This is a genomic window from Paenibacillus cineris (assembly GCF_018333335.1).
In the GTDB taxonomy this organism is placed as follows: Bacteria; Bacillota; Bacilli; order Paenibacillales; family Paenibacillaceae; genus Paenibacillus_AQ; species Paenibacillus_AQ favisporus.
In genome coordinates this window covers 3,282,839-3,398,181 of sequence record NZ_BORU01000001.1, presented here as the reverse complement: position 1 = coordinate 3,398,181, position 115,343 = coordinate 3,282,839, and the positions used below count along the sequence as shown (strand labels likewise).

The window sequence follows — 115,343 nt, the reverse complement described above, 5'->3', positions numbered from 1 at the left end:
TCAGCGGATCCCGCTTACCTTTCAAGGTTGCGCCGCCGGTTTGAGGGCGATTCAGTTAGCACAGCAAATCGTGTCTGCCAGCCCGGCAGCGGTGGTACTCATCGTTTGCGTCGAACTGTGCACCATTCATTTGCAGCCTTCGGGATCCCGTGAAGCCTTGTTCGGTGCTTCGTTTTTTGGGGACGGGGCTTCGGCATGCATCGTCAGCTCCGGTGAAGTCGACCAACAGGGAGGGTTCCAACTAGACGGAGGACACTCTGTGCTCCTTCCGGATTCTGCAGACGAAATGATTTGGGAGGTCGGGGACACCGGTTTTGATTTATACCTCTCACCCAATATCCCCAAGCTGCTCAGAACGTTCCTGCGGGATGAAGTGGACCGGCTGATGGACGGAGGAGCACTTCCGCCGTTATGGGCGATTCATCCGGGAGGACGGGGCATCGTAGATGCCGTCCAGGATTTATTCGGGCTGGAGGACAGCCAGACCGAATTCAGCCGGAACGTGCTTCGGGACTTCGGGAATTTATCTTCGGCGACGCTGCTGTTCGTTCTAAAAGGGATGAGAGAGCGTTTGAGGGAACAAGGCGAGGGTGAACGGTCCGGAGTGGCACTGGCGTTTGGCCCGGGCTTGACTGCAGAACTCCTTCGATTTACGTATGTTCCTTCATTCGTTACGAAACGGGAGTCAAGCTATGAGTATGCCGGGCTTTAAGCGGTTAAACGGACGGGCAGTGGAAGAGGAATACATGGACGACTTCAGCACGGGCGGCGACGAGCTGCTGGAAGCGCTGCGCCATTTGCGACGACTGAACCGGATCTTTGGTGCTTCGTCCCCATCCTTATACGGGTTCAAGCGGTTGTGGCGTCAATCCGGCAGGCCGGACAGGGTATCGGTGCTGGATATTGGCGCCGGCTCGGGAGATGTGAACCGCCGCATTCTGCGCTGGGCTGCCCGAAACGGGGTCGATGTCCGGATTACATTAGTGGACATTACGGAAGAAGCCTGCGAGGAGGCCAGAAACCTGTACCAAGGGGAACCGAATATTACGGTCAGACGCTGCGATTTATTTGACCTTCCGGAAGGCAGCGCCGATATCGTCATGTCATCGCAGTTCCTTCACCACTTTGACGACGTCCGGCTTCCCGAAGTGGTCGGGCAGATGCTGAAGGCATCCCGTCTGGGCGTGGTGATCAGCGATATTCACCGGCACTGGATTTCGTGGTCCGCCGTTTGGGTCGTGGCGCACCTGGTTTCAGACAACCGTTATATACGGCATGACGGGCCTTTGTCGGTTGCGAAGGGTTTCAAGTCCTCCGATTGGATCAGGCTGAGACAGCGGCTGCAGGAGCGGGATATTCAAGCGGACTTGCTGTACAGCTGGAAGCCGTTATTCCGTTATGTGGCCGTTGTTCATAAAACGGGAAAAGTATAAAACAGCGAAAGGAGATGATTCCCATGCAGGATGCAGTCATAATCGGAGCTGGCCTTGCCGGCTGCAGTTTAGCTATCCGGCTGTCCGCTCAAGGGTGGAAGACCGTGCTCATAGATCGTCAGTATTTTCCCCGTCATAAGCCATGCGGGGAATTTCTGTCTCCGGAGGCGAGGGAGACGCTGGCCAGCCTTGGTGTAGCGGAGGCTGTCGAGCGAATGGAGCCGAATCCGATTGACCGGGCCCGCCTGGTACTGAGGCATGGACAGGTGCTGGAAGCAGCGCTCCCCGGTACAGGCTGGGGCATCAGCCGGTATACGCTGGATGCCGGCCTGCACCGGGCTGCACGGGAGGCAGGCGTGGAAATACGGGACGCGACGACGGTCACAAGCATTCATGCCCGTGAGGATGGAGGCGGATATATCGTCGGGACCCGGACCGGTGGACTCAGCGATACGCTGGAGGCAAGGACAGTGATTGCCGCCTGGGGCTGTCACCGCCGGCCGGATTTGATCGATTATGAAGAAGTGGGGCAGGACGGACATGCCTACATCGGAATTAAAACGCATATGACCGGGCTCGCAGGGACGGAAGCCGTGGAACTATATTTGGTTCCCGGAGGCTACATCGGGATCGCCCCTGTGGAAGCGGGCACCTATAATGTAGCCGCGCTTCTGCGGCGGGACCGGTTGAAAGGCGCGGGAGTGAAGATGAAGGAGCTGCTGGAATTTGCAGCAAGCGGCAATCCCCTGCTTGCCCGCCGATTGTCGGAAGGAACGCCGACGGACGGGACGATGATCTCGACCGCGCCGGTATATTTGTCCCGCCGGCCCCAGCCCTGGCGGATGATTCCGCATGCCGGAGATGCCTGCGCCATGATTCCGCCGCTCTTCGGAGACGGGATGAGCGCCGCCCTGCGCTCCGGCATTCTGTGCGCCTCGTTTGCCGACCGCTATTTGCGGGGCGAGCTAAGCATGCAAGACTGGGAGCGGCTGTATACCGAGGCAGTGCACCGTGAATTCAGCGGTATTTTGCGAAAAGGGCGCTACTTGCAGGCGATCAGCGGCCGGCCCTCTGCCGGAAGGATTCTGTCAGGCTTTGCCCGGCTGTTCCCGCCTGTCGCCGATTCATTGGTCAAAGCGACGCGGCTGAAGAACACGATGTCTTAGTTAGACTGCAGACCGCATGCCGACAGGAGGAGGGAATCGGGTGATTTACCGTTTCATAACCGGACTTGCTCTCCGCTATCCTGCGTGGGTGCTGGCGTGCTGGACTGCGCTGCTCGTCCTGTGCGGTTCGGCAGCGATATCACTGCCTTCCATCCTGAAGGATCACGGGCTGCGTACGGAGGGAACTTCCGCACAGGTCGAGCGCATCCTGTCGGAAGATTACCAACTCCCCAGTGAACCGGTCGTTGTCGTCTTCGAACGGGAGCCCGGAGCCTCCCGCGCTTCGTTTGAATCGGGAATCCAGGCGGTATTGGAACATCTCCGTCGGGTGGACGGCAGCCTGACCGTTATTTCACCGCTGGAGCATGAGGGGATGATGGACAACCAGGCCGCCTATGCCCTGTTGGGGTTGAACACCCAGCATCAGACCGCCGGAAAGGGGCTTGACGCCATTCGCTCAGCATTGCCCGAGCCGCCTGGTGTGAAGATCACGCTGACCGGCAAGCCTGTCGTGCAGGACGATGTCAACCGGGCGAGTATGCATGACTTGAAGAGGGCAGAGCTGATCGGTCTGCCGCTGGCCTTTCTGATCTTGTTCTACGCGTTCGGCGGCTGGATCTATGCCCTCATCCCGATCGCAGCAGGGTGCACGGCCGTGGGCGTTTCGATGGGGATTCTTTATTGGCTTGGGAGCGGCCTGCAGCTGGAGCTGTCCAACTTCGTGCTGAACGTCATACCCATGGTCGGCCTGGCGCTCGGCATCGATTTTGGACTGATTCTTGTCAGCCGCTTCCGTGAGGAATGGAGGGCATCCAGCGGCAGCGTGGAGCAGGCGCTGTCGGTCACCATTAGGCAGGCTGGCAGGGCTGTGCTCTATTCGGCCGCCTGCGTGATCCTGGGGCTCATCGCCATAACATTCATCCGGATGCCGATGTTCCGATCGGTCGCCATCGGGGCGATGGTCGTCGTTTTTGTATCGGCCTTGGTGAACTTAACGCTTGTCCCGGCCTTTTTGACATTATGGTCACCGGTAATCCCGATTCGGCGGGGTTCCGCAGCGGCAGCAGCCACCTTCAAGCCCGGACTGATGCAGCGATGGACCGGCTACGTTATGCAGAGACCTGTTCGGATGACGCTGGTGTCCGCAGCGCTTCTGCTGACAAGCATCCTGCCGATACGCTATTTGCAGACCTCCGTTCCTGATGCCGCCTCTCTGCCGTCAAGCTATGCTTCACGGCTTGGTGCCGAACTGGTGGATTTCCGTTTCAACGCCCCCTTTACCTCGGAGATCCCGATGGTGGTGCTGGGACGCGGAGATGTCTTGTCGGCAGTGGAATGGAGCGCAGCTTACGAGCTGTGGCAAAGGTTGAAGACGGACCGGGATGTGCTCCGTGTTGACTCCATCTTTTCCAATATCCCCAAGTTCAATGATCAGCCGGGGGGCTTGTTAAGCCCCGGAATGCTGCAGCAGCTGCCACAGAATACGAGTCAACCGTTCGTTCGTGAGGGCAGCCTGTTGATGTCAGTAACGCTTCGGCCAGGTATGGATGATAAGCAAACCGAGGCATGGCTGCAGAAGTGGGAAATTCAGGGACAGAATGAGAGGGGTATTCGGATACTGATTGGGGGAGAAGCCAAGTACCGGCTGGAAGTAAGCGAAGAGATCAAAGCCAGACTTCCTTCGGTGCTTTTTTGGATGGTTATAACCAATTTTGTGGTGCTGTTCGCAGGTTTTCGTTCGATTATCATACCGGTCAAAGCACTGCTGATGAACCTGCTAAGCCTTACAGCGTCGTTCGGGGTGTTGGTGTACTTTTTTCAAGATGGAATGCTGGGGGGCGGATCAGGCAGTATCGCTGTCATGATCCCGGTATTTATCTTCGGATTGGTGTTCGGGGTTAGTATGGATTACGGCGTTTTCCTGCTGTCCCGAATGACCGAGGTGTATCATCGCACAGGAAATGCGGAAAAAGCGATAGCAGCGGGACTCTCTTCCACGGGAAAAGTGATCACCTCAGCGGCAGCCATCATGATCGCCGTCACTTTGCCGTTTACCGCAGGGGACGTGGAGGGAGTCAGGCAGCTTGGGTTCGGTATCGCTGCGGCGATCCTGATCGATGCGACCCTGATCCGCTTTATGCTCGTTCCAGCGTTAATGAAGCTGATGGGGCATGTCAATTGGTGGCTGCCGCATCAGCTTCGCCGTTGGTTATTTACGGAGTAACACCTGCTGGATCTGATGATCCGGCCCTTTTTTTAAGATGAGCTTGGCACGCGCCTTCGTAGGCAGAATGTTCTCCATTAAATTTTTCAGATTGATCGATCTCCAGATTTCCGACGCGTTCTGCACGGCTTCCTCTTCGGAGAGACTGGCAAATTTGTGAAAGTAGGACCTTGGATCTTGAAAGGCGGTATCGCGCAGCAGTTGGTAACGCTCGATATACCAGCTGCGGATATCCTGCTCCTCGGCGTCGATGTAGATCGAGAAATCAAAGAAGTCGCTGATAAAGACCGGCGCCTCTGTATTGACCTGAAGGACGTTAATCCCTTCCAGTATGAGGATATCCGGCTGGTCGATCAGCTGCTCCTCGTCCGCCAGAATATCATAGGCCAGGTGCGAATAGACCGGGGCCTTCAGCGCAGGCTGTCCGGATTTGACGCTGCTGATAAACTGCATCAGTTTTTTGATGTCGTAGCTCTCCGGAAATCCCTTTTTGTTCATGATCCCTTTTTCCTCAAGAACGCGGTTCGGGTACAGAAAGCCGTCCGTCGTGACCAGATCCACGCGCGGATGCTCCTGCCATCTGGACAGCAGCGTTTGCAGCAGGCGTGCGGTCGTGCTTTTGCCTACGGCTACGCTGCCGGCGATTCCGATAATATAAGGCGATTTGGGCGCTCGGATGCCGGTGAAGGTGTTCATCTTTTCTTGAAGCTGCTGGAAAGCACTTACATACAAATGGATGAGGCGGGTCAGCGGAAGATAAATGTCGCGCACTTCCCGCAACGAAATTTTCTCGTTCAAGCCTTTGAGGCGTTCAAATTCCTCTTCCGTCAGCGGAAGCTTCGAGTCCTCTTGTGCCGCCTTCCAGTCCTTCCGGTCAAATGTATAATAAGGGGAGTATGTGTTCATGGTACACTCGCTTTCTAAACAAAGTAGGGCCATGCCAAACCAGCTCCTGTCGTTTCAAGAGTATGTAAACGGGAAGTGAATCCCAAAATAAACTGTGACATTGCGCGTTACTAATGCGAACTGAATTATAGCATGTTAAGCGGCTTAAATAAACCTTAGGGTTAAAAATGGATACCAGAAAAACCGTTCAATCGACAAAAGGGTTTGGGCTTTCGGGAACAAGAGGTATAATAGGATCAGTGCAAGCCAAATCATGCGAGAGCGGGACAAGTGAGCTGAAGACGATGGACATTGAAAGACAAAGATTAGCAATCGAGGCAGCCAGACTGTATTACCAGTCCGATTACAGCCAGCAGGATATCGCCGAGCGGCTTGGCGTTTCCAGGCCGACGGTATCGAGATTGCTTCAGCATGCCAAGGAACAAGGATACGTGCGGATCGAAATTGTCGACCCTGGCGAAGATTTAAACGTACTGGGCCGGAAGCTGAAGCGCAAATACGGCTTGGATACGGTACAGGTCTGTTATTCCCCGTTAAATCAGTACGAGGAAATCAAGAAGCATATCAGTAAAAAGGCAGCCGAATTCCTCCACGAGATCGTCCAGGACAAGGATATTATCGGGGTCACTTGGGGGACCACCATGCATGCTGTCGCGCTTCAGCTTGCGCCCAAGCAGGTAAAAGGCGTCGAAGTCGTGCAGCTGAAGGGCGGTGTCAGCCATTCCCACGTCAACACCTATGCGGCAGAGACGGTGAATCTGTTTGCGGAGGCGTTCCAGACGGTAGCGAGATACCTGCCGCTGCCGGTCATCTTCGACAACATCGAGCTGAAGCGGATCGTGGAGGAAGACCGGCATATCAGCCGGATCATCGAGCTTGGCAAACAGGCGAACATTGCCGTGTTCACGGTCGGTACGGTGAAGGAAGACGCGCTGCTTTTCCGGCTGGGGTATTTTAACGAGCAGGAGCAGGAGCTGCTGAAGAAGTCCGGCGCCGGAGACATCTGTTCACGTTTTTTTGATGAGACGGGCCAGATCTGCAGTGAAGAAATCAATAACCGTACAGTCGGAATCGACCTTCACGAGCTTCAAAAGAAGGAAAAGTCCATTCTGGTAGCCGGTGGAGAACGCAAGGTGGAGGCCATTCAAGCGGCCCTCGCGGGCAATTACGCGAACATTTTGATCACGGATCAGTTTACAGCCCAGGCTCTGATCTCTTAGAAAATCATTCATTTCATATCGATTGCTTCTTTTGAATTCCGTCCGGATTACATAGGGCGGATTTTTTTTGTGCACATTACGGGAGTGGGTAGAACGATTTGTGAACATAATTTCACGATCTATTTACATATGTTCAGGCCGGTGTTATGATAGTCGTGCAGCTTGAAAGAAAAGCTTTTCAATTCCAGGGAATTGGATAAATAAAAGAATAACCCATCATGAATCAAGGAGTGGATCAGAATGACAAATTTGGCGGGAATGATCGATCATACCCTGCTTAAGGCAGATGCCACCCGGGCCGAGATCAGTAACCTGATTGACGAGGCGAAGAAGTATGAATTCGCATCGGTGTGCGTAAATCCGACCTGGGTCAAATTCGCTGCAGAACAGCTGAAGGATTCCAAAGTGAAGGTTTGTACGGTCATCGGTTTTCCTCTGGGAGCCACGACTTCGGCCGTCAAAGCATTTGAAGCGAAGGACGCGATCGCTGGCGGCGCCACGGAAGTCGACATGGTTATCAATATCGGCGCGCTGAAGGACGGCGAGGACGATCTCGTGGAAGCCGACATCAAAGCGGTGGTAGATGCCGCTGCCGGCAAGGCTCTGGTCAAAGTCATTATTGAAACCTGCCTGCTGACGGACGAAGAGAAGGAACGCGCAAGCCGCTTGGCGGTTAAGGCGGGAGCCGATTTCGTAAAAACTTCGACGGGCTTCTCCACGGGCGGTGCTACGCCGGAAGACGTTCGCTTGATGCGCCAAACGGTAGGCCCGAACATCGGCGTCAAAGCATCCGGCGGCGTACGCAGCCTCGAGGACATGAACAAAATGATCGAAGCGGGCGCAAGCCGTATCGGTGCCAGCTCCGGCGTCAAGATTATGGAGGGCGGCCAATCCTCGGCTTCCTATTAATAAGGAAGAGAAGAATCTCGCGCTGAAGCAAAAGTGTGCATGAAATGAACGGAAGCGGTTCACATCGGAATATGGCAAACCGGGCGGGAAGCTTCCGTTTCTATTAATATCAAGCCTGTAAGCGCTTAATAGATTTGGTTTCATAAAAAATTTCAACTGGGGAGACAGCTATGAAATATTTGATTGCGGTACTAGGGTTACTTGTTGTTTTCGCCCTGTCTTTCGTGGCCAGCAACGACAAGCGGAAGATCCGCTACCGCCCGCTGGTGATCATGATCATTCTCCAGATTATTCTGGGGTACGTTCTGCTCAACACCGTTCTCGGCACCGTGCTGATCAAAGGCTTTTCCGGTATTTTTGAAAAGCTGCTGGTCTATGCCGGAGAAGGGGTCAACTTCGTGTTCGGCGGTATCGCCAACGAAGGACAGGCGCCGTTCTTCCTCGGCGTGCTGCTGCCGATCATTTTCATATCGGCACTGATTGGCATCCTGCAGTATTTTCGCATCCTGCCGTTTATTATCCGGTACATCGGCCTCGTGCTGAGCAAAGTGAACGGGATGGGCAAGCTGGAATCGTATAACGCGGTCGCTTCCGCGATCCTGGGCCAATCCGAAGTGTTCATTTCCGTGAAAAAGCAGATCGGCCTGCTGCCGAAGCACCGGCTGTACACGCTCTGCGCCTCGGCCATGTCCACCGTTTCGATGTCGATCGTAGGCGCCTATATGACGATGATCGATCCGAAATACGTGGTTACCGCGCTGGTGCTGAACCTGTTCGGCGGGTTTATTATCGCTTCGATTTTGAACCCATATAAGGTGACCAAGGAAGAAGATGAACTTGTCGTTCAGGATGAAGAGAAGCAGTCCTTCTTCGAGATGCTGGGCGAATACATTATGGACGGCTTCAAAGTCGCCATTACGGTTGCTGCGATGCTGATCGGCTTCGTCGCCTTGATCGCCCTGATCAATGGCATATTTGACGGCATCTTCGGCATTTCGTTCCAGGAACTGCTGGGCTACATCTTTGCACCATTTGCCTTTGTTATGGGCGTTCCATGGAAGGAAGCGGTGGAAGCGGGCAGCATTATGGCCACCAAGATGGTGTCCAACGAGTTTGTTGCCATGCTGGAACTCGGCAAGCATACCGCATTGTCCGCACGCACGACAGGCATCGTATCCGTGTTCCTCGTTTCCTTTGCGAACTTCTCATCCATCGGCATTATCGCTGGTGCGGTCAAAGGCCTGCATGAGAAGCAGGGTAACGTCGTCGCACGTTTCGGCTTGAAGCTGCTGTACGGGGCGACGCTGGTCAGCGTCTTGTCCGCGATCATCGCCGGACTGTTTCTATAAAAGACTTGCGTCATGTATACTCAAGGATGAAGGAGTGATAGAAACTTATGCCAAACTTTAAACGTATCCACCTGATTGTTATGGACTCCGTGGGGATCGGTGAAGCGCCGGATGCCGCCCAGTTCGACGATTTTGACGTCGATACCTTCGGGCATATCGCCCGTGAGCGCGGCGGCTTGAACATGCCGAATATGGGCAAGCTCGGCCTGTCCAATATCCGCGAAATCGAAGGGATTGCCAAAGCGGACAAGCCGCTGGCGTATTATACAAAAATGCAGGAAAAATCCGCAGGGAAAGACACGATGACCGGCCACTGGGAGATCATGGGGCTGTACATCGATACGCCGTTCCGGGTGTTCCCCGATGGCTTTCCGGACGAGTTGATTCAGCGTATCGAAGAGAAGACAGGCCGCAAAGTCATCGGCAACAAGCCGGCGAGCGGCACTGAAATTATCGACGAGCTCGGGGAAGAACATATGAAGACGGGAGCGCTCATTATCTACACCTCGGCGGATTCCGTGCTTCAAATCGCGGCTCACGAAGAGATCGTGCCGTTGAAAGAACTCTATGAAATTTGCGAATTCTGCCGGGAAATTACCCTGGACGATCCTTACATGCTGGGCCGGATTATTGCCCGTCCGTTCGTGGGCCAGCCCGGATCCTTCAAGCGTACCGCCAACCGTCATGACTATGCGTTGAAGCCGTTTGACCGCACCGTGATGAACGAGCTGAAGGATGCGAATTTCGACGTGATCGCGATCGGTAAAATTTCCGACATTTATGACGGGGAAGGCGTGACCAAGGCGATCCGCACCACATCTAACATGGACGGCATGGACAAGATCATCGGTGTTATGGATGAGGACTTTACAGGACTCAGCTTCCTGAACCTGGTGGACTTTGATGCGCTGTACGGCCACCGCCGCGATCCGCAAGGATACGGGCAAGCCTTGGAAGAGTACGATGCGCGTCTGCCGGAAATGTTTGCCAAGATGTCGGATGACGACCTTCTGATCATCACAGCGGACCACGGCAACGATCCGACATACCGCGGCACCGATCATACGCGTGAATACGTACCCCTGCTGGTATACTCGCCGCGCTTCACCAATGGTGGCAGTGAGCTTGCGCTGCGGAAGACGTTTGCCGATATCGGTGCAACTGTAGCCGAGAACTTTGGCGTCACGATGCCGAAATACGGCACCAGCTTCCTGGGAGACCTGAAGTGTCACGATTTTACAATATACATGAATCCATGACCTATGGGGAGGAAAAGAAATGAGCACTCATATTGGAGCCAAGGCAGGAGAAATCGCAGAAACGATCCTTTTACCGGGGGATCCGCTGCGGGCCAAATTCATCGCGGAAACGTATTTGCAGGATGTGCAATGCTACAACGAAGTGAGAGGCATGCTCGGTTTTACAGGCACGTACAAAGGGCAGCGTATTTCCGTGCAGGGAACCGGCATGGGGATTCCGTCGATCAGCATATACGTCAATGAATTGATCCGCGAGTACGGTGTCAAAAATTTGATGCGCGTCGGCACGTGCGGCAGCATGCAGGAGCATGTACATGTGCGTGACGTCATCCTTGCGCAGGCTTCCTGCACCGATTCCGGCGCCAACCGCCACCAATTCGGAGGATACGATTTTTCGCCGATCGCAAGCTTTAACCTGCTGAAATCCGCGTACGATAAAGGGATTGAAAAAGGTCTGAAGCTGCATGTGGGCAACGTATTCAGCTCCGATATCTTCTACCGTGACGATAAATCCATCGTTGAGAAGCTGATGGAGCACGGCGTTCTGGCCGTTGAGATGGAAACGACAGCCCTGTACACGCTGGCAGCCAAGTTTGGCGTTAATGCATTGACCCTGCTGACCGTTAGCGACCACCTTCTGACCGGTGAAGAAACGAGTGCCGAGGAGCGCCAAACTACGTTTAACGACATGATGGAAGTGGCTTTGGAAACGGCGATCGGACTGTAAAGGCAGCATTCTTTCATCCCATTCACAGACTAACAATCCCATGGAAAGCGAGGCAGACATCCGATGAGAATGGTTGACTTGATTGAGAAGAAACGGGACGGCGGCGAGCTGTCCACGGAAGAAATTAATTTCATTATTGATGGATATACCAAAGGGGATATCCCCGATTACCAAATGAGCGCGTGGGCTATGGCTGTATTTTTCCAGAACATGACGCAGCGCGAGCGCGCCGATCTCACCATGGCTATGGTGAATTCCGGCGACACGATTGACCTGTCCGCCATCGAAGGCGTTAAGGTCGACAAGCACTCCACCGGCGGTGTTGGCGATACGACGACGCTGGTGCTGGCACCGCTCGTAGCGGCGCTGGACATTCCGGTGGCCAAAATGTCGGGCCGCGGTCTGGGACATACCGGCGGTACGATCGACAAGCTGGAGGCGATTGAAGGCTTCCACGTGGAGATCGACCGCGAAGAATTTGTTCGCCTGGTGAATCAGGACAAAATCGCCGTCATCGGGCAGACCGGCAACCTGACGCCGGCCGACAAGAAGCTGTATGCACTGCGCGACGTGACCGGCACGGTCAACTCGATCCCGCTGATCGCTTCCTCGATCATGAGCAAAAAAATAGCCGCAGGCTCAGACGCCATCGTGCTCGACGTTAAGACGGGCGCCGGCGCTTTCATGAAAACGGTGGACGATGCCAAGGAACTGGCTCACGCCATGGTCAGCATCGGCAACAACGTCGGCCGCAAAACGATGGCCGTCATCTCCGACATGAGCCAGCCGCTCGGCCTCGCGATCGGCAATGCGCTGGAAGTAAAGGAAGCCATTGATACGCTGCAGGGCAAAGGACCGAAGGATCTCGAAGAGCTCTGTCTCGCCCTGGGCCGCCAAATGGTGTTCCTGGCGAACAAAGCAAGCTCCCTGGAAGAAGCCGAAGAGAAGCTGAAAGAAGTCATCAAGAACGGCAAAGCGCTGGAGAAATTTAAGGAGTTCATCAAGAACCAGGGCGGCAACCCGGATGTCGTCGACCATCCGGAGAATCTCCCGCAGGCCAAATACCAGATCGAAGTACCGGCGAAGGAAGACGGCGTAGTCGCCGAAATCGTCGCCGACGAGATCGGTACGGCGGCCATGTGGCTGGGTGCCGGCCGCGCGACCAAGGAATCCGAGATCGATCTGGCCGTCGGCCTGATGCTGAACAAAAAGATCGGAGATTCCGTGAAGAAGGGTGAGTCGCTCGTCACGATCCATGCGAACCGTGAAAACGTGGACGACGTCATCGGCAAAATTTACGAAAATATCCGAATCTCCGATCATGCCGAAGCGCCAACCTTGGTGTACGGCATCATCACAGAATAGGCCTTACAGGCTGGAGCCTGGAACTTGCAGAAGTTCCAGGCTTTTTATATGGCTCCTTGGTTTCATTGACCAAGCCGATAAATCAAGGTATACTTCAGCATATGTAGTTGATTAGTAAACAATTATTTCGAGGTGAAGAGTAATGGAGGAGACAGGCAGTGTTTCCAGGTGGATATCGGTGCTGCACCGCCAGTTTCAAATCTATTTGAACCGGGAATTGAAGGAGCATGACATTAATTCGTCGGAGTACATTTTCCTGGTCAACTTGTATATCGAGGACGGGGTATCGCAGGAGAAGCTGTCGGCCAACCTGTTTATCAACAAAGCGGCGACAGCACGGGCCATCAGCAGGCTGGAGGCGCTCGGTTATGTCAAGCGGATCCGGGATCCTCAGGACAGCCGGGCATATTTGGTGACCCTGACCGAGAAAGGGCTGGAGAAGCGGAAGTTTATCAGATCGAAGCTGAAGGCGTGGACGGAGATCATTTCGAGCGGCCTGAGCTCCGAGGAGACCGATGACATGATCCGCAAATTAAAAATCATGTCCGCCAATGCGGTCGCGGAGACGAAGGGATTGACATAAATCAGGCGGCCGAGCAACGCTGCGCTCTGACATGGAACGCCAAACAGCGCAGAAAAACGCATAAAATTTTTAAAACAGAAAAAGGAATGGGCTACGGGATGCCTCATTCCTTTTTGTGTACCCGTTTGGACGGGAGTTATGCCGTTTTCACTCTTGGTACGGTAGACATAACGTCATATAAAGTGGACGAGTCGATATCCGATCCGAAGAACGCGACCGCGAGCACGACGAAGAGCAGAATCAGGCCCCATAGGAGCACGCCGATAATACCGCATACGAGCCCGGCAATCGCCATGCCTTTTCCTTGTTCATACCCCCGTTTGAGTTCCTTAAAAGAAAGGGCGGCAAAGATGATCGCCAGTATCCCCAGGATAAATCCTATGTACAAAATCATTACGCTTAGGATGCCGAGCACCATTGAGGCAATGGCTTTGCCATTCGTCTTGGGCGGCGTCATTGGCGGCTGCGGCTGAAAATGTTGATACGGGTCTGGTGAATGTGGATCCAACTGTGATTTCCTCCTCCTGCATTTGGCAGAACGCTTTATGTTTATATATTCTGCTTAACATGTCTATTATCACTTAGCCGGACCTATTTGTCGATATTTTTTCGGACGAAATTCCCAGATTTGACGCACGTTTACCTGTTTTATCCGAACACAGGAACCATTCATGAAGCCAGTGCTTCCTATACGCTGAAACTCTTTCGGAGTTCCGAGGGGGATACATGCTTGTATTTTTTGAAGGCCCGGCTGAAATAATAGATGTCCTTGAAACCGGAAGACAGGGCAATCTCCGAAATGTTCATTCTGGAATTGCGCAGCAGGTATTCGGATTTGTTGATCCTAAGCGTGTTGACGTATTCGGTTACCGTACGTGCCGTAAGCTCCTTGAACAGGCGGCTGAAATGAAAACGGCTGAGGCCGGCCAGCCCGGCCAGCAGATCGACGGACAGTTCTTCTTGGTAATGCTCCTCAATATATTGAAAAATAGGGGTAAACCGCTCCAAATTTTTCAGCCTGTACAGGCTCTCTTCCGGAGAAAGCGTATCTTTGCCGTAGCGGCGCAGCAGTATGGCGAGCAGACGGTACAGATAGGATTTGATCGACAGCTCATAGCCGAGTTCCTGTTCGTCCATTTCCCGGATCAGGGACGTGGCGCACTCGGTAATTTCCGGATCGCCGGAAATTTTGCTTGCGAACATGATCTGGTTCTGCGTTATCGGCGTAATAAACTTCGTTTCGACAGCGTCCGGTGTCTGGCTCTGCAGCAGCTTGATATCGACGATCATCGCATAATAGACCAAATCATCGGACAGGCATACCCCGTAATGCAGGTCGTTGCTGTTCACGACCACCATCTCACCCGCTTGAACTTCATAAGGAACCGAGTTCAGCTCGATGAGCGCGGAGCCTTTGGTAAAATACAGAAACTCCATATGATTGTGCCAATGGTGGGTAAACAGCGTTTTCCCGTATTCCTTGGCGGTACAATAATGGATCTTCATCGGAAAAAAACGGTCGGGCATATCCATCGGCTCCAGCAGAGCAAGGGGTCTATCCATCCAAGTCACCTCAAAATCGCACAATAAGATAAATTATTAGCATAGCTCTTCATGGCAGTTCCGCCTGTTCTTATTATAATTCAATATATATAGGTTGAACTAATTTTTTTACACCTTAATGGCCTGATCGTGCTTGCCTTTTTATGGGTGACATTCACGCGCAGGAAGGGCTGCACGGGTTCAATCTACATTTGGAAGCCAAATGCGAGAACCAAAAGGAGAGTTGAAAACGCATGGATAAAGTAAGAGTAGCTGTAATCGGAGCAGGGTCCATTTCGGAGTCCCATTTGAACTCGTATCAAAACAACCCGGAGGCGGAGATCGTTGCGATCTGCGATTTGAACGGGGAAAGAGCCAAGGCCGCTGCCCAGAAATACGGAGCTCAGAAGACATATACCGACTATCATGAACTGCTGGCTGACCCGGACATCGATGCCGTGAGCATCTGTACGTGGAACAACCAGCATGCCGAAATCAGCATTGCGGCCGCCAAAGCGGGCAAGCATGTCCTGGTGGAAAAGCCGCTGTGCAGAACGGTTGAGGAAGCGCTTCAGATCCAGGAAGCCGCGCATGCTGGCGGAAAGGTGTTCCAAGTAGGCTATGTGCGCCGCTTTGACCCGAACGTCGCAGTGCTGCAGAGCTTTATGGAGAGCGGCGAAATCGGTGAGCTGTACTACGCCAAAGCCTCGCTCCTGCGCCGTGTGGGCAATCCGGGCGGCTGGTTCGCCGACAAGGAGCGCTCCGGCGGCGGACCGCTGATCGACATCGGCGTGCACGCAATTGACCTGTGCTGGTATATGATGGGCAAGCCGAAAGTGAAATCGGTGTCCGGCAATGTATACCATAAGCTGGGCAACCGCAGTCATGTGAAGAACTATTCTTTTTACAAAGCGGCCGACTATGACGCCAGCAAAAACACCGTAGAAGATATGGCGAACGCCTTGATCCGTTTTGAGAACGGAGCGTCGCTGCTCGTGGACGTAAGCTTTTCCCTGCATGCGAAGCAGGATGAAGCAGCGATCAAGCTGTTTGGTACGAACGGCGGCTTCGAAATCGATCCGGCTCTGGTCATCGTCACGGAGAAAAACGATACGATCCTGAACATCGAGCCGCAGGTGGACCATAAAGGCTTTAACTTTGCCGCCGCGTTCCAGAACGAAATCAATCATTTTATCGAAAATATTAAAAACGGCACGGAGCCGATCGCCACGGTCGACGACGGCGTGGAAATGATGAAGATTCTGAACGGCATTTACGAATCCTCTGAGAAGGGAGTCGAAATTCAGCTATGAAAATCGGAGTAAGCACATACAGCCTGTACCGTCCGATTCAATCGGGTGAAATTACGGTTCTGGGCGCGATTGAGAAAATCGCCGAGATGGGCGGAGAACACGTGGAAATCGTTCCGATCGGATACACCTTGACCGGGAATCCGGAGCTCGTGGATCAGATCGTGGCCAAGGCGAAGGAAGTCGGGATTGACGTATCCAACTATGCGATCGGCGCTAACTTCGCTGTGGACACCGAGGAGGCTTACCGTAAGGAAATCGAGCGCGTCAAAGGAGAAGTGGACATCGCCGCACGCCTTGGCGTGAAGCTGATGCGTCATGACGTAGCCAGCCGCCAAGACACGTCCATCAAACAGTTCAACCAGGAGGTTGGACGTCTGGCGGAGGCATGCCGCGAAATCGCCGATTATGCGGCGCAGTATGGCATTACGACAAGCGTGGAAAACCACGGCTATTATATCCAGGCAAGCGACCGGGTACAGACGCTGGTTCAAGCCGTGGACCGGCCGAACTTCCGGACGACGCTGGACGTGGGCAATTTTATGTGTGCGGACGAAGATCCGGTGGCTGCCGTCAAGAACAACATTCCTTATGCTTCCATGGTGCACATCAAGGACTTTTATTTGCGGCCAGCCGCCCTTAATCCGGGTGACGGATGGTTCCGCACGGCCAGCGGGAATTTCCTGAGAGGCGCCATTGCGGGGCACGGAGACATCAACCTGCGCGAATCGATTCGGATCATCAAGGAATCCGGATTTGACGGGTATTTCTCGATCGAGTTTGAAGGAATGGAAGACAGCTTTCAGGGAACAAAAATCGGCCTGGAGAACGTCAAACGCTTCTGGAACGAGGTATAGGCCGGGAATCAAAGCAGCCAATCTTTTAAATGATTCAGCATAAACAAGGGAGAGGTGACTGGAATGAACAATAAAATCGGCGTTATTGTCGACAGCTTCCGGGTCGGGGTCCGGGAAGGACTGGCCAAGGCGAAGAAGGTAGGAGCGGACGGCGTGCAGATCTATGCCGTGAGCGGTGAAATGGACCCGGCTAACCTGTCTGCTGCGCAGCGCAAGGAACTGAAGAGCTATATCGAGTCCCTGGGACTGGAAATTTCGGCGCTCGTGGGCGACCTCGGCGGATACGGTTTCCAGGATAAGACGGTCAACGCGGAGAAAATCGAGAAGTCCAAGCGGATTCTCGATCTGGCGGTAGAACTCGGAACCAGCGTAGTAACGACGCATATCGGACTTGTACCGGAGGACAAAAACAACGAAATCTACCAAACGATGCATGATGCATGCGAGGAACTGGCTTCTTATGCCACCAGCATGAACGCTTTCTTTGCGATCGAAACGGGCCCTGAGCCTTCCGCACGACTGAAGGATTTCCTCGACGGACTTGGCTCGAAAGGCGTATCCGTCAACTTCGACCCGGCAAACATGGTCATGGTTACCGGCGACGATCCGGCTGAAGGGGTGCACAACCTGAAGGATTACATCGTACATACCCACGCCAAAGACGGTATTCGTTTAAAAGAAGTACCTGCCTATTACATCTATGAGACACTTGGCTTCGAGCCGCCGGCCAACGAGAACAATACATTTGTTCCCGGGGAAGGGCAGTATTTCCGCGAAGTGCCACTGGGCGAAGGCAGCGTAAACTGGCAGAGCTATTTGCAGGCGCTGAAAGATATCGGCTATCAAGGATACTTGACCATTGAGCGCGAGGTCGGGGAGGATCCGGAGGCGGACATTTCCAAAGCGGTGCAATTTTTGAAGCAGTTCCGGGGATAATCAGCCACTTGGCAATGTATGAACCACTCCTCGAAAAATGAACGAATGACAAAACAGCGAATGCGATCGATAGGATCGGCATTCGCTGTTTTTTGCTTTTATTCATCTTCTGTGTTGACGGCAATGCTGAGCGTCTCGGATACCCATTCCCGTTCATAGACGCATCCGTCGACTTCCGCCAGGGTCCGGAACAGAAAATAGCCGTTTATTTCTTCAAGCTGTCCGTCCACCGGATCGGGAACCTTGGCTGTATACCTGAACGTCAGTGAACCGCCAGGGTCCACGGAGCCCAACAGGACATCCTGAGGAGGATTAACCGCTTTGCCGTTTACGATCACGGTACCTGCCTGAAAAAGAATGGGATCCTGCATCCAGCCGATGAGAACCACGGACGCTCCCAAGCTTCCACTGTTATACAGTTTGACGGTAATCAGCAGTTCATCCCCTGGCTCAAGTACGTAATGGGCGGCATGAGCCGTTGCGGTCAGGCTGGGGGCAAGCAGCTCAACCATGGCCGTCTCGGGTGAGGTGCGCTGGCGGACGATCCGGCCGTCGGGCAGGTGGAAGGCGTAAGATACGGTTGCTTCGTTTGGTACGCGTAACGGGCCTGCAGACGGTATAAACGGGTCAACGCTTGCTTCATAAGTGATGCTTACTTGCTGCCCCGGAGAAAGGGTCCCCAGGAAAAGCCCATCCATCAATGGTGACCCTTCCAAGTTTTGACCATTTAGCCGGACGCTGCCCGGAACGAGGGATAATTCTTCGGGAAACGCATCCTGCAGCGTTGCATCTACCGCTTGGCTGCTCGTATTTTGCACTGTACATTCGTAACCGATCATACAGCCGATGGTTGCCCAGTTTCTGTTTGACTTCTTGCTGAGACTGACTTCAGGGTCGATCACGTTCACTTGAAGCTCATTGGCCATGGCCTTATACTCCATCCCATCAATGTAATACTTCAAGCAGCTTTGGATGACCACGGAATCGGTGTCCACCTTCCCGACTCTTAAGCTGACCCTGATGCGGATGGAAGTACCGGGAGCTATTGTCCCGATCGGAATTCCATTTTCGGGCTGCACGTCCGGGTACAGGACGCCATTGATGACGACACTGCCCTGTACAAATGTTAATCCCGGTGGGAGCGTAATAAAGATCACCGCTTTGGATAGCGGTACACTCCCTTGATTCGTCACCAGAAGTTCGTAGAACAGTATATCCCCGATAAACGTTTGGAAGGTGCTGACGTCGGCGATTAGCGATACGGAGGAAGGTAGCACGGTCAGCGTCACCGGGTTGGAGGCGATGGAGCCGCGTACCGTTCTTCCCCCGAGGGATTGGAACGAGTACTCAGCACGTCCTTCATTGGTGATTTGCAGCGATGGGGGGATCGCCACAACGATCGCCTGAAACACAACATACACCGAAGCATCAGGCCCCAGCATGCCGAGATCGATACCTGAACCGGGTTGAGCCCCCGGGACGGGGGCGCCGTTCTTCAAGACACTATTCGGAATAAACGACAAACCGGCTGGCAGCGGATCGTACAATATCAAGCCGGCTTCGCGGTTGCCATCATTGCGTATTGAAAAGCTGTAGGTCACCATTTGGTTCAGCGAAACGACGCTATTTTGGACAAACTTGCTGAACTTCAGCAGTGGGCCGATCCATGGCGTATCGACGGTATTGGAGTAGGCTACCGACTCGGCTCCACCAACGCTAAAGCGGACCATCGTTTGATTTTTTAAAATAAAATCAGATGTCAGCCCGGACTTCATAGGGTCGTCACCTGTACCTGGAACGTTACGATCACGGTGTCTCCAGCCCCGATGATGCCGACTGTGATGCCTGTATTCGGATTGGCGGTCGGTCTAGGCGTTCCGGCGACCGTAACACTGCCTGGTACAAACGCCGAACCTGTCGGTACCGGGTCAACAAGCACTACGTTGTTGACGGCTTCGATTCCGTTATTTGTAACGGCAATAGAGTACGTAATGATGTCTCCGACGACCGCGTCAATGGACGGTGTGCTTTTGACGACGGAAACGTCAGGCGACGAGACCGGAATCGTCAGCAAGTTGGATAGGGAAGTTCCGGTAACGACCACCCCGTCCGGACGCGTAAAAGAGAAGTTTACGGTTGCCTGGTTCACGAGCTGCTGCGGGTTTGGCAGAGTATCGACCGTCACTTCCATGGTAACGGTCACTTGGACGGTCTGGCCAGGATTGATTGTGCCGACGGAGAATCCGGTTGACGGGTCCGCACCTGGCAGCGGCACGCCGTTTACCTGAATACTGTTAGGGACAAAGACAGCTCCATTCGGAACAGGGTCGGTTAATGTTCCTGCCGCCGCAATGTTGCCTGTATTCGTCAGCGTTACCGTGTAGACGATCGTATCTCCAACCGTGGCGTTCGTCGTATTGGCCGTTTTGTTGGCACTGATCATTGCCTGATAGACAGGGACGGACGTAACGTTGGAGAACGCGGTGCCGGTGAATGCGCCAGAGTTGAACGTTACGGACGATTGGTTCGTCAGGTTGCCGTCGTCAGGGATGGACAGGACGGTTACGTTAAACGTCACGGTTACTACTGCACCAGGGGCGATCGTACCCAGCTGAATGCCAGCCGCCGGATTGGCCGAGGGCTGGGCAGTTCCGTTAACCGTTACGCTGCCCGTTACAAACTGGCTCCCTGTGGCGATCATATCCGAGAAGACTGCATTGGTGACATTTTCAATTCCATTGTTGGTTACAGTGATGGTATAAGGAACCACCGTGCCCACCGAAGCTTCAGCAGCACCGGAAGCTTTGACGACGGCGACGTTTGGCGCAGATACCGGAATCGACAGCGTATTGGAGGCAAAGGAGCCATTGATGACCCGGGAGTCCGGAAGCGTGAAGGTAAAGGCTGCGGTCGCTTGGTTGGTCAGCTGCTGGGTTGGCTGTACCGCATCAATAACTGCCGAGAACGTGACGACGGCACCTGTCACGATAACACCAAGGGGAATTCCCGCGGCCGGATCGGCTCCCGGCATCGGCTGGCCGTTGAGAATTACGCTGTTTGGTACAAAAGTCGTTCCGGCAGGAAGTGTGTCCGTTAAGGTGACGGCCGCGCCGAAATTGCCTGCATTGTTCATGCTAACAGTAAATACGACCGTATCACCGACGGTTGCATTGGTCGTGTTGGCGGTCTTTTGCGCGGTGAAGATCGGCTGAAATACCGGAGTGGTAACGGTATTGGAGAAGGTGACCCCAGAGAAGGTACCCGACGTAAAGCTGACCGAAGACGTATTTGCGAGCTGCGCAGGCGTTGGAAGGGAGGTCACCGTGATGTTAAAAGACACAGTAACTGTGGCCCCCGTAGCAATCGTGCCGATGATGATGCCTGTGGCCGGATTGGCCGCAGGCCGGGGGGCACCGTCGACCGCGACGGAACCGGGCACTAAGGCGGCACCTGGCGGAATCGGGTCGGTGAACAAGACACTGCTGACCGTTTCAATACCGTTGTTCGTGATCGTCGTCGTGTAAGTCGCCGTATCGCCGACCGTCAGCGCGGTTGACGGCGTGCTTTTGACGACCGTAACGTTGGGAGCGGATACCGGGATGGTCAGTATATTGGATACGGCTGTCCGGGTAAAGGAACGGCCGTCCGGAAGAATAAAAGTGCCTGAGACGGCGCCTTGGTTTACAATCTGTTGCGGGGATGGCAGCGAAGTAATATTCACCGAAAATACGGCTGTCGCCGCCTGTCCCGGATTGACGACGCCGACAGGTATGCCCGTGCTAGGACTTGCCCCCGGAATCGGTGCCCCGTTAACCAGAACGCTGTTTGCGACGAAAATGGTCCCTGACGGAATGTTGTCCGTTAACGTGATCTGAGCAGGATAATTTCCCGTGTTTCCGATCGAGAACGTATACGTGACGGTATCGCCTACAGTGGCATTTGCGGTGCTTGCCGTCTTGGCCACAGTTGGCACGGCGTTGAATACCGGAGTTGTCACGCTGTTGGAGTTGGCAAGTCCCGAGAAACTCCCTGACGTAAACGTGACAGTTGCCTGATTGCTTATGATCCCGCTGACGGGAACGGAATTTACGGTGATGCTGAAATTTACCGTGGTAGTGGCGCCGGGATCTAGTGGTCCGAGCGAAATGCCTGCGGACGGATTCGCTGTTGGGGCAGGCGTGCCGTTAATCGTTACACTGCCGGTCACAAATGACGCGCCCGCCGGAATACTGTCGGTAAACTGGACGTTGTTGACCGTTTCGATTCCTTGATTGGTGACCGCCACAGAGTAGACGATGGTATCCCCAACGGTCGTCGAAGTCGTGGCCGTCGTTTTGACCACACTCACGTTCGGCGCGGAAACGGGAATCGTAACGGTGTTGGATAATGCGGAGCCACTCAGCGTCCTGCCGTCAGGCGGCGTATACGTAAAATTGGCCGTCGCCTGGTTCGTGATGAATTGCGGGCTCGGCAGCGAGTTGATCACCACCACAAACGTCACAACTGTGCTTGCTCCGGGCGCGAGAGTCCCTAGATCGATGCCGGCTGCCGGGGATGCGCCCGGTATTGGAAAGCCGTTTACGATGACGCTGTTGGGAGTAAACGTAGTCGAAGCCGGAATCGTATCCGTCAGCGTAACGGCTGCTCCGAGATTGCCGCTATTACTGACCGTTACCGTGTACGTAACGGAATCACCGACGGTGGCATTGTTCGTATTGGCACTTTTGGTCACAGCGATTTGCGGTTGTATGACAGGCGTCGTCGTAATGTTCGAAGACGCGGTTCCTGAGAACGTGCCAGATGTAAAGCTTACGGTTGACTGGTTGTTGATTTGCGATGGAATCGGCATGGTTATCCTCACCTCAAAAGTTACGGTAGCCGCAGAACCAGGGGTCAGGGTACCGATTGAAATGCCCTCGGACGGAACTGCTGACGGGCGCGAAATGCCGTTAACAATTACGCTTTGAGGAATAAACGAAGCGTTTGAAGGGACGTTGTCGATCAGATTGACGTTGCTGACATTGGACGTTCCGTTATTCGTGACCGTGCTTGAAAAAGTCAGGACGTCCCCAACGACAACATTCGGCCTCGAGGCTGTTTTGACAACGCTAACGTTCGGAAGCGCTACAGGAATCGTTACTGTATTGGACGCTGCAGATCCCGTAACTTGGCTGCCGCCCGGTAATGTATAGGTATAGGATGCCGCCGCCTGATCCGTAAGCTGTCTCGAAGCGGGCAGGGAAGTAATCGTAACAACAAAGCTGACCGTTACCGCAGTGCTTGCCGCGAGAGAACCCAGAGGGATTCCGGTCACGGGACTAACACCTGGAACGGGATTGCCGTTAATGAGCACGCTGTTTTCAATAAATACAGAGCCAGGCGGAATGTTATCGGTCAGCGTGACGGCAGCAGCCGTGTTGCCGGTATTACTTACTTGAAACTGGTAGGAAAACGTGTCTCCGACCGTGGCGTTTAGCGTACTGGCCGATTTCACGATGTTGATGAGCGCCAAGAAGACGGGGATGACCAGCGTGTTGGACAGGGAGGTACCGCCAAAGGTGCCGGACGTAAAAGCGACGCTGGCCCGGTTACTCAGCTGCCCTGTGCCTGTCAGGGAATTGACGCGGACTTGGAACGTTACGACGGCAGAGGCCCCTGCACCCAAAGATCCGACGGACACGCCGCTCGCGGGATTTCCGCCGGGAACCGGGGTTCCGCCTACCGTCACGCTCCCGCTGATCAACGATGTCCCCTCTGGTATCGGGTCCGATACGATGACATTGCTCACAGGCCCGATCCCGTTATTGGTCGCTGTAATGGTGTAGGTTATAACGTCCGATACGGTTGCTGCCGACGTGTTGGCGCTCTTGACCACCGTCACGTTTGGCGCCGAGGCCGGAATCGTCAGCGTGTTGGAGGTCGCCGATCCCGACAGGCTGCGCCCGCTTGGCAGCTGGTAGTTATAACTGGCTGCTGCCGTATTGGCCAGCGACGGCGGAGAAGGGAGCGAGTTCAGCACGACCTGGAAAGTGACGGTAACGGAGCCCCCTGCTCCCACGGTCCCTGCGTTTATGCCTCCGGTTGGAGTGGCCCCTGGCACTGCCGCCCCTCCAACCGTAACCGAGTTCGCTACGAAGCTGGTTCCTGAAGGAATGTTATCGGTCAGTGTAACCTGGGCTGCCCGGTTCCCACTGTTCCGGACCAAAAGCGTGTACGTAATCGTGTCGCCAACCGTGGCGCTTGAGGTTGAGGCGCTTTTGGCAATCGTGATGACCGGCTGATAGACGGGGGTCGTCATCGTGTTCGACACCGCCGTCCCTTGAAAGGCACCTGAGCTGTACGCTACGGTCGACTGGTTCGACAAGGCCCCGGATGCGGGGACGGATTGAACGGCAATCTGAAAAGTTACCGTAACGGAGCTTCCTGCTGCCAGAGTTCCCAGGGATACGCCGCTGGCGGGATTAGCTGATGTCACCGCTGTGCCGCCGACGGTTACACTGCCGGGTACGAAGGCGGCACCGGAAGGAATCGCATCGGTGAATACGGCATTCGTTACGGCTTCTGTACCGTTATTGGCTACTGCAGACGTATAGGTCAGCGTCTCTCCTACAGCAATATCCGAGAAATTAGCGCTCTTCGTAACCGTAATATTCGGCAGGGTTACCGGGAGCGTGAGCGTGTTCGACGATGCAGAACCCGATATCGTTCTTCCCGCTGAAGGCGTGAACGTATATGCAGCAACGGCCTGGTCGACAAACTGCGGTGGAGAAGGCAGAGAGTTCACCTGTACCCGAAACGTTACCGTCGCAGATGATCCCGCACCAATACTGCCAATCGCAACGCCTGCCGCCGGATTCGCCCCTGCAATGACGGTTCCATTAACCGTAAACGTGCCGGTAACGAAGGAACTGCCCGTCGGGATGTTGTCGGTGAGCGTGACATTTGCGGCGATATTTCCGGAATTGGCCACCAAAATGGTGTATGTAACGGTGGAGCCTACCGTCGCATTGGTCCGGTTGGAGCTTTTGGTCAGCGTAAGGGCCGGCGACACGACGGTAACAGTGACCGCATTCGATGGGATTACGCCGGTAATCGTCGACCCGCCGGCAACGCTTTGGAAGGAGAAGGAGGCGTTCGCTGTGTTGACTAATTGGTTGGAGGATGGTTGTGCCGTTACCGTTGCCCGATAAGTGACCGTTGCTGAAGTGCCAAAGTTTAACGTCCCTAGCGGTGCTCCTGCAACAATATCGTAGGTCGGGCGGGATACGCCCCCAACCGTTACGCTGCCGCTGACGAAGCTCAGTCCTGCCGGCAGTGTATCCGAAAGGACAACGCTGTTGGCATTGGCGGTACCTGTATTGCTTACCGTCACCGTATACGTAATAACATCGCCGACAACGGCTGTCGTCGTGCTAGTGCTCTTGGCTGCGGTAATGGCCGGCGCGTTGATGTCCACTTGAATGGCATTCGCGTTTACCGCATAAGCATCTCCTGAGGTCGTGAGGATCAGTACGGCTGATGACTGGTTGTTGACAAGCCGGGAGGAGACGTCGACATTCGTGATATCCCAGCCCTGACGGCCCCCAATGATGTTGCTTCCGGGCGCTCCGTTGGTCTGATTGCGGGTCCCGAACGTCCCGGTCGTATTCAATTGGCCGGCATCGTTGTTAATCTGGGATGCGAAAAAGTTGTTGGCAAAGTTGTTGGGGCCCGACAAGGCGGAAGCCGTGTTAGATGTTGGGCCGAACAACGCCTGATCTCCGGTCCGGTTGGCATCGCCTTCCTGGGCGCTGAACAGCGCTCTGCCCCCCAGCGCGCCCGAAACCGGGGTAGCAAACCCCGTCAGGGTCGTCGTAACCGGGTCGGAGTTGGCCTGAACCAGGACGGCGCCCGCACGGATCGACATGTTCCGGAAGGGAAGGGAGGGATTCTGGTAAATGACGCCCAGCGTCCATCCGGCGTGATTACCTGTAGGATCATTAGCGATGACGATGGTTCCCACAACGCCGCCGGTCGTATAAGTACCTGCACCTCCTTGCTGAACCAGCGATGTAACATTCGCGGACCGGACGTACGCCGTCATTCCGTTTCCGAAATCTATGGAATTGGCGGTTGCCGGATCGGGAGTAACGCTGTTCGTTCCTGCCGGCGTAATAAACGTAACGGGATTGTTAATTGAGCTGCTGAGATTAACGCTGCCTGAAATAATGTAAGATCCGCCCCAGATCAGTTCGGCATATAACACCGTACTTCCAGTGGGAAGGGATAATACAGCTGAAGAGCTGTTGCTCTGAAAAGCGTTCGTCGTTCCTGCCGGATAGCTTCCAAAAACCGAGCTGGTGTTGGTCGTCGCAAACGCGCCAATACTGTCGAGCGTTCCCGGAACGCCCGTCGTGTCCGATCGGCTGAGCCCGAGGGTATTCCCGGTAAACGTGATCGCTCCCGTAGCATTGAAAGTTGCTCTAACGATTAGAGGAATATGATCACCCCCTTTGTGTCAAATCCGGAAGAGACGAAAGAAAGGACCTGAATAACAGAATGGCACAATTCAAGGTATGAAGAATGAACCGGGGGTATGTAAAATTGCGGGGCTGAAATAAAAAAACTTATCATTCCGATCGCACAAAAAAGATCCGCAAGCTTATCCACACACAGCGATCTCATCCAAAATGAGAGGTTTGTGGCAGACCTTGCGGATCATCGGTGGGCTTTGCGGATTTTATAGACACATTTTCGGTCGCCCATGGCGAGACACTCGTCGCGGGATACCTCGGCCCCAAGCAGCGATTCGAACAGCTTTAGCTCGCAGGCGCATGCATGATTGTATTTTTTCGCAATTTGCGATATCGGACAATTATGCTCGAATAAGGTATATTCATCTTCATTGTTTTTTTGAAGCTCAACCATATAGCCGTTTTCGTTTTGAATTTCGGCCAGCTGTTCGACCTTTTCGGCAAAGTCCTTGCCTTCCATTTTACCGGTATGGTTTTTCAGCAGCGATTCGCCCCGACGGTCAAAGAGGTGGTTCACCATTTCCGTTCCTGCATCCTGCTCGAGTTCCCCGAGAAGATCCAGCGTAAGCGAATGATACTTGTTGGGAAAAAAGTCTTCAGCCTGCTCTGTCAGACGATAGATGGCGGAAGGCCTTCCCATCGGCTGCCGAATCGTCTTGGATTCGATCAAGCCTTCTTTTTCTAGCGTGTTGATATGGCGTCTGACCGCCATGCTGGTGATACCAATAAACTCCGTAATTTCCTTTGCACTGAGTTCGCCTTTGGTTTTCAGCATCTGCAGTATTTTGTCCCTGGTTGAAATATCCAGCTGTTGATTCATGTTAACACCGCCTATTCACTGATCCGGGCCATACATTTCTTTGTAAAAATGAATTCAAAGTATAAACAGCCTGTCGATTTGGAAATCAACAGGCTGAACCAATCGCAAATCGTCAATTATTTAGATTTGTAGAAGTTTTCCGCTTTTTGGATCATATGTTTTTCTTCTTCCGGAAGATCGGTATCATAGTATACCGCACCTACCGGGCAGGCAACTTCGCAAGCACCGCATTCGATGCAAATATCCGAGTCAATAAAATATTGATCCGGACCTTCCTCGATACAATCGACAGGACATACATCCACGCAATCAGCCGCTTTTTCGTCTATGCAGGCCGAAGTAATTACATAAGACATTTGTTTCACCCTTTCAAATTAATTAAATATCATGGTTAATAATTCTCTGAGCCAAATTCATAAAAATACGCCATTGCTCGCTGTCATCCCCGAATACGGCCGGGGACTTCTCCGGGTCCGCCGACTGGCCGGGCGCAGAAAGCGGGATCTCGGCCAGCAGCTTGGTGTTGAGCTGCTCCGCGAGAGCAGCTCCGCCGCCTGTGCCGAATAGATCATGCCGCTGACCGGAGGGGTCGGTAAAATAAGACATGTTCTCGATGACTCCGAGGATCGGATGGTTGGTCTGAATCGCCATCTCACCGGCCCTTGCAGCAACATGATTGGCAGTAGGGTGGGGCGTGGTCACCAAAATTTCCGAGCACTGCGGAATTTTATTGTGAACATCCAAGGCAATATCACCTGTACCCGGAGGAAGGTCCAACACGATGAAATCGAGCTGACCCCATTCCACTTCATTCAGGAACGTGCTGAGCATCTTGCCCAGCATCGGGCCGCGCCAGACGACGGGCTTGTTGCCTTGTACGAAAAATCCGGTCGAAATAACCTTGATTCCGTGCCGTTCTACCGGTACGATTCGGTTATTATGCTTCTTCGGAAGATCATGAATTCCCATCATTTCCGGAATACTGTAACCATAGACATCCGCGTCGATGATTCCTACGCGTTTACCCTGCTTGGCCAGTGCCGCAGCCAGGTTGACGGTTACCGTAGATTTGCCGACACCGCCTTTGCCGCTGGCGATCGCGATGAACGTCACGCCAGAATCGGCGGCGACGAGCGGGGAATTCATCAGCGTTGGTGCACGGCGTACCGATTTATTCAGCTTAATTGCTATAATATCATTTTTTTCTTCATTTGAAATGGCTTTAAACCGGATATGCACGTCCGCGATGCCGATTCCCTTCAAGGCGCTGACAATCTGTTCCCCGATGCTCTCTTTGCTTGCGGACATGTCAGGATCCAGAAGCACCGATAGAGCCGCATGATCCTTATTGATTGTAATATCGCGGATCAAGCCGAGCTCAGCAAGGGGGCGCTCATGCTCATGGTCTTTCAAATGGGTCAGGGCAGCGACCAGGTCTTCTTTGGTCATGGTTGATCACCTTCATTCTCTATCTATGATAGATTGAACTGGTGCATGAAACGTAAGTTTCTTCAGTCCATTCTATCCCTATTACAGTATGGCTCAAAACAGCAGTACAGACCTCCTGTAGATAAAACCGGCGATTTCGAGCCCTTTTACGGATCTGTTCCCGTCGTGTTTTCCCAATACAGAACAGGTATGTACTATTATCAGAGTAATTGTAGTTCACACGGGTAATATAGTCAACATATATGTATATAAAGTAAAGAATATTTACGGAACAAGTATTGACAAAGGGAACGCTCAATTATAATAATTAGTATACGTTTATGTTTACTAATTAGGGGGTCACACCCGTGAAGGGAGGTTCAATTCCCCATTGGACTCGAATATGAATCAGGATCCCGGACAACGGGCGGATCAGGGGAACCGGGAAGCGCGCCCGACGTCTTTTTATGAGCAAATGGGCGGCGCAGACACGATGAAGGCGCTGGTGGAAGCCTTTTATCCCAAAGTGGTGGAGCACCCGCTGCTTGCTCCGCTGTTTCCGGAGAATATATTGCCTGTCATGAAGAAGCAGGAAATGTTTTTGACCCAGTATTTCGGAGGACCTCAGTTATACACGATGCAGATGGGCCATCCCCGCATGCGGGCTAGGCATCTTCCGTTTGCCATCACGCCAAAGCGCGCGGAAGCCTGGATCGGCTGCATGCAGCAGGCCATGGAAGAGGTTATTGAGGATGAAATGCTGCGCCAGCAAATGATGGAGCGGCTTGCGATGACCGCATTCTTTTTCGTCAATACGGATGAAGGCGAAGTCGAATATTAAGGAAACTACAAACAGAAAAGGAGTTAACATCATGAAGCTGGTTGGAATATCTGGCGCGATCATCGGCAGCAAGACGGCTCTTGTGGTGAACAAAGTGCTGGAAGAAGTCAAGAAGCAGTATCCTGATGTGGAGACGGAGCTGCTCGATATGAAAGATTATGATGTGCAGTTCTGTGACGGACGCGATCCATCGGCATATACTGGCGACACGAAAAAAGTGATCGATGCGGTCATTTCCAGCGATTTTTGCTTGATCGGCACACCGATCTATCAGGCGTCAATGTCCGGCGTGCTGAAAAACCTGTTCGACCTGATTCCGGTCACGGCGCTGCAGCAAAAGGTCGTAGGATTCGTCGCCACAGGCGGAACGTACCAGCATTATCTGGTGATTGAGAACCAGCTGAAGCCGATCGCTGGATTTTTCCGTTCTTATGTGGCACCAGGCTATGTCTACGTCCATGATGATCATTTTAACGAATATAAAGAGATTACGGATCCGAACGTGTTGGAGCGGATTGAGCGGCTGGCCCACGAGCTTGTCTTTATGCAAAAACGGCTGAAAGGTTCGGAATAAGGCCTGTCCCCTAAGGAGCGTACATATTTTAGCGTTGGATGAGTCCTGATCGAAAAGATCGGGGCTTTTTTTGTCGTATCTTCCTCCAATATGTCGTATAATAGATCCGGGTATAATAGATTTATAGACTGATAGAAAGCCGTGGTCTTGAATCACGCGGTATTATTTGAGGTGAACACATGCGAAAATGGGCAACATTGATCGTCGCGGTCATTATTGTCGGCGGCGCGCTGATCTATTTTGCGAACAGCAGAGGAACGGCCAAGGATGAGGCGACCGTACAGAATCCTCCGGCTCTCGCCCAGCAGGGCGGCGGAGATCAAAGCGATAATGGCGGTACAGTAGATCCGGAAGGCACGAGCGGTACCGGCAGCGATGCAACGGGAGGCGACGGTGACGGCACGACCGGTCAGAATGCCGGACAACCGGATGATGGCAAGGATTCCGCTGCAACCGGCGGCAATTCAGGCCAGGACACTGGAAAGGGAACGGACGAGCAGACTGGCGATGCGCCTTCCAGCAGTGATTTTGTCAATACGTACGACGTTGAGCATGTCGTATCCAATCCGACGAGCGATACGGTACTCGTCAACAAAACGTACCGTTTGCCGGAAGGTTACGTTCCGCCGGATCTCGTCTATCCGGATGTGCCTTTCACGTTTTCGGAAAAAATAGATAAGCGCAAAATGCGCAAAGTGGCTGCAGACGCTCTGAAAGAGCTGTTTGACGCTGCCAAGCAGGACGGCGTATACTTGGCCGGTGTATCGGGCTACCGTTCCGAATCCCGTCAGACGACGCTGTATAATAACTATGTGGATCGGGACGGCGTCAAAGCGGCGGATACCTACAGCGCTCGGCCGGGCCACAGCGAGCATCAAACTGGTCTGACCATTGACGTGTCGGGAACCGATGGCAAATGCGCCGCAGAGAGCTGCTTTGCCGGCACGAAGGAAGCGAAATGGCTGGCTGACCATGCTTACGAATATGGCTTTATAATCCGTTATCCGGAAGGAAAAGAATCGATTACCGGCTACAAATACGAGCCGTGGCATATCCGCTACGTCGGCAAAGACATTGCCGAAGACGTGACGAAGAAGGATATCACGCTCGAGCAGTACTTTGGAAGCGCGGTTCCGGTATCCAGATAAAGCAGGCTGCAATAAACAGCAGAAAGTTATGAAGGGAGCCCAGTTTATGCTTCTGATCATGACATTCTGCTGTTCTTTGTTGGGTTTGTCCAAATGGAAGATGTATCGCACCAGGGCAAGGCTCATTTGCGTTTTTTTTCAGCGATGTGTACGATGGAATTTGCGGGTTTAACAAAATATCAGGCTGATGCCAATGTTGAATATAGAAGGGTTGTGTCATGATTATGGATTCCGATTTGAATATTAAGTTAACATCTTATTCCAGCAAGGGTGGATGCGGCTGCAAAATCGGCCCTGCCGATCTGAGCCAGGTGCTTCGCGGCCTGCCGCCGGCAGCGCATGATCCGAATCTGCTGGTCGGGCTCGATACGAGCGATGACGCCGGCGTATACAAGCTGAATGACGATTTGGCACTTGTACAGACGCTTGATTTCTTCACGCCGATCGTGGACGATCCGTATTCTTTTGGTCAAATTGCCGCGGCGAATGCATTAAGCGATATTTATGCGATGGGCGGAAAACCGCTGACGGTGCTCAATATCGTCGCCTTCCCAATCTCCACGCTGGATAAACGCGTGCTGACCGAAATTCTCCGAGGAGCGGGGGACAAAGTCAAGGAAGCGGGCGCCACGCTCGTTGGCGGACATTCGATTGACGACAAAGAGCCGAAATTCGGTTTATCGGTCACCGGACTGGTGCATCCTGATAAAGTAAGAAGCAACGCGGGAGCGCGGCCCGGAGACAAGCTCATCCTGACCAAGCCGATCGGCGTGGGCATCATGACTACTTCAATCAAGAAAGATCAGCTCACCCCGGAAGAAATCCGGCGGGTGACGGAGGTCATGTCGACGCTGAACAAGAAAGCGGCAGAAATTATGGACGGCTATGAAGTCCATGCCTGCACCGATGTCACCGGGTTCGGCTTAATGGGCCACTCGCTTGAGATGGCCAAAGGCTGCGGGGTGGAAATCCGGATTCGCAAGCAGGATGTTCCCGTCCTGCCGCGGGTTCGTGAGCTTGCGGAGCAGGGACTGGTTCCAGGCGGATCCAAAAATAACTATGCGCATGTGCAGGACCATGTGATTTTCCCGGAAGAGATGGACGAGACGGACCGGTACATTTTGTGCGACGCGGTTACCTCCGGCGGCTTGCTCATTTCCGTAGGCCCGGATGAAGCGGAGCGTCTGCTTCAGGAGCTGGTGGATGCCGGCGTGGAAGCGAAACTTATAGGTGAGGTTACCGCAAAACATAGCGGGCAAATTGTGATTGAGTAAGGAGCTGTATCATGTTTCAGGATATACAGATCGAGAAGCTTAATGAACTGAGAGCGAAAAATGAAATCACCATCATCGATGTCCGGTCCCCGTCCGAGTATGCGGAATCAACGATTCCGGGAAGCATCAACATCCCTTTCTTCAATGATGAAGAGCGGGCGGAGATCGGCACGCTGTACAAGCAGGTGAGCACCCAGGCTGCAAAGGAGCGGGGCCTCGAGATTGTGTCCGCAAAGCTGCCTTCCTTCGTAAAGCAATTTGCTGAAATTCAAGGGAATAAGGCGGTATTCTGCTGGCGCGGCGGCATGCGGAGCCGTACGACGGCAACGGTGCTGTCCCTGATGGGCATTCATGTGCACCGGCTTGAGGGCGGCTACCGGACTTACCGGAAATGGGTGGTCGACACGCTTCAGAGCATGGACTTTGCTCCGGACGTGTATGTGATCCATGGCAACACCGGAACGGGGAAAACCTTGATTCTCCGGGAACTGCAGGAGAAGGGCTACCCGGTCGTTGATCTTGAAGGGATGGCGGGGCACCGTGGATCCATTTTCGGCGAGATTGGCCTGAAGAGCAGCAACCAGAAGACCTTCGATGCCCTGCTGGTGGAGTCCCTGGTCCGATATCAGGATTCTCCGTACATTCTGCTTGAGGCGGAGAGCAAGCGGATCGGAAAGGTGGTCCTGCCTGAATTTCTGGTCCAGAAGAAAGAGCTGGGGCGGCATATCGTGCTCGAAGCGCCGGTTGAGCTGCGGGTGAAGCACATTTTGGACGATTACCGCCCGTGGGAGTATCCTGCGGAAAGCCTGCTTGCTTTCTCAAAGATCAAGTCGCGGATTCATACGCCGATCGCCCAGGAAATCGAATTTAGCATGCAGCAAGGAAATTATGGGGCAGCTGTGAGACTGCTGCTGGAATACTATTACGATCCGAGATATGCGCATACTACCGAAGCTTACGGCGAAGCTTTCCATCAGGAACCGGTACTTGCCATCGGGTCGGTTGAGCAGGCGGTACAGCTGGTCGAGGAACGGATTCAGAGTGACCAAGAGCATGTCCAGGCAGCGGCGGAAGATGTACAAGTGAAAAAGCATCAATCCGTATAAAATGTTAGGAATGGGATGGGCCACAGGGGACTGGTTCACCACGTATAATGCAAAAAGAAGGAGTGCGCTGATGAGCGCATTCCTTCTTTGTTTAAGAGATCAGAAAGGATAAGTTTCGGAGCTTCTGCTTCCTGATCTCGCAAGAAAAACTTCCTCTAGACGCGGTCTGTCTTCTTTGAAGGTACGTCGATAGATGTTTTTTTAAGAGATCGGAAAAGTATAAGTTTCGGAGCTTCTGCTTCCTGATCTCGCAAGAAAAACTTCAGCTAAACGCGGTCTGTCTTCTTTGAAGGTACGTCGATAGACGTTTTTCTTATGATCGTAAGCACGGAACTGCATTACATGCTGGCCCAGAGACTGCGTCGCAGCTCCGCCGGTCTTGCGCCGGCCGTGCGTGCGTTCAGCAGTTCTACGAGCTCCTCCGCGCACCGTTCCGGCCGGTAAACCTCGCGTGGAGCGGAATGGTACGGGCTCATGCGGAAGCCGTGAGGTGCGGCAGCGGTACCGCCGGAGCTGATGGCATGCAGCCACCGGTCCAGGACAAGCGGGCTCAGGACTTCCCCGTAGCCGCCGCTGACAAAATATTCGCAGTTTTTCTCCTCTTGGCCCGGAATGGACTCACAGAACAGCATGGGCAGCCCTTTGGCCATCGCTTCGGTGCAGGTCATCCCACCCGGCTTTGTAATGAGCAGGTCGGAGGCATCCATCCATTTGCTGACTTCCTTCGTCTGCCCGATCACTACGATATTCGGATGCGAGAATGCAGGCGAGCTCTTTAATTTGGTTAGCAGCTTCTGGTTATTCCCGACACAGAACACGAGCTGTACGCGGTCCTTCCACTGGGCGAGCTGGTAGAACAGCTCCTTGTTTGCGACCAATCCCCAGCCTCCGCCCATAATGAAGACCGTCGGCATGTTTTTCAGCTTCAGCTTCCGCCTTACAACCGCTTTATCTTCCTTCGTCCAAAACGTTGGATGGACCGGGATGCCGGTTACGTTCACGCTGTTTGGATGAACCCCGCGTTTCAACAAAATCCGGCGGACGGATTCCGTCGATACGAGAAACTGGTCCACCTGACGGTTCATCCAGGAGCCGTGTGCGTCGTAATCGGTAATGACCGTGCAGAGCGGAACGTCCAGTCCGGAAGCCTTCAGCCGTCCGATGATTGCACTGGGGATCGGATGGGTGCAGACGATGAGGTCGGGTCTCAGCTGACGGATCACATCAGCCGTATGATTGTAGAACAATTTATGGAGCGCCAAAGCGGTCAGACGCTTCAGCGGTTTGTCATGCTGTTTTCGATAAAGCATGCCGACAAGGGCCGGGTTGGTGCTTACCGTGAGACGGTAGGCCGACAAGATCCATGGAGCTACGGTAGGATTCAGAAAAGAGCCAAGCTCGATTACCTTCGTATGCACATTGGGTTGAATTTCCTTCATGCCAGCAGCCAGCGCATAACCCGCCTGGGTATGACCGCTGCCGAATCCCTCGGATAATATGAGTACACGCTTCTTTTGCACGATTGTTCACCTTCTACCTAGATTAATTTTGGGCTTCGCTAGAGAGCGAGCCTCGTTTCTATAAAAAAGTTTGCTTATGTTATAAGTGGGTAAGCTTATGTAATTGAACCTGCTATAGTAACAGTGTATGCTTTCATGCGTTCAAACAAAACGGCCCGTGGACCAGTCTCAAACTGGACTTAAGTCGGGGGGGCGCTGCTCACGATCCACTTCACTGCCGTTGACCAGTGACATCATATTCATTAGACGCTTGAGAGCCACGGCAGCCCTGCAAATGGATTATAGAAACTGGATTCATAGGTTCGTGATCAAGTTTGGCTAGCATTCATTGAGAAGGGTGCAGAAGGGGATAAAGGTCGGTCCTGCGGGTTACGCCTCCGGCCGATACAGCGGATACAGCGCGGCGCGCGTAAGCCATAGGGCCATCTCCTCAGCTGTCTCTTGCATTTGATGGTTCAGCCAATAGTAAATGAGCCCCATCATCCCGCCGGAGGAGAAGGAAGCCTGGAGCGCGTCTGTCGTGAAAGCGAGCAATTCGCTCTTGATCACCTGGTCCAGCTGGACAGGGAAATCCTTAACATTCATCATGATGGTGTAGAATGCCGCATGCTGACGGATATGCTCAAACAAGGCAACGGCTGAAGAAATCGGTTTACCGGATTCCTCATAATCCTTCCTGGCCGACTCATGGGTATAGGAAGGATTGCGCATCGCGCTGCGAAGCGCCGTAAGAATGCCGGATGCGGTTTGGTTCAGCAGGTCATCCTTGTCGTAATAATGAAGATAGAAGGTCGAACGGTTCACGCCCGCTTTTTCCACAATGTTACGGATGGTGATTGAAGCGTAGTCCTTTTCCGCCATAAGGCTGATTAAAGCCTCGGATAGATAGTGCTGGGTGTAGGTGACTCGTTTGTTCATATGTCTAATATCCTCCAGATGATATTGAAAACGCTGTAAAATAGACATTTTCGGCCAGATTGACGTTTGATCGCTAAATTGGACGGGCGCTATAATGATTATAGACAATGTGTTGTCTAATTCAAAGGATGGAGGTAGGTTGGTCATGAAGCTACAAGACAAAGTAACGGTTATTACAGGTGCCGGATCAGGAATGGGAAAGGAAATGGCTCTTTTATTCGCTAAGGAAGGCGCCAAACTGGTTCTCGCTGATATCTCCCAGGCCTCTCTTGACCAAGTCGTTGCGGAAATTCAGCAGCAGGGCGGTACCGCAGTTGGGGTCATCGCGAATGTTGCCAAGGAAGAAGACGTGCAGAACATGATCGATACCGCAGTGAATCAGTACGGATCGCTGGACGTGCTGGTCAACAATGCGGGAATTATGGATAAAATGGTGGCAGCGGCCGAAGTGACCGACGAACTTTGGGAGCGTGTCTTCGCCGTAAATACGACAGGCCCGATGCGGGCGATCCGCAAAGCGCTTCCAATTATGGTCAAGCAGGGAAAAGGCGTCATCGTCAATACGGCATCTGTCGGCGGATTGTTTGGATCCCGGGCAGGGGCAGCTTATACGGCGTCCAAGCATGCCGTGATTGGATTGACCAAAAATGTCGGCTACCAGTACGCGAAGCTCGGCATTCGCTGCAACGCGATCGCTCCGGGCGGTGTGGAGACCAACATTATGTCCGATACGCCTAGTATGGATATGAACGCGCTTGGTGTGCAGCAAGCGATGGCAGGCATGGGCGTGAATCCAAGAACCGGCAAGCCGGATGAAATCGCAAAGGTCGCTTTGTTCCTCGCCTCGGACGATTCCAGCTTTGTAAACGGTACGGTCATTACAGCGGACGCCGGCTGGACGGCTTATTAATCCCGCTTCGTCCCGGATGGTTCGATTCATACGCTAAATGTATATTCTCTGATTTCCCATTAAAAAAGCGCCGTCGTCCGTGCCTTTTCGGCACCACGATCGGCGCTGTTCTGCTTTCTTATTGCTGACTACCTGTGTCACCGGTTTGCGGCTCCAGGATTTACGCCCCCCGAGAACCGGATCGCTGGAAACCTTTTGCGGCTTCCCGGAATCGATCGTCTTCATTCTTTTCATCTGTAGATTCCTCCATCGTTTTCATGTTCGCCTGGAAACCGGTGTCTAACTTCACGGTAAATCTAAGCTTCCGGCGTTTAACTGATTATAGCATAAACGGTCTTTCTGCTTAGCACAAGATGCTGCGGCACAAAATTTTCCTGAAAAATCCAAATTGGAAGCCAATTCTCTAACGTCCCATGTTATAATCAAAATGGTTTATATTGGTATAATAGGGAGGAAGAAGGATGGACGAACAACAACATGCCGCGGGCATGCCAAAAAATCAGGCAAAGGAGAGGAGCTTAAGAAACACATCTGTAGCCAAAAAGGTGCTTGCAGGCACACTTGGACTCAGTCTGCTGCAGGTGCCTTTGTTGGCATCAGCGGATACAGCCAGCGGAACTTCCGTTGCGAAGGATTCGGTAGTTTCAGCGTCCCAGGACAGCGGCTCCGCAGCCTCGAAGGGACTCAATCCGGCAGACGCCAAAATTACGAAAGCCCAAGCGGAATCGCGTATTAGGTCTTTGTTTCCTGAATTGAAGGATGCAAAGCTGAACGGAGTAACCTATGGTGAGCAGAACGTGTACCCATCCAACACGAAGAAGGTATGGGAGCAGAATTGGACGATTCAACAGGGGAACCACTCGATGGGCTTCAGTACCGAAGTGGATGCGATTACAGGAGATATTCTCAGTTATAGTTATCCATATATGTACCCGTTAGACGATTCCAACACAGCCTATTACCCGCCGGCGGTTTCCGAGCAGGAAGCTCAGAAAATCGCCGAGGCGTTTATACCCAAAGCGGCTCCTTCCATTAAAGCAGGTACGATGAAACCGTCAAACCAGAACCTCTATTCATCCAACAAGGCGTTGTTCGGACCGGTTCAGTATTCATTTTCATACACGATTGACGTCAATGGGATTCCTGCCGACAATGAGTCTGTGAGCCTGGATGTGGACGGCAACGGAAATATCGTCCGCTTTAACCGCATTACTTACCAGGGGGATTATCCAGCGGCCAAAGCCACCATCAGCAAGGAAGATGCGGAGAAGAGACTTGAGCAGGGCTTGTCCGTAACGCTGGCATACATACCGTCCACCTCGCTGTACGATACGTCCGCCAACCGGGAATGGAAGATCGGTTATGTTCCAGACCGGACATTGGAGCCGATGGATGCCAATTCCGGGAAGCGGATCGATACCATTTTTGGCAAGGATTTGGAAGGCCCAAGCCAAGCGGTTAGCTATACCGCATTAAAGGCTTCCGGTAAATTGTTCACCCCGAACAAAGGCGGGCAGCTTACCTCGGACGAAGTGCTGCAGCGGCTTCAAGGCATTGCCCCGGGCCCGGATTACCAGATCCAATCCAATCTCAGCAATTATTGGGGCGGCACCGGTAAGCAAGTCTGGAGCTTGAACTGGAACAAAAGAACTGCCGGATTAAACCGCGATGACAGCAAGTACGCGTACGTGGACGCCGACACAGGGCAGTTGCTGAGCTACCATGAGTTCCAGTATCCGGATGCCGAACCGGCCAAAGCCACCGCTCCGTCCGTGACGGAAGCCCAGGCACAAGCCAAAGCCATTGAACTGGTGCTGGCCCATTATCCGAATGCCGCCGAAGCTCTGAAACTGTCAGACGCCAAATCGGTGAATACGGCAACAAAGACGGTTTATCAATTTGTGTTCCAGCGTTTCTACAAGGACTTGCCTGTTAACGGAATGACGGTGAGCGTCTCCATTGACGGCAGCGGCAAGCTGCTAAGCTACAATGCGGATACCTACCTGTCGGATAAGGATATCAAAGCGTTAGATACCCTGACAGCAAAAGTTGATGCGAAAAACGCACAGCAGCGCCTGCTGGACGATCTCAGCGTGGAGCTGCGGTACATCAGCAGCGGCGGTTACACAGTGGATAACACGTACGTGGAACCGACTGTTCGATTGGCGTATGTTCCAACGCTGAACGGAGACCGGAACGTAGGATATATCGATGGGATTACAGGGAAAACCGAAGCATCAAGTCTGCTGCCCATTTCGAACAAGGACAAGAGCGCTGCGCTTCCGAGCGATGCGGCAAACCACGCGGCAAGCAAGGATTTGGCGACGCTGCTCGAATACCGCGTATTGTCGCCTGGTGAAGATGGCTTGCTCCATCCCGACGCGGAGCTGACTTTGGGGGACTGGATCCAAATGATGGCGAAAGGGGTTTACCCGGATCAAGGCTATTATGGGGGCCAGTATCAACCAGTCTTCACCGACGTTCCAGCCGACAGTCCGATCGCGGGAGCGGTACAGCTGTTCATGGATAAAGGCTGGCTGAAAGACGTGAAATCGTCGGAGCTGCATCCGGAGCAGAAACTGACCCGTGAAGCGGTGGCCACCAGCCTGACCACGGCTCTGCATTACAACCGCCTGTCCAAGTTCTTCCAGCAGGATGCACAGGCGTTGTCCCTATCGGACGCGAATGCGATCCAGGACAAAGGCGCCGTTGCGCTTATGCTGAAGCTCGGACTGATGGACGCCGCGGGGGGCAAATTCGACCCGGCGAAGCCGGTCACCAAGGCTGAAGCGGCGACGATTATGGTCCGCTTGGCACATCTCCAAAGCAAAGTGGATACCCCGCTTAACCAAAGATACTAGTCAATTTAAGTGATCGAGCCTGGGGCGCCATTACCCGGGTTGCCACTTGAACAACAGCCGCAGTCTCCGGACTGCGGCTGTCTGTATGTTAAGGCTTATTTGCCGTAACTTTTAACGGCGGGGGCTTCATATTTACTCATCATGTCCAGCAATACTGACACATTTGGCTCAATGATGGCCATGGATTGGTACTGCGGCTGCATAAACTGTTCCCGTACCATATGCTCGAACAGGGAGATCATCGGATCGTAATAACGATTCACGTTCAGCATGCCAATGGGCTTGCGGTGAATGCCGATCTGGGCCCACGTGAACGCCTCGAAAAACTCCTCCATCGTGCCCGGTCCACCCGGAAGCACGAGGAATGCGTCGGCGAGCTCCGCCATTTTAAACTTCCGGTCATGCATCGTGCCGACCACGTGAAGCTCGGTCAACCCTTGATGCGAAATTTCCCGGTCTACCAGCACCTGTGGAATGACGCCGATGGTCTGTCCGCCTTCGGCAATGACCGTATCGGCCAGTACGCCCATGATCCCTACGCTGGATCCCCCATAAACCAGGGTTAACCCGCGCCGGACCATTTCTTTGCCCAGCTCGACTGCCGCTTCCCGATACGCCGGCGACGCACCGTAACTTGATCCGCAATACACAGCTAAATGTTTCATAACATAACTCCCTTCCTACGAGCCTTCTCTGTTTAGGTCTTTTTCATTATAAATGATTTTCCGGACCCATGGTCACGAAAATCTCCTCCGTTAGGTTAAGCCAAAGTAAAAAACGCTACCCTAAAGTGCGTGCTCAAGTCACGGTTTATTGGATGGAAAAAGGGGAATATTAAGGGAGAATCACCACCCGAACGCGGACTCATTTACCAATATCTATGACAAGGCGGAACAACCATGATATCCTTTGTCTTGACCTTGAAACGGCTGCTGACCGGACTGTTTCATGCCTTTAAACTGAAAAATTTCCAGGTTTTCTTTGTCTTGATTGTTCTGTTGCTTGTTTCTGGCACGATTTTTTATACTACGGAAGAAAACTTAGCCATCATAGACGCACTGTATTTCTGTATCACGACGCTGAGTACGGTAGGTCATCCGGACTTCATGCCCAAGACGGGACTCGGCAAAATTTTTACGATGATTTATATCGTGGTAGGCACCGGCACCTTTATGGGGCTGCTCAGTTATGTTGCTTACGGGGTCGTTCAGAGCAATCAAAAGGACGGCGATATTGATACGGAACGTGACCGTTTTAAGAAGAAGGCCAAGCATAAATAATATGAAGCAGGCGAAAATCTCCGCGGGATTCCGCGGTTTTTTTGTACGATTAACGTCACGAATGGGTAAGTCCGGGTACGAAGCACTATGTTATAATTTACGGGAAGGTTGAACATGCAGTCATCTTGGAAGCAGGAGTGAAGCGTCTTGAAAACAGTCGTCATTATCGGCGGGGGGATTACGGGGTTGTCGGCCGCGTATTATTTGCGCCGGACCTTAAATCAATACAGCGGGCAGACGGAGCCGGCGAACATCATTCTCGTTGAAGCGGAACAGACGCTGGGCGGAAAAATGCGGACCGTATACGACGGCGGTTTTACGATGGAATCCGGCGCCGATTCGATCGTGACCCGGAAAACGAATGTGGCTCCGCTGATTCAGGAACTGAACCTGGCGGATCAGGTCGTCTATAATGCGACGGGAATTTCCTACATCTATACGGACGGCAGGTTGAAGCAGATACCGAAGGATGCCGTCTTTGGGATTCCGACCAGCATCGAATCGCTTGCCACAACCGAGCTGGTATCCGCGGAGGGCAAGGTGGAAGCCCTGAAAGACCTCTATACCCCCAATGAGCATTTCACAAAAAATGATTCGGTCGGTGCGTTTCTGGAAGCCTTTCTTGGAAAGGAGTTCGTGGAGAAACAGATCGCGCCCGTCTTGTCAGGCGTTTATTCAGGCAAACTGAGCGATTTGACGATCGCATCAACGCTGCCTTACTTGATCGATTATAAAAACGAATACGGAAGCCTGATCAAAGGGCTGTCCGAAAATCGCGCAAAATTTCAAAGCGGCGGGCAAAAAAAGTTCATGTCCTTCCACAACGGTGTTTCAGCGTTGATTGATGCCTTAGAGCAGCAGCTGACCGGAACGGAGATCGTGAAGGGGGTACGGGCCGAATCCGTCGCCAAGGATGGAAGCCGTTATGCAGTGACGCTGGCAGACGGCCGCGTGATTGATGCTGACTATGTGGTGCTCGGCACGATGCACTATGCGGCGCAGCAGCTGCTCGCGGATCCGGTATTGGACCAGGAGTTCAACCAGCTGAAGAACAGCTCCATGATCAGCGTTTACGTCGGTTTCGATCTTCCGGATGCCGAGCTGCCTGCAGACGGAACGGGCTTTATTACGGCCGATGGCAGCGACATTACTTGCAATGCCTGCACATGGACAAGCCGGAAATGGGAGCATACCTCCCGTGAACGTAAGCTGCTCGTCAGACTCTTTTACAAAAGCAGCAATCCACGCTACGATGAACTGGTTCAGCTAAGCGAGGGAGAGCTGCTGAACGTTGCGCTGGAAGATATCCGTAAGAGCCTGGGGATTACCGGCGAGCCGGTCACCCACGAGGTCACGAAGTGGCATAATGTGATGCCGAATTATCATATCAAGCACCACAGCATCGTCAAGGAGCTTGAACAGAAAATGGCCGAGCGGTTCCCGAACATCTATCTGGCCGGATGTTCCTATTATGGCGTCGGCATTCCTGATTGTATCGCTAACGGCGAGCAAACGGCATATAAAATCGCTGCACAACTGTAGGCTTAAAAACGATCAAAAAGCGAATACAAGCGAATAGAGCGAATATGCGGGAACAGCCGCCCGAAAGGGCGGCTGTTTTAACGATAACATGCATCCAATTCCATTTTCCCTGCCAAAATGAATAGAATTCAGCTTTAACATTACTCTTCACATCGGAGGCTTGGAAAACGATACGCTGCTTGAGCATTTTCCCGCCTAGCCCGATAATATATTTAGCGAGACTTTGGCAGAAACGGGGGAGAAGCTTGTTATGTTAGAAGCTATCGACGAAGCAGTGAGCATCAATTCGCTCATTTGGTTGTTTCTTGCTGCATTTATGATTCACGATTTTGAAGAAATCATTACGGTGGAAGGCTGGATGAGGCGAAATTATGATCAGGTCAGCCGGATCGTCCCTGACCGCGCGGGCCGGATCCTCAAAGATTTTTCCAATATCACCGGTTCCCAGTTTGCCGTAGCCGTATTTTTCGAGTTTATCTTGTTTATCCCTTTTACATACTTGGCCGCCGAGCATCGTTGGATGCTTTTGTTTACAGGGTTTAATACGATCATGCTTATCCATGTATTTACGCATGTGGGGCAGAGCATATACCTTCGGAGATATACGCCTGGTGTGGTGACCGCGGTGCTGGTTACACTGCCGTATTCAATGTACTTATTTTACCGCTTGCTGGATGCAGGCTTGGTATATGGCTCAGTCCTCGCCTGGAGCATCCCCGTTGGTGCTGCTACCGTGCTGCCTGTCGTGCGGATCGGTCATCAGTGTGCGCGGCGGATTGCGCCGAACAGGTAAGGGGGATAGACGACTCTGTTAGGGTATTTTGACCTGAGCATGTTCCGTTCTGGCTCATCCGTTCTCTGGCAGCAAAAAAGGAGCCCTAAGGCTCCTGCCGGAGATCAGTTTCGAATCCCGTTCACCGGTGTCATCTGGAGGAAATAAAACTTTCCTTTTTTATTAATCTTTCCGGTAATGGTGGCTGCGCCTTTCTTTGTAAAGATGTATTCGTTCTTCTTGATCTGCACCGAGTACCCTTTCATTTGAATCCCGAACACAGCTTTGGCTTTGGGCTTGATCGCGGAAAGGGCCTGGTTTTTGCTGAGAACGGGCTTGGCAAAGGATTTGGCGAAGTCCTGGTCGTTCGTCCAATCCTGGCCGAGTAAATTTTGGATCTCCCAGACCTTACCGGTTTTTGCCCCGATAACGACGTGATTGTTATCCTCATCGTCCCGGAAGTTCCAGACAAATTTCTTGTCCCCGGTTTTTTCGCGCAGCACATATTCGAACGGTTTGGTGAGGCTGATGCCCAACGTCTTCAGGGACTGATTCGCTTTATTGGCAAGCTGTGCTTTGACGGAGGCTAATGAATATGTCATGCTGGCCGATATTTGGTTCCCTTGATCCAGATCGATGTACAGACTCTGGTTGTTCCCCCACAGAACCCAATAATTTCGGGGAGCATTATCCTGGTAAGGGGAGTAAACTCGCCAGATGGCTTCTGTTTTGAACTTGTGATCCGTGTCATAGGTTTTCAAGAAGGCAGCCGTTTTATTGGCGAGGGCTGCGCCGATAACCGCATTAGTATTCGAAGATCTATAGATGATGCTGGTCGATTCCACCCGTTTCTTTGCCGGATTATACTGCTGGTTAAACTCGGCATCGACTTGACCGCTGAGTTTTCCGTAAACAAACAGGGGCTGGCCGTTTGCATCCTTATCCACGCTCGTAAATTCGATCTTGGTGCTGCCTGAGAGTTTGTTCAGAGCTTTTGTCAATTGAGCTTCAACTGCAGGATCCAAGCTTATGGAAGATGCTTCGATTTGCGCTTCAGCAGGCATGGATGGGGGTGCCGCATAGATCGGGGCAGCAGACAGCAGCAGCGAAAGGGCGGCGGCCGATAAGGTGATAGAACTCCATTTTTTCATTTGTTGTTTTCCCTCCTGTGTCTTGTATCCAAATGGTTTAGGTATTCATGCACTAGACGTCGTGAAATATGAAAATGTTTCAAGATATGGATTTTTTTATAAATATTTATTGAATTTATAGCTTAAATCAAGGGAAGAAGCTGCTTCGCATAAAAGGAAAGCTCGCTTTCCGATTCTAAATCGCGAAGGAGCGCAAGCTGAAGAAAACGTCTCGGCTGGTCCTTCGCGGATTCTTCCCGAAGCATGGCGGCGACCTCCGCCAGTTCATTCTTTCGCTGGTTCGGTACGGCGATATCCGGAATGATCGATGCTATTTTTTGGATCAGCGCATCTTTTCTCCCTTCGCGGGATGCAAACAGGCCCTTGAGATCGATTTGGGAATATTCCGTCATGAGCTCGTCGGTAAGCAGGGAGGGAACCGGCCGTTTTGCCAACCCCTCCATCAGATCGTCCATCCGCTCAGCGATGAACACAGCTAACCTTTTTTTGTCGATTGGCAAATAACCGAACAACAGGTGAAAGGTATACTCTCGAATTAGACCGCTCAGCATTGCAGTGGCATCACACTTCCACTCCTCGATGCCAGGCCCGTACCGGCGGAGCAGAATATCTTGATAGTACAGGAACATGCTCCTTCTCATTCCGTTCAGAACGCTTTCGATTTTATCGTTATTAACCGGAGGCAGCTCGTTATGGTCACGCGAAATATAGTACCCGTGCTCCACATAAAAATCGAACTGATAGGCAAGCTCCTCCAGGTAGGTTTCTTTCGTCGGCAGCTGCATTTTCCGGATATGATCGACCGCATCGATCATGTCCTGCTGGCGCTTCTCCAATATGCTGATGTACAGTTCCTCTTTCGAACTGAAATGCTTGTACAGCGAGCCTTTGGCGATGCTGCAATCGTCGGCGATATCCTGTATTGAAGTCGCCTGGTAACCTTTTTCCGCAAAAAGCCGGATTGCCGACTCCAAAATTTTCTCCTTCAGCACACTCATTCGTGCCGCCTCCTTCGTTGGCGCTCAATCCTTACTCATGTCTAGCTCAGATATGTTTCCGAACGCGATGTCCGGTTACGGGAATGACCATCAAGTTCTTGTAAAAACTAATAAGTCACATTACAATTATCTTATCGGCCTACAACATTTGTGTCAAATCCAAGTCACGCTTTATATGGCCGATCCATCTTAATGATGGTGCTTGAAAAGGAGAGAAAACAACTTGCTGGAAATGGTAGAGGAAGTCAAAAAAGCTCAAGAGGGCGATCTCGATACTTTTGTCAAGCTTATACGCCAACTGGAATCACGGCTGTACGGCTTGGCCAAGTCTATTGTGAAGCGTGATGAGGATTGTGCGGATGCAATCCAGGAAACGCTGCTTAAGGCATATAAGTCGTTAAATACGTTGAAGAAGCCCGAATTTTTCAATACTTGGATCATTCGGATTTTGATCAACGAATGCAATCAAGTGCTGCGGCTCCGAAAAAGAACCATTGTGATGGGTGAGCTGCCCGAAACGAACTACCCAATCGCTCATGGCGCAGATCATCAAACGAGCGACCTGCAGGAGGCGGTTGACCGGTTAAACGATACGCTAAGATTGGTTGTGCATTTGTTTTATTATCAGGACCTGTCGGTCAAGCAAATCGCGGAAATCCTTGAAATTTCGGAAGGCGCCGTCAGGGCAAGGCTGCATCGGGCAAGGGGCGTACTTGCGGATTGGATGAACTCAATGCGAATGAACTTTGCGGGGATTTGAAAAACGATAATAATCACTCAGAAACGGTAAGAATAGATACTTATACAGGAGCATCGTATAGATAAAATAAATGATCCACGCCAGGAAAGGAACATGTTGATATGCCTGCAACATCCGTCGGAGTCATCATCACGAACCGTACCGTATTCCTCGCCTGCCATTCCACGGGCAATACGTTTTACGATCTGCCAAAAGGTATGCCAGAGGAGGGAGAGACACCGGAGCAGACCGCATGCCGGGAAGTCCGGGAAGAAAGCGGCCTTAACATTCAACCGGATCAAATCAAGGATTTAGGCGTGTTCCCGTATAACCGAGCCAAAAACCTTCATCTATTCTTATGGGAATCGGAATCCCTCCCCCCGATAGAGAAAATGGCCTGTACCTCTACGTTTATTGACCGGTACAGCGGTCAAGCGAAGCCGGAGGTAGACGGTTATGCATACATCGGTTTCGATCAAGCCGATAACATGATGACCGCGAATATGGCACGCGTAATCCGTGATGCCGAGCGGCGTATCCGGGAAATGTCCTGAGTTTAATCCAGACAACGAAACCGCCTCTGCGCAGGCGGTTTTTTTGCTGCGTATTCACGTCCTCTGCGCAGCTTTCTTGAGTAATGGTAACACCCGGTTCTATCAAGTTATTGACATTTGTCAGGCTGGGTTTACTATAAACATGAAAGGAAAAAATTAGGTATTTCGTATACCGGCAGGGGGTCTGGATGAAATTGTTAACGGTTACTTATCAAGAAATTGAACCTAAGCTGCAAACGGGGGATATTCTGCTGGCACACGGCGTCGCCAAAGGCAGTCAGCGGATCGAAGAGCTGGAGCATTGTCCATGGTCGCACGTGGCGATGGTGGTTCGGGCACCGGACGGTGAAGCGCTGCTGTGGGAATCCACGTCACTGGATAATCTGGAGGATACTTGGCTGCATGTCAAGAAATCCGGTCCCCAGCTCGTTAAGCTTCGTGATCGCCTGTCTACGGACGTCGGGAACCATTATGACTCGATTTTCGCGATCCGGCAGCTTCAAGCTGATCGTACACCGGAGATGCAGGCGATGCTCGATCGCTTCATTGAAGAGGTGCATGGTGCAGTGTTTCCCGACAAGAAAAGAATGTATTGGGAAATTATAGAGGGAAAGTTCGGGATAACTTCTTCATTCCGCGACTTTTTTTGCAGCAAATTGTTAGCTGAAACGTATATCCAGCTCAAACTGCTGTCCTCCACCAAAGCGCCTAATAGTTACGAACCTAGAGATTTCACATCGAAGCATCGTTTGTCATTGCTTGGAAACGCCAGACTCGGCGACGAAATTTACTTGGACGCCTCTTCGTTTCGTGCATGAGTTGGCGTCGCCGCATCAGGGCTGCCGTATTTGCTGTGCTGGTCTTCACTGCAGCCTGGAATCCGGCGGTAATCTCCGCTTCGTCTTCGCTGACTGTGAAGAACGGCGAAATGCAGCTCTCCGGATGGGACTTTAGAAGCGACGGATCCGTCGAACTGAACGGGACTTGGGAATTTTACTGGAAGCAGCTCCTCTGGCCGGATGATTTGCAGAGCACAACGTCACCGGAGGTCAGCGGATATGTGGAAGTCCCCGGCTACTGGACGAATCACAGGCTGAACGAATCACCGCTTCCGCCGGACGGGTATGCAACGTATCGTATGGTGATTCGCGGGCTTGACCCGTCGGACGATGTGGCCATTAAACTGCGGAATATGTATTCTTCTTATGCTTTGTGGGTGAATGACGAACTGGAGGCTTCATCCGGACAACCCGGAACGACGCCCGAAAACACATCTCCACAGTATGGTGCCTCCATCGTCATACCGGTTGAACCCAGCCCGGAAGGGAGCTTGACACTGCTGATCCAGGTGTCCAATTTCACTTATCCCAAGGGAGGAATCAACAATTCCCTCGAGCTTGGGGATGCCAAGCTGCTTCAGAAGGAAAGGTCAGGAGAGCTGGTCCAAGACAGCCTGGTCATCGGGGCGCTGCTTGTCATGGGAGTCTACCATCTGTTCTTGTATGGATTCAGGCGAAAAGATGTGACCCCGCTGTATTTCGGGTTGTTCTGCATGTGCATCGCCTTTCGAACGATGCTGGTCGGTTCGAGATACATTCTGGAGATCCTTCCCGGTTTTTCGTGGGAATGGTTCGCCAAAGCCTCCTATTTAACGGTTTACGTGGGCGAGTTTTTCTTGATCTCATTTATTTATTATTTGTTTCCTCAATATTTGTCGCGTTCCGTTCGTCGCGTTACCCAAATGTTCACCCTCATCTTGACTTTGCTTGTGCTTACCACGGATATACGGATTTACGACTATTCGCTGCTGCCCTTTGAGATTTATTCGATCGGCCTCGTACTGTACGCCATTTATGCTTCTTACCGGATCGCCCGTCAGCGCCAGGAAGGGTCTCTGCTGCTCATTCTCGGGTTTAGTTTGATCTTCGTGACCGCACTGAATGATACGCTGAACCGGAAAGGCATTCTCGATACCCCGGCACTGCTGCAATTTGGCGTACTTAGCTTTGTTTTTATGCAATCCCTGCTTATATCCAAAAAATTTTCCCGTGCTTTCTCCCAGGTCGAGAGCTTATCGGAGCGCTTGTTAACGCTGGATAAGCTGAAAGATGAATTTTTGGCCAAAACATCTCATGAACTCCGGACACCGCTGCACGGGATTATCGGACTGGCGGATTCGCTGATCGACGGAAGCTCCGGCAAGCTTCCTCTGCCCGTGATTGAGCTGCTGCGGCTCATGAAAATCAGCGGGCAAAGGCTGGCCCATCTGGTGAACGACATCCTGGATTTCTCCAAGCTCAAACACCAGGAGATTACTTTGCACAAAGTAACGGTGGATTTGCGCCTTGCCGTCGACCTGACCCTTCAAGTCCTTAAGCCTCTGGCCGTAAACAAGGGACTCCATATGGAAAATAAGCTGCCGGACGATCTTTATGTAATAGCCGACGAGAACAGGCTCCAGCAAATATTGCATAACTTGATCGGCAATGCCATTGCGTATACGGAATCCGGAACCGTCACGATCACGGGACGCAAGTCGCACGGTCAAGCCAAAATTCAGATCAAGGATTCGGGAATCGGCATTGCGGAGTCGGACTTGTCCCGCATTTTCGAATCGTTTGAGCAGGTCCGTCCCATGAACGGTCCTCAGCAGGGCGGAACCGGTATTGGGCTGTCTATTACGAAGAAGCTGATTGAACTGCATGAAGGCGAGATCGAAGTGGTGTCCAAATTGGGCGAGGGCTCAACGTTCAGCTTTACGCTTCCGCTGGCGATGCCGCAAACGCCGCGGATTCAGCCGAGGACGGCGCTCACTTCACAGGACACCGGGGTGCAGGATCGGCATACGGATTGGAGCATGATCCGGACTACCGCGGAACCCGCGGAAGCCCAGATGAATCTGCCTTCAGTGCTTATCGTCGATGACGACCCGATCAACGTCCAGGTGCTGCTGCAATTTCTCGGAGGGAAATATGCGCTTAAGTCAACGGGAAGCGGGCAAGAAGCCGTGGAATGGATCAGGAACGGCTACAAGCCGGACATCGCTCTGCTGGATGTGATGATGCCGTTTGTGTCGGGGCTTCAGGTGGGCCAAGAGATACGCCGGCATTACAATTCCGGGGAGCTGCCGGTGATTTTCCTAAGTGCCAAGAGTCAAATGACCGACCTCGTTGCAGGCTTTGAGCATGGCGGCAACGATTATCTTGTGAAGCCGGTGGACAAACAGGAGCTGCTGGCCAGGCTGGAATTGCATCTGCAGTTGGTCCGCTGGAACCAGACCCTGGAGCGCGAGGTTGAAGCAAGAACGATTGAGCTGGAGCATTCCCTTGAGGAGCGGGCAAGAGCGATGTCCGAAGTCTCAGTCCTCGCCGAGCGTAACCGGATTGCCGGCGAAATCCACGATCATGTAGGGCATATTCTTACGGCGAGCATCATTCAGCTTCAAGCCGGTCTGAAAATGTTATCCATGAGCGCCCCTGAATCGGTCGACAAATTGAATCTAGCATCAGAATTGGTTCGCAAAGGGCTCCATGAAATGAGGAAATCGGTACATATGCTGGGCGAGGAAGCAGCGGCCGCATCCTCGTTCCAGGATTCCCTGCTGCAGATCATAGAAGATTCGGAAAAATACGCTGAGGTGACACTGGAGCACATCATTGAAATCACGGATGGCCGTTTGGAACCGGAAGCGGAAAAGCTGATCCGCCATGCGCTGCAGGAAGGAATCACGAACGGCATCAGGCATGGCCGGTGTACGCATTTTCGGTTCGAGCTTGTGGAAGAGGACGGCTCGGTCCGGTTCACACTGGAGAACAACGGCTTGCCATTTGCATCGGATCGGCTAGGTTTCGGTCTGACCATGATGCGGCAAACGATTCGCCGAAGGGGTGGAACCTTCCGGATCGGCACCAATGAAGGTGCAGGCTGCCTATTGGTGCTCACCCTGCCAAGTAGAAGGGAGGATCAATGATGTCAAAATTAACGATACTTATCGCAGAAGATCAGACGCTTGTGCGGGAAGGCCTTGAGACCATACTTAATCTGGAATCCGACATAGAGGTTGTAGCAACAACCGACAACGGCCAAACCGCCTATGAGCTTACTAAGAGCTTGAGGCCGCAGCTCGTGCTGATGGACATCGAAATGCCGGTGATGAACGGGATTACGGCGACCCGGCTGATTAAGGAGTCGAGCCCGGAGACGATTGTTCTGATTTTAACGACGTTTACCAATGAAGATTATATTATTGAGGGTCTTGCGAGCGGAGCGTCCGGCTACCTGCTCAAAGACTTTTCATCCGACAAACTGATTCACTCATTGAAAGAGGCGGTTCGGGGCGAACTGATGCTGCCCTCCAAGCTGGCGGCCAAGTTTGCTGCCCGTATGCGCACAGCAGCAGCCCCCAGGCAGCCCGGAATCGATTATGGGCTGACCCCGAGGGAGCTTGAGATCGCCAAGCTGATTACGGCACATAAGAACAACCGGGAAATTGCCGATACGCTGTACATCACCGAAGGGACGGTGAAAAACTACATCAGCGTGATCTATGAGAAAATCGGGACGAATGACCGGACCAAGGCCATCCTGCTGCTGAAGCATGCCTTGGAGGCTGTAAACTAAATGAAAATGAAGTTCTCACGAGCACCGTTTCCTCTTCAAAGGAAGCGGTGTTTTTTTATTCCATAAGTATATCGGTGAACCGGGATCCCGTACAGTTACTTTCGTCATATCCCGGTCATATGACAAAATGTACACTTCAGTCACTTATCGACAGCAAGGAATGCCCGTTATGATGGAGGCGTTGAGAGCATAACCGAATCGAAGGAGGAATTTAAAAGTGACGACGGTGAACACCAATTTAAACGGAACGGACGCTGGTTCAATTTTTGATCCAAATACGACGGATCCGGATAAGCTGAAAATGCAGGCGGACGCGATGCTGTTCGTATCTGACCTGCAGGTCAACCAGGTGCTGAAGCAGCAGTGGACTTCGCTCTTGGCCAATATCAAATCGAAAATCGACGAGAATCCCCCGGCCGGCAGCGACAAAGAGACCGTATATAAGGAAAAGCTTAAAATCATCAACAACTTTTTGGCGCAAAAAGGGTATGAAACCACTTCAGTGTATGTGCTTGAGCTAACCCGTACCGATTTTTACGAAGACCATGTGAAGGAAAGCGAACCGAATGCGGAGTCCGACCGTTTCGTCCAGGACATCCTGGCGAAGACCGCGCTTCTGGCCGGCTGGCAGGATGCGATGCAAAAGGCAACGGATACCGATACGTCGGCGCCGGATCAATTCCTGGCTCAGCACGGCTATAATTGTACCGCGAAGCAGGTCAACGCTTCTTTTAAGGCGATGCGGAATGTAGACATGAAGTTCTGGACAGGTATTTATGGCAATACGGTGATGACCACATCCGACGGCAAAACGGATACGGGACCCGTAGTCATTATTTACGACAGCCTCGACGGGATCTCGATTGGCAGCGATATGCTGGATAAAGATTTGAATAAAGTCACTTACAAGGACGGCATACTCAGCTGGACGAAGGATGACTTTACGGTGAATCATTCGGGTCAGCTGACATTCAGCCAGGTTACCCGGGCAGCCAAAGACGATAAAGATGCATACGTCGGCAATGAGTTTTTCGGTACGATTACGTATTCCAACAGCGACGGCACCGAAAAGAAGGAAAGCATATTTGGACGGATCGGCAAGCCGCCGGAAGGTTCTTCGGGCAGTCACGACGGAAATCGGAAATCGTGCCCTACTCCGCCATCCGTACAGCTGTCCGTCGTTGATAAAGCGATGAAATACCTCGGTTACTTTATGGCTGCGGTGTTTGTCGTGGATTTCATCGCCTCTGTACCTAAGCGGTTTAAGGCCATATCGGAATTCGTAGAAAAAATCAAAAAGCCGAACGAACCGAATAAACCGGAAGTCGAGAAGAAGCTCGACAGCACCAAAGAGGAAATCAAGGAATCCAGTGATCCGAAGGCGCTCGAGGAGAACGGTTCGTTTGTGGACAATATCGACAATGTGCAGCCGGAAAATTTCAACAATGAGCAGGGACTCGACTTCATTAATAACGAGCAGCTGCCGCCGGCAAGCGATGTTCAGGCGATGGAGCAAGGCATTGAAAACATGAACGAAAACGGAGAAATCAATCAAAACGAGGAAAATGTTCAAGAGGATCCAAATCCGGTTGACGATAAATTTAAAGGTAATGAGGAAAACGAATTTGAGGGCTTAGCTGAGCTGTTTGGGGAGGCGTAAGTGGTGATGAGCAATAATGCGGTGGCGCAGGACCAGGCACGTTTTTGGCAATTGTTCGTTCAGGCGATATCCGGGCATCTGCCGGGCAGCGATCCGAAAAATTTCATAGCGGCGGCCGGCCGGGTGGACTCCCATCTCGGCAGCGACGAAGAGGTCGTCGCGCTGACGGACGCCTATAATGTAGGCAATACGATCCCTTCCTGGGGGTTAACGTGGAGCGGCGCGTTCAATAATAAGCTGTTCGATATTTACCAGCAATGGGTCCGGGATATCGTCCCTGCCGGCAGCGGCGATTCGGGAAGCGGCGGCTCGTCTTCCGGCGGGGGATCGGCCGATCCGCTGGACACGCAAATCGAGGATCTCCGGTCGAAAATCGCGCTCCTCAGCAGCGACGTTTCCAAAATCAACCAAGGCATCTATTCGGACTGGCTGAACGAAGTTTGTGCGGAGCTCGACTCAACGGGAAAAGCGTGCAGCGTATATTTTACCAACCCGCCGGATCCGACCTGGGCTAACTTTCGTACCCAGCAAATGGGAACCGAAGATTATAAGGCAAAGGTAGAATCGCTGCAAACGACATATGGCGCCCTGCTTGGCGGAATGACTGAACAGCTGAACGCTCTGCTGCTGAAAAAGTTCGGACCCGGCTACCAGGAGCTGGCCGATGCGACCGAAGCGGTCGCACTCGCCGATCCTTTCGAGCCTCATTCAGCGGATGAGCTGCAAAAAACGGCTCAGTTCCAAATGACGATCAAGGAGAACGATACGACAGCAAGTGTTCCCCGGTTTAAAACGAGCGAGCTTAAAGACGTCCGGCAATGGCTTATCAAGCAAAATGGCATCGCTACGAAGAACGGAGGTCCGCTGTTCGCAGAGCAGGCAAACGTACAAATCGCATTAAATGATCAGCAGCAGACCGAAAGGGACAGCTCATGGAAATTCAGTGCCAACGTGGGCATTCCCATCGACTGGTTCTGGCTTGGCGGAAGCACCAATGATTCCGGATCCACACAGTTTAAAGAGGATTATTCTTACGATATTCTGATCACGTATCAAGATGTGATTACCGTGAATATCAACCCGGGGGATTGGTTCTTCGAAGGACTGCTGTCCACGTATAAGGATTACACCAACTGGCCGCAGGGCAGTATGTTTGCAGGTAAACCGCTCTGGGGCGAATCCGGACTCATGAATATTGTCGTCAAGGGAGTCGTCCTAGGATACGCGCCTTACTTGAGATTCTCATCCAAAGACTGGACTAACACAACGACGCAAACCCAATGGTCCGCCAAAGCGACGTTTGGCATCGGCCCGTTCAACTTCGAGTCGGCGTCCGCTTCCGGTTCCGACTACAGCTCGATGACGACCCAGCTTCAGGACGGTTTCGAAGTTCGCGATACGAGCGGAATTCCGAAAATCATTGGTTTAATTGTGGATACCCCCAATGGATGATCCATCCACTCCGATACATGCTCCCTTAGCTTCATCCCCGATGCTGGATTCAGCCCCTATGGCCGTTCAGCAGCCGTCTTCCCAAGAGGCGGCTGCTCCCCAGCCAACGAAGGAGCCGCTATGGCTGATCAATGTCGATGCGGCGTTTAAGGTCGGCTGTCTTGTGGCATTGCTGCTGATCTTGTGGTATTTGGCACGCCTTGTCTTTTTTCAGGCGCTGTCGGAAGGAGAGATTTATTTTCTGACCATGACGCTGTGCGGGTCCGTAGGAGGTGTAACCAGCTTCCTGCTGGTTAAAAACACGGATACTGATACCGGGATGCACTTTAGGGACAACAAGTCGTTCTACCTGCTGGTCACCGCGGTGTTCTGCGGAAATATTGCTTCCTTTTCCGTACCGCTGCTGCTGAATTTCATTCAATTGGAGAATGTGATCAGCACGCAGGTACCGCAAATATTTGTCTTCATCGGGGTGTGCCTGATCGCAAGTACGTTTTCCGCACGGATTATAGGCAGCATTTCATCCCGGATCATTAAATTGAATGAACAATCAACGATTAATATCAATAATGATAAGCAAGGGTAAAGCGTTAAGTGATAGGAGAGTGCTGGCATGCTGCGGCGCTCTTCTTTTTTTGTCTGCCGTCAGCATCACAGCGGATTCTAATCGGTTTTTAATCTTGTTCTTTTATAGTGAAGTCAAATCTCTATGAAAGGTGCAGCCCATGAAAACAAAAAAGGTCTGGATCCCTGCAATCATAGCAGCTGTTGCTGCTGCCCTGTTCTTAGCTTACTATTTCTATATTTCTTCTTTTCACAGCAATGGTGATCACCTGTTAACATCCCCGGAAGGACGTGGGTTGAGCGTGCATTCACACGGAGAAGAGCGGCCTGAAGGTGGTGCGGAAATTTTTAAGTTCCTGGGAACGCTCGCCGTGTTCCTCGGTGCGGCTAGTTTCTCTTGGGTCTGGTTTAAAAAGAAAATGAAATCCCCTTCGGTGCTGGTGCGTAAAACCGGAAAATGTCTGTACGGCGTGCACAAGCTTTTGGGTTGGATAACCTTAACGATCGTCACGGCTCACGGTTTATATTTTTTGATAACCAAGCCAGATGATCATAAAATATTTACCGGTCTTTCCGCATTCACGATCCTATTGATGATCGCCGGTTACGGGTTCTTCATAAAAAGAATTCGTAACAAGAGGATGCGCGTGGTGCATCGTTATCTCGGCATTCTGTGGGCTCCATTGCTGCTTCTGCACGCCGGCGGATCAGCCATCGTTGCAATCATTGCAACGCTTGCAGTATGGGCAGTGATACGAATGCTGGAAAGATAGCAGAGGTCATCGTCGTAGAACCATACACTGAAGATGTAAAAGCAGCCGTTTATCCGTTTAATTTTTAGTGGTGGAAACATCCGATTAAAGATATCATGATGGATATAAATCATAGAATGGGGCCATCTCGGATGCGGATTGATATGAGCAAAAATGGGTTGAACGAGGGATTATATCCATGAATATTCCGGAACTTCCTGTATTATCTACTAAACTATACATCCCGCAGCCACGAACGCGGCTCGTCAGTAGGCCGCGCCTGATTGAGCGGCTGAAGGCGGGGATAGGGCGCAAGTTGACCTTAATTTCTGCTTCCGCCGGCTTTGGCAAGACGACACTGATCAGCGAATGGGCTGCCGGTTGTGAACGGCCTGTCGCTTGGGTATCTTTAGACGAAAGGGATAAGGATCGTCTGCGTCTGCTTACACTCCTAGTCGCTGCGTTGCAGACAATAGAGCAGCATTTCGGAGAAGCCGTAATGCGTGCAATCCAATCCCAACCGCCACCGGAAGCCGAATCGATGCTCACAATGCTGCTGAATGAAATTTCAACAATGCCGTTTGAATTCGTCCTTGTGCTGGACGATTATCATGCTGTAGGAGACAGGCAGATCGATCATACCATTGCGTTCCTGGTCGAGCATTTACCAACGCAGATGCACCTGGTGATCGCGACTCGGGAAAACCCGCAGCTTTCCCTCAGCCGGCTTCGCGCCGGCGGCCATTTAACCGAATTGCACGACACGGACCTGCGCTTTACTGCAGGCGAAGCAGCCGAGTTCCTTAATCAGGTGATGGGGCTGCATCTGTCTGCAGAGGATATTGACGCGCTGGAACATCGTACCGAGGGCTGGATTGCGGGGCTGCAGCTCGCGGCTCTATCGATGCAGGGACGTAAGGACATTCCCGCTTTTATCCGTTCCTTCGCCGGAGACAACCGGTACATCGTCGACTATCTGGTCGAGGAGGTTCTTCAGCGCCAGCCGGCCGATGTCCGCAATTTCCTGCTTCAGACCTCGATTCTGGATCGGCTGCATGGCCCGCTGTGCGATGCCGTTACCGGCCAGAACGAAGGGGCAGCTCGGCTTCAATCGCTGGAGCAGGGCAGCTTCTTTATCGTTCCCCTGGATGACAGGCGGCAGTGGTATCGCTATCACCATCTCTTTGGTGAAGTGCTGTCCATACATTTAAGAACAGATCAGCCTGACCTCATTCCTGAACTGCATCGGCGGGCGAGTGAGTGGTATGGACGGCACGGCTCCTACGCTGAAGCAATAGGGCACGCGTTGGCTGCCGAAGACTTCCCCCGAGCGGCGGATCTGATCGAGCAGGCTTGGGCAGCCATGCGGAGGAGCAGGCAGGAATCCGCAGTGCTCGGGTGGATTGAGGCGCTGCCCAAGGAAATCATTCGCCATAGGCCCGTTCTCAGCGTTGAATATGCATGGGCGTTACTTGCCGTCGGCCAGGTCGAAGGGGCAGAGGAACGGCTGCGCGATGCCGAACGGTGGCTGGAGAATTCCTCATTGGATACGACGCCGGAAACTTCAGCAACCGATATGTGTTACGTAGACGAGGAGGAATTTCGCCGCCTTCCGGGCACCATTGCCGGATACCGCGCCGCTTATGCCCAGGCCACGGGGGATATACCCGCCGCCATTTTTTACTCTAAGAGGGTCCTTGACCTCGTTCCGGCGGATGATCATTTAAGGCGCGGCGCGGCAGCCGCGCTCCTTGGTCTTGCGGCATGGACGAGTGGAGATCTTCAGGAGGCGTACCGGATGTTCAGTGAGGGAATGGCGAATGTCCGGCGGGCAGGGAACATCTCGGACGCGATCGGGGGCTCCATTGCTCTGTCCGATATAAACATAGCGTTGGGGCGGCTGCGCCAGGCCATGGATATCTTTCAGAATGGATTACTGCTTGCTGCGGAGATGGGTACTCCTGAAACGCGGGGCACAGCGGACATGTACATCGGAATGAGCGAGCTAAGTCGGGAGCAGGGGGACTTGGACGCCGCTATGCAGCATCTGCATCGAAGTCAGGAGTTGGGTGAGCCAATGGGACTGCCCCAATATCCGTATCGCTGGCGGGTAGCTATGGCGCGTATTCGGCAATCGCAAGGAGACTTGGATGGCGCGCTTGAACTGCTTCAAGAGGCTGAGCAGCGGTATGTCGGTGATTTTTTTCCAAACGTGCGTCCGGTGTCGGCCTTGAAAGCACGCGTGTGGCTGGCTCTGAATAGATGGAGCGAGGCTGCGGGATGGGTACACGAACAGGGTCTCTCCACATCGGATGACCTGCACTATCTGCGCGAATTTGAGCACATAACCCTGGCCCGGGTACTTTTGCACCGGCATCCAAGTAACCTTGCACAGATTCAGGAAACGTTGGGATTCCTGGAACGCCTGTCCCAAGCAGCGGCAGACAGCGGAAGGACGGGGAGTCAGATCGAAATTTTGATCCTTCAAGCCCTTGCTCATCACAGCCAAGGTGACATGTCCTCCGCACTTGCGCCGCTGGAGCGTGCCCTGACACTGGCAGAGCCGGAAAGGTACGTTCGGATTTTTGCAGACGAGGGCCAACCGATGGCCGCTTTGCTGGAAGCAGCATGGAATGGAGGGATCTGTCCAAACTATGTGCGGCTTCTTCTGCTATCCTTTGGCAAGGAGGGAAGCGGATCGGCTGCGAAAAAGGCAGTTGGAGAGCCGCTGAGCGAACGGGAGCGGGACGTGCTGCGTCTGCTCAAAACCGATTTGAGCGGGCCTGAAATCGCGCGAGAGCTCCACGTCTCGCTGAATACGCTGCGAACTCATACCAAAAACATTTATGACAAGCTTGAGGTGAACAACCGTCGGGCAGCCGTTAGGCGCGCCGAAGAGCTTGATGACTTGTGACATAGCGATTTCCGTATAGCTCCGGACCTGGAAGAAGGAATAAGCCCAGGATCGGGGCTCTTTTTTATTTCGCTTACTTCGAATGAATATACCGTGACCATCTAAAATCACCACATCTGGTGATGCCATCTCACCACATGATCCTGTATCTTCAATTTAGGAACGGAGCCGCACGATGAAAGGGGACTGACCACGACATCAGATCAATAAAGCACAAGAAGGCTGACAGTAAATATACCGGAGTGAACAGAACTTGCTAATCGTCGACAAGAATAAAAACAAAAAGGAGAAAACGATATGAACATCACAGCTTATCGCGTCATTCGTTGGAGCGGTTTATCCGCCATCTTGGCGGGCATTCTTTTTATCGTCATCCAGGCAATTCATCCGCCTGAACTTCTATCATCCGTTACCACAAAGGCTTGGGCCATCGTCCATTACTTGACCCTCGCGATGTCTCTGCTCGGACTGCTCGGCATAACCGGAATTTATACAAGGCAAGTCCATGCAGCCGGGTGGACCGGATTAGCCGGTTTTCTCCTGTTTGGTCTCTTTTGGACGGCTACAACGGCTTTCACCTTTGTAGAAGCTTTTGTTTTACCGGTTATCGCTGCGGATGCACCGAGTTTCGTGGAGGGGTACTTAGGGATTTTTGCCGGATCATCAGCCGTGTCCAACCTTGGCCTCCTGCCTGGAGTAGCACCTGTAGGTGGTGGGCTCTATGTGCTCGGCGGTCTGCTGCTTGGCATCGCTACGTTCCGCGCCGGGATTCTCCCGCGCTGGACAGCTGTTCTGTTGGCTTGCGCCGCTGTGTCGACTCTGGCTTCATCACTGCTTCCACACCCGCTGGATCGGGTATTGGCTGTCCCAATGGGAATCGCTCTCGCAGGTATGGGTTATGCGGTTTGGTCAGAACGGGGTCTTGAAGCAGCGCATCGACGGGTCCGAAACCAACACAGGGGGAGAAAAAATGAGAGCCATCGTATATGAACAATACGGACCTCCACATGTGCTTCAGCTCAAGGAAGTGACCAAGCCGGCCCCTAAAGCCGGCGACATATTAATCAAGGTCTACGCTACAACCGCTGCAGCAGGAGATTGGCGATTACGCAGGGCGGACCCTTTTCTGGCAAGAATGTTCAACGGATTGTGGAGACCAAAGCGCATCCGGATTCTCGGATTTGAATTGGCCGGTGTGGTCGAATCCACGGGATCAAGCGTTACCCGCTTCAAGCCAGGGGATGCCGTCTACGCAGCCTGTGGCAACAGCTTTGGGGCATATGCGGAATACAAATGCCTGCCCGAGGAGGGGAGCGTGGCGCTAAAGCCGGATAATATGACGTTTGAAGAGGCGGCTGCCGTTCCGGTTGGCGCCCTCACTGCGCTCCAGTTTCTCAGAGCAGGGAAAATAAAAAGCGGCATGCGCGTACTCGTATATGGTGCTTCAGGCAGCGTCGGGACGTATGCCGTGCAGCTGGCAAAGCACTTTGGAGCGGAAGTCACCGGAGTATGCAGCGCTTCGAATGCAGAGCTGGTGACGTCAATCGGAGCCGATCGGGTTTTGGATTATACGAAACAGCAGCTGCCTAATGACGGCCCGCCTTACGATATTATTTTCGACACGGTGGGAAAAAGCCCCTTTAGTGTATGCGTCAAGCTTCTGGCATCAGACGGTGTCTACCTTCGGGCTTATCATGTGAACCCGGTGATCATCGTTCGCGGGCTGTGGGCCAGCTTGACGAGCAGCAAGAAGGTGATTGGCGGAAATATGAAGGAAAACGCGGAAGATTTGGTGTTTCTGAAGGAACGGATCGAAGCGGGTCAGCTCCGGGCGGTTATCGACCGTCGTTACCGGTTGGAGCAAGCCGCCGAGGCACATGCCTATGTTGAGCTAGGCCACAAGAAAGGCAACGTAGTTCTAACCGTCTGTGAGGATTGAGGCGTCAGTTAATAACGCGCATCACTTGACGTGAACACCACGAAGTTCCCGAAACTGCTCTGGCGTCATGCCTTCGTTTTTGCGGAAACGCTGAATAAAGTACGTACTGCTGGCGAATCCGACCGTCTCCGCGACCTTTTTCACGGTCCAACCGGTTGAAATCAGCAGAGATTTAGATTGAAGAATACGGCATTCGTTCAAAAATTCGATCGGCGTTTTGCCGAACAAACCGTGAAACTGCCTGCTGAAATGGGAGGGACTGTACTCTGCCTGGCCCGCCATTAGCTCGAGCGTAAGGGGCTGATGGCTGTGAGTGCGAATCCACTGCGCCGTCTCCATCAGCTTGGTGCGCATCCCCGGCTGAGGACGTTCTTCCGAACCGTATACGTACATGATGAACTCGGCAAGCATCTCGTACAGCATCGCGGACAACCGCGCTTCGCCGTCTTGCAGCGGGTGAATGCCGGTGGCCAGGAGATCCGACCACAGCCGGTCAAGCCGGTCCGCACCCTCCCACGAAAATACCCATGCCTCCCGTTCACCTCTCCCTTGAAGTAACGTACGAAGACCAGGACCCGTAAAATGAACCCACCGGATATCCCAAGGCTCGTCTTGATCGGCATAATACCGCTGGGGAACACCGGGGCCGCATAGAAAGCCGGTACCTTGGCCAAGTTCCAGCATAGTTTCACCGACTTGAATATATCCTTTCCCGCCGCGGACGATATGCCAGTTATAGGTGGAGAGTCCGTGCGTCCGGTTTTCACTGTGTGATGGCTCATCTGCATAATGTCCGAACGACTCGGGATAACAAATGAGGTTCGTGAAGCGCGGGCTCGGAATGAAGTAATTGATTCTCATATCTCAGCTTCCTTTTAGCATAATTGTTATACGTGATTATCAAAATCTTACGATTTAAGCCCCATATGATTAATAATATAATGGGTTCAAGAAGATGTTATCAAGCAAAATATTGATACATATTGGAGGATATGCCCATGTATTACGGCGTGGATTATTACCCAGAGCATTGGCCCGAAGAACGTTGGCCCGTCGATGCGCGAATGATGCGGGAAGCGAATATCAACATTGTCCGGCTGGCGGAATTCGCCTGGGCCAAACTGGAGCCGGAGGAAGGACGGTACGACTTTGCGTGGCTCGACCATGCCATTGAAGTGCTCGCAAGGGAAGGGATCAAGATCATTTTGGGAACACCGACGGCGGCGGCTCCCAAGTGGCTGATGGACAAATATCCGGATATGTACCCCGTCGATGTCCATGGACTGACCAAAGGCTTTGGTACACGGAGGCATTATTGCGTTAATCATCCGGTGTATCAGAAGTATTCCGCAACCATTGCCCGGGTCATGGCCGAGCATTACAAAGACAATGAGCACGTTGTTGCTTGGCAGATCGATAACGAATTCGGCGGTCCGTGCTACTGCCAGAGCGATCTGCATGCCTTTCGGATCTGGCTCCGCGAAAAGTATGGGACCGTCGACAAGCTGAATGAAGAGTGGGGAACCGTGTTCTGGAGCCATACTTACCGCAGCTGGGAAGAAATTATGCTTCCCACGTATGCCGCAAGCGACGGCTTCAGCCAAGGCGGTTCCGGCGGATTGATGTCTACCCCATATAACCATAATCCGGGTATGCAGCTCGATTACCGCCGATTCTATTCCGATTCGACGGCCGCCTATCAACGGCTCCAAATTGAAGAAATTCGTGCATGCAGCTCCCTGCCGATCACCCATAACTTGATGGGTCATTTCAGCGAGATTGATTACTTCGACTTAGGCAAGGATCTTGACTTTATTTCTTGGGATAACTATCCGAATAATATGTGGGGCAAATCTTCGCCTCTGACCGTGGCCATGGCCCATGATCTGATGCGGGGCATCAAAAATCAAAACTACTGGATGATGGAACAGCAGAGCGGTCCGTGCGGCTGGCACTCGTTGGGCGATACGCCCGAACCGGGACAACTTCGTTTATGGACCTATCAGGCGATCGCGCATGGAGCGGATGCCATGGTCTATTTCCGCTGGCGGGCCTGCACGGTTGGCATTGAACAGTATTGGCACGGCATCCTTGACCATGACGGCGTCGGCCGGAGACGGTACCGGGAGATCACCGCGATCGGACATGAACTCAAAGAACTGTCACCCCTGTTTGTAGGGGCCGCCAACAACAATACCGTAGCCCTCATTAAAAGCTATGATCAGGTGTGGAGCCACCGCGCTCAGCCTCATAACCGGAACTTCAGTTATGAAGCTCTGCTGGCAGGCTACTACGATGCAGTTGCCGGGCAGCATGTCGGCGTAGACCTGGTCAGCGTGGAGACTGACTTTACGCCGTACAAGCTTGTTCTGATGCCGGCATTTAATTTGATGACGGAGGAGATCGCAGACAAATGTGAGGCATATGTGGCAGGCGGCGGTTCGCTGCTCATCACGTTCCGGTCGGGAACACGTACATGGAATAACCGCATGACGACTTTGACACTGCCTGGTTTGTTCCGGACACTGGCGGGCGTTGAACTAGAAGAGTATGACTCGGTTAATTTCGGCCGGACCGTATCTGTGGGCGGAGAGTTCGGAGACGGCACCGCTTCCATGTGGTGCGATGTGCTTAAGCTGGAAGGGGCTGAGAGCCTCGCGGATTATGAGAGTCATTATTACAGCGGAACACCGGCAGTTACTGTTCACACCTATGGTAAAGGGAAGGTTTATTACGTCGGGTGCGACCTGGATGACCGGGCGATGGAGAGCTTGATGAAGCTGGTTCTGGAAAGGGAGGGCGCTGTCCCATCCTTGCCCCAAAAATATGATGGAGTCGAGGCAGTAGAAAGAGAAAAGGATGGCAAAAGCTACCTAATGCTGCTGAATCATCGCAGTGAATCCGTCGAGGTAAAACTGGGGAGCACGTATATAGATGCCCAGAGCAAGCAGACCATGGAAGGCCGCATTCTCCTGGAACCATACGCCGTGCATGTGCTTTTAAACCAAGGGATCTAGAGTGTGGTTCGTAAAGGAACATAACCGATTTCTTCGCTGACCCATTCTGAATAATTTCGGGTGAATCCTCCATAATAGGGAAGTACATCCAAGAGAAAATGGAGGAAAAGCATATGCTCGAAAACCTGGAAAGTAACTATGACTGCAGCAATGCCGGGGAGGATTTGCATCAGCTGAAGCAGGAGCTCGCCTCGCTCCGGGGCATGGGCAAGGAAGACCCCAAGACGCAGGAAGATATTAACCGCCTCGAGAATCAGATCGCATTTATTATGAACAAATGTGACATTAATCATTAGTTTGGCAGCAGCACTCCTAAACCCGGTATGTACCTATACCGAGTCGAGGGGTGCTTTTTTTCATGAATTAAGCTTGCGGAAAATACATCGTTTGCGGCACCCGGCATTGCCGTGATTAAAGACGGTCGTTCCTATTAGGGATGATCATCTTTTCGTATGAGAAGATGATTCCCTTACTAAAGTGTAAGGCATATGTAAGGCTTTCTCTATTCAAATCATTTTCAAATTAGCTTACATTAGCGAGGTGCGACGGAAGACAGCAAGATGAGGAGTGATACAGGATGAATCAGGATGAGGGGACCAAAAACAGAATAGCAGTGCTGGATGCCTTAAGGGGCTTCGCCCTCTTGGGCATTTTACTTGTGAATATAACGAGTATCATGGAGGCGGCGTTCCCCTCAAGTGGTACGTTGGATTGGGGGCTGAGCCGATTTTACGATTATGCGGTGGAGCAGCGGTTCTATGTAATCTTCTCGTTATTGTTCGGAACCGGATTTTATATTTTCATTTCACGGGCAAAGGCGAGGGGGGACAACGCGGTCGTTCTGTTCATAAGGCGGCTTGCCGCGCTGCTGGTCTTCGGAGTCGCTCATTTTATTTTTCAACCGGGAGAAGCGCTGCATGTTTATGCTGTCATCGGCTTTCTATTGATTCCATTTTATAACCGAAAGCCTGCTTTCAATTTCGCCGCAATGCTGGCCGCTCTTGGGCTGAGCCTCGTTCTGGGTGAATATGCCGTAACGCTAGCGATGTTTTTGCTAGGGCTTTTACTCGGACAAATCGGATTTTTACGAGGATTGACGAATTTGTGCCCCAATTACGGCTGACGGCATGGGTCTGCCTCGCACTGACTCCGGGGGCGATTTACCTGCAGTACAGAACATTCCCGACGAGCTGGTATGAAGAAGGAGCGAATGTAGCCGGCTTGGTCATGGCAGCCTTCTATGTCTCGACTTTTCTGCTTTTGCACCGGAACCGGCGCATTCTGCAGTTGCTGAAACCGTTGGCTGCTTTCGGCCGAACAGCATTAACGAACTATCTTGGCCAAACAGCCATCCTTGTGGTGATTCTATTCTTGTTTGATCTGAAGCAGAAGGTCAGTGTGTCGGAAACAACTCTCATCGCACTTTGCATCTATGCTGTTCAGATTCCGCTCAGTTTCCTGTGGCTCAAACGGTTTCGTATGGGGCCTATGGAATGGCTATGGCGGCTGCTGACTTACGGTAAAAGGATACCCATCAGAAAATAAGTAAATCGCAATCGACTCATGAAGCCAGGCAGATGTCAATGAACTAGGGAGAGAAAAAGAATGTACGCATTGAAATCATGGATCAAAATGGGCTTGTTATTACTTGCAGCCGTTATGACCATCAGCAGTATCGCTCCGGGAATCGTGTGGGCGGAGTCAAACGATAAGATCCGGAAGATCGAACAGTATGTTAAAAACCAGCAAAGCATCAGTAAAATACCCGGAATCTCTGTGGTGATTGTCGAGAAAGGGGAGACGGTGTATCAAAAAGGCTTTGGATACGCGAACGTAGAGACGAAAACTCCCGTAACATCCGAAACCTTATTTGAACTCGGTTCGACGACGAAAGCTTTTACGGGTTTAGCGATTTTGCAGCTGGAGAAGGAAGGGCTGCTGCATCGGACGGATGATGTTCAAAAATACATCCCATGGTTAGAGTTAACTTATCACGGTGAGCCGCAAAAGATAACGATTAACGAGTTGCTGCATCATACCAGCGGCATCCCCTCCAATACGATCACCCGGATCCCTGAAAGCAAAGCGGACAACGCGCTTGAGCTGACGGTAAAAACATTGCAGGGCCAGACGCTGAACCGAAAGCCGGGAGTTCCTTTGAATACGCAACGATAAACTACGACGTGCTGGGCCTAATTATCGAAGGGGTCTCCAACCTGCCCTATGATCAGTACATGAAGCAGTACATTTTAGATCGGATTGGCATGACTAGCTCGTTCGTAGGTGTACCGTCGACTCAACCAGACCATATGGCTTCCGGCTATAAAATCGGATGGATGAATCATAGGCCATTCACATCTCCGATTTATCGGGGCAACACCCCTGCGGGTTATATCGTCAGCAATGCGAATGATATCGCGAAATGGATCAAGCTCCAGCTAAAGAGCGCTCCTGAACAAGTCATCGATCCCAAACTGATTGAAGAGTCGCACAATCCGGACAAGTCGGTAAATCCTTTTGACCAGAATACGTATTATGCCAACGGATGGGCTGTCATGAGCAAAAGCAAGGAACAAGTTATTTTTCATGCCGGTGAGAATCCGTCATTTACGTCGTATTTTATTTTGCAGCCGGATCAACAGCTGGTTGTGGCGATTCTCGCCAATATGAACACGAGTTTCACAACGGCAATTGGACAAGGCGTGATGGAATTGTGGAAGGGACAGACTCCGGCGGAGAATCATACCGACAGCTATCAACTGCTGGATCGCATCGTGAGCATCCTCGAAATCATCGTCGTTTTATTCGGTGTATTATGGGTTGCCCTGTCAGCTCGAATCGTCAGAAAGCTTGCCGTTAAACAACGCAGGAGAAGCCCTTTAACCGGAAAAAGAAAGCTGCTGCTGCTCATCCATATTTGTATGGTTGCTGCCGTTCTAATATTTATAAGCATGCTGCCGAACCTCCTGCTTGGAGGATTACCTTGGGCATTCATTCAAGTATGGGCGCCGACGTCTATTCCTGTGTTTCTGTATAGCGTCGTCACGGCGTGCATCCTTTATTTTATCTACGGATTGCTTCTACTCTTCACAAAAAAATGAAATAGTTTTGACGCTCGATTATAATAAGAAAAAAAGTCGAATTGTAAATAATCAAGCAGTGAGGGAAACCCATGACGATCGATGAAATCATTGAATACTGTCTGTCCTATCCGGCCTGTTATGAAGACCATCCGTTTGGAGCAGAATGGACCGTAATCCGCCATAAAGGGAACAAAAAGAGCTTTGCGCTGATTTTTCATCGCAACGATCACTTGTGCGTAAATTTGAAATGCGAACCGAGCCGGGCCGATTTTTTGCGCAGTGTGTTCCAAGAAGTGACGCCGGCGTATCACATGAATAAGGAGCACTGGAATACGGTGATCTTGGATGGGGACCTCCAGGATGATGATATCCATGAGATGGTAAAGCACAGCTATGAATTGACGAAGCCCAAGATCCGATTAAGAAAGGCTAAACAATGAAGTGCAATGCATGAACGCCGTCATGAGTTGTTCCGGGATTGAGACTGTTCTTTTCACGAATGAACAGGGCCCTGGAATGACAACATAAGGAAGTGGTATACAACTCACTTTTCCAGAGGAGGATATCTGTCATGGCTCACCAGAAAAGAAGAAATGAAGCGGCCTGGAAGTCACGCAAGCAAGAACAGCATCCCCATGGCAAAATCAAATCGCTGAAGGAATTGTCCAGCGAATATGATGAGGAGCATACTGCGAAGTAGGGAAGAGGAGACTGTACGGGCCAATGTCCGGCAGTCTTCCTTTTTGTCCACGATGGCAATAAGGCACTAACGGGCCATTGCTCAAAATGTGCAAGTCACTTCACATTTCCAGTCTTTACAAGTTGGAAAAAGTGTATTATATTTGTTTGTGCAAACATTAATTTGAACATTGAATCGAGGCAGCGACATGTTGGACACTTATTTTAAAGAATGCTTATATTTCACAGCCAATCGCCTCAGCAGGATTATTACCAAGATGGCCGAAGATGAATTTGCACCAAGTGGACTAAACCCAACTTCTGCATTTCTGATGCTGACGGTGCTGGAGAAGGACGGCATTTCCCAGAAGGAAATCGGCCAAAGCCTCCATCTTAAGCCTTCCACCATTACGCGGCTCATCGAGAGCCTTCAAGCCAAAGGACTTCTCAGCAGCCGCCAGGACGGCAGAATGTCCTTGATTTATGCAACAGACCGGGGAAGAGAGATGGAGAGTCAAATCCACGAATGTTGGCAAAAGCTGCGGCAGCGTTATAACACGATATTAGAAAGTCAGGACGATGAACTCTCGCTTCAGCTGAACGAGGTAAGCAACCGCTTGGAAAGTGCCGAATGACATGAGCATTCGGTTTTTCAATCGCACAACGTTTGCTTGTGCAACTAAATAAAATATTGGAGGAGATTGAATGAATCAGCCGGTTCTTATCGTAGGCGGTACGGGGAAAACAGGGCGTCGGGTATCAGAGAAACTGCTGCAAAAGGGAATACCGGTCCGTTCCGGATCACGTTCCGCTGAGCAGCCCTTTGATTGGAGCGATTCGTCCACATGGGAGCCTGTACTGCATGGGACAAGGGCAGCGTATATTACCTATTATCCGGACTTGGCCGTTCCGGGTGCTGCTCAAGCGATCGGTTCGTTCGCGAGATTGGCCGTAGAAACCGGCGTGCGCCGATTAGTTCTTTTGTCCGGCCGAGGTGAGGAGGAAGCTCAGCGGAGCGAACTTGCGCTGCAAAATTCCGGCGCCGACTGGACGATCCTCCGCTGCAGCTGGTTTTGCCAGAATTTCAGCGAGAGCTTCCTGTATGACATGATACAAGCGGGAGTGGTAGCACTGCCGGCGGGAAGCGTGAGAGAACCGTTCATCGATGCAGACGATATTGCAGATGCAGTCGTCTCGGCTTTGACAGATGACCGGCATATCGGGCAGCGATATGAATTGACGGGTCCGCAGGCGATTACTTTTGCGGAAGCTACGTCCTTGATCGCTCAAGCCTGTCAGCGGAATATACGGTATGTCGAGCTTACTTCCGAACAATTCCTATCCATGCTTACACAACAACAAGTACCTGATGAGTATATAACACTGCTGTCTTATTTGTTCTCCACCGTGCTGGATGGCCGAAACGAGATTCCGGCGGACGGCGTGGAGCAAATACTAGGAAGAAAGCCAAGGGATTTCTTCGACTTTGCACGGCAAGCGGCTGCAGACGGAGCTTGGGGTTAAAACAGTAGTTTATCAAAGTAGTCCATCAAATCGTAGGAGGAAATAACTGTGGTGAATTTTTTATATTATCTGACCTTCGCGTCTTCGTTAGGATCCGGATTGCTGGCCGGCGTATTTTTCACCTTTTCGGCATTCGTGATGACGTCGCTTTCCCGGCTTCCTGCAGAGCAGAGCATATCTGCCATGCAGTCGATCAATTCGACGATACTGCAATCGTTGTTTATGCTCGTTTTTATGGGGACCACCATCCTAAGCGTCGTTTTGGGCGTTGCTTCGTTCTTCAAAGCGGGCACCCAGAGCGCGGTCTATGTAATCATTGGCAGCTTGTTTATTTTTATCGGAGTGTTTCTGGTAACGGCCATCTTCAATGTCCCGCTTAATAATTCTCTAGCAGCTGTAAGTCCGGGGACTGCCGAGGGAGCGCAAGTATGGAGTGATTATATTGCCGGCTGGGTACCCTGGAATCATGTAAGAACGATTTCCTCCATCGCTGCGCTGATTTCCTTTATGATCGCTGTTCGTAAATGGTAATCCTGTTCATCACATCAATGCAATTCCGGGATGATAGAGGTTAAACAACAGTTTTATTCATTTTGGTGGCAGATTGCATAAATGCCTCAAATCATGTATAATATAAGAAATTCATACATCGGAACACCGGAGGAGCCTGTCACGACAGGCTCTTTCTGCGTTCTTGTAGGAGAGCCCTGTCGTTGACGGGCTCTTTTTGTGCTTTTTTCCGGATATGGATGGCTGAATTCAAGGCTGGTCACAATATTCATACTCGAAGGAGGCGCTTAAATGTTGGAAATTTTGCTATACCTGGCTATTATTTTGCTCGCTACTAAACTGCTTGGGGACTTGTTCGCCAGGCTCGGTCAGCCTGCTGTTCTGGGAAAGCTGCTTGCTGGCATTCTTGTCGGTCCCGCTGTGCTCGGCTGGATTCATCCGAATGAATTTATATCCATTTTCTCTGAAATCGGCGTCCTGCTGCTGATGTTTATGGCGGGTCTGGAAACCGATTTGGAACAGCTGCGAAAAAATTGGAAGTCGGCGTTCGCCGTAGCGGTTGGAGGCATTATACTGCCGTTTATCGGCGGCTATGGAGCCGCATCTGTTTTTGGCCTGAGCAATAACCAGGGACTTTTCCTGGGCTTGCTGCTTTGTGCTACTTCGGTTAGCATATCCGTTCAGACGCTGAAAGAAATGGACCGGCTGAACACAAAGGAAGGCACGACGATCCTGGGTGCAGCGGTTGTGGATGATGTCATCGTCGTCGTCCTGCTGGCTGTGATGATGAGCTTGCTTGGCACGGGTCACGACATCTCCCTTGGCCTGCTCATTGGCAAAAAGCTGCTGTTTTTTGTCGTAGCCATCGTTGTCGGTTGGCTGGCCGTCCCTTGGTTCTTGAAGTTATTTGCACCTCTGCGCGTAACAGAAGCCGTCATCAGCGGAGCGCTTATCGTGTGCTTTGCCTTATCGTATTTTGCCGATCTCATGGGGGTAGCCGCCATTATTGGCGCTTTTGCGGCGGGCATCGCCGTTTCCCAGACTCCTTTCAAGCATGATGTGGAGGACCGTCTGGAGCCGGTGGCTTATTCCATCTTCGTCCCCGTATTTTTTGTCAGCATCGGTCTCAACATTACGTTTGAAGGTGCTGCTAATCAACTGCTGTTCATGGGCGTCATTACAGTCGTGGCCGTTCTGACCAAACTGCTCGGAGGCGGGCTGGGCGCCAAGCTCACCGGTTTTAACGGCCGCTCATCGCTCGCGATCGGGTCGGGAATGATTTCTCGCGGAGAGGTAGCTCTCATTATAGCGGCAACAGGTCTGGAGTCCGGACTGCTGCAGCAGAAATACTTCACCTCCGTTGTCATTGTTGTGATTTTGACGACGCTTATTACGCCGCCTTTGTTGAAGATGTTATTTTCGGGCGGAAGTGGTACGCATCGCTATACTCAATCGAATATGGGCTCTAGCTATGACGACAAATAAGCAAAAACAGAAGAGACTGGAAAACTATTGTAAGTGTTAAAATAGGGAGACGAGAATATATCGCAACTAGTGGACAGCGAATACAAGAAAGGAGTATTGAATATGGCACGCGTTCTATTTATTAATGCCGGGTCCGAAGGGCATATCAATCCGACGATTGGCGTTGTCCAGGAGCTGACCTCACGCGGGGAAGAGGTTGTGTACTTTTGCATCGAAGCTTATAGGGAGAGGTTGGAGAAAGCGGGAGCGGTCGTACGCACAATTGACGACCAGAAATTTATCAAAGCCTTTATCTCCGGCGGAAGAAACTATTTGCTGGAAAGGGTCAACGGTCTCTTGCTGACGGCTGATGTCGTGATCCCCAGCGTTCTTGAACAGATCCAGGGAGAGCATTTTGACTATATCATCCATGACTCCATGTTCGGCTGCGGACGTCTGCTGGCGGAGATTCTTAAACTTCCCGCCATCAGCTCTTGCAGTACTTTTGCAGAGTCCAAACCATCTTTCGACCATACGATGGAACAATTTTTCAACGATGTCCCTGAAGAGATCACTAAACCGATCAACGATACGTATCAAAGCCTGACGGCCATGATCCAGCAAAAATACGGCGTCGAGATCCATTCTCCTTACGAGGCGTTTTGTAATCCTGCATCACTTACGATTGTCTATACAGCAAGGGAGTTCCAGCCGGGAGGGGAAACATTCGATCCGTCGTATAAATTTGTGGGTCCATCCATCACTTCGCGGTCCATGGAAGATGACCTTGACCTTTCTGAAATCCAGGGGAAAAGCCCGATCTACATTTCACTGGGCACCGTCATGAACCAGGCGCTGGATTTCTATAAGCTTTGTTTTGAGGCATTTGGAAATTCCGATCATACGGTTGTCATGTCGATCGGGAGTAAGACCCCGATATCCGATTTAGGAGACATCCCGGATCATTTCATCGTCAAAAGTTATGTTCCGCAAACGGAAGTGCTGCAGCACGCCCAGCTATTTATTACACACGGCGGGATGAACAGTGCCCATGAAGGCCTTTACTTCGGGGTACCGCTCATTGTCCTCCCGCTCAGCGCGGATCAGCCGGTCATCGCGGGGCAAGTCGCCCGGACCGGTGCGGGCGTGATCTTAGACATGCAGAGCTTGACGGCCCATCAGCTGCGGGAAGCGGCAGACCTGGTATTGAGCCGCGGTTCTTTCAAGGAAGCAGCCGCAAGGATGGGCGAATCCTTTCGCAAATCTGGTGGTTACCGGCAAGCGGTCGATGATATTTTCGAATTTAGAGATCGGCATTCGGACTAAGGCGAAAGATCTCCGTTTATCCGCTGCGGATGGAGCGGCAAAATATGATCGTAAAGCAAAAGGTCCCGGAATTATTCCGGGACCTTTGTTGTTTCCGTGGTCAGACTTCTCTTGAGCCGGACCAAAGCATCGACGTTCCGCGTCGTAATGGAGGCGATTCCCATACTTGCGAACCGCTCCATCAATGTCTCCTCATTGACGGTCCAGACGAAAACCGGGAGCGAGCGGGCTGCAGCCTGTTCCAACAGTTCCTCCCTGACCAGCTGGTACGGAACATTGAGGCCGATACAAGCTGCGGCAGCTGCATCCTCACAGGTACGACGGACTGCATCCGTATACTCTTGGGTTAGAAAAAGCTCCGTGTCGACATTGAGCAGCTTTCTAAGCTCCGGATGCGTTTCCTGTACAAGCATGGCCCGGTCGGGTCCGCAGCCTGTCAGCAAGACTTGGTCCGCCATCTTGTAGTGATGAATGAGCGCCGCAGCCGCTTCGACGCTGTCATCGGTTTTGAGATCCAGATTCGCGGTGATACCGGCAGCCTGGACCCTGGCCAGCATCTCATCCAGCCTTGCGATCGTCATCGTCCCGGATTTGCCGGCGTAGTCTACGCTGAGAACCAGCTCCTGCAGTTCTGCCATACTCATTTTCGAAATATGAATGAGCCTGCCGTCTTCCGTCCGCCATTCATCGTCATGGGCAAGCACGGCGATCCCGTCCCTGGTGACCCGGATGTCTTCTTCAATAATGTCCGCACCAAGCCGGATGCCGGTCTCGATCGAGGATAGCGTATTATCGAGCGTATCCATACAGCCGCTGTGTGCCGTGATCAGTGGAAATGGTGCTGTCATTGCGCGGTTTCACCTCCCGGTTCATCAAAATAAATGGGGTTGGTAAAGGCAATCATCGTGCGGACCCCGCGGATTGTTCCCCACAGCTCCGCACGCACCCACCGCAATCCTTCGCGTGAAAGCGTCACATTGCAGCCCTTGCTATCTGCAGCATAGGGGAGTTCAGATACCATACCAAGATTGCTGTGAAAGCGCAAGGTATAGATTTGTTCCGGCAGCTCCCAATGCTCTTTCCGTGCCTCGAAATCGGCAGCTGCCTGCAGTTCGATCGTGTGATCCGGCGAAGTTCCTTCTGGGACGGCATCCCCTATGCCGTAAAGTTGGCCGCCGAAATGGACGCCAAGATCGAGCCGCGGACCAAGGGTGACGGAGGCTCTTCCAGCGGAAAGGGCGGCGACCGCCTTGTCGGTGATCGAGCCACCATGCTCTTCCATAAGCAGATACGTGACGGACAGCGGTTTATCCGTCTGTTCCTGGCGGTGCCAATCCCGGCCGGAAGTCGCCGCGATCCGGAAGCCTTCGTTCAGCTTGTCGGTCCAGAGGCGAAATGCGCGGGCGTTGTTATTTTTCAGCGGGGCAAAGGTCGTGGACCACACTTCGATATAATCAAGGTCATTCCAGTCGCGGAGCTCGAATTCCCAATAGCAGCCAGTGCACATGGGACTGCCGGGGCGAAATGGGTGGGCCATGCCGGCGATACCGCCTTGCTCGTGCACCCGGGCGAGTCCAGCGTGAATGTCACCAGGACCTACCGGACGCCAGTCGATATAGTCCTTCACGCCAAGCGTCACCATATGTCCGAAGAAGGTGGTCCATTCCATGCCTTGAATGATGTTCATGCCCGTCTGCTGCTCAACTGCCTCTTTATTCCATAAGCCGGACATCGTGTTGTGGTCCGTCAGGGCGATGCAGTCAAATCCAAGAGCTTTTGCGCCCGCAGCCAATTCTTCCAGGCTCTGACTTCCGTCACTGTGGAAGGTATGGGTATGAAGCTCACAAGCCATCCAGTTCATCCATGGTCCTCCTCATGCCAAATTTGCAGCGAGTAGCGGCAGTCGTCCGTCACGACGGCATGCAGGCTCAGGGTAACCGTCCACATGCCGGCTTGCAGCGCCCCTTTGCTCAGACCGGGAGACGATTCAAGCCCGGAAATAAACAGATGCTGCTCCGGATCATGGCGGTGGGCAGCCCCACGGTGACCGGACGGATCGTCAACGGACAGCGTAATCAAATTTTTGAGCGGAAGGTGGGACTGCCATTTGGACTTGGCCTGTTCCCTGAGTTCATCTTCGACATATCGATCAAGGCCCTGCTCAATCAGCATTTTCGCCTTGGCGCCATCCTCTAGATTTTTCGGATTATAGGAAAAGTCGATTTTCATCCGCCCTCCGGTTTTGGCCAGAAAAAAACGGTAAGCGATATGCGTCTTGGAGCACTCCGGCGTTACAGCTCCCTGTACGTTAACGAGTAAAGTATTCATGATGAACGCACGCTTTCTTCTTTGATCATGGAGCGGATATAGAAATATCCGACAAAAGAGCAAAGCAGGAAGGTAAAGAAAGCTGTGGCCGCCGCCAGCTGGCGGTCTTGAAACACACTGAAAATTTGCTCCATAGACACGCCCAGCATTTGCGGCGCGTTGGGTCCAATCAGAAAGGGAGCGGTGAAGGAACCGATCACACCCATAAATACAAAGGTAAGGGCGACGAGCAGCGTCTTGAACGTCAGCGGCAGAATGAGCCGGAAAAAGATTCTCATCCGTCCGGCCCCCACATCCTTTGCGCTTTCAATGACTGCATCGGGTACGCCGGACAAAGCCGAGCCCAGCAGCATCGTCGTAAACGGAATATTAAACCAAAGATTCGCGAGAATGATGCCCTTCATGTCAAATATAATCCTTGGAAAGCTGTCCGTACCCAGATGGTACAGGATCCTTGCCATCCAGCCATGGTTGCCGAGAAGCTGAATCAGGCCGTAAGTCGCAATGACCGATGGGATAAAGATCGGTATCATGTAGGTGCGCCGGATCCACCGTACCGCAAAGCCGTTATTAAACCGCATGTACACAGCCAGCGAATAGCTGATAAGCAAAACCAGGATGGAGGAAACAATGGTAATTTCCAAGGTGAAAATAATGTTGGAGCGCATCAATTTGTCCGTGAACAAATAGGTGTAATTGGATAAATCATACCCGCCTTTATCATTCTTCAAGCTTTCGCGGAGTGAACTAATGATCGGGATGACGACAATCAGCACCAGCACGAGAAAGGAAGGAAGGACCATGGAAATGCCCAGGATCCCTCTTTTGAATGATTTACTCATTGTGCAGCCACTTCACTTTGCCAGCGTTTGTTGATGTCTTTGTCCAGATCGCCAATGTTGAACGAACGGAATCCTTCGGAAGCGCCTTTAAAGGAATCCTGAACCTCCTGAGACATGTTCGTCAGCTTGATGCCCGGGAAGCCGTGCATTTTATCGACGACGACATTCTGGGCTTCAGGCGACAGCACAAAATCAAGGAATTTGTAAACAGCGTCTTTCTTCTCGGATAACTTCGGTACCATCAAGTAAGTCGGACCGCCGTTAAATCCAGGTGTGATTTGCGTGATTTTTGTCGTTTCCGGGAGCTGTCCTTTGTCCAGCTGATCCAGTACCATGTCGGACCAGGCCGGAATCATGTCGACTTCGCCGCTCGTCAGCAGATCAAGCGTGCCTTGGTTTTTCTTCGGATAGATGCCCTTGCCGTACATGTATTTGCCCAGATCCTTCAAGAGAGAGAACCCTTGATCCCATTGGCTTTCAATGCTGGGATCCGTGTTGTGAATCGCGTCTTCGGGCAAAAATTTATAGATGCTGGTTGTGACGAAGGAGCTTCCTGCACCGCCTGTCGACGGATCGTTGTAGGCAAACCGCTCCGGATGGCTGCGGATCCACTCATACACTTCGTCCAGCGTTTTCGGCACATCCTTGACAGTTTCGCTGTTATAGGCAAGGACAACCGCCGAGGAGCGATAAGGGATCGCGAGGTTAGACACATCGTTCAGCGTGTTTTGGTCCACGTTGTTCAAATTCGGAATATGGTCCGTGCTTAAATTGTCCCATAAATCGTCCTTTTGCCCTTTGGTCACTACCCCGAGGCCATCTTCAAAGAGGTCAATATCACCCGAGCCTTTGCCGGATTGCTTCGCGGCAAGGATGCGGTCATAAGTCGGCTGCGCTCCGGTACCCGACGGCACGTAGACGGCTTTAACCTTGATGTCGGGATTCTTTTCTTCGAACATCGGAATCAAATTTTTCCACAAATCGTCCACGTTCTGCGATCCGGAATAATAAAACGAAAATTCGACCTGTTTGCTTGACGTACCTGTACCTTCAGCAGCCGAACTCGCGCCACTGTCCTTACTGCTACCGCAGCCGGACAGCAGGGAGGCCGCAAGGACAAAGGAAGTAACAAATGCAAATGCCGATTTCTTATTCAACATGGAAGTAAACCCTCCTATAAGTTTGTAAAGTTGGTTGATTCCAATTACGCTTTACGGATACGCGATAACCTTCGCAAACTGAACGGAAACGGACTGCCCGTTAGACAGTTCATTGATTTGATCGCGCGCCTGGAAGGCGCGGATGGTGCCATAACCTTGTACATCGACGGAAACTTCGGCATAATGCCCGAGGATCATGATTTGTTTGACTGTGCCCGGCAGACCGCTGCCGCCGGCCTGATCCAGAATTATATCTTCCGGCCTTACAGCAACCGTGACATTGCCCGAAAGACGGGAGGGGTTCGGGAAGCGGATAGAACCAACCGTAATTTGATCTGCGTCAATCACCCCCTTTACGAAGTTCATTTTCCCGATGAACTGGGCTACATAGAGCGACTTCGGCGCATCGTAGATCTCCTGGGGGGAGGCGATTTGTTCAATGTTGCCGTGATTCATAACGACAACCCGGTCCGAAATCGATAATGCCTCTTCCTGATCGTGGGTGACAAAAACCATGGTCAGGCCGGTATTGGCCTGGATTTCCCGCAGTTCCTCGCGCATCTCGTGCCGAAGCTTCGCATCCAGTGCCGAGAAAGGCTCATCGAGCAGCAGGACGGCGGGATTCAGCAGGAGCGACCTGGCAACGGCAATCCGCTGCTGCTGGCCTCCGGACAGCTGTGCTGGGAATTTGCTGCCTGCTCCCGGAAGACGAACCAGCTCCAGCACGTCCTGAATCGCTTTTTCCCTGTCCTTTTTTTTGATTTTGCGGATTTTCAGGCCAAACGCGAGGTTATCATGGACCGACATATGCGGCCACAAATTGTAGCCTTGAAATACCATGGAGGTTGGCCGTTTCTCCGGTGGAACCTTGACCACGCTCTTTCCTTCGATCAAGATGTCTCCCGAGTCCGGCTCCAGAAAACCGCCGATGCTGCGAAGCACGGTTGTTTTCCCACATCCGGAAGGCCCGAGCAGGGTGATCAACTCTCCTTTCTGCACGTCCAGCGAGATATCCGATACGCCATCGCCGGTTTTATAGCGTTTGGACAGGTTTTGAATCGATAACTGAATGTTCATAGGGACCTCCTTAATACATCTATCGCTATCTATTTATTTGATCTGGAAACCGCTCGCCAGCACGTCCGCACTGACGAAACGCTGGGCAGCCACCAGCAGAATAATGGAAGGCGCTGTTAAAATGATGGAGAACACCGCGCCGGCATACGCCGGGTAATCGCTGATGATCGAATACATGACGATCGGCATCGTTTTGAAATCGGGAATACCGACCAGAAAGGTGCCCTGAGCTTCATCGAGGGAATTCAAAAAGGTGAAGATCGAAGCCACCAGAATCCCGGGCAGGGCCATGGGCAGCGTAATGCTGCGGAACACGCGGAACGGGCTGGCGCCGACGTCTCTCGCAGATTCTTCCTGTGCCGTATGAACGTTCCGGAACGCGGAAGTCGGGATCCAGGTCATGAACATCAGCACATTAATAATGTGGATCAGGATGACTCCAGCCAGCGTGTTCATCAGACCAAACTTATAGAACAGCACGGCGATCGACACGTACAGGCCCATTTTGGGGAAAGCATGGGTGAGGAGGAAGGAGAACAGGAAAAAACGGCTTAACGGAAATCGGATCCGGGCAAATGCGTACGCTGCCGGGATGCAGAGCACGATCGATATGCCCGTCACCAGTGCTGCGATCACAAAGGATAGCCCGATGGATTTGGCGATGTCCTGCTGCTGAAAGACGAAGGTCCACCATTTGAGCGACCAAACGGAGGGAAGCAGATCGGGATAATTCCATTTGCCTGTGAAGGCCAGAATCGCCAAATTGAGCAGCGGCCCCATAAAAAAGATGACAAACACGACAAGTGCAACAAATTCAAAGATTTTCTTTGGTCCGATGGCTTTGAAATACCAGCGCATGGATCAATCTCCTTTCGATTTTACTTATATGGATTTAAGTAGATTGACGAATAATCAGTTCGGGCACCAGCTCAATATCCAGCTCGTTAACCGGCTGCTGGTCAATCAGCTTGTCCAGAAGGGTGCAGGCGGTTCTGCCCATCGCTTCCGTGTCCACCTTGATGGTCGTTAGGGAAGGGGTATAAATGGAGGCGACATCGATGCCATCAAAACCGATGACAGCCACTTGGTCCGGAATGCGGACCGATTGCTCAATCAGAAATTTCATCGCACCGAGCGCAATCATGTCATTCGTCGCAAAGAGGGCCGTATAGCCTCCCGACTTGAAATCAGGCCAATGCTGCCGCATCATTTCGTATCCTTGCTCAAAGGTGGATGCCTGCGGGTAGGCGAGCGATGACGGATCGAGAGGAGATCCAATTCCATTCAAATAATCGCGAAAGCCGTGCAGCCTTAAATAATGGCTCCGGTGGGTCTGCGGTCCGGCCAACACGAAGATTCGCCTGTGCCCTAGACCGGTCAAATATTCGGCTGCCATCATGCCTCCGTCCTGATCCCGGTTAACGACATGCACCACTTTGTCGACATCGGTAGATCCGTTCACCATGACGTAAGGAATGCCGAAATTGTGAATATAGTCGATCACATTTTGCTGCAGCCTGCTGATCAAAATGAGTCCGTCCACGCGTTTCTCCAGCATAAAATCGGCGGATCGAAGCGACATCTCATGATCCGTCGTCACAAAAACGGAATAGTTCATGCGGGCCGCGGTCGCCAGAATGGCATCCACAATTTTGCCGTAAAACGGGTGGGAGGCAATCGGGTATTCCCTGCGGTAAATCAGGACTCCGATGTTGTGCGTCCGCTGGGATACCATGGCCCTGGCTACAGCGTTCGGCTTATATTGCAGTTCTTCAATGACTTTAAGCACCGCGTCCCTTGTTTCCGGGTGGATATACCCTTTTCCCGAAATGACTCTGGATACGGTTGACTTGGACACCCCGGCTAGCTGGGCAATTTCCCGGATCGTATGACTCATGTCTAACCCCGCTTTCTGAATGTGAGACCGTTCCCACATCCCAAGATTAACTCGTGAATGTAAGCCGCGTATGAAACGAATTGGCGATCATTATAAAAGCCAATCTCGATGAAAGCCTTTTAATAATCCATATTTAGGGAAAATGACATTAGAACCGCTTCGTTAAGCTTTACATCCGGAAGGAGCAGCATCGTGCCCGGAACGCTTCAAGGCCCAATACATGAATGCTTAAGCTCATTTCGGTTCGATCCGGAACGAGAGGAGCTGGCTAAACGTGGAATTTGTAAAATGTCGAATTGTAAAACATTCGTAAAATGGATTTCTGTTGTCGTGGAACCCATTCGATCGAACCAAAACCGTCGAAATGGATCATTCAAAGAGAAGCCATAGGCTTCCCTTCTATGAATTTGTAGACTGGTTCGCATTTGAGATGGTGAAATGAAAGTGATATGAAAGGGGGAGTTTACTCTTTGAAAATAAGCATGCTCGGGTAAAAGGGAGAATAAAGGAACGATAGCAGGGGAAGGGTGATGAAGACGGGTTGTATAATGCTGCGAAAAGAGAGAGGGGAAGCATCTAAATTTATCGGATCTCATTGTGGTAGGAGGCGACTTGATGGTTTGTTACCAGGTGCAGTCCTCTGCCGACTGTAGGGAGTCTTGAAGAAAATGCTTTGCGTCGTCTAATTTTTTCTGTAATTGTTCAATTTCATTCATTTTCTCTTCGATGATTTCCAACTGTTGTTCTCGCGCAAGTTCTTTTCGGGAAAGGATATCCTTAATCTCATGAATCGAAAAGCCGGCTGAGAGTAATGATTTTAGACTCATTATGAATGGGATTATTTGTTCGTCATAGGCCCGGTAATTGTTTTCATCTCTTACCATGTAGGTCTCCGGGATAATCCCCTTTTTTTCATAGTATCGGAGGGTTGAAATCGGCAAATCCACCATTTTGGAAACGTCGCTAATCTTCATCGAAATCACGCCTAATCCTTTCTTGCTATGAACTATAGTTCATAGTTTATGCTTTCCTCATGATAACTTAATAAATTTCAAAGGGTCAAATGAGTTATCAGAATAGACATCAGAAAAAGAGGAGAGGTATCCATATGACCACTACGATGAATAACAACGATTTTACCCATATTATGAAAGGGAGACGTTCGATTCGTGCCTATGACCCCGCTTTTAAAATATCCAGAGAAGAGCTTAAAGAGATCATTGAAGAAGCTGCCACAGCTCCATCTTCAGCAAATTTGCAGCCTTGGCGCATCGTTGTCGTTGAAAGCGAAGAAGGGAAAAATACGCTGCGGCCTTTGATCCGCTTCAATACCCAGCAAAATGACACATCTTCTGCCATGCTGCTGATCTTTGGGGACATGAAATCGTATGAGTATGCGGAAGAGATTTTCAATACGGCGGTGGAACAGGGGAAAATGCCGCCGGAAGTCCGGGACCGGCAATTGGAAAGCATTCTTACGATCTATCCTACGCTCCCTAAAGAAGTTGTAAATGACATTGTAAAAGTGGATAGCGGATTGCTGGCCATGCAGCTCATGCTCACCGCCAGAGCTCATGGTTATGATACCAATCCCATCGGTGGATTTGAGACGGATCAAATCGCAGCTGCTTTCGGATTAGATCCGGAAAGATATACTCCGGTACTCATTCTTGCCATCGGTAAAGCGGAAGAAGAAGGGTATGAGTCCGTTCGTTTGAGCGCTGATCAGATCACCTTTTGGAAATAAGCAGTTTATGTTTTGCCCTAAAATAAACAAAGGCCTGGGTTATGAATCCAGGTCTTTGTTTGTTAATATGAATGAGAACGGATGGAGATCTGACCCAGGCAGAGAACATGGATGGAGGTGAATTTCATGATGATTCGGGGGCAGTGCACCTGCCCATTAGAGGTTGTCCATGACATCATCAAAGGGAAATGGAAAACGATGATCATTTATCAATTGAAAGACGGAAATACGTCCCTGGCCCAACTGGAACGGGATATTGACCAGATCACTCAAAAGATGCTGCTGCAGCATCTTAAAGAACTGATTTCCAGCGGGATCGTGGATAAAATCAAAACGGAAGGGTACCCGCTGCATGTAGAATATTTTCTGACGGAGCGGGGAAGAAGGCTGTTGGATGCGGTACTCATTATGCAGGAGATCGGAATAGATTATATGGTGGAACGGGGACAGACGGAGCTTCTGGACCGCAAAGGCATCCCATACCCACAAAAAAGTGGGTAATTCACCATTCATGATACCGATATTATAATGCGGTAAGAAACTACTCTTACAAATTAAAGGAGACCATGACCCATGAATACCGCATTCATAATGGTAGACATTCAGAAGGATTATTTTAAAGGAGGCCGAAACGAGTTATTCCGTGCTGAAGAGGCACTAACCCATGCGCAGGAAGCTTTAACTCTGTTCCGGGGCAAGAAGTTACCGATCGTTCATATTCAGTGTATCCTGCTAGAGGACGACGCCACATTTTTTCTTCCCGGTACGGAAGGGATTCAACCGCATGAAGGCATCTTACCCGAGCCTGGCGAAAAAGTGATTGTAAAGCATACGCCGGACAGCTTTTTCCAAACGGAATTACAGCAGCATCTTGAATCGCTGAATGTAACCCGGTTAGTCATTTGCGGCATGATGAGCCACATTTGTATCGATTCTACGGTAAGAACCGCAAACCGTCTGGGATATGAAGTTCTCGTGCTTGATGATGCCTGCACAACCAGAGATTTACTCTGGGATGGTACCGTGATTCCTGCACAAACCGTTCATCATACGTTTATGGCATCCTTGGACGGCACTTTTGCTCAAGTGATCCCAACCAGCAGTCTCTACGAGCGGATCTAAGCTTCATACATAGACTTTAATTAGTCGACACGTACAATAGATTCAAGGGGTTACCAAAAATATTCTCTATTAACCTACCCATGGCCCAAAAGCTTGAAAAAGCGTGGTCCATGGGTATTTTTTTGTGCCCATTTTTCCCGGATGATCCGTTGGTTTCTAAAAATTGTAAGAAAATCTATATATCATGTTTAATTTGCGAAGTGTTATGTAACCGCTGTCATTTTATAATTTTCACAGAAAGGAGGAAAGGAAAAAGAGAAGGACTAGCCATGTAAAGCGCAGCAGAGCCGAGAGAATCCAATGGCAGACGGTTGTAAGGTGCAAAAAAACATGAGGAGGCAGTTTATGTTGAAACGGAGCAAAAAATGGTTAACGGTCGTTCTTGCAGCTTCCATGAGTCTTGGGTTATTTGCAGCTACCTCAAATGCAGCCACGACGGACTATTGGCAAAATTGGACCGATGGCGGGGGCACGGTGAATGCCGTCAACGGATCCGGCGGAAATTACAGCGTGACCTGGCAAAATTCCGGGAACTTCGTTGTCGGCAAGGGCTGGAATACCGGATCGCCTAACCGGACGATTAACTATAATGCCGGCGTCTGGGCGCCGTCCGGAAATGGATATTTGACGCTCTATGGATGGACGAGAAATTCCCTCATTGAATATTACGTCGTGGACAGCTGGGGAACTTACCGGCCAACCGGAACCTACAAAGGAACGGTGACGAGTGACGGGGGCACCTATGATATTTATACGACCATGCGGTATAACGCGCCATCCATTGACGGCACACAAACCTTCCAGCAGTTCTGGAGTGTCCGGCAATCGAAAAGAGCGACCGGGGTCAATTCTTCCATCACGTTCAGCAATCACGTCAACGCATGGAAGAATGCAGGCATGAATTTAGGCAGCAGCTGGGCTTATCAGGTATTGGCAACGGAGGGATACCAGAGCAGCGGTAGCTCTAACGTAACCGTGTGGTAATCAGCATGAAGCTGCTTTTCATAAGTTATACACTTTAATCAATCCAGACATGTTGAAGGCCGTTTGCCATCAGACGAACGGTCTTCGACGTTGACGGATACCGGCATCGGCCCGCCGCGGTCTGTCTTTTTCCTATTCGTCCTAAAGGAGAAATCCCTATGAGAAAGCTATGGGTTTGTATTTTACTAGCAGCTATGTTTTTGGCCAGCGCTTGTTCACAAGAAGAAACGGGCAAGCAGGAAGATATGGTGTACGTTAAAGGCGGGACTTTTAAGAGCAGTGGCTCCAACTATACTGAAACAAGCATGACCCTTTCAGACTTTTATATCGGCAAATACGAGGTTACACAAGCGGAGTGGGCCAACGTCATGGGCGGCAACCCCTCAGCATTCAAAGGCGATCAGCTGCCGGTAGAGATGGTAAGCTGGTATGACGCCGTGGAGTATTGCAACAAAAGAAGTATCCAGGAGGGCTTAAAACCGTTTTACAACATAGACAAGGATCGTAAAGATCCGAACAACATAAACGAAAACGATCAAATAAAATGGACCGTAACGGTCAATCAAGGCGCGAACGGTTACCGGCTGCCTACAGAAGCAGAGTGGGAATATGCCGCAAGCGGAGGTCTGGAGGGCAAAGGTTTCAAATACAGCGGAAGCAATAAAGCCGAGGATGTCGCATGGTATTGGAGAAACGCCGGGGATAAATATTTATCAGGGGATTGGAACTGGCCGGTCATTGAGAGCAATCATAACCGGACAAAACCGGTCGGTACCCGGAAATCCAACGAGCTGGGTCTTTACGATATGTCCGGCAATGTAAGGGAATGGTGCTGGGACTGGTATGGCGACAGCACGGTTCGTCAAGGCGGTTCCTTCCGGGTTGTGAAGGGGGGCGGCTGGATCGGGGATATCAGCAACACTGAAGTTTCATTTCGAGGCAAATTCGATCCCAACGGGTACGGACCCGATCAGGGTTTTCGTGTCGTCCGCGGGAAATAGGAGGGAAAGCCCTCTTTTTTTGTTGAGGAGCCAACCGCCTAATTCTCCGAAGCATTCGTCATGGAATAGATCACTCGGACCTGGGCACGTGTCATGCGTCTCCCGCATATGATATGCATGTCATGGGATTCAAACGACAAACCAAAAAGAATTGAGGGAGATCCAACATGAACAACTCCATGCGTGCGGTGTGGCCCAGGGAGTTACGTGACCCGAGCGGGACCCGCTTCGATTCCGACAAGGAAAACAAAGATGCAGCCGTCTCTCGGGATCCGGACCGGGGATTGACGATGGTCATCGATAAAGGCCTCGGCAGAAATACGTTCGCAGATGTGATCGAAACCGCCTCACCTTACATCGACTGTATCAAATTTGGATTTGGAACGGCACCGCTGTATAGGACGGATATGCTTCTGTATAAAATCGACCTTGCCAAACAGCACGGCATATCCGTAATGACAGGCGGCACTTTGCTGGAAATTGCCGTTCAGCAGGGTATCGTGCCTGCGTTCTTTGATACGGTGTGCAATCTTGGTTTTAATGCGCTCGAAGTATCCGACGGTACGATTGAACTGTCCCGCCAAAAACGCACGGAGCTGATCCAGGAAGGAAAGAAGCGCGGACTGCGGGTCTTTTCCGAATTTGGAAAGAAGCTGTCCGGTTCCTTGATTGATGCCGCTATTCTTGCAGATACTGTGGAATTGGATCTGGCTGCAGGCGCCGAATATGTAACGGTCGAAGCCCGCGAGTCGGGAGTCAGTGTCGGCATTTTCGATAAACACGGGGAATGCAGGGAAGATGTGGTGGACGACATCCTCAAATTCGTTCCGGATCACCGGACACTGATTTGGGAGGCGCCCCTTAAAAACCAACAGGCCATGCTCCTGCGCAAATTCGGATCCAATGTTCACCTGGGAAATATCGCTCCGACCGAAGTCATGGCTCTCGAGACACTCCGGCGCGGACTTCGCCAAGACACGTTTGAGTTCGGCCTCAAGGAGAAAACGCCGGATGAATTTTGTTATATGATTTAAAAATGACTGCGGCCGCGTAAATCGCGGCTTGTTTTTTTGTGAGGACATCTCTAAATCCTATAAAGACCATAAAAAATAATGAACAATCTCGACAAATCCGTTCAGTATGAAACAAATCCCGTACATTTAACAATTGCATGTTCGTTCATGGGAATTATAATGGAAGTCGACGATGAGCGCTTACATAACAATCCGAAACGGAGGCCTGATTTATGGATTACATGAAGCTTGGTAATACGGGGATGGATGTCTCGCGGATATGCCTTGGTTGTATGAGCTTCGGCGAAGTGCAGCCGGGAGGGCATCAATGGGTGCTTGATGAGGAGCAAAGCCGCCTGATCATTAAAAGGGCGCTGGAGCTCGGGATCAACTTTTTTGATACAGCGAATGTCTATTCCGGGGGAACCAGCGAAGAGATCACTGGACGCGCATTAAAGGATTATGCGAATCGGGACGAGATTGTCCTCGCTACCAAGGTCTGGGGGCGAATGCATCCAGGCCCCAACGGTGGGGGGCTCTCCCGGAAGGCGATCATGAGCGAAATCGATAAAAGCCTGAAAAGACTAGGCACCGACTATGTAGATCTTTACATTATCCACCGCTGGGATTACAACACGCCGATTGAAGAAACGATGGAAGCCCTGCATGATGTAGTGAAGGCCGGAAAGGCAAGATATATTGGTGCTTCCGCCATGTATGCGTGGCAGTTTCAAAAGGCGCTGTATACGGCAGAGAAACATGGCTGGACGCGCTTTGTCTCCATGCAAAATCACCTGAACCTCATTTATCGCGAAGAGGAACGGGAGATGATGCCGCTGTGCAAGGATCAAAAAATAGCGGTGACCCCTTACAGTCCATTAGCATCGGGAAGGCTGATCCGCGATTGGTCGGAAACGACGCATAGATCGGAGACCGATCAAGTCCAAAAATCCAAGTACGATGCGACGGCGGATGTAGACCGGCTGGTCGTAGAGCGAGTAGCCTCGATTGCAGAGAAACGCGGTGTACCCCGTATCCATATCGCGCTAGCCTGGCTGCTGCAAAAGGAATCGGTAGCTGCTCCAATCATAGGGGCGACGAGAATCGGCCAGGTTGAAGATGCTGTAGGTGCACTATCCGTTAAATTATCTCCGGAAGAGATTGCATTTCTGGAAGAACCGTATGTTCCGCATCCGGTCGTTGGAGCGCAGTAAAAAACGAAAAGGCAGCTCACTTGCTGAGCTGTCTTTTTTTTGTGTGGATCAGTGGATTTCGGCAGACATCCAACTAGTTGCTGTTCGATCCCGTTAAATAAGTATAAGATTATTTTTTCTGATGAAGGGATGGTAGGAAATGAAGAAATGGTTATGCCTGATCATAACAGGAGTCGCAGCTTGGAGTATCGGAGCAAGTGCCCTTGCAGATTCCGCACCCACAATTGCAGCAGAGCCGAAGGGCGATGTAGCGAAAATGTAAAGAGTCAAGCACGAAATGAAATTTGATCTTCAAGGGAGAAAGGCAACGCTTGATGGGAAGGTTATATCTGCAGAAAAGCCAATCTTAAAAGGAGGACGTGTATATGTGCCACTCCGTACCCTCCGGCAATCTGGTGCGGCGGCCAACGTGACCTGGAATGCCGATAAAAGGGAGGTACAAGTCGTAGTCCATCCTGAGCTGCTGTCTACATTTAGCCAGCTAACCTTCCGAATTGGCTCGGAGGACGTATACCGTCCGGACGGAAAGCCGATCGGTGAAAAATTCCGGCACCGTTTCTATCTTCGGGAAAAGCTTATGTACCGATTCGGGCGTTATCCTGGCTTGGATTGGCGGTCTCAACCGTGAATGACACAGTGAGATGGAACTGGAGCGATAAAGTTATAGAGGTGCTAAATCCGGAATGGGAGACGGATGAAGCCAGCACCACATTTACCATGCTGTATCAGAAGGATATGTACACTCCGCAGTATATGTTCTCTATCGGCGAAGCGGGTTGGCTCGGAGGCACAGGCAAGCTCACGCAAAAGGATATATCCATGGATGGACGGTTGTATAACCGTATTCAGTTTACAGTAAGTTTGCGCCCCGGTCCTAACCCCGTAATGCTCACAGCAAATTCGGCAGGCAGCAAGGTAGTTACAGTGAGGAGGAATGTAACAAATGCCTCGCTGCCAGTCACAATCATGGGTGAAGGGAAAGAAAACATTGCCTTCACCAGTCCGACTCAAGGCTATATTCTTGCAGAACCGAATCAAAAGATAGATATATCGGGAGATATCCTGCAGCATAACGACCTGTATGATAAGCTGACCGTGAGTGTCGAACAGTATCAACAATCAAGCGAGGATGCGTATCTGCAATATGAAAAGGTGAAAAGTATTGAGCTGCCCATTAAGGACCAAGCATTCGCAGGTTCGTTTACTTTAAGCGAGAAGGGCAGCTACCTGATCAGAGTACTCAGTCCTGCCTATATTTCTTCCGTAGAATCCAGGCAAATGATGACACAATGGGCTGAATTCGTTGTCGACGTGGAATAGTGAATCGGCATAAACCAAGAGACGCGGCTCCTTTTGCACGATTCATAGACTTTCTTCGGGAAATGAATGGTACAATACGAATGGAATAAATAGAAATGATCACGAACGGAAGGATGTTAGCCATGAGCGAATCGAATCAGGAATATATCGTCATCTCGGCTGCGAGGGAAAACAATCTCAAAAACGTTTCCCTGCAAATACCCAAACGGAAAATTTCGATATTCACCGGGGTATCCGGATCAGGCAAATCATCGATCGTTTTCGATACGATTGCCGCAGAATCTACGCGATTGTTGAATGAGAATTTCAGCATGTTTGTACGGACGTTCCTGCCCAAATATCCGCAGCCGGATGCGGATGCGATCGAAAACCTGAGCATGGCTGTCATAGTCGATCAGAAGCGGCTGGGCGGAGGGTCCCACTCCACAATGGGAACCATTACCGATATTTCACCCATACTCCGGCTGCTTTTCTCCAGAGTGGGTCAGCCTTATGTCGGAGGAGCGAACATGTTCTCGTTTAACGATCCGCAAGGCATGTGTCCCGAATGTAACGGAATTGGCCGCAGCCTCGGCGTCGACATGAGCAAAGCGGTGGATATGTCCAAGTCGCTCCGGGAAGGGGCCATTATGCTGCCGGGATATACAGTGGACGGATGGGAATGGAACATGCTCATCCAGTCGGGTTCCTTTGATCCGGATAAGAAGCTCAGCGACTATTCGGATGAAGACTTGGATCTGCTGCTGTATGGCAAGGCAAGGAAAGTGAAAATGGATTTCGCCGGTAAGGCAACCAATATTACTGTCGAAGGCGTCATTGAGAAGTTCACCAACAAATACATCAAACAGGACGTGAAAACGAAGTCCGAGCGCACGCAGCAGACCGTTGCTCCGTTCATGACCGAAGGGCCCTGCTCCAGCTGTCACGGCGCAAGGCTTAGTCAAGCGGCGCTGGGCTGCAAAATTAATGGACACAACATTGCGGAGCTGTCTTCCATGGAAGTCGGGCATCTCATTCGCGTAATTCGCGAGATTGACGATGCCGCGGCGGCGCCGATGGTCAAGTCGCTGACGGAACGGCTGCAGCATCTGGTGGATATCGGCCTTGATTATTTGACGCTGGACCGTGAGACAGATACCTTATCCGGCGGAGAGTCGCAGCGCGTCAAAATGGTGAAGCACTTGAGCGGGAGCTTGGTAGATGTCACTTATATTTTCGATGAGCCCAGTGTCGGACTCCATCCTCGCGATGTGCACCGGTTAAATGAGCTGCTTCAGAAGCTGCGCGACAAAGGCAACACGGTGCTGGTGGTTGAGCATGATCCCGATGTCATCAAAGTAGCGGATCATATCGTCGACGTCGGACCCCATGCCGGCAGCCGCGGAGGAACCATCGTCTATGAAGGAAGCTACCCCGGTCTGTTGGAATCCGGCACATTGACGGGAACTCATATGAAGCGTCAGCTCCAGCTCAAGCAAGATTGCAGGCAGCCATCCGGCAAGCTGTCCATCCGGAATGCCAATCTGCATAACTTGAAGAACGTAAATGTCGATATACCAACCGGGGTTCTGAACGTTATAACCGGCGTCGCCGGCTCTGGGAAAAGTACCCTTATTAACGACGTATTCCTCAGTCAGCATCCGGACGCCATCGTCATCGACCAATCGGCAATCGGCGTGTCGACACGCTCAAACCCTGCGACCTATACGGGCATACTGGACGATGTTCGCAAGGCATTTGCTTCCGCGAACAAGGTGAGTCCAAGCTTATTCAGCTTTAACTCCAAGGGGGCCTGCGAGAATTGCCAAGGGCTGGGCGTGGTATACTTGGATCTATCATTCTTCGAAAGCGTGAAGCTGCCATGCGAAGTCTGCGGAGGGAAACGGTTTAAGGAAGAAGTGCTCGAATACAAGCTGAATGGCAAGTCCATAGCCGAAGTGCTGGAGATGACGGTCGAGCAGGCTTTGGAATTTTTCCAGATCAAAGAGGTCGTCCGCAAGCTCCAGGCCATGAGTGACGTGGGACTGAACTACATCACCCTCGGCCAGCCGCTCAGCACGCTCTCTGGCGGGGAATGCCAGCGTATCAAGCTGGCTAGCGAGCTGCACAAGAAAGGCAGCATCTACGTGATGGACGAGCCGACGACCGGCCTGCATATGTCGGATATCGGCCACCTGCTTGGGATCATGAACCGCCTGGTGGATACCGGAAATACAGTGATCGTCATTGAGCATAACCTTGAAGTGATCAGCCAAGCGGACTGGATCATCGATATGGGACCGGACGGAGGCAGCAAGGGCGGACAGGTGGTGTTCGAAGGCACGCCGCAAGAGATTATCCATGCGGAGCAGTCGATCACGGGAAAATACTTGAGGTAACCATCCAATAAACAAACGACGGCTTGATTATAAGGTATTCAAATCACATCACAGCAATGGGGAGGTGGCAATCGGTGTTAAGTGAGAACAACGAAAATAAACTAAAGCGGGTCATCCATGAACAGCAATTCGGGCATGCATTGGATTATCTAATGGAGACCGTTCGCCAAGGCATTCGTTTGAGCAAAAGTAGGGTAGAAGATTACAAGGCAGCCGGATGTTCCAGGATCGGTGGTGATCCGGATCTCCCGGCTGATGTGGAATGGCCTGTGGATTCAAAGGGAACTCCCATGACGTTCCTTGCCCAGCTTAGGCTGCGTGAGCTGATGGGTTATGACGAAGCTTCCCGACTTCCGGCAAACGGCGCGCTTTATTTTTTCATTGGAATCGATGAACCGGCCTATGACATTGAGCATAAAGTGCTCTATTTGCAGGAGGAGCAGCTTCAAGCAGCGCAGCGGCGGCATGCACCGGAAGTGACGGCACTCGAAGATGCATTTACGGGTTATCAGGTGTCGGCAAGGTCCACTCTGGAGCCGCCTAATTACGGTTATGTGGATTACGAACAGGTGGAAGACGATGAGCATGATTACGAGCATTACGAGGAGCTTTGCTTCGAGCTGACCGGATACAGCTCTATTGACCTGGCGACGATGTTCGGCTATCCCGGAACTCAGCATGGCGATTGCGAATACGAAGCGGCACTGAAGCTGTTGACCGGCGAAAAATACAACTATTCCGAAACGGAGGCGCTGAAGCAGATCACCCGGCACCTGAACGGTGATTCGGATCGGGCGAAGCAGGAAATCAGGGATACCCTGTTGCTGTTGGCACTAGATTCGGACGATGATGTAGGTTTTTGCTGGTGGGATGCCGGCGAACTGCAGTTTTTCATCCGGAAGGAAGATTTGATGGCCGGCAATTTTGATCGTACATACTGCTCCCTTTATTCGAGCTAGGGTGCAGCGGTTCGAGTAGAAAAAAGCATGGAAGTTCCGAAGAAATGACCCAATCCTACCTGCAGAAGGCTGCGCACCGCACGTCGACGCATAAAGATTTTAACGATGAGGAAATGGCAAATTTAAAGGATATGCTTACCCGATTGCAGTAATAATATAAGCCAATACTGAATACGCACTATAAAACATCAAGGAAGGAAGTACACATCATGATCATCGTTCATGCCAAACTTGACATCTTGCCGGAGCAAGAGGAACGCTTTTTAAAGGAAGCCGATAGCCTGCTTGCTGCTACCAGAGCGGAAGAGGGGAATATCAGCTATGAATTGTTCAAATCCGTGGAGCAAGAACACTATTATACAATGGTGGAGATTTGGAAGGATTTTGGAGCCGTTCAGGCGCACAACAGCAGCGGCCATTTCCAGGCATTCGTACAGACGGCCAAAACGCTGCTGGCTTCTCCAATGGAGTTGAAAGTTTTTCAGGGCGAGCCTGTGCAGGCTTAACGAAAGCGAAGTGAATCAATCCCTAATCTCCCCAATGTGGAGGTTGGGGATTTTTTGTTATCTGTTAAAATGTCATTCAGCGGCAATCCCTTACAAAGAGACTTCCTCCGCACTCATTTCAACGGTATACTTTTGGAAGAATACGGTTTGGAAGGAGTACCTCATCTTGGCAAAATGGGATAATATGCTGTCCATCCTTTGGATGCTTAAATCCAGAAAAAAGCTGACCGCCGCGCAAATAGCGGATCAATTGGAGATCAGCGTCCGGACGGTTTACCGCTATATCGATGCATTAAGCGCCAGTGGCGTTCCGATTGTTGCTGATTCAGGGCATGACGGAGGGTTCTATATATTGGAGACCTTCAGGGAAACGCCTTTATTTTTTCGGTCGGTAGAACTCAAGGCGATCGTAGACGCATCGAAGTTTGCGAAGGGGGTCGGGTATCCGTATACGGATGAACTCGAGCAAGCCCTGGAAAAAATCGAACACAGTTTGAATGAAGAACAAATGCTGGATCTGCAGCGTCTGACGAGCGGCTTCAGTGTAATCTCTTCCGCGTCCCATCCGGGTATTGTTCCTATGCTCCGGCAGTTGGAACAGGCCATTTTGGACGGACAGACGCTTCTCATCGCTTACCGTAAAGAAAACTCCGATTCGGCCAAAGAGCGGAGTATCGATCCCTATGGGTTGACCTTACGCAGAAACGAATGGTATCTCATCGCATTCTGCCACCAATCTTCCGAAATTCGGACTTTCCGTGTGGACCGGGTCGAGAGTGTATTCCGGACGGAAGCCTTTTTCACCATGCCGGAGAACTTCTCGACAGAGGATTATTTCCGCGAACAATCGCACAAGGAGCGAGAAGCGGAAGGACCGATGGTGTTAATCCGAATTGAAGGTGATACGAGGAGTCTGGATGCGATATGCAGCCACTGGCATATGCATCACTATTTGACGGAACGTACCGACGCCGAAGCGCGGTTCCTCATCGACACCCCAACGATTGACAAATATCTTCCGAGATATCTGCTTACCTTTGGAACAAGCATCCGGGTGTTGGAGCCGATCGCGTTGAAAAATCAAATCAAAGCAATGGCCAGTCAAATCGCCGAACTGTATGCGGATGATGAAAATTGAGCTTCACTGACGGGGGCTGTCAGTGAAGATGCCTATAATGAATGTAAAACATGAATCTTAAAGGAGGAAGATGAATGTCTACATTCAGAATGGAGCATAAAAACCCGGAGGGGTTATTCCAATCCAAAGCATTCAGTCAGGCGATTACAGTAAGCGGAAAGGCAAAGACGATTTATATCGGTGGGCAAAATGCCGTTAATGCGTCAGGCGAACTCGTCGGCCCCGGTGATTTGGAAGTACAGACCAAGCAGGCGCTGCATAATATCGCAACGATTCTAGCATCTGAACATGCAAGTTTCGCCAATTTGGTTAAACTCAATATTTATTTAGTCAGCGGCAGCGATCCCCGAGTTGGCTACAAAGCTTTTCTGGAGGTAGCAGGTGAATTAGAACATCCTCCTCTGGTCACGGTTCTATTTGTTTCGGAATTTGCCCGCCCATCTGTTCTCCTTGAAATCGACGGTATTGCCGTCATTGAAGATAACGATTAAGCAGCGGATCAATCAGACTCCGGTTCCATTTCGTACTGGGTACGAAGGGGGGCCGGTTTTTTTGATTTTACTTGGGTTGCAGGATCAACAGAAGAGGGGCAGGAAAGCCCGAATGGAATCTGAAATTATCTCAACTCCATCCAAGTTTAATACACCGCACCCGATATATTGTGTGTTATAATGTACAAAAAGGATGGTATAACGCACGAATTGACCGGGCTGTGACCACACTTAGAGACGTATCGTTATTTTATTTTCCGGCTCAACAACGAACATCACAGTAAAGAATTGAGAGGATAAAAGACGTGTCAGAGAATGTTCAACATCATCAACAAGAAATCGAAGTGAAAGAAGACAGCTTGCTGCAGGGGATCAGAGACTGCATCCCCACGCTGCTGGGTTACTTAAGCATTGGATTCGCCGCAGGTGTTGTAGGCAAAACCTCCGGTTTATCCGTCCTCGAAATTATCTTGATGTCCACCCTGATTTATGCCGGCTCGGCACAATTTATTATGGCGGGCATGATTGCGGCGCATGGGTCGGCGGCAGCCATCATTCTAACGGTATTCATCGTCAATTTGCGCCACCTGCTGCTCAGCGCAGCGATGTCGCCTTATTTCCGCCACCTGTCCGCATTCAAGACGATGTTCGTCGGCGCGCTGCTTACAGACGAAACCTTCGGGGTCGCCATGAATAAGGCGATGAATCGCAGCTCACTCAGTGAAAAATGGATGCACGGCCTCAATATTACCGCATATTTGAATTGGATCATCGCCACCATTGCGGGAGCGTTTTTCGGGAAGTGGATTACCGATCCTGAGAAATACGGACTTGATTTTGCACTGACCGCCATGTTTATCGGACTGCTTGTCCTCCAGATGATCAGCAGAAAGATCATCCGGAAAGATCTCATCGTAGCCGTCTGCGCGGTTCTGATCGTGCTCGGAGCGGGCTCCTTTGTATCCGGGAGTGTGGCCGTTATTATAGCAACCATCGTGGCGGCTGCCATTGGAATGGTGGTGGAAAAATGGAAATAAGATGGCACATCCTGCTGGCGATCATGGGCGCCTCGGTCGTCACGCTTCTTCCGCGCGTTCTTCCGCTCGTGTTGCTGAGCCGTATGCAGTTGCCTGAGTGGACCATGCGCTGGCTCAATTACGTACCTGTTGCCGTTATGGCGGCATTAATCGCGCAGGAGCTGTTCACGACAGACGGAAAGGTCCATATTTTACAGCATTACGTTGAAATTTTGGCTGCCATCCCTACCTTTGCGACGGCGATCCTGACGCGAAGCTTATTAGGAACGGTAGTGGTGGGCATTCTTTCCTTAATGGTACTCCGGTTTGTGCTGTAATCGGATGACGGGGAACGGAACTGCTCAAAGAATAAGACTGTCGGTGATTTTCATTTACCGGCAGTCTTTTTCATGGTCATTTGGCGTATATCCGGAAAGAACTCCAAATCGGACAACAGAACACGAATTATTATTATGGTGATTTTCTGGAACACAATCTACAATGAAGGCGCAAGTCTCGGATTGCAATAAAACAACCTCCGACATCCATCAGCTGGTATACAGCCGGCGGATGTTTCTTTATCTTTTCTAAATATTCTTGCGGCGATAGAATGAATGTTGAGATCCTTACCATCATTGTCCATGGCGGACAAGCTGAAAAACGGGGGTGCCCATGTCGTTGATCAAACGTCCCAAACTGAGCATTTATTTGAGGCTGGTGCTTACTTTTCTGTTTATCGTGGCTCCTCTCTATGCAGTCAGCGCCCAGATGAACCGTGTCGGGCAGAACTCCGTCAAGGAGGAAATCTCCAGCTCCATGCTGGCTAAAGTACATTTTTACTTGGCTTCGCTGGACCAGGACTTCAGTAAAACGATCAAGCTCGGCAGAGAGTATATTACGGACGATGATATCGGTAAGCTCAGCGTGGCTGCCTCGATCATGCCGGATTACGAGCGCACGAAGGCGATGCTGCGCCTGCAGAAGCAGATGCTGCTCCTGAAGGCATCCAGCAGTTACATCACCAATGCAAGCATTCATATTTCGATGCTGGATCGGACCATCTCATCCAACAGTGGTGTGGATATCATCCCCAAGGATGAATTCAACGTGCTGAGCACATCGGAACAACGCGGGTATTCGCCGTTTATCGCCTGGAAAAACCGCTTGTTTATCAGTATGCCTTACCCCGAAAACATTCTGTCCGAAGAAGAACCCTCTTATCTCGTCGATATAGAAATTGATCAAAAGGAGATCGTCAAGGCGCTGGGTGACATGATTGAAAACGCTCAAGGCGGCGCCCTGCTGATCGACGACCGCAACCAATGGAGCCTCTCGAGCCTGCATCGTCCTGAGACGGAAACGGGCTTGCGTGATTGGGTTACGGGTAAAATCAGCTCCGGGTCCAAGAAAGGGGTGGAGTCGATTGAAATCGGATCGAAAGTCTATTTTATCAGTTATGAGCACTCCTCGACCATGAATGCTGTCCTTTTGACCTACTTGCCTCAGGACAGCGTACTGGGACCTTTGAATACCTACCGGTTCTGGTTTCGCCTTTTTTCCATCATTTCGATTTTTATCATTGCCTATTTTTCATACATCATTTATCGATTGATACATCAGCCATTGCGGACATTGGTGAAGGCGTTTCGTTCGGTCGAACACGGGAATTTCAACCATGTAGTTTCCTACCGTTTCAAGGATGAATTTTCATACCTTTACATTCAATTCAATGCGATGCTGGAACATATCCGCGTGTTGATTCACGAAGTGTACGAGCAGAAATACCGGGCAAAGGTGTCGGAGTTCCGGCAGCTGCAGTCGCAGATTAACCCCCACTTTTTATACAACAGTTTCTTTACGCTCTCACGCATTGCCAAAAACGAGGATTACGAAGGTGTGACTACGTTCGCTCAATACTTGGGGCAATACTTCCAATTCGTCACGCGCGACGGCGACGGGGAAGTGACGCTCGAGGCGGAATGGATGTTTGTCAAGACGTATGTCGATATTCAATCGTTCCGGTTTTCGAACCGTATTTCCGTACAGCTGGGTGAGCTGCCGTCTGCTTACAAGAAGCGGGAAGTTCCAAGACTGATTCTTCAACCGATCGTCGAAAATGTGTATAACCATGGGCTAGTGAACAAAAAGAAGGACGGCATGATCGAAATCACCTTTGAAGACGCCGCCAATTGCATTGTGATCGCTGTGGAAGATAATGGGGACGAATTGACGGATGAACGTTTAAGAGAGCTGCAGTCCAAGCTTGGGTCGGAACAACCCCCGCTTGAGACGACAGGACTGGTCAATGTCCATCGAAGAATTCAAATCAAATTCGGTGATCGCTTTGGTCTCCGGATGTCAAGAGGCAAGCTGGGCGGGTTAAGGGTCGAAATGACAATTCCTTCGGAGGGTGAGGACAGAATATGAATCGTTTGCTGATCGTTGATGACGAACCCATTATCGTTGACGGAATCTATCGTCTTCTGCAGGAGGAAGAAGAACTGCAATTGGATCTGCACCGCGCTTATGGCGGAGATGAAGCCTTGGAGAAGCTGAATGCGATCCGGTTTGACATCGTGCTGTCGGATATATGGATGCCCGGGATGACCGGCCTTGAGCTGCAGGAGCATATCAACGAGAGATGGCCGGCCTGTAAAATCATCTTTTTGACCGGGCACCCGGATTTCAATTACGCGCAGACGGCCATTCGCAATCAGTGTATGGATTACATTCTCAAGACCGAAAGCGACGAAACGCTGCTGCGCAGCGTCAGAAAGGCGATCGAGCTGCTGCAAACCGAACGAATGAATGCCGGATTTCTCGATAAAGCTTCGGAGCAGTTTCAGCTAGCCGTACCGGCGCTGCAGAGAGAAATTCTTCAAGGATTTTGCGAAGGAACCCAGCCGCTGAAATCGCTGAAGCCCGAGCTGCTGAAGAGTCTATCCATACCGCTTACGCTTGACGGGAAGGTCATGCTGGTGATGGGGAGGGTCGACCGCTGGCCTATTCAAATGACAAAGGCTGCGGATAAAGCGCATATGATGTTTGCCATCCATAATATTGCGAAGGAATACCTGTCTTCCTGTGCGCTTCAATCCGTCGATGTAGAGCATAACCGCTTTTTCTGGCTGATCCAGCCTAAAGTGCTGTTGGAATGGGGTTCAACTCATGCAGCAGCCCCTGAGGATGAGTGGTCCCGAACGATCAGGTTTGTTCATGGCACCCTGGAAATGATCCAGTCGACGAGCCTGGAGCTGTTGAAGATTCCTCTTTCGCTTGCGGCTGCAAAAGAAGGGGTGGAATGGAGAGAAATCCCGGCCCGATATCAGAAGCTGCGCGCAGGCCTAAGCCGCGGGCTGGGAATCGGCCAGGAGACCATCCTGATCGAAGGCCAGCAATCGGGAGATTTTTCGGTGGATGAAAGCGAAATTCAGAAGCAAACGATACGTCAATTGATTCGAAAATGGTCGGGGAACGACTACGTCTCCGAAGAGGAGAAGCAGGAAATGTATAAGCTGCTTTCCTTACTGTCCGGTATGATGGACCCGTTTTACGAGGATGTTGGTTTTTTTCTCGAAATTTACTACGCCATCGCTTCGCATCTGTTGACTCAATTGAACCGGTGGTCTGTGGATCATGCGGCGCTAGAGGAAGTAGAGATGGACCGGGTGTCTCATTATCAGCTGCACGCGACCAGAAAAGACGCATTCCATTATTTGATTCATGCGGCGCTGCGGCTGATCGAAGCGCGTGATGATGAGAAAAAGGAGTATACGAATCAAGTGGTATCCAGGTTGAACCGCTATGTGGATGAACATCTGGACTCCGACTTGTCCCTGACGACGCTCTCGGATCTTGTACATCTGAATCCCTATTATATGTCGAGATTGTACAAACAAATGACCGGCGTGAATTTGCCTGATTATATCACCGACGAACGGATCAAAAAAGCAAAAGAACTGGTCGTCGAATCCCATCTGAAGATGCATGAAATCTGCAAAAAAGTAGGGTTTGAATCCCCTGCCTATTTTACGCGGATTTTTAAAAAGAAGACGGGCAGTACGCCCCAGGAGTTCAGAGAAAAGCACCAGCCGACCAGATTTAAATAAATGATGCAGCTGGTGTTTCGCAGCAGTGCTCCAAGTCGTGCAATTCGAGCAAGTAATGTGCAATTCTTATTATGGGATGGCTAAATACGTCACTTTATAATATGGGTAAGGCCTAGAATCACCAGTCGACAGGCCGCTTGTCCAGAGCTCGGCAAGTGGTTACCCGTGGATCACGAGGGCTGAAAAGCGATAACAGAAATGGGAGGGTACTCATGAAGTCAGTCAAAGCTATGCTGGCGCTTCTCGCGGTCAGCTCGATGATTGTCGTATCGGCCTGCGGGTCTTCCACAAACGAATCTTCGGATACCAAGCCAGATGCCGGCTCGGATAAGGCTGCTTCCACAGCAGCTTCTGCAGGGCCGCTCAGCAAGTACACGTCGCCAATCGAAGTGACTACGGTGAGAACCGCGGATGCTTCGGTAAAGTTTGCCGGCAGCGATACCCTTGAGAATAACGAGTGGACCCGTGCCTATAAGGACGAACTTGGCATCAATCTGAAATTTAAATGGATCGCTACCAGCGGTGATGATGCGACCCAGAAAATGAACGTCATGATTGCATCAGGAGATCTTCCCGACATTATTCCGGTTAACGCAAATCAGCTCAAACAATTGGTAGACGCCGATATGATCGAAGATTTGTCGAGTGTTTATGAAAAGTATGCAACTCCGCTGGCCAAACAATTTATGGATGGTGCACAGCTCGATTCCGCTAAATTTGATGGTAAGCTGATGGCCATTCCGAATACGAACTCGTCCATTGATGGAGCGAACGTCCTTTGGGTACGGACCGACTGGCTCAAGAAGCTGAAGCTGCCGGAGCCGAAAACGATGGATGACGTCTATACAATCGCAGAGGCCTTTGCCAAGCAGGATCCTGATGGAAACGGAAAAAACGACACCTTCGGACTGGGGATCAACAAGGGCATTGTCGGCGGCGGTATCATGGGTCTGGGCGGCTTCTTTAACGGTTTTCACGCTTATCCCGGAGCGTGGATTAAGGATAGTTCCGGCAGCTTAGTCTATGGTTCCATCCTTCCTGAGACAAGGGAGACGCTGCTGAAGCTGCAGGAAATGTACAAAGCGGGGCTGCTGGATAAGGAGTTTGGCGTGAAGGACGGAAACAAGACGGGCGAGGATGCGGTTGCAGGAAAAATCGGGCTGTATTACGGAGCGATGTGGAACCCGATCAATCCGCTCCAGAAAGGTAAAGACCTGGATCCGCAGATGGAGTGGGAGGCCTACAAAATCGTCTCCGTTGATTCCGATCCGGCAAGGCCGCAAGTCGGAAATCCGGTATTCGCGTATTATGCAGTCAAAAAAGGCGCCAAAAATCCCGAAGCGGTCATGCAGATGGTCAACTTGTTTATCGAGAAGGGTTGGGGCGAGAAGGCGGATTTCAGCCACTTCTTCAGTTCCCCGGATGGCATCGAGCTATTTAAGCATGCGCCATTCAATGCCTGGTCTCCAACGAAAAACCTGGATGTACACCTGTCTGTCATTGAGAGCTTAAAAACCGGGGACACATCCAAGCTGAACGGAGAACAACTGACGACTTATGAGAAGATCAAGCAATTTAATAACGGTGACAACAAGCAATGGAATCAGGCGAGGGTGTTCGGCGAGTCCAGCTCATTCGCGGTCATCAACCAATATCAAAAGGAAAACCTGCCGCTCATGAACGAGTTTTTCGGAGCACCGACCAAGAGCATGGGGGACAAGAAAGCGACGCTGGATAAAATGGAACTGGAGACATTTACCAAGATTATTATGGGCGAACCGATCAGTACGTTCGATAAATTTGTCGAGGATTGGAAAAAGCTTGGTGGAACCGATATGACAAATGAGGTTAACGAGTGGGCCAAATCGGTCAAGTAAATCAGAGAAGGGCAGGCGATGAAATGACATTCAAGAAATGGAGGCATGAACTGCCGCTTCACTTTATGCTTCTGCCGGCGCTTGTCCTCCTTGCCGTGTTCAGCTATTGGCCGATGGTAGGCATCGTCATCGCTTTTCAGAAATTTTACCCGAATAAGGGCTTTTTCGGCTCGGATTGGGTCGGCTTAGACAACTTTCTCTACGTGTATCATCTTCCCGGCATCTCCCAAATCGTATTCAACACGATCTTTATTGCCGTCATGAAAATTATCGCAGGCCTTGTGGTACCGATCACGGTGGCGCTCCTTCTGAATGAGATGGCGAGAGAGAGGATCAAGCGGATGATCCAGACACTGATCTATTTGCCTCACTTTTTGTCATGGGTCATCTTGGGAGGCGTTTTGATCGATGTGTTGTCGCTGAAGGGGATTCTCAATCAGTTTCTCGGATGGTTTGGAATGGACCCGGTTTATTTTCTGGGCGACAATCACTGGTTTCCGTATGTGCTGGTTGCCACGGATACGTGGAAGGATTTTGGCTTCGGTACGATTGTATATTTGGCAGCGCTTACCGGAATTGATCAGTCGCTGTACGAAGCGGCAGAGATCGACGGTGCAAGCCGTTGGCGGCAGACACTGAACATTACGATCCCCGGTATTTTGCCGGTCGTCGTCCTGATGACGACGCTAAGTCTGGGAAATGTGCTGAATGCCGGATTCGACCAGGTGTTCAATCTGTACAGTCCGCAGGTGTATGAAAGCGGGGATATCATCGACACGTTCGTATACCGGATCGGATTGATCGATGCACAATACAGCGTGGCGACGGCCGTAGGCTTATTCAAATCCGTGGTGTCCCTTGTGCTGATCTCTTCATCATATCTGTTGGCTTACCGGTTTGCCGGTTACCGGATCTTTTGACGGAGGAGGGGACTTCATGGTTCAAAAACGGGGGATCGGCCGCACCTTGTTTGTGGCTTTCAATTACACGTTTCTTCTCGCTATCTCCGTCCTGTGCCTGCTGCCGCTTGTTCACGTGCTTTCGGTATCATTTAGCTCCAGTGCAGCGGCGATGGGCGGATTGGTCAAATTATGGCCGGTTCAATTTACGCCGAACGCTTACGAATACGTATTGAAAAAGCCTGAATTTCTAACTGCATTATGGATCACGTTGAAACGTGTCGTGCTTGGCGTTTCCATCAGCATGTTTCTCACCATTCTGACTGCATATCCGCTGGCAAAAGAGAAATCGAAATTCAAATGGAGAACGATGTACGCGTGGCTGCTCGTCCTGACGATGCTGTTCAACGGCGGCCTCATCCCCTGGTATATGACGATAAAGTCCCTGGGGATGCTCGATTCGATTTGGGCGCTCGTATTACCGGGGGCGGTTCCGGTTTTTAACGTGATCCTGCTGCTGAATTTTTACCGGGGGCTGCCCAAGGAACTGGAGGAGTCCGCCTTTATGGACGGAGCCGGCCATTGGACGACGCTTTGGCGCATTTATGCGCCGCTGTCATTGCCGGCGCTGGCGACGATCGGGCTGTTCACAATTGTCAGCCATTGGAACAGCTGGTTTGACGGTCTCATCTTGATGAATTCACCGGAAAATTACCCGCTCCAGAGCTATTTGAGAACTATCATTGTCGGCCAGGACCTCACGATGCTGACTTCAACCGATTTGTCGCTGCTTCAGGATTTATCGGAGCAAACGGTGAAAACGGCCCAGATTTTTCTAGGGGCACTGCCGATCATTCTGGTGTACCCGTTCCTGCAGCGCTTCTTTATTAAAGGGATAGTTATGGGCAGCGTGAAAGGATGACGAAACAATGACAACGAACATGCGTGTACCTGATTCATGGAGCCATCACTTCCTGGAGCCTCCGAAGTTGACGGGAACCTTATTTTGGCTGCATGGGACGGAAAGCCCTGAAGAGCTCCGGAAGACATTCGACTTGGCCGTCGGGTCGGGAATCGGAGAGCTGACGCTGGAGTCGAGACCCCATTGGGACTATCTGGGGCCGAAGTGGTGGTCGGACTTGAAGCTGATTCTGGGATGGTGCCGGGAAGCCGGGGTAAGTGCCTACCTGTTCGATGAAAAATGGTATCCGAGCGGCGTGGCCGGTAATACGATCCAGAAGCTCGACCCGGCGTTTCGGCGCTCGTCGATCCGCCTCCAATATATACGCTACCGCGGGCCGCTGAACCGGGTAAGCCTGATGCCTCCATGGACGCACCGGAGCCGGTCCGTTGTGATGAGCGTCTTTGCCTACCCGATGTCGGAGGGGGTGATCGGTTACGAGCAGGGTGTTGATTTGACCGAACGCCTGCACCGCCCCGATTCACCGCACATGCACGGGATCGTGCACGGCATCCACTGGGACGTCCCTTCGGGAGAGTGGATCGTCTGCTTTGTCATCGAAGATAAGGCCGATAACTACATCGATCCCCTTCACCCGGGAGCCGTGCAAGCTTTCATTGACCGTGTGTATGAATCGTCGAAAAGAGAAGTCGGGGCGTATTTCGGCAATCCGGTCCGAGGTTTTTTCTTTGACGAACCGGCTTATTTCAATCATGAACAGGAAATACCTTGGGGCTATGAGCTGCGTCGACGGTTTATTGAAGCGAAAGGATACGATCCGATACGATTTTTGCCGGCATTATGGTTGAAAGGGGAGAGCAAGGGCAGCGAATATTTCATTTACGATTACTATGATTTTCTGAATAAAGCATACGCGGATACGTACTGCCGACTGATTCACGAATGGTGCCGCAATCATGGGCTGAAATATATCGGGCATTGGTACGAACACGAAGCGAGCCCGAATCATGGGGAAAGGTACATGTTCCATGAGCGGACCACGGAGGGACCGGGCGACTTTTTTGAAGTTTCCCGGTTTGCAGATGAAGGCGGGATTGACGTCGTTTGCAACCAGATTATTCCGGGCCACCGGAATAGGGATTACTGGGGGCTGCCTAAGCTGGCCAGCTCCGCCGCCCATATCTATGGACTGAAAGACGATTTGGCCATGTCGGAGACATTTGGGGCCTACGGCTGGCATCTGGGCCTCAGAATGATGAAGTGGCTGACCGATTGGCAGGCCGTGCGGGGGATCAATCATTTTATACTGCATGCTTTTAACCCGAAATGGCCCGATCTGGATTGCCCGCCTTATTTCTATGACGGGGGGCTAAATCCGCAGTGGCCTTATTTTCCGGCCTATATCCAGTATGTGAACCGGCTCTCTTATTTTTTTCGCGAAGGCAAGCATGTCGCATCGCTGCTGCTTCTATATCCAGGGGCTCTCGGCCATGCCGGCGAATCGACCCCGATCGAGGATGTCCAGCAGGTGCTCCAGGAGAATCAATACGACTACGATCTCGTACCACAGGATGAGCTGCTGCTGTCCCGAATCGCCGGAGGCCGGCTGGAGATACGTAGCGAGAGCTACGCAGCGGTCGTTGTTCCCGGGACGGAGGTCGTAACGGAAATGCTGCTTCATAAGCTTCATGAGGTGGTTCAGTCGGGCGTTCCCGTGGTGTTTGTAAATCGTCAACCGATTGGGGTGTTGAAACGTAAGCAGGAAGCAATGCCGCTGTCACCGTTTCTGTCAGGGCCGGGCATGCATCTGGCAGGCGACCCGTCCGATTTGCCGGAATTGCTTCGCCACAGCGGTATATCCGCGCAGCTCTCTTTTGAAGGAAGCGGCCGGGAGAACCTGCGCATCCTTCACCGGATAAGGGAGGACCAATCTCTATGGATGGTCAGCAATGAAGATGTAGAAACCGTTGTTGACGGATGGATCCGCCTGCCAGGGATACCGGATGTAAACGCCCTGCATGCCTGGGAGCCATTGACTGGCGAACGATGGCATCTGCGGTCACGGATTTCACCAGACACAGCTAATGAGCGGGAATTTCACCTGCGGATTCCGCCTTACCGTTCGCTGATTCTGATTCCGTCTGTTCTCGACGTCCAGGAAGAAGTGCAGGGTCCCGTTCCGGCGGCCTATACCCGCAGCCGGCAGCAACACGGCGTCATCGATATAGACAGCGGGCAGATTCACTTTAACTGGCAGGGAGAAGCGAGGAGCGGGTTACCGCCGTGGCTCCGCTTGGATCCTTCTTATTCCGGTACACTTGCATATACCTGGACCATGGATATAGCGCCGTCCGAGCTGGAGGCTTTGAACCGGGTTATTCTGGATCTCGGTCAGGTGGAGGAAATTGCGGAGGTGGAGGTGAACGGCACATCAGCCGGATTCAGCTTTGTTCCGCCATATCGCTTTGATGTGATGCCATGGCTGGCCCCCGGCTTGAATCGGTTTAAGGTATGTGTAACCAATGTCGTATCGAACCGCATGAGCAAGGCGGAAGTACTCGAGGACGCGGGCCCGGATTGGAAAGAGCGCCGTGAACAGTTCTCGGTCCCGGAGGATGGCGGGCTTCTCGGGCCGGTTCGGCTGGAATTCCATCATATCGATTGGAAGTGAACGCAATGGATATCGTCAGTAAACTTACGGACGCTTGGTGGTTATCTGCCCGGGGCTCGGATGCAGATCACGTAAATAAACATAACGCTGCACGCAACGAGGTTGCCTATTTCCGCCGTTCGTTTTCACTGGTCAAACCCGCCACGCTTGTGCTGTCAATCAGCGCCCATAGCCGCTTCCGCTTATGGATCAACGGGCAAGCCGTTCTTTCAGGTCCTTGCAAGGGGGATCGCTGGCGTCATTACTACGAAACGATTAACGTAAGCTCATACCTGACTGCAGGCGACAACGTCCTTGCCGTAAAAGTGGTGGCATACAGCCCGTATGAAGCACAGCCGCCAGGCTGGGGAGGACCCTTCAGCGTAACGTCCAACGCAGCAGGCCCTTGCCTGATCGCCAGCGGACGCTGCGTTGCGGAAGACGGGGAAATATTGGCGGATCTTGCAACAGGTAAGCCTGGGGACGAATGGCTGGTCTGCTTGGATGACGCGGTTTCCTGGGAAGCGTATGGGCCCACCCATTTTATGGGGGGAATGGAGCGGGTCGCTGGCGCGCGGCTGCCTCATCACTGGAACCTTCCGGGGAGTACGGAGAACGGGAAATGGCATATTCCGATCCGAAGATGGAAGGCGGACGGCAGACCTTACGGCATCATTCCGCCGTTTCCGCTGATGGAGCGTCCCATCCCGCTCCTCTATGAGACGAGTCGCCGGTTCAGGAGTGAAGTTGATGTAAAGAAAGGAAACCGTGAGCAGTTTTCGTTCATTGAAGGCGCAGCGGAGCCGCAACCGGCTGTCATCCCCCCGCATTCGAAGCGGAAGGTGGTTCTTGACGCAGGCGAGCTTATGACAGGTTATATCATCCTTCCCTTATCAGGCGGGCAGGGCAGCCGGGTTACACTGTTGTATGCTGAAAGCTTTTCCAAGCACCGGGAAGGCGGCTTCCCGCTAAAGGGCAAGCGGGACGATGCAAAGCGGTATGATCTGATCGGGCAGCAGGACGTATATCTTCCGTCTGGGGAGAGGGAGACTTACGAGCCGTTCTGGTTCCGGACCTTCCGCTTCATGCAAATTGAGGTGGAGACCTGTGACGAGCCATTGGTCATTGACTCCCCGGAGATCCGGGAAACGGGATATCCGTTGAATGTCCAATCATCGGCTGTGTCCTCCACCGCCTGGATTCGTCCATTATGGGACGTAAGCGTCAGAACACTGCAGCGATGCATGCATGAAACCTATGAAGATTGCCCTTATTACGAGCAATTACAGTATGCCATGGATACCCGGCTGCAAATTCTTTTCACCTATGCCGTCAGCGGGGACACCCGCTTAGCCCTGCGGGCGATCGACGATTACCACGCTTCACTTCTGCCGGAGGGGATTCTCCAAGCGCGGTATCCATGCATGGAGTCGCAGGTCATTCCTGCCTTTTCGCTCCATTGGATTTTCATGGTTGAAGATTATTACTGGCAAACCGGTGATCCGTCGGTTGCCGTGCGTTACCGGGCTACGATCGACTCGGTTCTGGACTGGTACGACCGTAAGCTCGGGCCGCAGGGACTCGTACACCGGTTAGGCTACTGGGAATTTATCGATTGGGTCGAAGCATGGGATGAACTGCACGGCGCGCCGACGGCGACACTTACCGGTCCTTCTACGATCCATAATCTCCTGTATGTCTATGCGCTTCAGTCCGCGGCAAGATTAAGCCGACTCGGGAATCGCTTTGAGGTTGCAGACGAATATGAGGCGCGGGCCGGGCATGTGCTCCAGGCTTTGCAGCGGTTATGTTGGTCGGAATCTTCAGGATTGTACCGTGAAGGTCCCGAATGCGAACAGTACAGCCAACACGCCCAAATCTGGGCCGTCCTGACCGGCCTCGCTTCCGGAGAGCAGGGACGGCAGTTAATTCGGCGGATGATGGATCGGGATGATCTGCTGCAGTGCTCATATGCGATGTCTTTTTATTTATTCAGGGCGATAGAGAAGGTAGGACTATACGAAGAGACGGAGCAGATGTGGAAGCCGTGGCGGGACCTGTTGGAACTGAACCTGACCACCTGGCCCGAGGACCCCTTCATGCAGCGCAGTGACTGTCATGGCTGGGGCGCCCTGCCTCTGTATGAATTCACCCGCTGTTTGCTGGGGGTGAAGCCCGGAGCACCCGGCTGGGAAACGATCCGGATCGAACCCCATTGCTTGTCGCTGCAGGATATGCGGGGGCAAGCGATAACCCCAAAAGGAATGGTTCGAGTGAATTGGTTCATCGATGACGGCGCCATTCATATTTCCGGCGAATCGCCGGAAGGTACGCCGCTTCTCGTTGCTATGCCAGATGGCAGCAGCTGCTGTATGCCGCAGGGTGGAGCTTTTCGTCTGTCATGCCCCGCTGCTGGAAATTCTGAAACGAGTTTGGATCGGGAGGGAAATGCATGAACCGCAAACCGGGAAATTGGAAGCTGGGCACCTCGTTCAGCCTGGCCAACCCGATCGATTTGAAACAAGCGGCCGAATCTGGGATCCAGTGCATCGAACTGACGTGGCAGCCGCTGGATATTTTCGATCCGGAAGTCAAAATGAAGTGTGATGAGGTGGTAGCCGCTGCCCGGCGTCTTGGAATCGACGTCTGGTCGTTGCACATTCCTTTCGGCACGGCGTGGGACCCGTCCAGTCTGGATCAGGACACCCTGGAACAAGTCGTCGCCAAAGTCCGGCATCTGTTCCGTTATGCTGCGGACTGGGGGATCGGAACGCTGGTATACCACCCTAGCTGGGAGCCGGTTCCACCGGAAGAAAGAGCGCTCCGTTTAAAAACTTCCAAACAAACGCTCGCTCTGCTTGCTCAAGAAGCGGCCGCTAGCGGGCTTCGTCTGGCGGCGGAGTGCCTCCCGCGCACTTGTCTCGGGCATTCGGCGGATGAAATGGAGTATTTGACCGAAGAGAATCCGGAGCTCGGCGTATGCTGTGACGTCAATCATTTGTTTAAGGAAAAACCGCAGCAGTTCATTGAGAAGCTGGGCGACCGGATTGTGACGACGCATATTTCGGATAATGACGGAACGGACGAAAAGCATTGGATGCCGGGAACAGGTAACCTGGAATGGAATGAAATCCTTAATGCTTTTGCTGCAGCAGGCTACCGGGGACCCATGATGCATGAAGTCAGAAACCCGGATCCGGAGGCCATCACGGTCAATTGGCACCATATCCTTGACGCAAGTTCTAACCCATGAGGAGGTTATAAACATGAGTATTCGAAAATTCAGCATTAGGTCCCGTCTGCTGCTTCTGATGATGACCGCTGTAACGTTCACGATGGTGAATCATCATGCTTCAGCCGATCCCGGTCTGCACAAGGATTATTGGATTGCCGTGACGGATCAGGGTTCGGAGGAAATTCGTGTTTACGATCCCGAGAAGGAAGACTGGAACCAGTCCAACGCACTGAAATGGTCTTGGGCGCCCACGGATAAAAACGGTTTTGGCGGACTGCTGCAAGGCTGGGGGCTGCCATCCGACGTGAAGCTGCGGGAAGGTACAACGGGGGGCAAATTTATGGTCGTGACCGACTCCAGAGGGCTTGCAGCGCTTGTTCCGTATCCTTCCGGCAACAGCAGAGCATGGGGCGTCATCGTAGGCGGCAACCCGCATGCAGCCGAGCTGCTGCCGGACGGCAACGTAGCGGTTGCAGCGAGTGCCGGCGGTTGGGTACGGGTCTATACGGCATCGCAGGGAGCCGATTCTTCAACGTATACCGAATTTTCGCTGCCTGGTGCGCACGGCGTGCTGTGGGATCCGGCTCAAGACGTACTGTGGGCTGTCGGCGACTACGACTTAATTGCCTTGAAAGTGAAAGGAACACCGGAAGCGCCTATTCTGGAAGAGGTTCACAGAAAGCGGCTGCCCACCAATTGGGGCCACGACCTCTTTGCGGTCTATGGAGATACCGACAAGTTGTGGGTGACCTCTAATACGCAGGTGTATCAGTATAGCAAATCCACGGATTCCTGGTCTGAAGATTATCCGGGGGCCGCTGAGATCAATCACCATTGGGTGAAAAGTGTAGGCAACCAGCCTTCCGGGCAAGTTGTGATGACCAACCAGAAGGAAGGAACTAAGTATACTTGGACCACGGATGCGGTTGACTTGTACCAGCCGGCAGATCAGCGTCTCGTTACAGGCGGAGCCTTCTATAAAGCCCGGATTTGGAATTCGGATTATCAATAAAAACGAATTTGCGGGGAGGAGCCAAGAGCTCTTTCCCGCTTTTTACTCTCACCTTTCCTCTTACTGGGTGTTATAGTATGCTTGTCTTATAAGAAAGGAGAGGGAATTCATGGTAAAACAATTGATTATCGGTGATGCAAAGCATGAGTTGGCCATTACGCGCCGCATCCTGGAGCGCCTGCCCGAGGAGCATATGACATGGAAGCCGCATGAGAAATCGATGACGCTTGGCGGACTGACCACGCACCTGATCAACCTGCTGAACTGGCAGGTCGCGATTTTTCTTAGCCCGGAATTGGATTTATCGACCGTGCCGCTTCGGCGGGAAGCTCTGACAAGCCGTCAGGACATCCTGGATGAATTTGATGCAAACGTCGTCAAGCTGGAACAGCTGTTAGACGAATGTGACGAACAAGCACTTGGCGAGGAGTGGACCTTGCGTAACGGCGACCATATCATCCTTCGCCAACCTCGTGCCAACGCTCTCCGTACTTTCGGATTAAGCCATATGATCCATCACCGGGCGCAGCTCGGGGTATATTTGCGGCTTCTCGATATTCCGGTACCAGGCCTCTATGGTCCTTCGGCCGACGAAAATGGCAATTAATATAGAAGACTAAGATTGCAGTCGCAGAGCTTCGGCGTGAATCGCCGTACGCTGCGGCTGTTTTTTTGGCCGAATGTTATGATGTCTTCCTGGCGACAATGTAGTTCGTCTCATGCGAAATTCTTCTTTTATATACGACAAGGTTTGACGTAATTGGGATATATCATGGACATTGAACGTTAGATCAACGATAGGAGAGTGATTCGTCATATGAAACCACTACGTGGAAAAGTTGCTTTGGTCGCTGGAGCAACACGAGGCGCCGGCAGAGGCATTGCTGTCGAATTAGGGGCAGCGGGGGCAACCGTATACGTCACAGGAAGAACGACGCGCCAACAACGATCCGAATACAACCGTCCTGAAACGATTGAGGAAACGGCAGAACTGGTAACTGCTGCGGGAGGACAAGGAATAGCCGTTCAAGTCGATCATCTCCAGCCTGAACAGGTCCAGGCCCTTATCGCCCGTATTGAAAAAGAACAGGGAAGATTGGATGTTCTGGTCAATGACGTATGGGGCGCTGAAAATTTGGCAGACTGGAATGTGCCTGTATGGGACCACTCCCTTGAACGTGGATTTCGTATGCTTCGCCTTGGCATCGACACGCATTTGATTACAAGCCATTTTGCACTGCCGTTGTTGATCAGAAATAAGAACGGACTGGTGGTCGAAATGACGGATGGTACCGCTGAGTACAATTATAAAAATTACCGCATATCGATGTTCTATGATTTAGTCAAGAACTCAGTCATTCGTATGGCACAATCACTTGCGCATGAACTCGCACCCTATCAGTGTTCCGCGGTGGCCATGACGCCGGGTTGGATGCGTTCTGAAATCATGCTGGATCATTTCGGTGTGAAGGAAGAAAACTGGCGTGATGCTGCCGAAAAGGAACCCCATTTCATCATATCGGAATCTCCGCGTTATGTAGGCCGTGCGGTTGCAGCATTAGCTGGCGATCCGGAAGCTGCCCGGTGGAATGGGAAGTCCTTGTCAAGCGGTCAGCTCGCAAAAGTCTATGGTTTCACGGACCTCGACGGTTCGCAGCCAGACTGCTGGCGGTACCTTGTAGAAGTTCAGGAGGCAGGCAAACCAGCAGATGCCTCTGGATATCGTTAGTCGCTGCTAGTTTGATGTCAAGAAAAGCACACTTTAAGAGCCGCATAAACTGCGGCTTTTTGTGCGTTTAACAATATGAGGAATCTCGGATATGCGACATACATCTTGACTCTTCTCGGCAATCATGTCATGCTGCACAACATCGTTATTAGGTGGTGTGAACTTGACATCTCCCTCAAGCCCGTACTAATGTTGTTTCAAGAGGTGGAATACATGAGCAAGAAGCAGGACATAATGGCGGCCACGCTGGATTTGATCCATGAAGAGGGGCTGCAGTCGGTAACCTTTTCCAAAATATTTAAGAAAGCCAACGTAGGTTCCGGCACGGTATATAACTATTTTGCCAATAAAGAAGAGTTGGTGAATGCGGTTTACAAAGAAGCGCGGACACATATGGGGGAGTACCTCCTTCGCGGTTATAACCCGGATGCCAGTCTGTATGAACGATTTAAATGCTTGCAGCTGAACAGGTTGAAGTTCGGTATCGATTCACCCAAAGAGTTTCTGTTTATCGACAGCTTTTCCTTCTCCCCGTATATTTCGCCGGAGCTGCGGAACATGGGCGATGCCCTCCATTCGAGTGACGTGGTCATTTCTTTGATCGTTGAGGGTCAGAAGCAGGGAATCATGAAAGAGATGGACCCCCATTTATGCCATCAGCTCATCCATGGGATCATTTCTTCCATCGTGAAAGGGTACTATATTCAGAAATATCCATTAGACGAGGTCCAGGTTCAGCAAGTGCTGGAAGCCTCATGGAAAGCTATACTCGTGTAGAAACAGCCTTTTTGGACGCTGCGGTCCTTAAAAGGCTGTTTTTATGTTGTCTTGACTCCTCCGATTCATGAATTTCTTATCAAATATAACTTCAGCTGCCCTCATCTGTTATCCACATCGGCTCTTTTTGGGGACTTTACCGTGTCGTTTCCGGCGAACACAAAGTGCTGAGAATCGGAATGTATATTCCAATCTGGGCAATATCAGTACTTTGAAACCAAAACACTTGATTGGAATTGATATTCCATATTTCTTATTTTCCTTATCTACTATGTGGATTGTAATACAATAAAACAGGGGAATGATCCAGCCTTCCACACTTTAAGAACTTACCGTTCATCATGTTTACAGAACAATTTCAGTGATCTAACCTTCGGATTGTAAATAGAGTCAAACTTGTTCGAATGGAATGTATATTCCAAAAACTCTTGACTTACGAAAATGTCTGAGTTATATTTGCTTTGGAACAAACATTCCAAAGCTATGTTGAGGAGGCATTTTTGATATGAGTAAAGTTTGGCTGATTACAGGCAGTTCCCGGGGATTTGGACGCAGTCTTGCGGAAGCGGTACTGGCAAAAGGAGATCAGTTGGTGGCAACAGCCCGCAATACAGAACAAATCGCCGATCTTGCAGCACGATATGGCAGCCAAGTCCACATCGCTCAGCTGGATGTAACCCGGTTCGAGCAGGCTGAGGCTGCCGTGCAAGCCGCCTTCGAAACGTTTGGGCGTTTGGATGTACTTGTGAATAATGCGGGATACGGCAATATCTCTTCGATTGAACAAACTCCGATGGATGACTTCCGGGCTCAATTGGAAACGAACCTGTGGGGTGTTATTAACGTAACGAAAGCAGCGCTGCCGCACCTGAGAGAGCAGGGTCACGGACATATTGTCCAGTTCTCCTCGATCGGCGGCCGCATCGGCGCGCCCGGTCTAGGACCATACCAAACGGCAAAATGGGCGGTAGAGGGCTTCTCTGAGGTGCTTTCCAAAGAAGTTGGCCCCCTTGGTGTAAAGGTTACGCTGATCGAACCGGGCGGTTTTCGTACCGATTGGGCAGGTTCATCAATGAAGCATATCGAGCCTATCGACGATTATAAGGAGACGGTCGGTAACCATTTGAAGCATGCCCGGGAGACTACCGGCAGGGAGAACGGTGATCCGGATAAAGCTGCGCAAGCGATCATTTCTATTGTTAATGAAGATAACCCGCCGCTCCGCTTACTGCTCGGAAGCGATGCCGTTGCGATTGCGAACGCGGTAGATAAGGGCAAATTGGAAGAAACTAAGCGTTGGGAGAAACTTAGCCTGTCCACGGACTACCGGGCAAAAGAATTGGATCCGGAGGTTTCGCGCATGATTCAAGCGCTTCCGGAGTCATGATATAAGCGAATCCACTTATAACAACAGGGAGTTGACATCTTGACTCAAATATCATGGAATAACCAGGTTCTGACACTGATCAATGTATTTACCGTTGATCCGGCAAATCAGGAACGGCTGATCAAACTGCTGACCGACGCAACGAATGTTTCCGTCCGACACGCCCCAGGATTTATAACATGTATTCTCCATCGAGGTACGGATGGAACGAAGGTTACGATGTATTCCCAATGGAGAAGCGCAGAGGATTATCAAGCCATGCGAAATGACCCTAGGCCGCTTCCGTATCTGCAAGAAGCTTTGAAAATAGCGAAGTTTGAGCCGGGGATGTACGACATTGTCACGACATTTGAAGCAGCCGGCGAATAAAAGACGATAAAAAAGATACCGTGCACATCGCGGTATCTTTTTTCTGATCCATCAACAACGTCCTTCACTTGGATGCTGTATCCATATACTCAATAAACCTCTTGGCAGCTGGCGATAAATAGCGGTCTTTTCGCCACTTCAGTCCGACTTCCCAATCCCAGCCTTCCTCCTGAATAGGGATCCATACCAGACCGTCTAACATAAGCCCTAATGTTTGCGGCAGCACCGACACGCCCAGACCCGCTTTAATAAAACCGGCCACGGTAATCAAATCTTCGGCGTCATAAGTGGAGGCCAGTTCAAAATTTGTATGCTGAAAACGGGAGGTGATGGTCGCCTTAAGGCCGCAATTTTTCTTGAGTCCCACAAAAGGCTCACCGGATAATTCAAACAAGCTTAGGCTGGAGCGGCTTGCAAAGGGGTGATCTGCGGAAACAACGATAAACAGCGGTAATTTGCGGATCACAATCCACTCATGATTGTCCAGCGTCGTTTCCCTCGAAGTGATCATCATGTCCGCCGTACCCTTATCCAAATACTCATCGATATCCCCGTGATCTCCTTGGTACAGTTCAAAACGGACCTGGGGATATTGAACCTGGTAATCCCGAACCATAGAAGGGACCAAATCCACGCCCAAAATATTCAAATAGGAGATGTGAATCACACCCGTTTCGGGATTGGACCACTCCTCAATTTCCTGTATGCCGTTTTGGATGTTGTTCAAGGCCGTCTCAACCCATCTGCCGAACATTTTTCCATAGCGATTTAATTCGACATTCCGGCCGTTTCGCTCGAAAAGGGGAACTCCCAGTTCGGTCTCCAGCTTGGCAATCGCGTGGCTTAAGGCTGGTTGAGTAATATTCAATGCCTTCGAAGCCATCGTCATATGCTGCAGCCGGGCAACGGTTAAAAAGTATTCGAGTTGTGTCAGCTCCATCTTGGCACCCGCTTATATAAATTTTATTCATAAATTTAATGAAAACTATAAATTAGACGCTGAGGTCCGTCAAGCTTACAATAAGGTTGTTCTCAGGGGACGTTCACTGTACCAAGCGGCGTTCTTGATTTCTAACCAACCCAATCATTTATGCTCAGGAGGAAACAACATGGCTGTAACTTATGCAAATCCAATGACGGAATATCAAGGCAAAAAAGTGCTGGTAACCGGCGGTACAAAAGGGATGGGGGAAGCTATCGCAAAAAGATTTGCATCGGCTGGTGCTGAGGTAATGACAACAGCGCGTTCTGTGTCGGCGGACCTTGCTGATCCGGAACGGTTCGTGGAAGCTGATATATCCTCAATGGAAGGAACGGCAAAGGTCGTCGAAGCCGTTAAAGAGCGGTTCGGCACGATCGATATCGTCGTCAATAACGTCGGGGGGAGCAGCACACCTCCGGGTGGTTTTCTTGCGGCAAGTGACGAACATTGGCTCGAAGCACTAAACTTGAATCTTTTGGCTGCTGTACGCTTGGATCGGGGACTGCTCCCGTTGATGCTCGAAAAAAGGAAGGGAGTCATCATCCATATCTCATCCATCCAGCGGGTATTGCCCCTGGTTGAATCTACAATTCCTTATGCAGCTGCAAAGGCGGCACTAAGCAACTACAGCAAAAGCCTTTCAAAAGAATTCTCTCCACAAGGCATTCGTGTAAACCGCGTTGCTCCCGGCTTTATTCAAACGACTGCAGCAGACGCGATGATGGAGAATATCGCACAGGTAACAGGCAGCTTCGAAAGCGCACTCCAATCGGTCATGGATGCATTGGGAGGAATTCCCGTTGGACGACCTGGATTACCGGAAGAGGTTGGCGAACTTGTCGCTTTTCTGGCGTCAGAACGTGCCGCCTCAATTACGGGCGCTGAATATGTCATTGATGGAGGAACGGTCCCTACCGTCTAATTAGAAGGAATCAACGAAGCAATCAGAAATGAAGCTGCTCCT

Annotated in this window: 103 protein-coding genes and 1 pseudogene (1 of these 104 cut by a window edge); 79 read left to right on the top strand and 25 right to left on the bottom strand. The window is 51.5% G+C overall.

Translation table 11 applies throughout. The features are described 5' to 3' along the window. The 4 genes in view from KI379_RS15775 to KI379_RS15760 are tightly spaced (at most 40 nt apart) and all read left to right on the top strand, a layout consistent with a single transcriptional unit that may run on beyond the window. Window positions 1-712, top strand: the 3' portion of a protein-coding gene (locus tag KI379_RS15775) for a type III polyketide synthase (RefSeq protein WP_212984756.1). Its footprint begins 449 nt before the window's first position; 712 of the gene's 1,161 nt are visible here — the last part of the coding sequence; its start codon lies beyond the left edge, outside the window; its stop codon occupies window positions 710-712. Next, the gene (locus KI379_RS15770) at window positions 699-1,433 is read left to right on the top strand and encodes a methyltransferase domain-containing protein (protein ID WP_212984755.1); all 735 of its coding nucleotides are present in this window, start codon (window positions 699-701) and stop codon (window positions 1,431-1,433) included. Before KI379_RS15775 ends, KI379_RS15770 begins: the two co-directional genes overlap by 14 nt. A gap of 23 nt (window positions 1,434-1,456) precedes the next feature. Further along, window positions 1,457-2,599, top strand: coding sequence for an NAD(P)/FAD-dependent oxidoreductase (locus KI379_RS15765; protein WP_179232004.1), 1,143 nt, complete (start codon window positions 1,457-1,459; stop codon window positions 2,597-2,599). Window positions 2,600-2,639: 40 nt separating this feature from the next. Then, window positions 2,640-4,823, top strand: a complete 2,184-nt coding sequence (locus KI379_RS15760; protein WP_212984149.1) for an MMPL family transporter — start codon at window positions 2,640-2,642, stop codon at window positions 4,821-4,823. Here the strand turns inward: KI379_RS15760 and coaA are convergent. Beyond that, a complete protein-coding gene (gene coaA, locus KI379_RS15755) occupies window positions 4,809-5,729 on the bottom strand; it encodes a type I pantothenate kinase (RefSeq protein WP_212984148.1) in 921 nt (306 codons plus the stop codon). The genes KI379_RS15760 and coaA overlap by 15 nt on opposite strands. Before the next feature lie 284 nt (window positions 5,730-6,013). Between coaA and KI379_RS15750 the strand changes: the two genes are divergently transcribed. From KI379_RS15750 to KI379_RS15720, 7 genes are all read left to right on the top strand, one after another. Beyond that, the gene (locus tag KI379_RS15750; RefSeq protein ID WP_076171822.1) at window positions 6,014-6,949 is read left to right on the top strand and encodes a sugar-binding transcriptional regulator; all 936 of its coding nucleotides are present in this window, start codon (window positions 6,014-6,016) and stop codon (window positions 6,947-6,949) included. A 240-nt stretch (window positions 6,950-7,189) separates the two neighbouring features. After that, window positions 7,190-7,858 (top strand): deoxyribose-phosphate aldolase, encoded by a 669-nt coding sequence (deoC, locus tag KI379_RS15745; protein ID WP_212984147.1) that lies wholly within the window; start codon window positions 7,190-7,192, stop codon window positions 7,856-7,858. A 170-nt stretch (window positions 7,859-8,028) separates the two neighbouring features. Beyond that, the gene (locus KI379_RS15740; protein WP_076171683.1) at window positions 8,029-9,207 is read left to right on the top strand and encodes a NupC/NupG family nucleoside CNT transporter; all 1,179 of its coding nucleotides are present in this window, start codon (window positions 8,029-8,031) and stop codon (window positions 9,205-9,207) included. Window positions 9,208-9,254: 47 nt separating this feature from the next. Beyond that, on the top strand, window positions 9,255-10,466 hold the full coding sequence (deoB, locus tag KI379_RS15735; protein WP_212984146.1) for a phosphopentomutase: 1,212 nt from the start codon (window positions 9,255-9,257) through the stop codon (window positions 10,464-10,466). A 19-nt stretch (window positions 10,467-10,485) separates the two neighbouring features. Further along, window positions 10,486-11,193 carry a purine-nucleoside phosphorylase gene (gene deoD / locus KI379_RS15730; RefSeq protein ID WP_076171689.1) on the top strand — a complete coding sequence of 236 codons (708 nt, stop codon included), beginning with the start codon at window positions 10,486-10,488 and terminating at the stop codon, window positions 11,191-11,193. A 63-nt stretch (window positions 11,194-11,256) separates the two neighbouring features. Next, window positions 11,257-12,558 (top strand): pyrimidine-nucleoside phosphorylase, encoded by a 1,302-nt coding sequence (locus KI379_RS15725; RefSeq protein WP_089547764.1) that lies wholly within the window; start codon window positions 11,257-11,259, stop codon window positions 12,556-12,558. Window positions 12,559-12,700: 142 nt separating this feature from the next. Next, complete coding sequence (locus tag KI379_RS15720) at window positions 12,701-13,141, top strand: MarR family winged helix-turn-helix transcriptional regulator (protein WP_089547763.1); 441 nt, start codon at window positions 12,701-12,703, stop codon at window positions 13,139-13,141. Window positions 13,142-13,277: 136 nt separating this feature from the next. On the opposite strand, the gene KI379_RS15715 is transcribed toward KI379_RS15720, so the two are convergent. Further along, window positions 13,278-13,598: a DUF4190 domain-containing protein gene (locus KI379_RS15715; protein ID WP_076171824.1), complete on the bottom strand. Its 321-nt coding sequence runs from the start codon at window positions 13,596-13,598 to the stop codon at window positions 13,278-13,280. A gap of 230 nt (window positions 13,599-13,828) precedes the next feature. Then, complete coding sequence (locus KI379_RS15710; protein WP_212984145.1) at window positions 13,829-14,704, bottom strand: AraC family transcriptional regulator; 876 nt, start codon at window positions 14,702-14,704, stop codon at window positions 13,829-13,831. 233 nt (window positions 14,705-14,937) lie between these two features. Here KI379_RS15710 and KI379_RS15705 point away from each other — a divergent pair, with 233 nt between their 5' ends. The 3 genes from KI379_RS15705 (at window position 14,938) to KI379_RS15695 (ending at window position 17,786) form a co-directional block, all read left to right on the top strand. Further along, a complete protein-coding gene (locus tag KI379_RS15705) occupies window positions 14,938-15,996 on the top strand; it encodes a Gfo/Idh/MocA family protein (RefSeq protein WP_116230020.1) in 1,059 nt (352 codons plus the stop codon). Continuing rightward, a complete protein-coding gene (locus tag KI379_RS15700; RefSeq protein ID WP_076171703.1) occupies window positions 15,993-16,850 on the top strand; it encodes a sugar phosphate isomerase/epimerase family protein in 858 nt (285 codons plus the stop codon). Before KI379_RS15705 ends, KI379_RS15700 begins: the two co-directional genes overlap by 4 nt. 63 nt (window positions 16,851-16,913) lie before the next feature. Further along, window positions 16,914-17,786 carry a sugar phosphate isomerase/epimerase family protein gene (locus KI379_RS15695; RefSeq protein WP_212984144.1) on the top strand — a complete coding sequence of 291 codons (873 nt, stop codon included), beginning with the start codon at window positions 16,914-16,916 and terminating at the stop codon, window positions 17,784-17,786. Between the two features lie 98 nt (window positions 17,787-17,884). Here the strand turns inward: KI379_RS15695 and KI379_RS15690 are convergent, their stop codons facing one another. The 5 genes from KI379_RS15690 to KI379_RS15670 form a co-directional block, all read right to left on the bottom strand. Beyond that, a complete protein-coding gene (locus tag KI379_RS15690; protein ID WP_212984143.1) occupies window positions 17,885-19,561 on the bottom strand; it encodes a DUF11 domain-containing protein in 1,677 nt (558 codons plus the stop codon). Beyond that, on the bottom strand, window positions 19,558-26,265 hold the full coding sequence (locus KI379_RS15685; protein WP_212984754.1) for a DUF7507 domain-containing protein: 6,708 nt from the start codon (window positions 26,263-26,265) through the stop codon (window positions 19,558-19,560). The genes KI379_RS15690 and KI379_RS15685 overlap by 4 nt, the downstream gene beginning before the upstream one ends. A 218-nt stretch (window positions 26,266-26,483) precedes the next feature. Next, on the bottom strand, window positions 26,484-27,119 hold the full coding sequence (locus tag KI379_RS15680) for a helix-turn-helix transcriptional regulator (RefSeq protein WP_076171711.1): 636 nt from the start codon (window positions 27,117-27,119) through the stop codon (window positions 26,484-26,486). A gap of 116 nt (window positions 27,120-27,235) precedes the next feature. Next, entirely contained in the window at window positions 27,236-27,475 is a 240-nt protein-coding gene (locus KI379_RS15675) for an indolepyruvate ferredoxin oxidoreductase subunit alpha (RefSeq protein ID WP_076171713.1), read from the bottom strand. A gap of 22 nt (window positions 27,476-27,497) precedes the next feature. Next, window positions 27,498-28,568 (bottom strand): Mrp/NBP35 family ATP-binding protein, encoded by a 1,071-nt coding sequence (locus tag KI379_RS15670; RefSeq protein ID WP_212984142.1) that lies wholly within the window; start codon window positions 28,566-28,568, stop codon window positions 27,498-27,500. Between the two features lie 454 nt (window positions 28,569-29,022). Here KI379_RS15670 and KI379_RS15665 point away from each other — a divergent pair, with 454 nt between their 5' ends. The 5 genes from KI379_RS15665 to mnmH all read left to right on the top strand — a co-directional run bounded on the left by KI379_RS15665 (window position 29,023) and on the right by mnmH (window position 33,490). After that, window positions 29,023-29,388 carry a globin domain-containing protein gene (locus KI379_RS15665; protein ID WP_234489955.1) on the top strand — a complete coding sequence of 122 codons (366 nt, stop codon included), beginning with the start codon at window positions 29,023-29,025 and terminating at the stop codon, window positions 29,386-29,388. Between the two features lie 31 nt (window positions 29,389-29,419). Continuing rightward, on the top strand, window positions 29,420-29,962 hold the full coding sequence (locus tag KI379_RS15660) for an NADPH-dependent FMN reductase (protein ID WP_089547757.1): 543 nt from the start codon (window positions 29,420-29,422) through the stop codon (window positions 29,960-29,962). Window positions 29,963-30,141: 179 nt separating this feature from the next. After that, on the top strand, window positions 30,142-31,110 hold the full coding sequence (locus KI379_RS15655) for a M15 family metallopeptidase (RefSeq protein WP_212984141.1): 969 nt from the start codon (window positions 30,142-30,144) through the stop codon (window positions 31,108-31,110). 218 nt (window positions 31,111-31,328) lie between these two features. Continuing rightward, a complete protein-coding gene (gene selD / locus KI379_RS15650; protein WP_212984140.1) occupies window positions 31,329-32,384 on the top strand; it encodes a selenide, water dikinase SelD in 1,056 nt (351 codons plus the stop codon). 11 nt (window positions 32,385-32,395) lie between these two features. Beyond that, window positions 32,396-33,490: a tRNA 2-selenouridine(34) synthase MnmH gene (gene mnmH, locus KI379_RS15645; protein WP_212984139.1), complete on the top strand. Its 1,095-nt coding sequence runs from the start codon at window positions 32,396-32,398 to the stop codon at window positions 33,488-33,490. Window positions 33,491-33,828: 338 nt separating this feature from the next. Here the strand turns inward: mnmH and KI379_RS15640 are convergent, their stop codons facing one another. Both KI379_RS15640 and KI379_RS15635 read right to left on the bottom strand, forming a co-directional pair. Continuing rightward, window positions 33,829-35,010, bottom strand: coding sequence for an MGDG synthase family glycosyltransferase (locus KI379_RS15640; protein ID WP_212984138.1), 1,182 nt, complete (start codon window positions 35,008-35,010; stop codon window positions 33,829-33,831). A gap of 369 nt (window positions 35,011-35,379) precedes the next feature. Further along, window positions 35,380-35,928 (bottom strand): TetR/AcrR family transcriptional regulator, encoded by a 549-nt coding sequence (locus KI379_RS15635; protein ID WP_212984137.1) that lies wholly within the window; start codon window positions 35,926-35,928, stop codon window positions 35,380-35,382. Between the two features lie 145 nt (window positions 35,929-36,073). On the opposite strand from KI379_RS15635, the gene KI379_RS15630 reads away from it, so the two are divergent. Then, a complete protein-coding gene (locus KI379_RS15630) occupies window positions 36,074-36,838 on the top strand; it encodes an SDR family oxidoreductase (RefSeq protein WP_076164369.1) in 765 nt (254 codons plus the stop codon). A gap of 33 nt (window positions 36,839-36,871) precedes the next feature. On the opposite strand, the gene KI379_RS15625 is transcribed toward KI379_RS15630, so the two are convergent. Beyond that, the gene (locus tag KI379_RS15625) at window positions 36,872-37,072 is read right to left on the bottom strand and encodes a hypothetical protein (protein WP_089547751.1); all 201 of its coding nucleotides are present in this window, start codon (window positions 37,070-37,072) and stop codon (window positions 36,872-36,874) included. A 227-nt stretch (window positions 37,073-37,299) separates the two neighbouring features. Between KI379_RS15625 and KI379_RS15620 the strand changes: the two genes are divergently transcribed. Continuing rightward, window positions 37,300-39,699 carry a YcdB/YcdC domain-containing protein gene (locus KI379_RS15620; protein WP_212984136.1) on the top strand — a complete coding sequence of 800 codons (2,400 nt, stop codon included), beginning with the start codon at window positions 37,300-37,302 and terminating at the stop codon, window positions 39,697-39,699. A gap of 95 nt (window positions 39,700-39,794) precedes the next feature. On the opposite strand, the gene KI379_RS15615 is transcribed toward KI379_RS15620, so the two are convergent. Continuing rightward, window positions 39,795-40,364, bottom strand: coding sequence for an LOG family protein (locus tag KI379_RS15615; RefSeq protein ID WP_076164374.1), 570 nt, complete (start codon window positions 40,362-40,364; stop codon window positions 39,795-39,797). 234 nt (window positions 40,365-40,598) lie between these two features. Here KI379_RS15615 and KI379_RS15610 point away from each other — a divergent pair, with 234 nt between their 5' ends. The 3 genes from KI379_RS15610 to KI379_RS15600 all read left to right on the top strand — a co-directional run bounded on the left by KI379_RS15610 (window position 40,599) and on the right by KI379_RS15600 (window position 43,314). After that, a complete protein-coding gene (locus KI379_RS15610; RefSeq protein WP_089547748.1) occupies window positions 40,599-40,979 on the top strand; it encodes a potassium channel family protein in 381 nt (126 codons plus the stop codon). Between the two features lie 147 nt (window positions 40,980-41,126). Next, the gene (locus KI379_RS15605) at window positions 41,127-42,521 is read left to right on the top strand and encodes a protoporphyrinogen oxidase (protein ID WP_212984135.1); all 1,395 of its coding nucleotides are present in this window, start codon (window positions 41,127-41,129) and stop codon (window positions 42,519-42,521) included. A 250-nt stretch (window positions 42,522-42,771) separates the two neighbouring features. Continuing rightward, window positions 42,772-43,314, top strand: coding sequence for an HXXEE domain-containing protein (locus KI379_RS15600; RefSeq protein ID WP_212984134.1), 543 nt, complete (start codon window positions 42,772-42,774; stop codon window positions 43,312-43,314). Window positions 43,315-43,418: 104 nt separating this feature from the next. On the opposite strand, the gene KI379_RS15595 is transcribed toward KI379_RS15600, so the two are convergent. After that, window positions 43,419-44,444 carry a hypothetical protein gene (locus tag KI379_RS15595; protein ID WP_212984133.1) on the bottom strand — a complete coding sequence of 342 codons (1,026 nt, stop codon included), beginning with the start codon at window positions 44,442-44,444 and terminating at the stop codon, window positions 43,419-43,421. 122 nt (window positions 44,445-44,566) lie between these two features. Then, window positions 44,567-45,442, bottom strand: a complete 876-nt coding sequence (locus KI379_RS15590; RefSeq protein ID WP_212984132.1) for a TetR/AcrR family transcriptional regulator — start codon at window positions 45,440-45,442, stop codon at window positions 44,567-44,569. 232 nt (window positions 45,443-45,674) lie between these two features. On the opposite strand from KI379_RS15590, the gene KI379_RS15585 reads away from it, so the two are divergent. From KI379_RS15585 to KI379_RS15530, 12 genes are all read left to right on the top strand, one after another. Then, window positions 45,675-46,202, top strand: coding sequence for a sigma-70 family RNA polymerase sigma factor (locus tag KI379_RS15585; RefSeq protein WP_212984753.1), 528 nt, complete (start codon window positions 45,675-45,677; stop codon window positions 46,200-46,202). Between the two features lie 101 nt (window positions 46,203-46,303). Beyond that, entirely contained in the window at window positions 46,304-46,735 is a 432-nt protein-coding gene (locus tag KI379_RS15580; RefSeq protein ID WP_212984131.1) for an NUDIX hydrolase, read from the top strand. 188 nt (window positions 46,736-46,923) lie between these two features. Then, entirely contained in the window at window positions 46,924-47,553 is a 630-nt protein-coding gene (locus KI379_RS15575) for a hypothetical protein (RefSeq protein WP_089547743.1), read from the top strand. Further along, the gene (locus tag KI379_RS15570) at window positions 47,550-50,705 is read left to right on the top strand and encodes an ATP-binding protein (RefSeq protein ID WP_244879307.1); all 3,156 of its coding nucleotides are present in this window, start codon (window positions 47,550-47,552) and stop codon (window positions 50,703-50,705) included. The genes KI379_RS15575 and KI379_RS15570 overlap by 4 nt, the downstream gene beginning before the upstream one ends. Then, window positions 50,705-51,355, top strand: coding sequence for a response regulator transcription factor (locus tag KI379_RS15565; RefSeq protein WP_076164392.1), 651 nt, complete (start codon window positions 50,705-50,707; stop codon window positions 51,353-51,355). Before KI379_RS15570 ends, KI379_RS15565 begins: the two co-directional genes overlap by 1 nt. 217 nt (window positions 51,356-51,572) lie before the next feature. Then, window positions 51,573-53,015 carry a hypothetical protein gene (locus KI379_RS15560; protein WP_089547742.1) on the top strand — a complete coding sequence of 481 codons (1,443 nt, stop codon included), beginning with the start codon at window positions 51,573-51,575 and terminating at the stop codon, window positions 53,013-53,015. Window positions 53,016-53,018: 3 nt separating this feature from the next. Beyond that, entirely contained in the window at window positions 53,019-54,467 is a 1,449-nt protein-coding gene (locus KI379_RS15555) for a hypothetical protein (protein ID WP_212984130.1), read from the top strand. Window positions 54,468-54,525: 58 nt separating this feature from the next. Beyond that, window positions 54,526-55,053 (top strand): YEATS-associated helix-containing protein, encoded by a 528-nt coding sequence (locus KI379_RS15550; protein ID WP_089547740.1) that lies wholly within the window; start codon window positions 54,526-54,528, stop codon window positions 55,051-55,053. Window positions 55,054-55,192: 139 nt separating this feature from the next. Continuing rightward, window positions 55,193-55,804, top strand: coding sequence for a hypothetical protein (locus tag KI379_RS15545; RefSeq protein ID WP_212984129.1), 612 nt, complete (start codon window positions 55,193-55,195; stop codon window positions 55,802-55,804). 295 nt (window positions 55,805-56,099) lie between these two features. Next, window positions 56,100-58,697: a LuxR C-terminal-related transcriptional regulator gene (locus KI379_RS15540; RefSeq protein ID WP_212984128.1), complete on the top strand. Its 2,598-nt coding sequence runs from the start codon at window positions 56,100-56,102 to the stop codon at window positions 58,695-58,697. A 297-nt stretch (window positions 58,698-58,994) separates the two neighbouring features. Next, window positions 58,995-59,687: a hypothetical protein gene (locus KI379_RS15535; RefSeq protein ID WP_212984127.1), complete on the top strand. Its 693-nt coding sequence runs from the start codon at window positions 58,995-58,997 to the stop codon at window positions 59,685-59,687. Then, window positions 59,668-60,636 (top strand): NAD(P)-dependent alcohol dehydrogenase, encoded by a 969-nt coding sequence (locus KI379_RS15530; RefSeq protein ID WP_212984126.1) that lies wholly within the window; start codon window positions 59,668-59,670, stop codon window positions 60,634-60,636. Before KI379_RS15535 ends, KI379_RS15530 begins: the two co-directional genes overlap by 20 nt. A gap of 21 nt (window positions 60,637-60,657) precedes the next feature. On the opposite strand, the gene KI379_RS15525 is transcribed toward KI379_RS15530, so the two are convergent. Continuing rightward, window positions 60,658-61,497 carry a helix-turn-helix transcriptional regulator gene (locus tag KI379_RS15525; protein ID WP_212984125.1) on the bottom strand — a complete coding sequence of 280 codons (840 nt, stop codon included), beginning with the start codon at window positions 61,495-61,497 and terminating at the stop codon, window positions 60,658-60,660. A gap of 137 nt (window positions 61,498-61,634) precedes the next feature. Here KI379_RS15525 and KI379_RS15520 point away from each other — a divergent pair, with 137 nt between their 5' ends. The 12 genes and pseudogenes from KI379_RS15520 (at window position 61,635) to KI379_RS15470 (ending at window position 72,238) form a co-directional block, all read left to right on the top strand. Continuing rightward, complete coding sequence (locus tag KI379_RS15520) at window positions 61,635-63,653, top strand: beta-galactosidase (RefSeq protein WP_212984124.1); 2,019 nt, start codon at window positions 61,635-61,637, stop codon at window positions 63,651-63,653. Between the two features lie 113 nt (window positions 63,654-63,766). Continuing rightward, complete coding sequence (locus KI379_RS15515; protein WP_076164415.1) at window positions 63,767-63,949, top strand: DUF2524 domain-containing protein; 183 nt, start codon at window positions 63,767-63,769, stop codon at window positions 63,947-63,949. Between the two features lie 281 nt (window positions 63,950-64,230). Next, window positions 64,231-64,776: a DUF418 domain-containing protein gene (locus tag KI379_RS15510; protein ID WP_212984123.1), complete on the top strand. Its 546-nt coding sequence runs from the start codon at window positions 64,231-64,233 to the stop codon at window positions 64,774-64,776. Next, window positions 64,758-65,198, top strand: coding sequence for a DUF418 domain-containing protein (locus KI379_RS15505; RefSeq protein WP_212984122.1), 441 nt, complete (start codon window positions 64,758-64,760; stop codon window positions 65,196-65,198). Before KI379_RS15510 ends, KI379_RS15505 begins: the two co-directional genes overlap by 19 nt. Before the next feature lie 60 nt (window positions 65,199-65,258). Beyond that, a pseudogene (locus KI379_RS34355) lies at window positions 65,259-66,754 on the top strand (serine hydrolase domain-containing protein). Window positions 66,755-66,825: 71 nt separating this feature from the next. Further along, window positions 66,826-67,176: an MmcQ/YjbR family DNA-binding protein gene (locus KI379_RS15495; RefSeq protein WP_212984121.1), complete on the top strand. Its 351-nt coding sequence runs from the start codon at window positions 66,826-66,828 to the stop codon at window positions 67,174-67,176. Between the two features lie 131 nt (window positions 67,177-67,307). Next, window positions 67,308-67,436 carry a DUF6254 family protein gene (locus KI379_RS34085; protein ID WP_219845392.1) on the top strand — a complete coding sequence of 43 codons (129 nt, stop codon included), beginning with the start codon at window positions 67,308-67,310 and terminating at the stop codon, window positions 67,434-67,436. Between the two features lie 256 nt (window positions 67,437-67,692). Then, on the top strand, window positions 67,693-68,049 hold the full coding sequence (locus tag KI379_RS15490) for a MarR family winged helix-turn-helix transcriptional regulator (protein WP_244867205.1): 357 nt from the start codon (window positions 67,693-67,695) through the stop codon (window positions 68,047-68,049). A 70-nt stretch (window positions 68,050-68,119) separates the two neighbouring features. After that, complete coding sequence (locus KI379_RS15485; RefSeq protein ID WP_212984120.1) at window positions 68,120-68,938, top strand: SDR family oxidoreductase; 819 nt, start codon at window positions 68,120-68,122, stop codon at window positions 68,936-68,938. Between the two features lie 48 nt (window positions 68,939-68,986). Further along, window positions 68,987-69,469 carry an anthrone oxygenase family protein gene (locus tag KI379_RS15480; protein ID WP_212984119.1) on the top strand — a complete coding sequence of 161 codons (483 nt, stop codon included), beginning with the start codon at window positions 68,987-68,989 and terminating at the stop codon, window positions 69,467-69,469. Window positions 69,470-69,742: 273 nt separating this feature from the next. Beyond that, window positions 69,743-70,933 (top strand): cation:proton antiporter, encoded by a 1,191-nt coding sequence (locus KI379_RS15475; RefSeq protein WP_212984751.1) that lies wholly within the window; start codon window positions 69,743-69,745, stop codon window positions 70,931-70,933. Between the two features lie 102 nt (window positions 70,934-71,035). Continuing rightward, window positions 71,036-72,238, top strand: a complete 1,203-nt coding sequence (locus KI379_RS15470) for a macrolide family glycosyltransferase (protein ID WP_212984118.1) — start codon at window positions 71,036-71,038, stop codon at window positions 72,236-72,238. 71 nt (window positions 72,239-72,309) lie between these two features. Here the strand turns inward: KI379_RS15470 and KI379_RS15465 are convergent, their stop codons facing one another. The 9 genes from KI379_RS15465 to KI379_RS15425 all read right to left on the bottom strand — a co-directional run bounded on the left by KI379_RS15465 (window position 72,310) and on the right by KI379_RS15425 (window position 80,516). After that, window positions 72,310-73,086, bottom strand: coding sequence for a glycerophosphodiester phosphodiesterase (locus KI379_RS15465; protein WP_212984117.1), 777 nt, complete (start codon window positions 73,084-73,086; stop codon window positions 72,310-72,312). After that, a complete protein-coding gene (locus KI379_RS15460; protein ID WP_212984116.1) occupies window positions 73,083-74,099 on the bottom strand; it encodes a CehA/McbA family metallohydrolase in 1,017 nt (338 codons plus the stop codon). The genes KI379_RS15465 and KI379_RS15460 overlap by 4 nt, the downstream gene beginning before the upstream one ends. After that, window positions 74,096-74,566: a hypothetical protein gene (locus KI379_RS15455; RefSeq protein ID WP_212984115.1), complete on the bottom strand. Its 471-nt coding sequence runs from the start codon at window positions 74,564-74,566 to the stop codon at window positions 74,096-74,098. The genes KI379_RS15460 and KI379_RS15455 overlap by 4 nt, the downstream gene beginning before the upstream one ends. After that, the gene (locus KI379_RS15450) at window positions 74,563-75,408 is read right to left on the bottom strand and encodes an ABC transporter permease (RefSeq protein WP_212984114.1); all 846 of its coding nucleotides are present in this window, start codon (window positions 75,406-75,408) and stop codon (window positions 74,563-74,565) included. Before KI379_RS15450 ends, KI379_RS15455 begins: the two co-directional genes overlap by 4 nt. After that, window positions 75,405-76,568: an extracellular solute-binding protein gene (locus KI379_RS15445; protein ID WP_089547722.1), complete on the bottom strand. Its 1,164-nt coding sequence runs from the start codon at window positions 76,566-76,568 to the stop codon at window positions 75,405-75,407. Before KI379_RS15445 ends, KI379_RS15450 begins: the two co-directional genes overlap by 4 nt. A 51-nt stretch (window positions 76,569-76,619) precedes the next feature. Next, window positions 76,620-77,645, bottom strand: coding sequence for an ABC transporter ATP-binding protein (locus KI379_RS15440; protein ID WP_212984113.1), 1,026 nt, complete (start codon window positions 77,643-77,645; stop codon window positions 76,620-76,622). A 33-nt stretch (window positions 77,646-77,678) separates the two neighbouring features. Then, window positions 77,679-78,503 (bottom strand): ABC transporter permease, encoded by an 825-nt coding sequence (locus KI379_RS15435; RefSeq protein WP_076164462.1) that lies wholly within the window; start codon window positions 78,501-78,503, stop codon window positions 77,679-77,681. 34 nt (window positions 78,504-78,537) lie between these two features. Further along, window positions 78,538-79,542 (bottom strand): LacI family DNA-binding transcriptional regulator, encoded by a 1,005-nt coding sequence (locus KI379_RS15430; RefSeq protein WP_212984112.1) that lies wholly within the window; start codon window positions 79,540-79,542, stop codon window positions 78,538-78,540. 623 nt (window positions 79,543-80,165) lie between these two features. Then, complete coding sequence (locus tag KI379_RS15425) at window positions 80,166-80,516, bottom strand: helix-turn-helix domain-containing protein (RefSeq protein WP_212984111.1); 351 nt, start codon at window positions 80,514-80,516, stop codon at window positions 80,166-80,168. Window positions 80,517-80,650: 134 nt separating this feature from the next. Here KI379_RS15425 and KI379_RS15420 point away from each other — a divergent pair, with 134 nt between their 5' ends. The 30 genes from KI379_RS15420 (at window position 80,651) to KI379_RS15275 (ending at window position 113,397) form a co-directional block, all read left to right on the top strand. Then, window positions 80,651-81,289, top strand: a complete 639-nt coding sequence (locus KI379_RS15420) for a nitroreductase family protein (protein ID WP_212984110.1) — start codon at window positions 80,651-80,653, stop codon at window positions 81,287-81,289. Window positions 81,290-81,415: 126 nt separating this feature from the next. Continuing rightward, a complete protein-coding gene (locus KI379_RS15415; protein WP_212984109.1) occupies window positions 81,416-81,790 on the top strand; it encodes a winged helix-turn-helix transcriptional regulator in 375 nt (124 codons plus the stop codon). Between the two features lie 72 nt (window positions 81,791-81,862). Then, window positions 81,863-82,411 (top strand): cysteine hydrolase family protein, encoded by a 549-nt coding sequence (locus tag KI379_RS15410; protein WP_212984108.1) that lies wholly within the window; start codon window positions 81,863-81,865, stop codon window positions 82,409-82,411. 345 nt (window positions 82,412-82,756) lie between these two features. Beyond that, window positions 82,757-83,395, top strand: a complete 639-nt coding sequence (locus tag KI379_RS15405; RefSeq protein WP_076164478.1) for a glycoside hydrolase family 11 protein — start codon at window positions 82,757-82,759, stop codon at window positions 83,393-83,395. 158 nt (window positions 83,396-83,553) lie between these two features. Then, the gene (locus KI379_RS15400; protein ID WP_076164480.1) at window positions 83,554-84,396 is read left to right on the top strand and encodes a formylglycine-generating enzyme family protein; all 843 of its coding nucleotides are present in this window, start codon (window positions 83,554-83,556) and stop codon (window positions 84,394-84,396) included. A gap of 167 nt (window positions 84,397-84,563) precedes the next feature. Then, on the top strand, window positions 84,564-85,430 hold the full coding sequence (locus tag KI379_RS15395; RefSeq protein WP_212984107.1) for a phosphosulfolactate synthase: 867 nt from the start codon (window positions 84,564-84,566) through the stop codon (window positions 85,428-85,430). 212 nt (window positions 85,431-85,642) lie between these two features. Then, window positions 85,643-86,623 (top strand): aldo/keto reductase, encoded by a 981-nt coding sequence (locus KI379_RS15390; RefSeq protein ID WP_212984106.1) that lies wholly within the window; start codon window positions 85,643-85,645, stop codon window positions 86,621-86,623. 277 nt (window positions 86,624-86,900) lie between these two features. Next, window positions 86,901-87,251: a stalk domain-containing protein gene (locus KI379_RS15385; RefSeq protein WP_212984105.1), complete on the top strand. Its 351-nt coding sequence runs from the start codon at window positions 86,901-86,903 to the stop codon at window positions 87,249-87,251. Next, on the top strand, window positions 87,248-87,943 hold the full coding sequence (locus KI379_RS15380; protein ID WP_212984104.1) for a hypothetical protein: 696 nt from the start codon (window positions 87,248-87,250) through the stop codon (window positions 87,941-87,943). Before KI379_RS15385 ends, KI379_RS15380 begins: the two co-directional genes overlap by 4 nt. Window positions 87,944-88,065: 122 nt before the next feature. After that, window positions 88,066-90,321, top strand: a complete 2,256-nt coding sequence (locus tag KI379_RS15375) for an ATP-binding cassette domain-containing protein (RefSeq protein WP_163875707.1) — start codon at window positions 88,066-88,068, stop codon at window positions 90,319-90,321. A 74-nt stretch (window positions 90,322-90,395) separates the two neighbouring features. Further along, window positions 90,396-91,280, top strand: coding sequence for a DUF1963 domain-containing protein (locus tag KI379_RS15370; RefSeq protein ID WP_244879304.1), 885 nt, complete (start codon window positions 90,396-90,398; stop codon window positions 91,278-91,280). Between the two features lie 209 nt (window positions 91,281-91,489). Then, the gene (locus tag KI379_RS15365; RefSeq protein ID WP_212984102.1) at window positions 91,490-91,786 is read left to right on the top strand and encodes a putative quinol monooxygenase; all 297 of its coding nucleotides are present in this window, start codon (window positions 91,490-91,492) and stop codon (window positions 91,784-91,786) included. Between the two features lie 166 nt (window positions 91,787-91,952). Further along, window positions 91,953-92,924, top strand: a complete 972-nt coding sequence (locus KI379_RS15360; protein WP_076164495.1) for a helix-turn-helix transcriptional regulator — start codon at window positions 91,953-91,955, stop codon at window positions 92,922-92,924. A gap of 74 nt (window positions 92,925-92,998) precedes the next feature. After that, entirely contained in the window at window positions 92,999-93,415 is a 417-nt protein-coding gene (locus KI379_RS15355) for a RidA family protein (protein WP_089547709.1), read from the top strand. A 305-nt stretch (window positions 93,416-93,720) separates the two neighbouring features. Continuing rightward, window positions 93,721-94,452 (top strand): AzlC family ABC transporter permease, encoded by a 732-nt coding sequence (locus tag KI379_RS15350; protein WP_212984101.1) that lies wholly within the window; start codon window positions 93,721-93,723, stop codon window positions 94,450-94,452. Further along, window positions 94,443-94,769, top strand: a complete 327-nt coding sequence (locus tag KI379_RS15345) for an AzlD domain-containing protein (RefSeq protein WP_076164501.1) — start codon at window positions 94,443-94,445, stop codon at window positions 94,767-94,769. The genes KI379_RS15350 and KI379_RS15345 overlap by 10 nt, the downstream gene beginning before the upstream one ends. Window positions 94,770-95,103: 334 nt before the next feature. Then, window positions 95,104-96,858: a sensor histidine kinase gene (locus tag KI379_RS15340; RefSeq protein ID WP_212984100.1), complete on the top strand. Its 1,755-nt coding sequence runs from the start codon at window positions 95,104-95,106 to the stop codon at window positions 96,856-96,858. Continuing rightward, entirely contained in the window at window positions 96,855-98,540 is a 1,686-nt protein-coding gene (locus KI379_RS15335) for a response regulator (RefSeq protein ID WP_212984099.1), read from the top strand. Before KI379_RS15340 ends, KI379_RS15335 begins: the two co-directional genes overlap by 4 nt. A 212-nt stretch (window positions 98,541-98,752) precedes the next feature. Next, the gene (locus KI379_RS15330; RefSeq protein ID WP_076164508.1) at window positions 98,753-100,417 is read left to right on the top strand and encodes an extracellular solute-binding protein; all 1,665 of its coding nucleotides are present in this window, start codon (window positions 98,753-98,755) and stop codon (window positions 100,415-100,417) included. Window positions 100,418-100,440: 23 nt separating this feature from the next. After that, entirely contained in the window at window positions 100,441-101,337 is an 897-nt protein-coding gene (locus KI379_RS15325; RefSeq protein WP_076164511.1) for an ABC transporter permease, read from the top strand. Window positions 101,338-101,353: 16 nt separating this feature from the next. After that, window positions 101,354-102,238: a carbohydrate ABC transporter permease gene (locus KI379_RS15320; RefSeq protein WP_076164514.1), complete on the top strand. Its 885-nt coding sequence runs from the start codon at window positions 101,354-101,356 to the stop codon at window positions 102,236-102,238. Between the two features lie 7 nt (window positions 102,239-102,245). Next, window positions 102,246-104,909: a glycosyl hydrolase gene (locus tag KI379_RS15315; protein WP_212984098.1), complete on the top strand. Its 2,664-nt coding sequence runs from the start codon at window positions 102,246-102,248 to the stop codon at window positions 104,907-104,909. Between the two features lie 5 nt (window positions 104,910-104,914). Further along, window positions 104,915-107,344 (top strand): family 78 glycoside hydrolase catalytic domain, encoded by a 2,430-nt coding sequence (locus KI379_RS15310; protein WP_212984097.1) that lies wholly within the window; start codon window positions 104,915-104,917, stop codon window positions 107,342-107,344. Further along, window positions 107,341-108,141: a sugar phosphate isomerase/epimerase family protein gene (locus tag KI379_RS15305; protein ID WP_212968100.1), complete on the top strand. Its 801-nt coding sequence runs from the start codon at window positions 107,341-107,343 to the stop codon at window positions 108,139-108,141. Before KI379_RS15310 ends, KI379_RS15305 begins: the two co-directional genes overlap by 4 nt. Before the next feature lie 13 nt (window positions 108,142-108,154). Next, window positions 108,155-109,135, top strand: coding sequence for a DUF6528 family protein (locus KI379_RS15300; protein ID WP_212984096.1), 981 nt, complete (start codon window positions 108,155-108,157; stop codon window positions 109,133-109,135). A gap of 109 nt (window positions 109,136-109,244) precedes the next feature. Then, a complete protein-coding gene (locus KI379_RS15295) occupies window positions 109,245-109,742 on the top strand; it encodes a DinB family protein (RefSeq protein ID WP_076164524.1) in 498 nt (165 codons plus the stop codon). 210 nt (window positions 109,743-109,952) lie between these two features. Beyond that, window positions 109,953-110,864 carry an SDR family oxidoreductase gene (locus tag KI379_RS15290; RefSeq protein ID WP_212984095.1) on the top strand — a complete coding sequence of 304 codons (912 nt, stop codon included), beginning with the start codon at window positions 109,953-109,955 and terminating at the stop codon, window positions 110,862-110,864. 213 nt (window positions 110,865-111,077) lie between these two features. Next, window positions 111,078-111,641, top strand: a complete 564-nt coding sequence (locus KI379_RS15285) for a TetR/AcrR family transcriptional regulator (protein ID WP_076169224.1) — start codon at window positions 111,078-111,080, stop codon at window positions 111,639-111,641. 505 nt (window positions 111,642-112,146) lie between these two features. After that, the gene (locus tag KI379_RS15280) at window positions 112,147-113,028 is read left to right on the top strand and encodes an oxidoreductase (protein ID WP_212984094.1); all 882 of its coding nucleotides are present in this window, start codon (window positions 112,147-112,149) and stop codon (window positions 113,026-113,028) included. 39 nt (window positions 113,029-113,067) lie between these two features. Further along, window positions 113,068-113,397: a putative quinol monooxygenase gene (locus KI379_RS15275; protein ID WP_212984093.1), complete on the top strand. Its 330-nt coding sequence runs from the start codon at window positions 113,068-113,070 to the stop codon at window positions 113,395-113,397. A gap of 64 nt (window positions 113,398-113,461) precedes the next feature. On the opposite strand, the gene KI379_RS15270 is transcribed toward KI379_RS15275, so the two are convergent. Then, window positions 113,462-114,337, bottom strand: coding sequence for a LysR family transcriptional regulator (locus KI379_RS15270; RefSeq protein ID WP_212984092.1), 876 nt, complete (start codon window positions 114,335-114,337; stop codon window positions 113,462-113,464). A gap of 169 nt (window positions 114,338-114,506) precedes the next feature. Here KI379_RS15270 and KI379_RS15265 point away from each other — a divergent pair, with 169 nt between their 5' ends. Beyond that, a complete protein-coding gene (locus KI379_RS15265; RefSeq protein WP_212984091.1) occupies window positions 114,507-115,301 on the top strand; it encodes an SDR family oxidoreductase in 795 nt (264 codons plus the stop codon). The last annotated feature ends 42 nt before the right edge of the window (window positions 115,302-115,343 follow it).

Coding starts and splice junctions, on each gene's coding strand:
- KI379_RS15770 (WP_212984755.1), top strand. CDS start 699: ATGCCGGGCTTTAAGCGGTTAAACGGACGGGCAGTGGAAGAGGAATAC.
- KI379_RS15765 (WP_179232004.1), top strand. CDS start 1,457: ATGCAGGATGCAGTCATAATCGGAGCTGGCCTTGCCGGCTGCAGTTTA.
- coaA (WP_212984148.1), bottom strand. CDS start 5,729: ATGAACACATACTCCCCTTATTATACATTTGACCGGAAGGACTGGAAG.
- KI379_RS15750 (WP_076171822.1), top strand. CDS start 6,014: ATGGACATTGAAAGACAAAGATTAGCAATCGAGGCAGCCAGACTGTAT.
- deoC (WP_212984147.1), top strand. CDS start 7,190: ATGACAAATTTGGCGGGAATGATCGATCATACCCTGCTTAAGGCAGAT.
- KI379_RS15740 (WP_076171683.1), top strand. CDS start 8,029: ATGAAATATTTGATTGCGGTACTAGGGTTACTTGTTGTTTTCGCCCTG.
- deoB (WP_212984146.1), top strand. CDS start 9,255: ATGCCAAACTTTAAACGTATCCACCTGATTGTTATGGACTCCGTGGGG.
- deoD (WP_076171689.1), top strand. CDS start 10,486: ATGAGCACTCATATTGGAGCCAAGGCAGGAGAAATCGCAGAAACGATC.
- KI379_RS15725 (WP_089547764.1), top strand. CDS start 11,257: ATGAGAATGGTTGACTTGATTGAGAAGAAACGGGACGGCGGCGAGCTG.
- KI379_RS15720 (WP_089547763.1), top strand. CDS start 12,701: ATGGAGGAGACAGGCAGTGTTTCCAGGTGGATATCGGTGCTGCACCGC.
- KI379_RS15715 (WP_076171824.1), bottom strand. CDS start 13,598: ATGACGCCGCCCAAGACGAATGGCAAAGCCATTGCCTCAATGGTGCTC.
- KI379_RS15710 (WP_212984145.1), bottom strand. CDS start 14,704: ATGGATAGACCCCTTGCTCTGCTGGAGCCGATGGATATGCCCGACCGT.
- KI379_RS15705 (WP_116230020.1), top strand. CDS start 14,938: ATGGATAAAGTAAGAGTAGCTGTAATCGGAGCAGGGTCCATTTCGGAG.
- KI379_RS15700 (WP_076171703.1), top strand. CDS start 15,993: ATGAAAATCGGAGTAAGCACATACAGCCTGTACCGTCCGATTCAATCG.
- KI379_RS15695 (WP_212984144.1), top strand. CDS start 16,914: ATGAACAATAAAATCGGCGTTATTGTCGACAGCTTCCGGGTCGGGGTC.
- KI379_RS15690 (WP_212984143.1), bottom strand. CDS start 19,561: ATGAAGTCCGGGCTGACATCTGATTTTATTTTAAAAAATCAAACGATG.
- KI379_RS15680 (WP_076171711.1), bottom strand. CDS start 27,119: ATGAATCAACAGCTGGATATTTCAACCAGGGACAAAATACTGCAGATG.
- KI379_RS15675 (WP_076171713.1), bottom strand. CDS start 27,475: ATGTCTTATGTAATTACTTCGGCCTGCATAGACGAAAAAGCGGCTGAT.
- KI379_RS15670 (WP_212984142.1), bottom strand. CDS start 28,568: ATGACCAAAGAAGACCTGGTCGCTGCCCTGACCCATTTGAAAGACCAT.
- KI379_RS15665 (WP_234489955.1), top strand. CDS start 29,023: ATGGGCGGCGCAGACACGATGAAGGCGCTGGTGGAAGCCTTTTATCCC.
- KI379_RS15660 (WP_089547757.1), top strand. CDS start 29,420: ATGAAGCTGGTTGGAATATCTGGCGCGATCATCGGCAGCAAGACGGCT.
- KI379_RS15655 (WP_212984141.1), top strand. CDS start 30,142: ATGCGAAAATGGGCAACATTGATCGTCGCGGTCATTATTGTCGGCGGC.
- selD (WP_212984140.1), top strand. CDS start 31,329: ATGATTATGGATTCCGATTTGAATATTAAGTTAACATCTTATTCCAGC.
- mnmH (WP_212984139.1), top strand. CDS start 32,396: ATGTTTCAGGATATACAGATCGAGAAGCTTAATGAACTGAGAGCGAAA.
- KI379_RS15635 (WP_212984137.1), bottom strand. CDS start 35,928: ATGAACAAACGAGTCACCTACACCCAGCACTATCTATCCGAGGCTTTA.
- KI379_RS15630 (WP_076164369.1), top strand. CDS start 36,074: ATGAAGCTACAAGACAAAGTAACGGTTATTACAGGTGCCGGATCAGGA.
- KI379_RS15625 (WP_089547751.1), bottom strand. CDS start 37,072: ATGAAAAGAATGAAGACGATCGATTCCGGGAAGCCGCAAAAGGTTTCC.
- KI379_RS15620 (WP_212984136.1), top strand. CDS start 37,300: ATGGACGAACAACAACATGCCGCGGGCATGCCAAAAAATCAGGCAAAG.
- KI379_RS15615 (WP_076164374.1), bottom strand. CDS start 40,364: ATGAAACATTTAGCTGTGTATTGCGGATCAAGTTACGGTGCGTCGCCG.
- KI379_RS15610 (WP_089547748.1), top strand. CDS start 40,599: ATGATATCCTTTGTCTTGACCTTGAAACGGCTGCTGACCGGACTGTTT.
- KI379_RS15600 (WP_212984134.1), top strand. CDS start 42,772: ATGTTAGAAGCTATCGACGAAGCAGTGAGCATCAATTCGCTCATTTGG.
- KI379_RS15595 (WP_212984133.1), bottom strand. CDS start 44,444: ATGAAAAAATGGAGTTCTATCACCTTATCGGCCGCCGCCCTTTCGCTG.
- KI379_RS15590 (WP_212984132.1), bottom strand. CDS start 45,442: ATGAGTGTGCTGAAGGAGAAAATTTTGGAGTCGGCAATCCGGCTTTTT.
- KI379_RS15585 (WP_212984753.1), top strand. CDS start 45,675: ATGGTAGAGGAAGTCAAAAAAGCTCAAGAGGGCGATCTCGATACTTTT.
- KI379_RS15580 (WP_212984131.1), top strand. CDS start 46,304: ATGCCTGCAACATCCGTCGGAGTCATCATCACGAACCGTACCGTATTC.
- KI379_RS15575 (WP_089547743.1), top strand. CDS start 46,924: ATGAAATTGTTAACGGTTACTTATCAAGAAATTGAACCTAAGCTGCAA.
- KI379_RS15570 (WP_244879307.1), top strand. CDS start 47,550: ATGAGTTGGCGTCGCCGCATCAGGGCTGCCGTATTTGCTGTGCTGGTC.
- KI379_RS15565 (WP_076164392.1), top strand. CDS start 50,705: ATGTCAAAATTAACGATACTTATCGCAGAAGATCAGACGCTTGTGCGG.
- KI379_RS15550 (WP_089547740.1), top strand. CDS start 54,526: ATGGCCGTTCAGCAGCCGTCTTCCCAAGAGGCGGCTGCTCCCCAGCCA.
- KI379_RS15545 (WP_212984129.1), top strand. CDS start 55,193: ATGAAAACAAAAAAGGTCTGGATCCCTGCAATCATAGCAGCTGTTGCT.
- KI379_RS15535 (WP_212984127.1), top strand. CDS start 58,995: ATGAACATCACAGCTTATCGCGTCATTCGTTGGAGCGGTTTATCCGCC.
- KI379_RS15530 (WP_212984126.1), top strand. CDS start 59,668: ATGAGAGCCATCGTATATGAACAATACGGACCTCCACATGTGCTTCAG.
- KI379_RS15525 (WP_212984125.1), bottom strand. CDS start 61,497: ATGAGAATCAATTACTTCATTCCGAGCCCGCGCTTCACGAACCTCATT.
- KI379_RS15520 (WP_212984124.1), top strand. CDS start 61,635: ATGTATTACGGCGTGGATTATTACCCAGAGCATTGGCCCGAAGAACGT.
- KI379_RS15515 (WP_076164415.1), top strand. CDS start 63,767: ATGCTCGAAAACCTGGAAAGTAACTATGACTGCAGCAATGCCGGGGAG.
- KI379_RS15510 (WP_212984123.1), top strand. CDS start 64,231: ATGAATCAGGATGAGGGGACCAAAAACAGAATAGCAGTGCTGGATGCC.
- KI379_RS15495 (WP_212984121.1), top strand. CDS start 66,826: ATGACGATCGATGAAATCATTGAATACTGTCTGTCCTATCCGGCCTGT.
- KI379_RS34085 (WP_219845392.1), top strand. CDS start 67,308: ATGGCTCACCAGAAAAGAAGAAATGAAGCGGCCTGGAAGTCACGCAAG.
- KI379_RS15490 (WP_244867205.1), top strand. CDS start 67,693: ATGGCCGAAGATGAATTTGCACCAAGTGGACTAAACCCAACTTCTGCA.
- KI379_RS15485 (WP_212984120.1), top strand. CDS start 68,120: ATGAATCAGCCGGTTCTTATCGTAGGCGGTACGGGGAAAACAGGGCGT.
- KI379_RS15470 (WP_212984118.1), top strand. CDS start 71,036: ATGGCACGCGTTCTATTTATTAATGCCGGGTCCGAAGGGCATATCAAT.
- KI379_RS15465 (WP_212984117.1), bottom strand. CDS start 73,086: ATGACAGCACCATTTCCACTGATCACGGCACACAGCGGCTGTATGGAT.
- KI379_RS15460 (WP_212984116.1), bottom strand. CDS start 74,099: ATGAACTGGATGGCTTGTGAGCTTCATACCCATACCTTCCACAGTGAC.
- KI379_RS15455 (WP_212984115.1), bottom strand. CDS start 74,566: ATGAATACTTTACTCGTTAACGTACAGGGAGCTGTAACGCCGGAGTGC.
- KI379_RS15450 (WP_212984114.1), bottom strand. CDS start 75,408: ATGAGTAAATCATTCAAAAGAGGGATCCTGGGCATTTCCATGGTCCTT.
- KI379_RS15445 (WP_089547722.1), bottom strand. CDS start 76,568: ATGTTGAATAAGAAATCGGCATTTGCATTTGTTACTTCCTTTGTCCTT.
- KI379_RS15440 (WP_212984113.1), bottom strand. CDS start 77,645: ATGAACATTCAGTTATCGATTCAAAACCTGTCCAAACGCTATAAAACC.
- KI379_RS15435 (WP_076164462.1), bottom strand. CDS start 78,503: ATGCGCTGGTATTTCAAAGCCATCGGACCAAAGAAAATCTTTGAATTT.
- KI379_RS15430 (WP_212984112.1), bottom strand. CDS start 79,542: ATGAGTCATACGATCCGGGAAATTGCCCAGCTAGCCGGGGTGTCCAAG.
- KI379_RS15425 (WP_212984111.1), bottom strand. CDS start 80,516: ATGAAGATTAGCGACGTTTCCAAAATGGTGGATTTGCCGATTTCAACC.
- KI379_RS15420 (WP_212984110.1), top strand. CDS start 80,651: ATGACCACTACGATGAATAACAACGATTTTACCCATATTATGAAAGGG.
- KI379_RS15415 (WP_212984109.1), top strand. CDS start 81,416: ATGATGATTCGGGGGCAGTGCACCTGCCCATTAGAGGTTGTCCATGAC.
- KI379_RS15410 (WP_212984108.1), top strand. CDS start 81,863: ATGAATACCGCATTCATAATGGTAGACATTCAGAAGGATTATTTTAAA.
- KI379_RS15405 (WP_076164478.1), top strand. CDS start 82,757: ATGTTGAAACGGAGCAAAAAATGGTTAACGGTCGTTCTTGCAGCTTCC.
- KI379_RS15400 (WP_076164480.1), top strand. CDS start 83,554: ATGAGAAAGCTATGGGTTTGTATTTTACTAGCAGCTATGTTTTTGGCC.
- KI379_RS15395 (WP_212984107.1), top strand. CDS start 84,564: ATGAACAACTCCATGCGTGCGGTGTGGCCCAGGGAGTTACGTGACCCG.
- KI379_RS15390 (WP_212984106.1), top strand. CDS start 85,643: ATGGATTACATGAAGCTTGGTAATACGGGGATGGATGTCTCGCGGATA.
- KI379_RS15385 (WP_212984105.1), top strand. CDS start 86,901: ATGAAATTTGATCTTCAAGGGAGAAAGGCAACGCTTGATGGGAAGGTT.
- KI379_RS15375 (WP_163875707.1), top strand. CDS start 88,066: ATGAGCGAATCGAATCAGGAATATATCGTCATCTCGGCTGCGAGGGAA.
- KI379_RS15365 (WP_212984102.1), top strand. CDS start 91,490: ATGATCATCGTTCATGCCAAACTTGACATCTTGCCGGAGCAAGAGGAA.
- KI379_RS15355 (WP_089547709.1), top strand. CDS start 92,999: ATGTCTACATTCAGAATGGAGCATAAAAACCCGGAGGGGTTATTCCAA.
- KI379_RS15345 (WP_076164501.1), top strand. CDS start 94,443: ATGGAAATAAGATGGCACATCCTGCTGGCGATCATGGGCGCCTCGGTC.
- KI379_RS15340 (WP_212984100.1), top strand. CDS start 95,104: ATGTCGTTGATCAAACGTCCCAAACTGAGCATTTATTTGAGGCTGGTG.
- KI379_RS15335 (WP_212984099.1), top strand. CDS start 96,855: ATGAATCGTTTGCTGATCGTTGATGACGAACCCATTATCGTTGACGGA.
- KI379_RS15330 (WP_076164508.1), top strand. CDS start 98,753: ATGAAGTCAGTCAAAGCTATGCTGGCGCTTCTCGCGGTCAGCTCGATG.
- KI379_RS15325 (WP_076164511.1), top strand. CDS start 100,441: ATGACATTCAAGAAATGGAGGCATGAACTGCCGCTTCACTTTATGCTT.
- KI379_RS15320 (WP_076164514.1), top strand. CDS start 101,354: ATGGTTCAAAAACGGGGGATCGGCCGCACCTTGTTTGTGGCTTTCAAT.
- KI379_RS15315 (WP_212984098.1), top strand. CDS start 102,246: ATGACAACGAACATGCGTGTACCTGATTCATGGAGCCATCACTTCCTG.
- KI379_RS15310 (WP_212984097.1), top strand. CDS start 104,915: ATGGATATCGTCAGTAAACTTACGGACGCTTGGTGGTTATCTGCCCGG.
- KI379_RS15305 (WP_212968100.1), top strand. CDS start 107,341: ATGAACCGCAAACCGGGAAATTGGAAGCTGGGCACCTCGTTCAGCCTG.
- KI379_RS15300 (WP_212984096.1), top strand. CDS start 108,155: ATGAGTATTCGAAAATTCAGCATTAGGTCCCGTCTGCTGCTTCTGATG.
- KI379_RS15295 (WP_076164524.1), top strand. CDS start 109,245: ATGGTAAAACAATTGATTATCGGTGATGCAAAGCATGAGTTGGCCATT.
- KI379_RS15290 (WP_212984095.1), top strand. CDS start 109,953: ATGAAACCACTACGTGGAAAAGTTGCTTTGGTCGCTGGAGCAACACGA.
- KI379_RS15285 (WP_076169224.1), top strand. CDS start 111,078: ATGAGCAAGAAGCAGGACATAATGGCGGCCACGCTGGATTTGATCCAT.
- KI379_RS15280 (WP_212984094.1), top strand. CDS start 112,147: ATGAGTAAAGTTTGGCTGATTACAGGCAGTTCCCGGGGATTTGGACGC.
- KI379_RS15270 (WP_212984092.1), bottom strand. CDS start 114,337: ATGGAGCTGACACAACTCGAATACTTTTTAACCGTTGCCCGGCTGCAG.
- KI379_RS15265 (WP_212984091.1), top strand. CDS start 114,507: ATGGCTGTAACTTATGCAAATCCAATGACGGAATATCAAGGCAAAAAA.